Source organism: Neobacillus oceani (assembly GCF_046237595.1).
Lineage (GTDB): Bacteria > Bacillota > Bacilli > Bacillales > Cytobacillaceae > Bacillus_D > Bacillus_D oceani.
The window spans coordinates 1,208,278-1,323,620 of sequence record NZ_CP143543.1; the positions used below are offsets into that span (position 1 = coordinate 1,208,278).

The window sequence follows — 115,343 nt, forward strand, 5'->3', positions numbered from 1 at the left end:
AACTCAGGAATCGACAAGTCTGCCTTCACGGATTCCTTTTTAAGAATCTCGCCAATTGAATTCCGGTAGAACCGTACTTCCTCAATCGCCAAATCCAATGGAAGGTCGAGGTTGAAAAGAAGGTTGACCCCCTCGGATCCCCAAGCCTGCAAATGGCGATACGTCTTTTCCAAGCTATCAAAAATCGAACGGGCAAAAATAGAAATCAAGTTCTCCCGCCATTCCTTTAACGATTCATCCACTTTATTTGAATATGTATTCAAATCGGCATCAAACCGTTCGCGGGCGAGAATTTCCTTCTGGCTTATTATGTGATCGGCCATTTCCTGAAGGCAAACTTCTATCGTAGACCTCAAACTTTCAACCACCCTTCAGTTTCTTTTAATCTAAAAATAGTATACAAGCTGAATATCAGAATGGACATAAGAACTTTTGTTATTTTTTGTCAAATGGTCTGGTTTATCTTTGGGAAATTCCTATGGGAAAACGGAAAATGTATGCTCAATTCAAAAGTTTTTGGTAAATATTAGTGTTTCCATAAACTTGAAGGGATACCTATAATAGATAATGAATATAATATGAAGTGTGTCTTTTCTGAAATCTAAAACAAATTTCCGGGTTGGGGGAAGCGGTTTTATGCGGACAAAGAGAGTAACAATCTTGTTGATCAGCAGTTTAATAGGCTTGGGTGGATGTTCAAGCCAGGTGGAAGTGGTTAAAAAAGCGGAGCCAACAGCGGTCAAAGCAGCGGATATAACGGAACCACAAAAGGCGGAAGAGCCTGAAAGGAAACCCGTGGAAAAACCAGCCGCAGCAGTCGTTTATATAAAAGATCCAAAAGTAAGCAATGCCATCTATGCTTTTATCCCAAAGGACATGGGCTATGGCACGGATAACGAGCAATATAAAAAGGAACTTGAAAAATGGGCGAGGAATCTGGCAGTCGGGAAGGATGGCGAGCCCGGATATGACCGGCGCGGCTTTCTAGACAGAATTGACGCTAACGGCAACGTCATCAAAGGGGAACCGCGGGTCATTCTTGAAGAGGCAGAATTGGTGGAAAAGGTCCTGCAAGTTTCCGAAAAAGGCGGGGATGTCGTCCTGCCTGTCTATACAACGGAAAACACTTATGACCCTGCGGATGTGGCGCATTTAGCAGAAGAGCTTGTTGCTGCATATATTACCAAATTTGACAGCTCGGTTGCCGGTAGGGCGAAAAACATTGAGCTGTCCGCACAGGCAATCAACAATGTGATTGTCGGGGATGGTGATATCTTTTCTTTTAATACAATGGTCGGCCCTAGCGACGAGGCGCATGGCTACCAGCCCGCCAAGGAAATCGTCAACAAGAAACTGGTTATGGGTATCGGCGGGGGCATTTGCCAAACATCCTCGACCCTCTTTAACGCGGTCGATCAGCTGGGAGTCGAATACGTGGAGAAGCACAACCATTCACTAAGCGTAGGATATGTCCCGGCCGGAAGGGATGCGACCGTCTCATACGGGGGACCCGACTTCCGTTTTAAAAATACAAGCGGCGCCCCGTTCATCATCAAGGCGATTTACGGAAAGGGCACGCTGACCGTGGAAATCCGAACTGCCAGCAAATTTAAAGGGATTATAAAGAAACGGGTGTAACACCATTTAAAAACCGTTTTCCTATTCGAATCGGGTGCGGTTTTCTAATACAAAAACTTAATTAACTTGCAATTAGCAGTCCACAACTTTAAGGACTGCTTCTTTTTATTGTTATATCAAAGATTTTTAGCGGTAAATTTGCACCATCATTCGGATTCCTTTTAGCACGATGACAAAAGTTATGGTCACCGTACGAATTCATATGCGAATTAATTTTCCAGAAATTTTAGTCGGTCTTTGGATAATTATGTTAAGTTCTCTCGGGCGACTCATTATCATATGCACGTTATACCGGTTTGAAGGCTACCCTTTTACTCAAGGAACATAAAGACAGTGACAAATTTTCATTCCAGGGTTAGGAGTAGAAGGAATCATGAATGTTTTTGTTGAATCCTTATTGAACAAACGGGGGAGTTTAGTAAAAGAAGGACTTAAAGCCTTTTAAGCGAATTAAATAACTAAAAAAAGGATATAGGTGTAAATTATGAGTGAGATAATTACCTATTACAATCAATTTGATGAGTGGGGAAGGCTTGACCGAGAACCAATTGAGTTTCAAGTAAATTGGCATTATATAAAGAAATATATGCCTCAAACGGGGTACGTTCTTGATAATGGTGCAGGACCAGGAAAATACTCAATGGAACTAGCTAAAGATGGTTATAAGGTAACTCTGACCGATTTAACGCCAAGATTAGTTGAAATTGCTAGAGATAAAGCAAAAGAACTTAATTTAGAGGGGCAATTTGAAGGGTTTTATGCAGCTGATGCCAGAGAACTTAATATGATTAAAGAGGAACAGTTCGACTCATCATTAATGCTTGGTCCTATGTACCATTTACAGAAGGAAAATGATCGTATAAAGGCAATAAAAGAATTATACAGAGTGACAAAAAAGAATGGACTGGTTTTTGTTGCTTTTATGCCTAGAATAAGACACGTACTAACATCACTCATATTTCCTGAGAATTGGAGACCTAATAATAACTTGGACACCATTAGTCAGTTTTCTGAAACAGGATGCTTTAATCACGCAGATAAGGGACGTTTTACAGGTGCGTATTATTTTAATATAGAAGATATTAATCCTTTTATGGAATCGCAAGGATTTGAAACATTAGACTTAATAGGTTCAAATGCGGGTGCTGTTTTAAACAATGAGAGTTGGAATTACTGGAGAGGCAAAGGTGAACAGGAAGTAAAAAAACTCGTTGATTTACTAAAAGAAATAGCAACAGACCCATATATTCTGGGAATTTCAACTCACTTGCTTTACATCGGAAGGAAAAAATAACTTTCTTTTTCAGTTAACGGGGGCGATGATTCAATAGGATTATCGCCCATTTTGTTGAAATCCTTATTAAGCAAACGGGGCAGGAATGTTCAAGAAAACCATAAAATATATAAGAAAACGAGACTACCTGAAAAGAGATGGTGATTGTATTGCAATGGAGTAAGACGAAATCTACATTAGAAAGTTTTTTATGTGACAAATTAAAAGGACGTATCAAGATATATGCAACAGTATATCGGAAATTCCATGACGGTCCAAGTAGAGTATGGATTACATTCGATAAAAAAGAAATACTAAGTGCTTCTGATGTTACATATGCAGTAAAGCATGAGAAACTATATCAACAAATTAAAGAAGAAAAGAACCTGAAAGGAATTCCCTATAACGCAGATTGGGATGTAATGTTTAACTCTGAAGAACGACAGGAACTAATAAAGGCATCGGATGATGCTGAAGAAATCATGATAAATCAAAACATCTTTGAAAGTTATCATCTTTATTCACCCTTAATGGATTATGGTTCATTGTCTATCGATGAAGCGATAAATTCTGAGAATATTATTATTAAGGCATATTCAATGTTTGATAGAAGGTTAGGTAAAAGAAGATTAGAAAAATTGGAATTTACCAAAGAAACCCATCCATTGATTGTGGACTTTTACAAAATAAGATGTGATGTTGAAGGAATAACACTTAATGGATAAGTTTTTTTTGAAGTAACTAGTGTCTTGATCCGAAAAGGATTAAGGCACCTATTTATTGAATTTCTTATTAAGCTAACGGGGCAGGAATGTTTAAGAAGAATGTTGTATTTTGACACGTAAAAAAAATCCGAAAAGAAAAACTGCGACATAATATTGTGACAGTTTTTCTTTTCGGAATCAATATCTATATTGAGAATATTTAGAGTACCGCTGGTATGGTTGGTATTGCTGATATAGTCGATTATAAAATTGTTGTTTTCTATACTTGGCTTTATTACAGTCCTTATATGGTCCTATATACGTGCTTGGCTTTATAGGTTCAGTTACGTTTTTCCACTGTTCTTCATCAAGACAATAAGTATGTGCCATAATATTTGAAGGGGTAAATTTTAAGATATCAGAACCTAAAATGACTTCTGGATTCGGTGCATCGAAAATTGCTAAAAGATGAGTATTATTAGCAGTAGCTACTTCGTAATGCCACCATCCTTTTGGTACATTTGCTACTTGGCCAGGTGTAATATGGAAATTTAACAATCGTTTTGTGAATGGGTTTAGTATCGATACAGTAGCAGCTCCTGAAATACAATAAACTAATTGAGCGGCGTTTTGGTGATAATGTGGTTCTACGACATTGCCTAAACTTAGAAAAATGTCAAGAAGTGATGTATTTTCCAGTGTATTCAATTGTTCTTTACCTAACACATTAATCAAGTTTTGATTATCTTTAACAAACAAATGGCTTTTATTTACATCAAACGTGTAGTGCGTTAATGGAGAAGTATAATCAATATTTGTAGTCATAAGTCATATTTGCCTCCTTTTTCGTTATAGGCAAGATATGAGGCTATTAATTAATATGTGATTATGGCAAATTAGGGCCATTTCAAAACTAAAAGGAGTAGTCCTTCTTGAACTAATGGGTGCGTTGATCTTGGAAGGATTAACCGCCTTTTTTATTGAATTCTTTATTAAACATAAGGGGAGGTTTGTTGAAGAAGGATTTAATATTACTTTTGGAGAATTACCAACCTATAAGGTTTAAATGGAGGATAATTTATGAGAAAAAGCAAACCAGTTGATGAATTAACCATTGAGGACTTAAAGGAAAATCCTATATGGGAATGGGCATTAGATGAAGAAGACAATGAAGAACAAGACGAGACGTGGGTAAGACCATCTGAAACAAAGAACTTTACGGAAGAGTTAAACGGTTCAATTGTATTGGGGGAATTAACCACAAATAATGGCGATAAATATCCTATGATGTGTAACCTAGATATAGAAGATGATGAGGTATCAATTATTTCAGTTGTTATTTATAACGATAAACAAGATGAATATTATGCCTTAGAAGATATGATTAAAAAAATTGATTTGCCTTTATCCATTAACATTGGTCTTACAATCAATGGAAAATCACAATCTTTGAAGTTTACTGCGAACAAAGTGGACATTTATAAAAATGACATAAAAACAAATCTCAAATAATGCCTTGTTCAACAACGGGTGCTTTGATCCTAAAAGGATTAAGGCATCTTTTTGTTAAATTCCTTATTAAGCTAAAGGGGCAGGTTTGTTATAGAAGAAAAATACTGAAACTAATAGGCTGTTCCTTCCGTAATACTTACCACTGAAAGAAGGGGATGATTTTGTGAGTATGGATGACCAAGAAAAAATGCGGAGAAAAGAGTTGGAAAACAATCCTATGGGTAATTTCTCCGATGCAGTAAACCGTGCAATGGTTGGTGATCCTTCAGCTTTAGTAAAAGGTGGCTGTCTCACAAAAGTTTTTACAATATTAATAATCATCTTAGGATTTGTGGTCCTGTAACAATGTTCTTTTTAGAGTAACGGGGCAGGTTAGCTCAAGAAGGATTTGAAAATTAACCGACGAATATGTTCCTTACCACTATTTTTCAGGAGGACTTTTATGCGTCAAAGTATAATTATCCTTATATCGATTGTTTTTACCCTTAATGCTTGTCAGAATGTACCGCAAATGCCCCAAAGTTTAAATGTTGAACAAGTCGTGAAGGAAAATATACAGGAATGGGATATATCTGTAAGTCCAAGAAAAGATAAAAACAAATGGGTATATGACACACAGTTAGAATACCTCGGGAATACACCAGTTAAAGTTACTCTTACTAATTATGATAAAACCAAAATTACCTATAATGGAATGGAACCTCTTGTACCTGCACCTACATTTGGTAGTGCCGATTATAAGGAGAGCGTCTATTCCAAGGAAAATTCTATTCTTGAGTTTGAGTTAGAATGGGAAGCCCAAGGAGCTAAGAAATTTGGAAAAACTGTATTTGAAATAAGACCAAAATAGATCCTAATGGTTCGCCACTAAAACTGAGTGGCTTTTTTGTTGAACAAACGGGGAGTTGAACAATTTTTATCGGTGTAGATTAGAGGGAGTGGAATTGTGAGAAAATCTTTATTTATTTCTACAATACTAATATTGTTTTTAATTGTAAGCAGTTGTAGTAATAATTCTGTAAAGAAAATTAAAGCGGATTATTTTGATATTACTTTAGGACAGAGTTCGTACAGTGCTTATAATAAAGTGGAGAAAGAAACTGTTCAGTCATTGGTTGATGCATACAATGACATCAAATATACTGGGCATACCAACCAACAAATTAATTATGAAAAGGCAATAACTATAATATTTTTCTATAATGACCAAATTTCAGGAACTTTAGTAATTGACGATAAGGGCATATTTAATCTTGGTTATAGCGGTGAAAACTATGAAATCGAGCCAAACAATGATATATATAAACAAGCAAAAGAAATATACAACGATTTGAAGCAACAATATTAATATTTCTTGGTAAATTTGGATTAATTCGTTTGATAATGTTGTTTTGTGAGATTCTTCACTTAAACATACGGGTGCTAATGTTAAAGAAATTAATGACAAAAGAATGGTTGGAGCATCAAATTGCTCCAACCATTTTTTATGCCAATTAACTCACTTAATTGTCTGCTAATTATAGTGCGAATTGCTAGTGAATAGCACTATAAATTTGAATTTTTCACCTCAGAACCGACCCGTTATCCTATTCGGTTAGCAGTTTTTTTCGTAGGTATTTCACAAAAAACGAGGCAGTCATCTGCATGTATTAACACGATTCAAATCGTATAAATCATTGACCCCGAATTGGTCAAATCTCTCGGTCAGTTCGTCAATGCCATGGTCCATTTTAAATTGCATTTCCTCAAGATAGAGAGGGAATACGTTGTAAATATTGATCAGTTTGTCTTCCCTTACTTTTAGCCGGAAAAATTCACTATCCACAATCGTTGGCGGAATCAGCAGGGAGGCACAGAGCTTCGTGCCATCGATAAATGGCTCGATCGGGTTTCCGTTCTGCAAGGTGTGGCCGTAAGCGAGCCATGTCTTGTACTCATGCGGGAAACGGGCCAGGAATTTCATATTCCGAATCGGCCAGTAATTCCGTTCATCCTTGAATCCCTCTTCGGTTACATCGTACTCCTGGGGCAAAAAGCAAACGAGCTCAGCGTATCTCCAGTCTTCCGCGCCTGCCGGGACAGTCATCGGAAGATCGCTCATCCCATGCGTGATCATCGTATGGAAGGGGCGCTCTTTTGTAGGAGCAACATGGTACACATCAACATGGACGATATTCGAGATAATCTCATGGAACACCATGTTGATTTTCCCGATATGCTTTTCGATATGCTCCTCAAACATCTCCTTCGCCTCGTCGTCAAAATCCCTAATTCCCTCAAACTTCGTCTCGACCGAATTGTATTTGTAAATTGGCGCACCGGATTTCGAAATCTTCTGCTTCCTTTTAAACCACACACTCTTTGCCCCCTTAAAGAGAATAAATTTTATTGGTATATAGATAATTCTCCTGCCTTTTCCTAAATCCTGCAAACCTTCTTGGAGGTAAAGGCTTTATTTTTTGTTTTTTACAAAATAATAAAATTTTCATATAATTCTTGCTTTTTGAAAATTCATTCACTATAATTTTCTTTAATTTCTTAAAAAGTTACAAAACACAAAAAATGCTACTTAATTTTGATATTTACATAAATGTAAAATACTGATTTTGGAACAAAAATAGGAAAAAAGTATCAAAAAGGAATGGGGAATGTGTATGAAGTATGAGATTGATGAGCTAGACAGGGGTATCATCAAACAGTTGGCAAGGGATGGACGGATGTCGTTCTCGGAAATTGCATCGGCTCTGAATGTGACCGAAAAGACCGTCCGGCTGAGGTACAAGAATTTGTTGGATCACGGGATTATGGGCGTTTTCGGGGTGGTAAATCCAGTTGAAATTGGAGTAAAGGCCGGCGCAATCATTCTATTGAAAGTCCAGCCGCAAAAAGTGAAGGATGCAGTGGAGGAACTCAAAAAGTTCCGGGAAATCAGGTACATAACCATGACATCTGGCCCATATTCCCTTTTGGTTCAAATTGCGGTTCCCACCCAGGATGACATAACGCAAACCCTTTTGAAAATAAATGAACTAACTAGCATTACTGACGTGAATTCAATCATTCAACTTGAAGTGTTCAAGAATTCGTACGAGTACTTTTGAGGAGACGGGGCTTTGATTAAACTGTTAAAAACACTGGCTAGCTTATCCGGGCCATGCGGATACGAACATTCGGTATCCGATTTTTTAAAAGAACACTCAAAGCATTTTTCGTGAATCTTAGAGAAAATCAGAAATTCGAATTTTAATAGAGTAAGAGAACAGTGGATAGGCCCACTCTCTAAATAAAAAACAGACTATTCGAATGATGGGGGAGAGAATATGAAAATCTTTATTTCCGCAGACATGGAAGGCATTTCCGGGGTCGCGACAAACCAGCAGCTGAAAACGCCATCGGAATATCAGCGTTTCCGCAAACTGATGACAGCGGATGTAAATGCTGCAATCGAAGGGGCATTTAACGGGGGAGCGACCGAGGTCATTGTCGCGGATGGACACGGCAACATGTCGAACATCATTATCGAAGAGCTCGATCCGCGAGCCCGTCTCATTTCCGGGAATAACAGGGTGATGTGCCAGCTGGAGGGACTTGATGAGTCATTTGACGGCATTATGTTCGTCGGCCACCACGGGCGTGAAGGCGGCTCTGATGTAACGGTGATTAGCCATACACTGGCAGGGATTTGCGTCGAAGAAATGCAAATCAACGGCAAGGTCGTCGGTGAAACGGAAATGAATTCCTATGTGGCCGGTTCGATGGGAGTCCCGGCGTTGTTCATCAGCGGTGATGACGCCTATGTGAAAGAAGTCCAGGAAACCCTTCCGGAAGTGGAAGGAGCCGTAACAAAAAGAGCGGTGGACCGCTTTGCAGCCGAGCTTCTCCATCCAGAAGTTGCGCGCAGGGAAATCCGGGAGAAGGCCGAAGCGGCTGTTAAAAAAGCAAAACAGGCAAAGCCGCTTGTGATTGGCGAAGGCCCGGTCACATTTGACTTGAAATTCAAAGGCCCACAGCAGGCAAAAATGACAACCACCCTGCCAACAGTCGAACTGACCGGCCCGAAAAGCATCCGTTTCACATGCGATGACATGGTCACAGCCTACAAACATATGTGGGGCTGCGTCATCATCGCGATGACAGCCACAAACGGCGTCCTCGGATCGGTGAATGCTTAAGTAGTTAATAGCCTAAGCCGTTAAGTTTTGAAAAGCAAATCACTTATTTCGGAGAATCGGCATCAATTTGAAAAAGGAACCGTCCGCAAAACCATTAAATATAGCGAGGTGAATGGAGATGTACATTGTCAAAAGGATATTAACGATGCTATTGACACTTTGGGTCATTATTACGTTAACCTTTGTCATCATGAAATTTATACCCGGGGATCCATTCGCGTCTGATGCGGATGTCCTGCCGGAGGAAGTTTTGCAAAACATTCGGGCGAAATACAATTTGGACAAGCCTTTGCCGGTCCAGTACGCCCTGTATTTGAAAAACCTTGCGATGCTGGACCTCGGCCCGTCAATTAAATCGGAAACCCGCACAGTGAACAGCATTATCGCGGACGGGTTACCCGCTTCGGCAACATTGGGGATACAAGCACTCACCATCGCCCTGATCTTTGGACTTCTGCTTGGAATCATTGCTGCGCTCAACCATAATAAGCCAATTGATTTCCTCGCGATGATGATTGCCATCCTCGGCATCTCGGTGCCAAGCTTCATATTGGCGCCGTTGTTAATCAAGTATTTTGCAGTCGAATGGCGGCTGCTCCCGGTTGCTTCGTGGGGAAGCTTCCAGCATAGCATCCTCCCCTCACTCGCGCTTGCAGCCTCGCCAATGGCCGTTATCGCGCGGTTTATGCGTTCGAGCATGATTGACGTCATGAACCAGAATTACATAAAGACAGCCAATGCCAAAGGACTTTCAACACCTCGGCTTGTCATTAAGCACGGAATCAGGAATGCAATCCTGCCGGTCATTACCTTTATCGGTCCGTTGGCGGTCGCCCTGATTACTGGGACGTTCGTCATCGAAAAGATTTTTGCGATTCCCGGCCTCGGGAAGTATTTCGTTGATAGCATCTTTAACCGGGATTATCCCGTCATACTTGGAACGACAATCTTTTTCAGTACCATCCTTGTGGTCATCCTGTTCCTTATCGATATTTCCTACAGGCTAATCGACCCGAGAATTAAACTGACGAGCGGGGGGAAGTAACATGGGAGCAAAAAAAATTGAAAGCACGTTGTTTGTTCCTGTCTCTCCCGACAAAAGAATCGTGGACCCAATCCAGCGCCCGTCACTGAGTGTTTGGAAAGAAACCGCAATGAATATCATGAAAAACAAATTGGCCGTACTCGGCATGTCGATTCTTATCGCAATCGTGTTTTTTGCGATTTTCGGACCGAAGATGGTTCCATACACCCCATCCGGCCAGGATTTGGCGAATGGAAACATGGCGCCCGGCAAGCATTGGTTTGGAACAGATGACCTCGGCCGGGATATGTGGGCGCGCGCCTGGTACGGGGCAAGGGTTTCACTAACAATCGGTTTTGTAGCGGCTTTTATTGACCTCGTGCTTGGAGTCACAATCGGAGGGATTGCCGGGTACATGGCGGGCCGCAGCAAGAAGGGCGACCGTATCGATAACATCATTATGAGGATTATCGAAATTCTTTACGGAATACCGTACCTTTTGATCGTGATTTTGCTGATGGTTATTATGGAGCCTGGCGTCATTTCGATTATTATCGCTCTGACCGTTACGGGATGGGTTAGCATGGCAAGGATTACAAGGGGCCAAATTCTCCAATTAAAATCACAGGAATATGTGATGGCAGCGGAAAAGCTCGGGACGTCCCATGCGAAAATCATCCTTAGGCACCTTTTGCCAAACGCAATCGGCATCATCATTGTCAACCTGACATTTACCATCCCACAGGCCATTTTCGCCGAATCGTTCCTCAGCTTCCTTGGACTTGGCGTGCAAGCGCCGTTCGCAAGCTGGGGGACGATGGCAAACGACGCGCTCGGAGTCATCCTGAGCGGACAATGGTGGAGGCTGTTCTTCCCTGGGTTCTTGATTTCGCTGACAATGTTTGCATTTAATGCATTCGGGGACGGACTGCAGGACGCCTTGGATCCAAGAAACCGGAAATAGGAGGAAGCAATTGTGAGCCATTTACTCGAAGTAAAAAACCTCGAAGTGAATTTTAAAACATATGGCGGCGAGGTAAAGGCAGTCCGCAATGTTTCTTTCCATGTAAATAAAGGCGAAATCGTCGCCATTGTGGGGGAAAGCGGAAGCGGAAAGAGCGTCACGGTCCAGACGGTCATGGGGCTTATCCCGACACCGCCCGGCATTATCAAAAATGGGGAGGTCCTTTTTCAAGGAAGGGACCTTCTAAAGCTATCAAATCGTGAAATGCAAAAAGTGAAAGGGTCTAAGATCAGTATGATCTTCCAGGACCCGATGACGTCGCTTAATCCAACCATGAAAATCGGCAAGCAAATCGAGGAAGGGCTGATTGTCCATCAGAAGCTCGGGAAAGGAGAAGCGAAAAAACGCGCGATCGACATGATCCGACTAGTCGGCATCCCGAACCCGGAAGAGCGATACAATCAATATCCCCACGAATTCAGCGGCGGGATGAGGCAAAGGGCAATGATTGCCATTGCCCTTGCCTGCAACCCTGAACTGCTGATTGCCGATGAGCCGACGACCGCGCTCGATGTGACCATTCAGGCGCAGGTTCTGGATTTAATGAGGGATTTAAAAGAAAAAACTGATACCGCGATCATCCTTATCACGCATGACCTTGGCGTTGTCGCGGAAACCGCGGAACGGGTTATCGTCATGTATGCCGGAATGATGGTCGAGAGCGGCTCAGTCCGCGAACTTTTTGAAAACCCCCGCCATCCGTACACATGGGGGCTAATGGAATCCATTCCGGATCATACAAGCACTGAAAAGGAGCGTTTGATCCCGATTGAAGGATCTCCGCCGGATCTTTTTTCGCCGCCGGCGGGCTGCCCTTTTGCCCCAAGGTGCAAATACTCGATGGAAGTCTGCCTTTCTGAAATGCCACCGGCTTTCGAAACGGAATCAGGGCATTATGCAAGGTGCTGGTTAAACGATCCAAGAGCCCCAAAGGCTGAAGACCTTGTGGCAGCAGGGAGGGAAAACTGATGGCCAAATTGCTCGAAGAAGCCGCGGAAAAACAGTCCGCTGCCTCCGATATACTTCTTAAGGTAGAGAATCTAAAGAAGTATTTTACGATCAAAAACAACCAGACCGTTAAGTCCGTCGACGATATCTCGATTGAAATCAAACGCGGGGAAACCTTTGGCCTAGTCGGTGAATCAGGGAGCGGCAAATCGACGCTCGGTAAAACGATTGTCGGCCTGCAGGATCCGACCGAGGGCAGAATGTTTTACAACGGAGCTGACCTAAGCACGCTTGGAAGAAAGGAAAAGGCGATCGCCAACCGGGAAATGCAGATTATTTTCCAAGATCCGCACGCATCTCTGAACCCAAGGATGCGGGTTGGGGACATCATCGCCGAAGGCATTGACGCCCACGGCCTTGCAAAAGGAAAAGAAAGGCAGGAGCGAGTCTATGATTTGCTTGAACGCGTCGGCCTCCGCCCCGAGCATGCCCGGAGGTATCCGCATGAATTCAGCGGCGGGCAGCGGCAGAGGATCGGAATCGCAAGGGCGCTTGCCGTCAATCCAAAGTTCATCGTCGCGGATGAACCGATATCGGCGCTCGATGTTTCCATCCAGGCACAGGTCATCAATCTTCTCGAGGACTTGAGGGAACAGGAAGGGTTGACCTATTTGTTCATCGCGCATGACCTCGGGATGGTCAAGCACATTAGCGACCGTATCGGCGTGATGTATTTAGGGAAAATGATGGAGCTTACAACCAGCGATGCTCTTTTCGCCGAGCCGCTCCACCCTTACACGCAGGCATTAATGTCGGCGATTCCTGTCGCGAAACCAGGCGCCGCGAAAAGGGAAAGGATTGTGCTTCAGGGGGATCCCCCCAGTCCGGTCAACCCGCCGAGCGGCTGCCGGTTCCGTACGAGATGTCCGCATGCCATGTCCATTTGCGCCGAAATGATTCCCGATTTCAGGGAAGTCCAGCCGGAGCATTGGGTGGCGTGCCATCTATATAACGAAAGATCATAACACCTAAGGAGGAAGGGAAATGAAGAAATGGGTTTGGATGTTAGCTGCCCTTATGGTACTCAGCTCTGTTTTAACTGGCTGTTATGGCGGCGGAAATCAAAGTTCATCTTCGGCATCCGGGCCGAAGGAAAGCACGAAAGGAATTAAGCAGGAACTTGTCCTTAATGCAATTAATGAGCCGCCTTCTTTGGATCCGGCAATGGCTACGGATACAACCTCCGCATGGATTTTGGATCACACGTTTGAAGGCTTGTATGTAAAAAACAAGGATGACAAGCCGGTCCTTGGAACAGCAAAAGATGTCAAGGTTTCCGATGATGGCAAAACGTATACGTTCACAATCCGTGACGATGCGAAATGGTCCGACGGCTCCCCGGTAACCGCGCATGATTTTGAGTACAGCTGGAAACGAACAATGAACCCGGAAACGGGGGCGCAATTTGCTTTCTATATGTATTACATCAAAGGCGCTGAAGAGTTCAACAAAGGCAAAGGAACAATTGACGATGTCGGCGTAAAAGCGACGGATGACCATACCCTCGTAGTCGAACTCAACAATCCGCTTGGCTATTTCGAGGAACTTTTGACCTTGAGGACATTCTATCCAGTCAAAAAGGACCTTGTTGAACAGAACAAAAACTGGGCAGGCGAAGCTGACGGCTATATCAGCAACGGACCGTTCAAAATGACTCAGTGGAAGCATGACAGCCAGGTTGTCGCGGAAAAGAACGAGAATTATTATGACAGTAAAAACATCACACTCGAAAAGATTACCTGGAAAGTCGTGAATGACGCGACAACATACTACCAGATGTACAAAACAGGCGAGCTTGACCTGATCCAGACTCTTCCGACAGATGTTGTAGAACAAGAAAAGAGCAACAAAGAGTACAAAAATGTTCCTTACTTTGGAACCTATATGTACATGTTTAACGTAACCAAAGAACCATTTACGAATGCGAAAGTACGCCGCGCCTTCGCATTAGCCATTAACCGGGAACCGATAACAAAGAACATTACAAAAGCGGGCGAAACCCCGGCATATGCATTCGTTCCTCAAGGAGTGGAAACATCCAAGGGCGATTTCCGTGAAGTTGGCGGCGACTACTTCAAAGAAGACAGTGAAGAAGCGAAGAAACTTTTACAAGAGGGAATGGCGGAAGAAGGCTGGAGTACGCTTCCTCCTGTTACCGTAATTTACAACACGTCCGAAAACAATAAGAAAATCACTGAAGCGGTCCAGGAAATGTTGAAGAAAAATCTTGGTGTGGACGTCAAGCTGGCCAACCAGGAATGGAAGACATATCTTGATACAACTCATCAAGGCAACTTCCAGATGGCGCGCATGGGATGGATTGGATCACTGCTGGATCCGGTTGTCATCCTCGATTACTACCTTGGCGACAGCCCGAACAACCGCTCACGCTGGGTAAATGAGGAATACGACAGCCTGATGGCCCAGGCAAAGGCTGAACAGGATAAGGACAAGCATTTTGAACTCCTTCACCAGGCAGAGGATATCCTGATGGAAGAGCTTCCGTTCTTTCCGGTTTACCATTATACCAACACATACCTGACATCACCAAAGTTCAAAGATATTATTTATCCTTTCAACCGCTATCCAAACGTGAAGTGGGCGAAAAAGGTTTCTGAATAACCGGTATTTTGTAAGCAGGGAAAAGCGCTCAGGCAGCTTTTTCCTGCCTGTTGGTTAAAGGAGGGAGTATGATGGCCAAAAAAAGTACTGTTTTTCTTCTATTAATAATTGCATGGCTGATTGCGAAATTTGTGTTGTCTTTGTCATGGATAGAGTTTGTTAACCGTTCTTTTTTGGTAGGCATCAGCTTCCTTTTGGCCAGCGCAATCTTTTTGATTTTAAAAACAGGATTCCTTACCCTATTTTTGGATGGCTTTACTAAGGTGGGCTCATTCATCTCACCAAAGTCCAGGGCAATGGAGCGCGAAGACGAGCGGGCCAGGGAGGACGAAAGCCTTGCGGAATTTAAAACGGGACTCCTTCGTAAGCTGATTACCTATACATCTATATTCGGCTTTAGTTCCGTCAGCGTGTCATTACTTGGATTGTTTTTCTTCTATTAAGAAACCGGCCTCGCCAGGTGCAGTAAACCTGGCGAGGCCGGTTTTTTTGTTGAGGAAACTAGTGGCCGGGGGTCGTTTTTGAGAAAATCGCCTGCATTTCAATTTAAGTTTTTCTATATCGGGGGTTAGACTTAATTGCACCCAAGGGCTGAATTAATGAAAGGCATTATACCTGGCTTAGGTATCGCATAAATTCCATTGAGTGACGTCGTACGGGCATCAATCCGAAAAGGAAGTCATTCAAAATCCCGTTGAGTGACAATGTAGGGGCAAAATTCGAAAAGGAAGTCACTCAAATCCTATTGAGTGACATCGTAAGGGCAAAATCTAGAAAGGAAGTCACTCAAATCCTGTTGAGTGACTTCGTAAGGGCAAAATCTAGAAAGGAAGTCACTCAAATCCTGTAGAGTGACTTCGTACGGGCAAAATTCAGAAAGGAAGTCACTTAAATCCTGTTGAGTGACTTCGTACGAGCAAAATCTGAAAAGGAAGTCACTTAAATCCTGTTGAGTGACTTCGTACGGGCAAAATTCAGAAAGGAAGTCACCTAAATCCTGTTGAGTGATTTCGTACGAGCAAAATCCGAAAAGGAAGTCACTCAAATCCTCTTGAGTGACTTCGTACGAGCAAAATCCGAAAAGGAAGTCACTCAAATCCTGTTGAGTGACTTCGTACGAGCAAAATCCGAAAAGGAAGTCACTCAAATCCTGTTGAGTGACTTCGTACGAGCAAAATTCGAAAAGGAAGTCACTCAAATCCTGTTGAGTGAAATCGTACGGGCAAAATCCAGAAAAGAAGTCACTCAAATCCTGTTGAGTGACATTGTACGGGTCAAGTCCTGAAAGGAAGTCACTCGAATCCGTTCGAGAGACAAAGAGAGCGAGTATAAGATGGACAGGCGATTACAAATTAGGATGGCGAAACTTTTTAATCCCGGCGAAAAATGGTATAACCGAATATATAGCCGGATAAAAGGAGATACCTGAAATGCTGAAGATAAACATGGAAAAATTTTTGAAGAAAAACGAATCCTTATTTTCGGAAGAGATAAAGTACGCCGTAAAGCAAGGTTTGGTTGAAGAAGGAACAATAAGTGAAAGAGACCCGTCCGAACGCTTCAAGGATGCTTATATCGAACTGAGTGATAAGGAAACGGAAGAATTGGTTTCAAAGGGTGGAGCGGAATTATTGCAGCAGCCAGTTTCTTATTTTAAAAAGAACATAAATCAGTTCATGTATGTCGAGTCGAAATGGTTCGATCTGGTCGATGTCGATGCGGTGGTCATTGAAGTCGACGATGTTTTCCGAAATTACCAGGCCCTGCTTGGCTTAAAGCTGCAGAAGAAATACGGAGAAACGCTCAACCAGCTTTTACAACGGAAATTCGAATTCGCCAAGACTGACTATAGCCTTATGTTTGACGGCGGTGAAGGAATCTGGAATTTCAATTTCTCACTGGAGGCATTAAAGGCATTCAATGAAGAACAGACAATTAACGAAACTTTAAACCTTGTGTACCAATTTTTACTTGCTATGGCAGAAGAAGTAGAGCGGTAACGATTTGATTTAAGCAATGTATTTTTCGATGAAAATTACATTGCTTTTTTAATGGAAAAATATGTTGACATGAAAAACAGTTTGGATTATTATCAATAGTGATAATGATATCAAATATTTTTTTTGGGTTAATATTATCACTTTTGATAATATTGTCATCACGGAGGTATTCACAATGGATTTTGATCGTACTAAACTTATTTTGCACCCGGTCCGGATGAAGATTATTCAGTCCTTGGTGAATGGCCGACATCGAACAGCTTTCGAAATCATGAACCATCTAAAGGAGGTGCCTCAGGCAACACTGTATCGCCATTTGAACAAATTGCAGGAAGCCGGACTCATTGAGGTGGTTCAGGAAAACCCGGTCAGGGGCACAGTTGAAAAAGTATATTCCCTAAAACAAACATTTCATACACAGTTAGGCACGATAAGCAAAGATCAGCATTTAGAGTTGTTTTTCACCTTTTTGACGCAATTAATGGGAACATATGAGCAATATTTATCTACGGATTTCGATTTGGTAAGAGACGGCGTTAGCTACCGCGTGGCTAGAATGCATTTGACTGATGAGGAATTTATGGAATTAGCCGAAAATATTCGCCGTTTGATTAATGAGGCTATGGAAAATGAGCCATCGGATGAACGGATGCCACGAAATCTTGCGACGATTGTCATTCCGGAAAAAAATTAAAGTAGACATGTAATGGAGGGGAATGGGATGGAAAGAGAAGTTGTGTTTGGGGAGAAAAATCGGATGTATGGTACATTGGCTTTGCCAGCGGGTGAAGGGGTACACCCTGCCATTGTAATTATTGCGGGTTCAGGGCCGCTCGACCGGGATGGGAATGTTGCTAAAAAGCTCACGACAAACCTTTATAAGGAACTGGCCAATTTCTTTACTGGACTTGGATTTGCTACACTCCGCTATGATAAGCGGGGAACAGGCAAGCGGGAGGGCAACTGGATGGCTGCCGGGATGTGGGACCTCGTTGATGATGCCCGTGCTGCTGTAGAATTTCTTCAAGCCCACCCGAATGTGGATAAGGATAGGGTCATCGTAGCCGGACATAGTGAAGGAACGATTCTTGCGACTGCTTTGGGCGCATCCATGCCGCTGGGGGGAGTTATTTTTCTATCAGGTGGGGTTGACAACTTGCCTGAAGCATTAAGTAAGCAGAGGGAGCTTGGAAGCAAAGAATTGCTCGCAAAGCCTGTTCTTGGGAAGCTCCTTAAGCTTATAAATGTTGCACAAAAAAGCGAAAAGTCGGCAGCCAATATGATGGAAAAATTTAAACAGTCCAAGGAAGACATTGTTAAAGTCCAGCTCTTCTTTAAACAGCCGGCGAAATGGTATAGAGAACATATCGCATTTAATACACGCGAAGCATTGAAATCCATGAACTGTCCCGTCCTTGCCATAATCGGTGACAAGGACCATCTGGCGGACAAAGGGGTGCTTTCAGAACTTCCATCCCTCATCCAGGGGAAAGCCGAGTATTCGATTATTACGGACATGGAACACGGCATGCGTATACAGACTGAGGAACTCAGTATTTTAAAATCAGGCAAGAGATTCAAAGAAATCTTAAAACGCCCGCTTCATCCAGAGGCATTGTCAAAACTTGAAGGCTGGTTGGATGAAAATTATCTTAATAACAACCAGAAAGAGAATGTAGGCTGAATGAATGTTGGCATGGGTAAAGGATAGTGGGGATATAGTGCAGCAACGCGGGAGATTTTATTCTCCCGTTTTTTTTTGCGTTGATGAACATGAAACGAATAACAGGGGCCTACTTTTTCAAAAAGCTGAAATTATCTGTAAATTATAGTTGACTTAATGTATAGTTTAATTTACATTAAGTATATAAAACTATACTTTGAGTAAAAAATATTTGACAAGGGGTGAATATATGTCGTATCAAGAAAAGAAGAGCATTGTGTCATTGATTAGTACAATCCTCATTTTTGCCGGATATTGCCTATATATGTATCCAAGGCATCCGGGAGGGGGGCTGGAATCGGCGGAAACCTTTCATTATTGGGGTTCCTTCGTCCTTATCTTGACGTTGTTTTCAGTCTTCGCGCAAATCATAATCAGCATTATTTTTACAATTTTCTTTAGAATTACGACCAGAGAAAAGGTGCCGTCTTTTGAAGATGAGCTCGATAAACTAATCGGTTTGAAGGCGTTCCGGAATGCATTTTTCGTTTTTGTCAGCGGCTTCCTTTTCGCAATGGGTTCCCTGGTCTTTTTTCAGCCGTCAGAAATGATGTTCATCATACTGATAGCATCAGGATTCCTGGCCGATATCATGGGCTCGATGACTCGGCTTTATCATTACCGGAAAGGAGTGTAACCGTGGGTAAAAATCTTGTCGGCAATCATATCCGCAAATTACGATTCAACCATGAAGAAATGACTCAGCAGCAACTGGCTGACAAGGCCGGCGTCACCCGGCAGACAATCGTGGCACTTGAAAAGGGAAACTACTCCCCATCTTTGGAGCTTGCTTTCCGCATCGCCCGCGCCTTTAACTTGCCGCTGGAAGAAGTATTCTTTTATGGGGAAGATTCAAATACTTAAAACCATCTGAATCAATAGAAAGTAGGGGAGCAAATGAGTTCAGACAAGAAGGCGGCAAAAATTGTAGGGTTCCTGTTCATACTTGCGGCGGTTACGGCGGTAATTGGCCTTAAATTATATGATCCTATCCTGATAGGGCCGGATTATCTGGCAAAAGGCTCCGAACACGCGAACCGGATAGTGCTGGGGGCAGTTATGGAATTAATGCTTGTCGTTTCCGCGATTGGTACAGCAACGACGATGTTCCCGATTTTAAGGAGATATAACGAGACAATCGCGCTCTGGCATGTTTGCTTCAGGTTCCTTGAAGCGATTGTCATCACAGTCGGCGTAATCAGTGTGCTGTCCCTGTTGACCTTGAGCCGAGAATACGTAGCAGCAGGAGCTTCAGTCGATCCCGCTTCTTTTCAAGCTTCAGGAACAGTATTAAAAGCAATACACGACTGGACGTTCATGATGGGACCACTGTTCATGCTTGGTATCAATACAATGATGTACAGTTATATCTTTTACAAAACCAGGCTAGTGCCAAGGTTTTTATCAACACTTGGAATCACCGGGGCCGTATCAGTCTTCCTTTGCTCCCTGTTGGTCATGTTCGGCGTCATCGAACAAATCTCCGTTTGGGGCGGCATCTTGGCCGTACCTGTAGCAGCCAACGAAATGATCCTAGCAGTCTGGCTCTTAACAAAAGGATTCAATCAAACCTCACTCGCCTCACTATCGGTGCGCAAAATTGAACAGCGCCAGTCACTCCCCGAATTTTCTTGATTCACTGAGTGTTTCACGGATGAGCGACAACATCGAAAAGCCACTTGCTGAGTATTAGTAGGTGGCTTTTTACTGTCGGATTAACTTTTTAAAAGGGTATAATGAACCTAGTTTTTAAATTGAAAAGGAGTAATTTTACGATGGATTTGCATTTGCATGGAAAAAATGTACTTATTACTGGCGGATCGAAAGGAATTGGAAAGGCGATTGCCAAGGCGTTTGTGGCAGAAGGTGCGAATGTTGCCATATCGGCGAGGGGAATGGAAGCGCTGGAACAGACAATGGAAGAACTTCATGGCCGCGTCTCTATTTTTCAAGCAGACATTACCGAGCCAGAGGAACGGAAGAAGCTTATCACTTCCTTTGTTGAAGAATACGGAACAATAGACGTTTTAATCAATAATGCAGGCGGAAGCAATGGCGGAAAAGCAACCGAAACCGAAATGGATTTATTCCGCGAGGCAATGGAGTTGAATTATTTTTCTGCTGTCCATTTAAGTAAAGTAGCTGTGGAATATATGAAAAAACAGCAATCAGGTTCAATCATTAATATTACCTCCATTTTCGGAAGAGAAAGCGGAGGGAAGGTTACCTATAACAATGCGAAATCCGCGCTGATCAGTTTTACGAAATCGCTGGCGGACGAAGTGATTACCGATGGAATCAGGGTTAATAGCATCGCTCCGGGAAGCATTTTACACGAAACAGGCAATTGGAAAAAGCGCCTTGAGGCAGACCCTGAAGGCATAAATGAATTCGTGAAGAATGAAATACCTGCCGGTCGTTTCGGTACCCCGGAAGAAATTGCGAATGTGGCAATGTTTCTCGCTTCCGAAAAAGCATCCTGGATTGTTGGCGCCAGCATAAATGTAGACGGGGGGCAATCGAGAATGAATTTTTGAGGATGTTTGGTTCCTTGCCTTTTTAGCATGAAATCAGTACAGTGTATTGTAATGCGTGTAAATAAGTTTTAGATTATAGACTGTTTTGGAGGCACAACGATGAAAAGAGTATATTTAGCCAGCCCGTTTTTTAATGACAACGAAATTGGAATTTTGGAGCAGGTTGAAGAAATTTTAGCAGAAAAAGGTTTAAGTGTGTTCTCGCCATTTAGGCACTCTGCCGAGGCAGAGTTTGGCTCTCGCCAATGGTCGATTGAAACCTTTATGGATGATATTAAACACATTAAGTGGGCGGAAATGGTTGTCGGCATCTATCATGGAAACTATTCGGACAGCGGCACAGCCTGGGAACTTGGCTACGCATATGCAACTGACAAGCCTGTCATAGTAGTCCATGTTGGTGAAAGCAGTAACCTTATGGTGCATGAAGGCGCGCATGCGAATATCACTTTAGAAGAACTGAAAGAGTATGACTTTGACCAAATGGCCAGTTCTTTTTATAAAGGTGCAATGCGCTGATGGCAAAATAGGTAAGTGATTACCATTGAACTGCGAAAAAGTTGTAAGGGACAATTGCGGTATGATTGAAACTAACTATGTCTATACCTTTTCGAGTTATGAGGGTGAACGCTCCTTAATGTTTTTGGAGATGCGGTGGTTTTTCGGCTGCGATTCGCAAACCGGCTTTTTGGAAAGTCGAGTAAAAATAGACCCTAGCAGGAGTCCGTTCATTAAAGAACGGGTTTCTGTGATGTGTGAGGGAACAAGTTTTGAAGAGCTTCTTGTAAAAGCAAATACGCTACCAGCTTTCGATGAAACGTTTAAGGTAAGGTATGTGAAAAATGCCGGTGTGCCAAAATCTTCGGATGAGCGGCGTGCTATTGAAAAAAAAGTCGGATTGCACATGAATGGCAAGGCAAATCTTCACGATCCAGATAGGATTTATGGAATGATGAATTTAACCGACGGACGATGGATTCTTGGGGAATATGTTAAAAGCAAGCCGATTTGGCATCATCATCAGCAAAAGCCCCACAGTTATTCGACCGCGCTTAATACCCGGGTCGCCAGGGCGGTGGTGAACATCGCTGTTCCAAATCCTGAAGGAATCAAGGCAATCGACCCTTGCTGCGGGATTGGAACGGTATTGGTCGAAGCTTTATCAATGGGCATCGATATCGTAGGGAGCGACAGAAACCCGCTCGTCCTTGGCGGCACAAGGGAGAATATCGCGCACTTTGGATACGGCTGTGAAGTCAAACTGAGAGATATGTTGAACATTACCAATCACTATGACGTCGCAATTATTGATCTGCCGTATAATTTGTGTTCGGTCATAAGCCCGGACCAGCAACTCAAGATGCTCCAAAGCGCACGTCAATTTGCTAAAAAAGCCGTAATCGTGACGGTTGAACCCATTGATGAAATCATCATCCAGGCGGGTTTTTCCATAAAAGACAGGGCTGTTGTCAGCAAAGGGTCGTTTAACAGGGAAGTCATTGTGTGCATATAAAACCGAACACCGCCTGTCACTACCCGAATTTTCTTGTTTCACAGAATGTTTCATAGATAAATCGCAACATCGAAAAGCCACTTGCTGAACATTAGCAGGTGGCCTTTTTACTACTGTTGTGACAAAATAATAGACTATTTAAAAGCTTGGCTTAAAATTGAAGATTTTCTTCAAGAGTAATTGTATATTTTTCATTTTCTAAAAATGAATAAAAAAAGCAGTCCCCCTGCTTCTTTAAAAATTAACATATACTTCATATAAAGTTAAAAGAAGTATGTTACTATTTTATCGACAGACAGTCGGTCTATAAAGGAGGTGTAACAATGAGAAAAGAAGCGGAGGAACGCAGGAACGAAATACTTGATGCAGCGGATGAGCTCTTTGCTCAGAAGGGCTTTGATGGAACGAGTACAAACGATATTCTCGGTAAGGTAGGTATTGCGAGGGGAACATTGTACTATCATTTCAAGTCGAAGGAAGATATTATGGACGCGTTGATTGATCGGTACAGTGCCCGCCTTTTAGGAAATGCACAGGCAATTGCCGTAGATAAGAGTATTCCTGTGGTCGAACGGATTATCAAGGTCGTTAGATCCATGAATTTAAGTGGCGGAAGCAGCCAGGAAATTATGGAGCACATTCACAAACCACAGAACGCCCTTATGCATCAAAAAATACAAAAAGTCATCATCAATGGCGTTACGCCAATACTGACGGGAATAATCCAAGAAGGTATTGCCCAGGGACTGTTTAGCACTCCTTACCCATATGAATCTGTGGAAATGATTGTTACATATGCGAATGCTGTTTTTGATGAAGAAGTAGTAGAGATAACCAATGAGGAGCGTGCTTCAAGGATACAGGCGTTTATTTTTAACGGAGAAAGGCTGCTCGGTGCAAAAAGCGGAAGCCTGATGAATGTTATTCAACAGTTTGGAAGTGTAAATGGTCAACATAATGAATAATTCGGCAAATTTGGTTATAAAGCCAGAAAACGAAGGTGACTTATGTATTTCAGAATGATCCGAAATGACATTTTAAAGAGCAAAGCAATAACATTTACAACAATGATATTTGTTGCTGCAGCATCGATGCTTGTTTCACTCGCAGCGATACTCGTCGTCAATCTTTCGGGTGCGCTCGATACGTTAATGACAAAAGCTGAAACTCCACATTTTATGCAAATGCATTCCGGTGATATTAATACCGCGCGCCTTAAATCCTTTGCAGAGCAAAATGATAATGTCGAAGAATATCAGGTAGTTGAGTTCCTTGGCATCGACGGCGCCCAGATTATTTTAGGCGAAAATTCGCTTGCGGATAGCGTTCAGGATAACGGCTTCAGCCTGCAGAACGATAAATTCGATTTTCTTCTTGACCTTAACGGCAACATCATCAACAACGTATCTGACGGCGAGCTTTATGTTCCAGTAACCTATATGAAAGACAACACAGTTCGTGTAGGTGATAAGGCCGTAATCAACGGGAAGGAGTTTACCGTTGAGGGATTTCTCCGTGATTCGACCATGAACTCATCGCTCTCCGCATCAAAACGATTTCTTGTAAGCAGCAATGATTTTGCGGAATTAAAAGACCTAGGAAGTATCGAATATCTGATTGAGTTTAGATTAAAGGATTTCTCGGAAATAGGGGAATTTGAAACAGCATATGCTTCAGCAGGACTTGAATCGAACGGGCCAACGGTTACCTATACGCTTTTCAAAATGATGAACGCGATTTCAGATGGGATGATGATTGCGGTTATCCTTCTTGTAAGCGCGCTTGTCGTTGCAATCGCATTTATGTGCATACGCTTTACGCTCCTTGCGAAAATAGAGGACGACTACCGAGAAATTGGGGTAATGAAGGCAATAGGGATGCGTATTTCCGACATAAAGCGGATTTATCTTGCGAAATACGCTGCAATAGCTGCGATAGGCAGTGTTCTTGGATATATTCTTTCAGTTATGTTCCAAGGTTTTCTTCTTGAAAATATACGGCTGTTTATGGGTGAAAGCGAAAACTCTTCTTATGCGAATGTCTTAGGAATTATCGGTATCCTACTCGTTTTCCTCGCAATTATTGCCTATGTCAATAGTGTGCTGAAACGCTTTCGGAAAATATCCGCTGCGGAAGCTATACGCTTTGGCACCTCACAGGAAAAGACAGCAGGCGCTAAGCGTTTTTCCTTAGTTAGAAACAGACTGTTTAGCACGAATGTCTTTCTTGGTATCAAGGATGTTCTCGCTAGAAAAAAACTTTACGCAACAATGCTAGTGGTCCTGATTATTTCGGCATTTATCATTATTGTTCCGCAGAACCTGTACAACACGATTTCCTCAAAAAATTTCATCCAATATATGGGGATAGGAAGCTACGATCTGCGCATTCAAACCAATCTATCTGACAAAACCGATGAAATTGAGAGGGCGATAGACAGCGACAGTGCAGTTTCCAAGTATGCGGTTATGACAACAAAGACTTTCAAAGTAAAAACGGGAAACGGTTCAGAGGAAAATATTAAAGTTGAGCTCGGTGACCATTCGGCATTTCCAATAGAGTATTCTGAGGGCAGAGCACCTGCCCGTGATGAAGAAATTGCGCTTTCGTCTATAAACGCTGATGAGATGGGCAAAAAGGTCGGTGATGCTACTACGCTGGTGATAGAAGGGGAGGAGAAAAATCTCACCGTTACAGGAATTTATTCCGACGTTACGAATGGTGGCAAAACCGCAAAGGCTGTATTCACCGATAATTCGGCGAACGTCATGTGGACAATCGTTTGTGTTGAACTTTCGGATAAATCTCTTGTCGATAGAAAGGTTGCGGAGTATTCAGACCGGTTTGATTTTGCAAAGACTTCAGATATTGATGAATTTGTATCTCAGACCCTCGGCTCGACAATAAGTTCCGTTGAAATTGCCTCCTATGCTGCAGTTGCTGTTGCGCTTGTTATTACGGTACTAGTTACACTATTGTTCATGAAAATGCTTGTTGCAAAGGACAGGCCTTCCATAGCCATAATGAAAGCGCTTGGTTTTACAAACTCTGATATTAAAGCACAGTACGTTTCTCGTTCGGTTTTCGTTCTGATTATCGGAATTATTCTCGGTACTCTTCTCGCGAACACTCTTGGAGAGGTCCTTGCGGGGGTGCTTATCTCTTCGTTTGGGGCGTCAACGTTTAATTTTAAGGTAAATCCTCTTACGGCATATGTGCTTAGTCCGCTAATGATGATTTTATCAGTACTTATCGCAACTATGATCGGTACATCGAGCGCGGGACTAATAAAAATATCCGAAAATATTAAGGAGTAGGAGGAGTAGGAATATGGAGAAGATTATTATCGGTAATCATATAGTAAAAGCTTTCGGAGAGGGCGATGAACGGCGCAATGTTCTCGAGGGAGTATCAGTGGAAATATTCGATGGTGAGTTCGTTGCAGTTATGGGACCTTCGGGCTCTGGAAAATCGACACTTATGTTTGCTTTAAGCGGAATCGATGGTGTTGATGGCGGAATGGTCGTTTTTGATGGCAAGGATTTATCGGCTGTCGGGGAGAATGAGCTTTCAGATATACGTAGAACAAAAATGGGATTTATTTTTCAGCAGCCTACTATGCTAAAAAATCTGAATATCCTCGACAACATCATTCTTCCATCAATACGCGGAAACAAAAAAAACACCGCGGAAATATCGGAAAAAGCGAGAGCGCTTATGAAAAGGGTAGGTATTACGGAGATTGAAGCACGCGATACTACACAGGTTTCGGGAGGTCAGCTCCAGCGTGCAGGTATATGCAGGGCACTGATGAGCAGTCCGAAAATTATCTTCGGCGACGAGCCAACAGGAGCCCTCAACTCAAAATCTGCCGATGAAATAATGGACATTTTTTCTGAAATCAACGCGGATGGTACTGCGATTATGCTTGTAACTCACGATGCGAAGGTGGCAGCGCGGACAGAACGTATCCTGTTTATGCGAGACGGAAAAATTGTGAGTGAGTTGAAGTTTCCGAAGTTTAATGGGACGGATATTGAACGGAGAATTGAAGAAGTGACGGCGAAAATGCTGGAAATAGGAATTTGATTTCACAGTCTCAAAAATATTAATTAGGAATTATTGGTTTATAGAGGCTAATAGTTAAAGAGAAATTTTATCCCGCATTACGGACAGCTAACCAAGTAACTTCACTCTGTTGAATGAGTGGTCGTTCCAAGGCAATATTTTATTGAACATTTTTCTACTGTATCTTGATCCATTCCGATACAGTCATCAAAGATAGTGATTTTAACAAATGTTTTACAAACCCTTTACTCTAGCCTCAAATATAATTAATATACCCAATCTATGATAAAGGTGGCTTTACTACTTTTATCTTAGGGGGATGATTTGAAAATGAAACGCAATTTCAAAAACAAACTAGCTGGGGTCTCAGTGGCAGCTGCCGTTGCTGTTTCTTCTTTAGGTTTTGCAGGTTACACAAATTTAACTGAAGCTAAAGACAAGAAGAAACAACCAACCAACGTCATTATGATGGTAATGGATGGTACAAGCGTGGGTGCTACTTCTCTGGCAAGATGGTACAAAGGCGAGAACCTGGCTATGGATGAAATCGTCATTGGCGGAGTACGTACCCATTCTGCCGAATCCGCGATTACCGATTCCGCGCCAGCTGGTACAGCTCTGGCAACAGGAAATAAGAGCAACGATAAGATTGTTGGCCTTCTCCCTAAGGTTGTGAATACACCTGGTGTGGATCCAATTAATCCTGAAGATGCATTAAAACCGGTTGCGAACGTTTTAGAGGGCGCTAAACTTCAAGGCAAGGCAACTGGAATCATTTCTACGTCAGAAATTCAGCATGCTACACCTGCAGGTTTCTCTTCACATGCAGCACACCGCAGCAACTACCAGGACATTGCTGAGCAGCAAGTTTACCAGGGAATTGATGTTGTCCTTGGAGGAGGAAAAGAATCACTCGTACCTGGCACAACTAAAAATGCGCGTGTTGATGGAGAAAATCTATTAAACGTATTGAATCAAAATGGATATGATTTTGTAGAGACAAGGGACCAATTATTAAATTCAAAGTCTAATAAAATTTGGGGTTCATTTGCTCCTACCGCACTTGCATATGACTTCGATCGTAAGCAAGCAAGCAATAGCGAGCCATCCCTTGCTGAAATGACCAATAAAGCTATCAATACACTATCCAAAGATAAGGAGGGCTTCTTCTTATTCGTAGAAGGAAGTAAAGTGGACTGGGCCGCACACGCCAATGACACAATTGGCATGATCAGTGATGTATTGGCTTTTGACGACGCGGTAAAAGAAGCGTTGGAATTCGCGAAAAAAGATGGAAACACAATGGTTATCGCGGTCAGTGACCACGGAAACAGCGGTATAACAATGGGTAACCAGAACACGAATGGCAACTACTCTGAAATTCCAGTTTCAACTTACATTGATCCACTGAAAAAAGCATCTATGACAGTTGAAGGTGCATTAAAGCAGCTTAAAGCCGACCGCTCAAATATGAAAGAAGTAGCAGAATTGTATGGTCTGGATAACCTTACAGCAGAAGAAATTGAAGCTCTAAAAGCATCAAAAACCTTGCAGGCAGATATGGTAAAAATGCTGGCTAACCGTGCGAATATTGGTTTCACAACCGGCGGCCATACTGGTGAGGATGTGTTCCTTTACGCTTACGGCCCATCAAAACCATATGGACTGATCGACAACACAGACATCGCGAAAACGATGGCTAAATTCATGGGCTTTGACTTGAAAAAAACAACGGACAAGCTCTTTGTTAATGCAAGGGAATCATTTGAGAACAAAGGATACACTACTCGAATCGATGTAACAGATAAAAATAACCCTGTATTCATTGCAGAAAAACAAAATATCAAGATTGAAATCCCTGTTAACAAAAACGTTGCCCACGTCACCCAAAACAAAAAAACGTCCACTAAGACACTTGACGGCGTAACTGTTTATAACGGGAAAGATTTCTATGTATCCGAAAACGCACTAAACCTGTCAAACTAATCGCAAAAAATCGAACAGTGCCTGTCACTCCCCGAATTTTCTTGTTTCACAAAATGTTTCACGGATAAACCGCAATACTAAAAAGCCACTTGCTGAGCATTAGCAGGTGGCTTTTTAGGCTGAAACGATCATAAGATTTTTCGTGAAACGAAATTTTTCTATTCAGAACATTCACATTAAATGGTATAGTTCTTTTTATAAGGAGTGATTTCATTGGAATTCAACGAGGTACTATTTGGGCATAGATCGATACGGGAATACGAAGACCGGGAAGTGAGCCAGGAACTGCTGGATTATATTTTGGATGCGGGAATCCGCGCCTCTTCAAGCGGCAATATGCAATCGTATTCAATTGTCGTCACAAAAGACAAAGAGCTTCGAAAAAAACTATACACGGCGCATATGGAGCAGTCGATGGTCGTAGATGCGCCGGTCCTGCTAACATTTTGCGCCGATTTTAATAGAATGAGAAAATGGCTTGCGCTCAACGATGCACCCGTCCATTTCGATAACTTCATGAGCTTTATGATTGGTGCGATCGATGCAACGCTTGCCGCGCAAAACTGCGCCCTAGCAGCCGAGAATGCGGGTCTCGGCATCTGTTACATGGGCTCGACGCTTGCAAATTGTGACCAGATTGGCGAGCTGTTGAATTTGCCGCCGAATGTCGTCCCGGTTGTCGGGTATTCGCTTGGCTACCCAGCCGAAAACCCCGCGCTGCGTGATCGCTTGCCAAGGCAAGGACTCGTCCACTATGATACATATCGTGATTATTCAGATGAAGATATTCTCGAAATCTACAAGGACCGGAACGAAAAGGGATGGAACCGGTACATGGCCAACGCAAGGCTGAAGGAAATGACTGAAAAGCTTGGTTTGAAAAATCTTGCCCAAATCTATACGATCGCCAAGTACACGAAGGGATCACACATCCAATTTTCGCAGACAGTCCTCAACTACCTGGAGAAGCAAAATTTCATGGAGAACGAATGATGGAATTTCAGAAAAAACTATAAATGAATATACCAAAACCTCATTTCCTTATGCTGCGGTGAACGTATTACAAGTAAGTGAGCTTTCTTGCCTTTTTCAGGCGATAGTCAGTGCAGTTAACTATAACGAAGGGTGGGTTCAACCATTCCTATAACGGACCGGGCTGTTGTCAGCAAAAGATCGTTTAATAGGGAAGCCATTGTTTTTATATAAAAAATGTATTGCTATTAAAAACGCAAAGCCCATATAACGTATAGCGCTCGATGGTTTAAGGAGGGATATTCTATGATTTATGAAATAAATAAAATGGACTTTTATAAATGTAAAAGTTTACTAAATCAACAAGGACAATTAGAAGTTAAAGCTGTCATTGAAGGAATTAATCCTGGCCGTATTTTTGTGGACCATGTCGCTTCTCCTACTTCCGGCCTTGTATGGTTAGGCAATAATGATGGATTTATTTTTATCGGAAATGAAGAAAATGAGCTGTTCACTACCGAAATAGATAATTTTATTGATACCGTTATCAAACCTGAAGCAAAGAAAGTGGGACTAAATTGGTTTGAAGGAATGGGGAATCGCCCAAAGTGGAATAAGATTATTGAAAAGACGTTTGAACATCGCAAGTTAGGAAGCTGGAACCAGAGGGTTTATATGCTGCAAAAAGGGGACTATAAAACTGAAAATGACCCTGTCATTGAACAGGGATATGCTATAAAAAAGATTAGTAAAGCTTTCTATGAAAACAGTGAAAATGAAGTAAATAATTTTGAATTCCTACACTCGAAAATCTTAGAATACTGGTCTTCGCCTGATAACTTCTTTCATCAAGGGACTGGTTATTGTATCGTTCACGAAAAACATATTGTTAGTGTCTGCTTTTCTGGTTTTGTCGTTGGAAATGTACATTGTGTAGATATTGAAACATTAGAATTGTATCGGGGAAAAAAATTAGGTCAAAAGATAGCCCACCATTTTGTAAAAGATTGCTTGGAAAATGGCTTGGTTCCGTATTGGGATTGTATGGAAGCCAATAAGCCTTCTATTGCAATTGCAGAAAATCTAGGGCTTACCAATGTATTTAACTATAGAGGATATGAATTTCCGTTTGATTAATATTGTTCCGCCTTTTTAAAATCGGCGGATTTTTGCCGCCGAATGGCGTCTCGGTTGTCGGGTATTCACTGGGCTACCCAGCCGAAGAAAAAATTTATCACCTGTATACTTCGTAATTCAAGGAAAAGATAAAAATCAAAATGAGATAACCGTTTTTGTAAATTCAAATGATAAGCAATTCAATTATTCTAATCACTAAATCTGTTGTCCAGCTTTAAGCAATAAATACCTTGTTGCTTATTGCATAAACGGATGCGTAGATCCAGGAAGGGTTTCCGCACTTTTTTATTGAATTCTTTATTGAACAAACGGGCAGTTTAGTGTAAGAAGGATTTGTTTTATTCCGTAGCGAATTTGTAGCGAATTTTGTAATTTTATAAGTTAAGGTGGCTACATTTTGAAGTCCTTAGAAATGGCTCAAATAAATTATTTAGATGAGATAATGAAGATAGATGAAGAAGTTATCGGTAACAATAGCAGACGCGAATACATTATGAAAGCCATTGAAGAAGAGAGATGTATTGTTGCTAATGATAATAATCTTATCGTTGGTTTTTTAATATATGATACTCATTTCTTTGATTGTAGCTTCATTTCACTGATAATTGTAAGGCACACTGAAAGAAGAAAAGGATACGCAACATCGCTTATTAAGTGTTTTATAAACATTTCTCCAACAAAGAAAATTTTCTCTTCAACTAATAAATCAAATCATGGAATGCAAGAAGTTTTTAAAGCAAATGGATTCATACAAAGTGGATTTATTGAAAATTTAGATGAAGGAGACCCCGAGATATTTTACTTTAAATCTAAATAAGTTCTTTTTCAGCTAACGGGTGCGTTGATCCGAGACAGGATTAACCGCCCTTTTTGTTGAATTCCTTATTAAGCAAACGGGGCATTTAGTTCTATAAAAAAAGAAAATTACTACAATACAAAGGAATTATAAATATAATTATAAAAATTGAAGGAGAAAAATAATGATTGAATTAACGAAAAGTGAATTTGGAATAGTTTCTAATTTAATTAACGAAAACGAATATGAGGTTATTTTTGCTCATGCAGTACTGGACCAAAATCAACCAGGAAGAATATTTACTGATAATATTGAAAATCCTACTGTCGCATTATTTGCAAGTAAGGGTGGACATTACTTTTTAGTTGGTAATCCTCACAACGATGATTTTAATAACTCCTTATTTCAATTCTTAATGAATCAAAATAATCATTGGGTCTTTTTTGATCTTTATACTTTTTCATCTGAGTGGTCAGAAAAAATAAGTACCTTTTTGCAAGATCACGTAATAAAGGTAAAAAGGACTGGATTTTCATTTAACCCAGAAAGATTTTCAACTTTGCCTTCATGGAAAGAAAATATACCAGATGGTTTTGAAATGAAAGAAATGGATGAAGCATTGTTTGATCAATATCAAAACGAAATGGACAATCATTTTAAAATGTTATGGGATTCCCCAGTTGATTATTTAAAAAAAGGATTTGGTTATTGTCTCTTATATGAAGGAAGATTTGCAAGCGTATGTAATTGTTATTATATCGGTGGTGGCTATGCAGCTTTAGATATAATTACAGCAAATGAATTTCAAAATAAAGGTCTTGCAACTTTAACTTCCATGGCTTTTATTAAAAAATGTTTAGAAAGAGATTTAATCCCAAGTTGGGAATGTCAGGCAGACAACCTACCATCGTATAAATTAGCCTCTAAATTAGGATTTGACAAGCAAGATGAATTTCATATTTTTTGGTGGCATAAAAATAAAAAAGTATTAGAAAATTACATGAAAAGAAATGCCGAATTAAGTAACTGAAATATAAACCTTATGTGTGAATTCCTTATTGAACAAACGGGGCAGGTTAGCTCAAGATGAAAAGAAGAATTTTTTATAACATCCTGGAAATTTAATGGTAAAATTGAGCTGCGTTAGAAAATCGAAAGAGGTGGGACAAATGTATTGGGAGACACTTCCTGGTTGGGTTTGGGGAGTATATTACTTATACTTACTTCTTACATTGGGTGTTGGAATATTGAATGTTTCTCGAAAAAGAATATTAACTTTTTCTGTAATTACAATTGTTCTATCGATAACTGTTCCAATTATAAGTGTGTTAAATAGTATTGGGAGAGCTGAGGGTATCAATGAATTTGAACATTTAGTTGCTCAGTTACAACGAGGTTCAATTTGGTCAATTTATGTTGTTATAGGTTTTATATACCTCTTTGCATATTGGGCGGTAATCATCATTAAAAATAAGAGGAATGCTGGAATTTCTTAGTAAACATCGGGTGCGTTGATCCAGGAAGGATTAACCGCCCTTTTTGGTGAAATCCTTATTAAGCAAACGGGGCAGGAATGTTAAAGGAATAGGTGGAAATTATGGGGGGATTACCAATGAATATTGAGGCTGTTTTTATTGACCGAGATGGAACTATCGGTGGCACTGGACACTTTATTCACCCAAAAAATTTTACTCTTTATCCGTACAGTATGACTGCCTTACAAATATTAAAAGACAATAATATTAAAACGTTTGCCTGCACTAATCAGCATAGAATAAGTAAAGGTGAAGCTACGATAAATGATTTTTACAATGAATTTATGTCATTTGGATTTGATGATGCTTTTATTTGTCCACACAGTCCATATGATAATTGTAATTGTCATAAACCTAAAGCTGGATTACTGATAGAAGCATCGAAAAAATACAATATAGATTTATCAAAAACTGCTTTTATTGGCGATGTAGGGTCAACAGATATGTTAGCCGCTCATTCAGTTGGGGCAATAAAAATTTTAGTACTTACTGGATGGGGACATAGTTCATTGGATGAGCACAGAGAAAAATGGGCCGAAATAGAACCAGATTATATTGCTGAAGACCTATTAAAAGCTGTTAAATGGATTATAAATGGAGCTATAAAATGATGTTAATCGGGTGCGATGATCCAGGAAGGATTACCGCCTTTTTTGTTAATTCCTTATTGAACAACGAGGGCAGGTTTGTTTACCTTTATAAGGTTTGGATAACTTTTGCTGTACTATTGAACATTCTACAACTGGTATGACGTTAACCAAGAGAGAAAGGAGGACTATCTTCTTGATAGGAGTTTTTTTAGATCGTGATGGCACAATTGGAGGACATGGCGGAGGGATTCATCCAGCTGATTTTACCCTGTATGACTTTTCTGTTAGGGCAATAAAACTACTTAATGATTGCGAAGTAAAGGTTTTTCTATTTACTAATCAAAGTTGGATAGGAATGGGAAGATTTACTGAAAATGATTTAATAGAAGGCTTTAACACAATTAACAAATCCTTAGCAAAAGAGAAAGCTACACTGGACGGTATTTATTATTGTCCTCACACACCAACTGATAATTGCGAATGCCGTAAACCAAACCCCACACTCTTAATAAGGGCTAAGAAAGAATATAACCTGGACTTAAACAAGTGCTATGTTGTGGGAGATCGATTGACTGATATATACTCTGCAAAAAATGTTGGGGCAAAGGGCATACTCGTTGAAACGGGGAGAGGGGTAAAGTCCTTACAGGAAATGCATTCCAAAGGCATAGATTTAAAAATTGATTTCTTGGCAAAGGATGTTTTGACGGCGACTCACTGTATACTCAGGGATATTGATTATTGAAGTGGGAAACAACAAGTTTGTAAACAAATGTACTTAAACTATCGGGTGCGTGGATCCAGGAAGGATTATGGCCCTTCTTCTCGAAGAGACGTGGTAAGTTTGTGGAAGAAGGACTACATAAAATAGAACACTCTTTTTGCTAAATTGAAATGGAATTAGGGAGAGAATTTTAGTGAAAAAAACAGCTGTCTTATTGTATCCGCAATTCAGCGAATTTGAATTAAGTGTAGCTTTATCTATTTTAATGCAAGGGAAATAAACCAATTGTTACGGTTGGGCTAAATAATCAACCTATTACTGGTGAATCTGGACTATCTTGTATCGTTGACAGTACAGTTAGTGAAATTAACGTAAAAGAAATTGATAGCATTTTGTTACCAGGTTGTATGGACATAATTACAATTATTGATGGACAAGGATTATTTAAGTTTATTAAGCAAGTGGCTTCAGAAGAAACAGTAATTGCAAGTATATCCAGTTCTCCATTTCTTTTAGCAAAAGCAGGTGTGTTAAAAGGCAAAAAATTTACTGTTGGCCTGACAAAGGAAAATATGGAGAAGTTAGGTGTTTTTGAAACAGAAAATTACTCTGACGAATTAGTTGTACAAGTTGGAAACATTATTACAGCTAGAGGAAGAGGGTTTATTAGATTTGGAATCTATTTAGGTAAAGCGTTAAACCTTGAATTCGATGAAAAATGGTATCAAGAGAAATTTTAACCTTTATTATAATATACATCTTAACTAATGCAGAAATTGAATTTGTCGAAGATTGGGTAAAAATTTTAGAACCTTCGGAACTAGATGAAGGTTATGCTTTCGGAGAGCCACCATTTGCACCTGAATTATTTGAAGGTTATAAAGTGTATTCTGTTTGGTGGGATTAATGCCTGACATTGGATATATTCAAATAGTTAGTTTCCGATTTTCTTAAAGGAACTAACGTCTTTAAACAACACTAAAATAAATTCAAGGGTTGACACACTAGAAGGTGAAGCTAACCATTTAGTTGTAAATAAAGATAACGAGGAAGTTATTCAAGTTATAGAAAAAATAGTTCAAATTGCTGAAAGTGTACACCTTTAATAAAGGAAGTTTGTGAAGAAATGTACTTAAACTATCGGGTGCTTTGATCCAAGAAGGATTAAGCACCTTTTGTTGAATTCCTTATTAAACAAACGGGCCATGTTAGTTGAAGAAGCATGTCATCATTGCAATTACATAGAGACGTATACTATGCAACAAATAGCAACCTTATTTAGTGAAAACATTTTAAAATTCATGATTAAGGGTAAGAATTTGTTTGGATATTTATGTTAAAATTTAGATTTAAGAATAGAGTATTAAAGCAACACAGTTTTTGATAAAAAAGGACAAAAATAAAGTCTGTATCTTTGATATAGTTACAACAAAGAGGAGTTCTTACAGAAGATCGCTAGAGTATCTTTAAAAAGGTGGTGAATAATGAATTACCTAGTTAGTGTTCAAGCAGCAATAGATTTTATAGAGGAGAATATCGAAGAGAAAATAGAGTTAGAAGAAGTTGCAAAAAAAGCTGCCGTGTCACTCCCGCATTTATACCGAATGTTTTACTCTCTTACTGGGTATCCAGTAAAAGACTACATGCGTAAAAGAAAAATCAGCATCGCTTCAGACCACTTAAAATACTCAAAGCGATCAATCTTGGACATTGCACTTATTGTTGGTTTTGAATCACAGGCTTCTTTTACAAAGTCATTTAAGAAAATAGTTGGAATTACTCCGAAAGTATATCAAGAATCTGATTTGTTCTTTAGTTTCGATCGGATTGATTTATACGAAAAAATAAATTACTTAGAGGGACGGGAACTGTTCGATAGATATCCAGATATTAAAGTAATTCAACTGAAAGAAATGACTGTATTAAGTTATATACATAAATCAAACCTATTAGATGGAATTGAAAAGGATGCACTTATAGTAGTTCAAAAGCTAATTCAAAAATCTGATTTAGACCAGAAAAAAATGAGGCTTTTTGGACGAAATATAGAATTCGATGAAGTTTTGGATGAGAAATCAAAACTATATGCATATGAAATAATAATTTCTTTTGAAGAGCCTATCTTTAACTCAATAGCCGGAATGCAAATTAAAACTATTCAGGGTGGAATGTATGCAGTAGGTGTCACACCATCAACTAGCGATTACAGTGTTATATCATTATGGAATCAAATGTATTCAGAGTGGTTACCTAAAAGTTCGTTTACTGAAGGTTCACATACCTATTTGGAAGAGTACATTACCTTTAATGAGAAACTTGTTCGAATGAAACTATATTTGCCAATTAAACGCCAGTTAAAAGCTGAACTGATTAAAGTAGAGGAAACAGAATCTTTTTGTGTGGCATATAGTAGGATTTACGGATATGATTGCCAAAAGAAGGCTGATGAAACTTTATCTGAATGGTTACAATTAAATCCATCTATAGACTATTCTAATTGCTTGCTTTACTTCTCATACAACTATGATGCTGAAAATGAATTGGGGCATTGGTGTGAATATGGCATTACCAATTATTTCAGACATGAAGATATTACCACTCATAAAATTAATCAAAAGAAATTGGATGGTGGGTTATTCGCTGTAATAGAAACAAAGTCATACGGAACACTTACTGGTATTTTAGAAATCATTCACCGCTGGATTGTAAGTGGTGAAAAATATATTCTAGATGATTCTAGACAGTGGTTTGCTCAATATCAATCCTCTTATGTAAGTTCGTCTGACAATAACGTGTGTGTACGAGTCTATTTACCTATTATAGAAAAGGAGCAAACTGTATGGGTGACAGAGCTGTAAGAAACATTTTTCCTTTAGAAGATTATCTTCCTCAACGAACTCCACAATCATTGCAAGTTCTTTTGGGCCAACGAGAGAAGCATCAAAAAAGTAGAAAATTAGAAGTTAATACAGTTACTATTGAACCGTTTAACATGATAGCTTTAAAAGTTAAAGGTCGCATGGAAAACTTTGAGGCAGGGCTGGAAGTCAGAAAAGGATGGAAAAAACTAAAGGAAATACTATCTTCTGATCGTTCAATAACAATGGAAGGAAATGAAGGTATTGTCTTTTATAATCAAGGGAATATGATGCAATCTGATGGAACAGTTGAGCTTTGGATAGGAGTTAAAGTGAGTGATATTGCTCATACACCACAGGAGTGTATATGCTTGACTATACCCAAAAGAAAGTATGCTAAAATCGATTGCTGTTGTTTCAGTAGGGCAGAGATGGATCGTAGATATACCTATTTGAGTGAATGGATTAGAGAAAAAGGATACCAAATTGATATTGGTACTGATGCTTTTTCTCTTGAACCAAATCGACTTGACTCATTTAATCCTTTTGAAGTACCAGCTCATGAGATTCAGACATTTGATTTTGATATTTTATATCCAATTAAATAAAGGAGAGATAAATTTTGAGTAAATCATTCATTGAACAAGTACATTATATTAGAATCCCTGTTAGAGATTTAGAGCAGTCTGCACAATGGTACAAGGATGTGTTAGGACTTCAATTATTAACTATTACTGAAGATCCGTTTGCGATTTTAAAAATTAATGAAGGACCCTTTTTGATTACTTTAGTTCCTACTGAAGATGATACATTTGCACATTTTACAATTGATAATAAACCTGCCTTTAGCATTGGCTTTACAAGTCCAGAATTATCTAAATTTCATCAACACTTAATTGATAATCAAGTTAAGGTCGAGGATATAAAAGAAGATAATGGTCATGCCTTTTTCCACTTTTATGACCCAAATGGTAATAAACTTCAAGTACACTGGTAAGATTATCATAAATAAATTACCATATTTCATTAACGGGGTCTTTAACGGAATAAGAACGGGAACGTCCAAATCAGACGTTCCCATATTTTTTGCCTGAATACCATAGTCTTTGATTGTATACGGGAAAAGCACTTAATCCGTTTGTCTACTGCATATGTTTCTCACGCCGTTGATAATAACAACCTAAAACGGGGCAACACTCCTGTAATGAATCAAAGTTTGTGAATAAATCTACTTAAACATACTGGTGCGTTGATCCAGGAAGGATTAACCGCCCTTTTGTTGAATTCCTTATTAAGGAAACGGAGCAGTTTAGTTGAAGAAGGGTACGTTTTATTTTTACCGATAGAAATTTCTATCGGTTTTTTTATTGATAACTGATAGGATTTATTAAAAACAAACGAATTAAAAGGTGAGGTTTCAAAAGAGAGGGAGGGTTGATATTGATTGTAAGTGAGGAAAACGTTGTCCAACAGATTAAACTTAAAAATGAAGAGGCCATAGCTTTTCTATTGCGGAACTATGGAGGTCTACTTAATTCAATTATTAGGAAGTACTTGGGTAGTCAACAAGATATCGAAGAATGTTTTGCGGATGTAATTACTTCTATTTGGTATCATATTCATTCGTTTGATCCTAATAAAAATGAGTTTAAGCAATGGATTGCTGCCATTGCTAAATACAAGGCAATTGATTCAGTAAGGAAATCGGCAAAAGAAATGCAATTGGTTAAAAGTATTGAAATAAAAAAAAGAAACGCAACTCATTCACACTCAATAATTGAAAATTTTTCAGCTGAGGACTTGTTACTTGAACTTTCTGATGTAGAACGGATTATTTTTGAGAAATATTACATTGAAGGTGTTCCATCTAGTGAAATTGCTACTCAATTTAATTTAAAAGAGTCGTGGGTTCATAACAAACTCTCTCGTGGGCGAAAAAGATTAAAAAGTATTTTAAAAAAAAGTGAGGTGTTCTAATTTGTCGGTCTTTAAAGATTTAAACAATGTGAAAATGGATTTAAGTGAATTTGAGGAAATACCTCTAAGCCAAATGGAACAAAAAAGGATCTTGAAAAAGATTAGAAAAAAGTCCTCTTTGAAAAATCAAAAGAAAAAATGGATACAAGTAAGTATTGCAGCCATGGCTATTTTTGTTCTAAGCTTTTCGCTCTTGGCTGAAAAAGGGACAATTGCCAGTATGCCTTTTGTTGGAGGAATTATTGAAAAATATATTTATCCTGACAACGAGAATCTGGATTTTTCCTCTTTTAAAACTGCAATTGGAGAAACGGCGGAAAACCACCTTGGTAAATTAACGTTGAACGAAGTTATGATGGACACTCGACAAGTAGTTTTAAGTGCAACATTTGAGCCCGCAGAAGGTGTTGAATTTGATTACCAAACAACCATTCAACCAAAGGTGAAAATCAATGGGCAAGACTACTCGGTTACAACTGGCAGTCAATCGATTGAATTGAATTCTTCCATGTTTACAATCTATAACGATATTGACCTAAGCCAGTCGATTGAAACAGAAATGGTTCAATTGGAAATCACTTATGATACTTGGGAACACGATACCGCTATTGCACAACCTTGGACATTTAAAGTGGACGTATCCCAAGCCGAATTATTAAAAGAAAGAAAAATATATGAATTAAATCAAACAGTGAAATTATCTACGGGAGATAAGGTCACAGTTCAAAAAGTAGTAACAACCCCAATATCAACAACGATCTATTATGATTTATCACAGAGTAAAAGTGAAGATATACATTTTGTAATCCAATCTGATGAAGAACGGAGCATCCATTCTACTTCTTATAATTCAAATGAAGCAGGAGATGTTTCATATGCACGATTTAATGGGGTTACACTACAAGAAGCAAAAGAATATTTCTTAGTAGCTTTTGATATCGATAAAAATCAGTTAATCAATACACCAATTCCAATCAAATAAGTTAAAGCGGACGTTGATCCCTAAAGGGGGATTAACGTCCTTTTTGTTGAATACTTTAGCTTAAGGTGCAGGTTAGCACAAGAAGGATGGTTAATTCGTGCCGCCGCAATTTTACATTAATGAACGAAAGCAAATTAAAGGGTTTTAACAGGAAGAAGGTAGGATAATGCTACAAAAGATTAAAATAGAAAAATGGTTATTAGCAGCTGATATTCATAAGAAACGAGAATTTTACAACACAGATACCACGGTCTGTAACTGTTTGTACTGTAAAAATTATGTTGAAGCCTGTAAGCATTTAAAGACTTCTGTATCCGATATATTCAACAAACTAGGAATAAATCCAGCAATACCCGCACATCTTTCAGAATTCCCTTCAGAGGAAGATAACACACGGTTATATTTAGGGGAGTATTATCTTGTTGGAAGAGTGTTAGAAGGAGAATTATGTACATTCAATAACTTTAATGACAACAATATTGAGATAGAGAATTTCAAAATTGGATTTTCAAGGGATTTAGATTTTGTACCGCGAGGATTCCCAACCCCAGCCCTAAAGTTAGGCTTTGAGGCTAATATTCCTTGGGTTCTTAATGAAAACCCCGAAGATTGAGTAAGAGTCTTGTTGAACAAACGGGGCAGTTTAGTTCAATAAGAAAAGATAGACATTTGAAACTTTGTATATTGAAATTATTGAAAATTAAAACTTTAATTCATTTCGAACGTATTAAGGAAAAGGTGAAGTTAGTTAAATACGACAGGGCATTGAAAGAAGGAGGATGAACTTGAAAAGTATTAAACGAATATATATTGGTTTCCCATTAATTTTAATTTTTTTATTGATAGGATGTTCTAAAGGAATTTTCCTTGAGGATGAAATCGTAAAAATTCTTGAAAGCAGTGAAGGTAAAGAGTATGAAAGAGTGATCGACTATGACATTAAAGATGACTATATAGTTGTCATCTATAAGAGTAAAAAAAATGAGCAGTTAAATATCGGATTTATCAAGGTGAACGATGGTAATTGGGAGATAGGTATAGGAGGCCCAGAATTAAATGGTGGTGATAGTTTTATTTCTGACCCATTGAATGTGAATGTTATGGTCCCAAATGAGTCTGGCATAAAGCACGTAAAAGTTTTTGGTGAATATGCAAGACAAGTAAAGTACTCTAATGAAATTAATTATTGGATTTCATATACGAATAAATCACCAATCAGCTTAGATGTTGAATACATCCAATAACATACATCTTCTTAAACTAACGGGTGCTTTGTTCCAGGAAGGATTAACCGCCTTTTTTATTGAATTCCTTATTGTATAAACGGGGCAGTTTAGCGGAAGAAGAAGGACATAAATGATAGGACGTGTAATATATTTAAGGACGGGAATTTTGATATTTTAGGAAGGTGAGATTATATGTCAAAATATATTAGAATGTTCTTCTTAACTATAATTGGAAGTGTATTTCTCTTTTTCATATTTAGTTCTGTATTTAAGGGTGGGGGCGATCCAGCAGAGGAAGCCGTTTACACAATAGGAACAGTAATTATTTTTCTACTATCGTTTTTAATTTCACAAATTTATTATGTAATAAATTTGATTAAGAAGAAAGCGTGATGGTTTTTTTTGTCAAACGGATGCGTTGATTCAGGAAGGATTAACGCATTTTTTTAAGAAGTCTTTATTCAACATACGGGGCAGGATAGTTTAAGAAAAGTTCACTTTCATAAGAAGGTATAATCCTTATGAAATGGTAAAATTAAGGAAAAATTACTGGGAGACAATATGGATAAAAAACTGGTATCACCAGGTATGCTAAAACCGCTATTTTTCCTATCTTTAATTATGTTTCTTCTTGCAGGTTGCAGTGACGAAAACCCTTATGAAGTTGTTAAATCCGAAAGTAAAATTACAGAACTGAATGACCAATTACAATTAGAATGGCAATACGATATTAGCAATAATAGTGATGAAGATTATTACATTACATTGATTTTTCCATCCTACATTCAAACAGCTCTTGTTACCAAAGTTGAAATAATAATATTACCTGCAAATTCCTCTACTTCCGGTGTAGCTGTTGTAAGTGCTAAAAAGTCAGGAGCCGAAATGACGGAAGAAACTATTAAGTCAATAAAGAATGGCAAAATTCCGTTTGTAGAACAAATTTTAATTGGAAGAAAAATAAGTTTAATCCCTGAATCTTATAAATGAAAAAGGAGGGTTTAATACACATTTTATCGACCTCTTATTGTGCTTACGGGGCAGGGAGTTGAATAAGGTGATATTTGGATCAAGAAAGATATTAGTATAAAAGTTAATAACAGGGTTTACCGTTATATGCAGGTTAGCATTACACTAATAAAGTAATGAGGTTTACTTAAGTATAATAAGGTATATTATATTTGTTAAATAGATTCTCTTTAGGGACAAGAAAAGTAGGTGAACAAAGTGGGAAAATATCAACTGGATACCAAAGGTAAGTTAGCTGTGACAAAGTTTCATGAAAAACAGAAGCCTGCTAAATTTGATAAAAAGCAGCAACTTGAAAAAATGCGTGCGGAGTATTTGAAAAAGAAGCAAAAACAAACAGATAAATAATATGAATGAAAACATAGGAAGACAAATATCTCCCTATGTTTTTCTTATTCGAAGTTCGTTTTTCAATTTTATGATGGAGTTTATTATTCCCATAACTTTCAGATTGAAAAAAACTCGTGATCCCATTCCTTATTAAAAATTTGAGTAGCTGACTCAATAGACCAGCCGTTATTTAGGATACACCATAAATCTCCAGCATTATTTTAGAGGAATCATATTTAGTAACTAATCCGTTTTTAGCTTTAAGCGTTATTCAATTATGTCTGAGCGGATACGTGTTTTTTGGTTATAGAAAAGGGCTCTAATTGTGACCAAAAAATAAAATCGGAAGGTTTTTCACAAACGGGCGCCGATTGTTTAATAAGCGTCCCTGTTCTTATTAAACAAACGGGGCGATTAAAAAGAGGCCAGGCACCCTGCTATTGGAGATGGCGCCTGGCCCCTAATCATTAGCTTAGGATTTGTTCGATTTCGTTTAGTGCTTGTTCGAAGGCTTTGCAGGCATTGTCGACTGGTTCCGGACTGGTCATGTCGACGCCGGCTTTTTTGAGTACCTCAATTGGGTAGTCGGAGCTACCGGCTTTCAGAAAGTCGGTGTAGCGGTTGACTGCCGGCTGTCCTTCTTCAAGGATTTGCCTGCTTAATGCGGTTGCTGCGCTGTAGCCTGTCGCATATTGGTAAACATAGTAGTTGTGATAGAAATGCGGAATTCTTGACCACTCGAGGCCGATTTCTTCATCAATGGTAATATCCTGGCCGCCGAAGTATTTTTTGTTCAGCTCGTAATAATCCTTGGTCAAAGAATCTGCCGTAAGTGTTTCGTTGTTCTGGGACTTCTTGTGGATTTGGTGCTCGAACTCCGCGAACATCGTCTGGCGGAATACAGTCGCCCTGAATCCTTCAAGGAAGTGATTGAGCAAGTACAGACGCTTTTGCTCGTCATCAATTGTTTTTAGCAGGTAATCATTCAAAAGCGCTTCATTGCAGGTTGATGCGACTTCGGCAACGAAAACGCTGAAATTGGCATACGGATATGGCTGGGTTTTATTTGTATAATATCTATGGACCGAGTGTCCGAATTCATGGGCAAGCGTAAACAGGTTGTGCACATTGTTTTGCCAGTTCATCAGAATATACGGATTCGTACGGTAAGCACCCGAAGAATACGCCCCGCTCCGCTTCCCTCTGTTTTCGTGGACGTCGACCCATCGGTTATCAAAGCCCTCTTTCAGGATGTTCTGATACTCCTCGCCAAGCGGTGCAAGGCCCTTCAACACGAGGTCGCGGGCTTCATCGTACGAAATCTCCATCTTGACATCCTTCACAAGCGGAGTATACAAATCATACATATGAAGCTCGTTGACGCCAAGCACTTTTTTGCGAAGCTTTACATAACGGTGCAGCAAATGCAAATTGTTATTGATTGAATGAACAAGATTGTCATAGACGGTTTCCGGGATATTGTTCGCGGCCAGCGAGGCTTGACGGGCAGAATCATAGTTGCGGACACGGGCATTGAAGTTGTCCTTCTTCACCTGGCCGCTAAGTGTGCTCGCAAATGTGTTCCTGAACTTTCCGTACGTATCAAAAACTGCCTTGAACGCGTCATGGCGCACCCTTGCATCCGCGCTCTCAAGGAATCTAGAGTAGCGGCCATGGGTCACTTCGACCTCTTCCCCGTTTTCATCCTTAATTTGTGGGAACTCCAGGTCCGCGTTATTCAGCATACCGAACGTGTTTGATGACGCAGCCATCACTTCACCGGCTTCAGCCAGGAGCGCCTCCTTTTCAGCGGATAAAATATGCGGGCGTTGGAGGTTGATTTCTTCTAGGGCATGCTCGTACAGCTTAAGCTCAGGTTTTTCCTCCAAAAATCCTTTGATTTTTTGCTCATCAATTGAAAGAATTTCCGGCACGATAAAAGCAAGCTGGCTTGCCGCCTGGGAATAAAATGCCTTCAATCTGCCATCCATTCCTTGATAAAAGGAATTTCCGGTATCCTGGTCGTACCTCAGGTGGGAATATGTATACAAACTGCCAATCCGATCAAGGAGCTGGTCGTGTTCCTGCAAAGCGGTGTAAAGGCTATCTGCGCTTTCACCGAGTTTTCCGCAATGGGCGCTTACTCCTGGAATAAGCACTTTCACTTCCTGGAATTCCTTCTCCCAGTCATCATCAGACGCAAAGAGATCTTCAAGGCGCCACGTTTCCTCAACCGGAACCTCGCTCCTTGCAGGTAATTTTTTTACTGCAGTTTCATTCGTCATATTGATCCTCCTTTCTAGCTATCGTTTTACGAAGCAATACCATTAATAGTATTCTTCTTTCTTTTTGAAAATTCCTTCATTTTTGTAAAAACCATTTCAATTATCGTTCCCTTTTTTGTGCCAAAATCACTCTCTTCCGGGAAAGTACATTCCGTTAAACTGTCATTTAGGAAAATCTTTATAAAATGCTTCGGCTCCAGTCATCTGTTCTGCCACAGTTTCAGGAAGATACAGTTTCTTTTTAACAGCAAATGTTCCATATTCCATTGGAGAAAGAATTCTGCATCCCGCAAGCAATTAGAGGTATTCAGACGCGGCACTATGCAGGGATAGGTCTGCATTCTTTCACTAAATATTTTTCTAAAGGGGACGAAACTAATGAATGAATAAAACACAGTAAATGACCTATCTTTATTAAACAAACGGGTGCTTTAGTTAAACAACATTAAATTAATATCTGGATAGCTTTGTTCATAGAGCTGGGCTATTTTATTTTCCAAAAAACAAAAAGCACCGCAAAATACGGTGCTAATCAATGGCATTTAACCTTTTATTTTTTCTTTTCTTATCCACTTAAAAAACATACTGTATAACAAAATTACTAATAAACAGAATCGCAATCATATACAGGACAGGGTGGATTTCCTTTCCTTTCCCCATTAAGAACTTAAACAGTGGATAGAGAATAAAGCCAATGGCCATTCCATCCGCAATGCTATACGTTAATGGAATCAATACAATAATTAGCAGTGCAGGAATACTCTCTGTTAAGTCATCCATTGAAATTTGGGCAATGTTTTGCAACATAAGAAGCCCTATTAATATAAGAATTGGCGATACCGCACTTGCTGGAACCATTTTAATCACTGGTATAAACAGGATAGAAATAAGGAACATAAATCCAGTGACAATGCTTGTTAACCCTGTCCTTCCGCCAGCTGTAATTCCTGCTGCCGCTTCAACAGACGCTACTGTAGGGCTCGTACCGCAGATTCCGGAAGATAAAACTGAAACAGCAGTTGCTTGCAGAGATTTTTTGCTGCTTTCAGGCCGGTTTAGCATTTTGCTATGTCCATGTATTAAGCCAATATTTTCAAACACAATGACCATTGCAAAAGAGATAGACGTTAGCCAAAACACGATATTCCCTGCTTGTGCCCAAGATAGTTGGCCAAACACGCCGAAGTATTCATTAAAGGATGGTAATGAAAGGGAAACACCCTTAATGGGAGATCCTCCAAGCCAAATGGTTAAAAACGATGTGATAGCTATACTTATTAACAGGTTACCTGGTACATTTTTTACAAATAATAAAATCGTAATAATCAAACCAGCAAATGTTATGAGGACTGTGGGGCTGCTTAAATCTCCAATTGCTAGCAGCGTGTGGTCAGATTTCGTAATAATACCCGCATTTTCAAAACCGATTAAAATCAATAGGATCCCTATTCCAATGGTTATGGCTTCTTTTAAGGAATTAGGAATAGAGGCAGTAATGATCTTCGCCGTTGGTGTAAAGGCAATCACAACAAAAATCAGACCGGAAACAAACACGATCGCCAACGCTTCCTGCCAAGTAAATCCTCCAGACTGAACAATTGTAAAAGTAAACATCGCATTGATCCCCATCCCTGGAATGAGGAGAAGAGGGGTATTACTCCATAAGCCGACGATTAAACAACCAAAAAAACTGGTTAATATGGTGGCGATAATTCCTGCCTCCATCGGAATTCCTGCTTGCGCCAGTATCATCGCATTCACAATAATAATGTAGGCTACAGTTATATATGAAATAAGACCCGCGGAAATTTCTTTTCCAATTGATGTACCATATTGATTAAATTTAAAAAAACGCTCCAAATGAATCACCTTCCTGCTTTAACTTTCAAATGAACATGAAGGTTATCATAGCATGGACCTAACTATTTTAAAAATATATAATTCGAATAGAAACTAAACATTTTTTAAATAGAAGGAGAAGTATATGGACATTAAACAATTGCGGTATTTCATTGCAATTGCTGAGGAAAAGAATTTAACAGCTGCCGCCGCACGGCTCCACATGACCCAGCCGCCACTAAGCATTCAGCTGAAACAATTGGAGGATGAGCTAGGTGTTAAATTGTTCGAACGAAGTGGCAAAAGTATGGAATTAACCGATAAAGGCACTGTACTTTATACAAGGGCCCTGAATGTTGTGAACAGCCTGGAAGAAATAAAACATGAAATACAGGAAACCGAGGAAGGAAAAATAGGGGTATTAACGATAGGAATCAATACTTTATCTCTTTCAGGACTTTCGGATATCATCCAATCCTTCCACAAAAAGTATCCACTTGTAACGTTAAAAATTGTTCAAAATGATTCTTATTATTTGGCTGAGATGGTAAAAGCGAGGTCAATTGAAATCGCGTTTGTACGCCTGCCACTTGAACATCGCGGTTTTACTTACCAGCATATACAAAATGAGCCCTTTTACTTTGTAACAAATAAGGAAACGACCGCTATTTCATTGGAAGAAATTTCGAAAAATCCTCTTATTATTCCAAGTACCGAGGGTCTGGGCATTTATCATACAATTCTTGAAGCATTTACTAGGCAAAACCTTGAGCTCAATCATATTGCGGAGTGTTCTGATATGAAATTATTAATGGAGTTGGTTAAGGGAGGAATGGGGTCCACGATAATCCCTGAATCTGTGTTGGATGTCTATGGGATCGATAGTCTTTATACAATCCCAATGAGCAGTGAAAATATGACCTCTTCCATAGGGGTTATTTGGCTGGAAAATCATTATGTCTCCACCCACGCTAAAAATTTTATGAATTTAATAAAGGAACACCAAAGGAGTTCATGACAATAAAAATGCCCATTCTTTCACCCTCGGCTCAAGACTTTAAATGGAACGAAATAAGGTAAAACAATTAATGAAATGACATCATTTTTCAAAATTTGATTATCAGTTTTCAGAAAAGTTTGCTATTATTTTACTTAGAAGTACATGTTTTCCACTAAAAAGGAGGGGCGGCCATGACCGGGACTATTGCGGTTATTATGATATTTGGGATTCCAATCATTGGTATTATTACAAGCCATATTCAAAAACAGTCAAAAATAACAGCCAGTATGGTGAAAGACCAATTGGAATTGGAAAAACTCAAACACCAAAACTATCTACTCGAAACGGAAAAAATGAGGCTTGAACTCGAAAAAACGCTGTTGTCAAACCCTAAAGATGAAACAAAATATATATAAGCGAAATGCTACTATTAAAGAACATTAGTCTAATTCCCAGTCAAAATGCGGAGGAATTAGGCATTTTTTTCTTAAAATCAATAAAGCCAAAAAAGTTAATCAAAAATTTAGGGAGAGAAGATAGTGAACGAAGCATCGCAACTATATTGGAATGAATACTGGGAGTCCCGGAGCCAAGAAAAACCGAGGTCAGTAAGTGCGTGGCAATTTGGGGACGATCCGGACTATTTGGCTCATTTAGTAATAGATGGGGTAAAAACAGCGACTTGTTCTGGACTCATTTTTTATGAAATCGAAAATGCGCCACTGCCTTCTGTTGAGGACTATAGTATTATTCTAAACAGCAAAGACGAACCTTTGGCGATCATTAAAACGGTAGATGTGAAAATAATGCCAATGAATGAGGTTCCAGAGGAATTTGCAATTGCTGAAGGCGAAGGAGATAAAACATATCAATACTGGAAAGAAACTCACATAAAATTCTTTACAGAAGAGTTAAGTAATTTAGGACTTCAATTTTCAGAAGATATGTTGGTGGTATGTGAGCGTTTTAAGCTAATCGATGTAAAGGATATTTAAAAACGTTTCGGGAAAATCCCAACGTATGTCGGATAAAAAATAGAAAAGATAACAACTCACAATTTAGCTGTAATATAGGCGCGAAAAATCTCAGAGTATGAAAAGGCTCTGAGATTTTCATTCTTATACTATTTTTATTAGAACTTTTTTGCGAAGGTTCAGAAGTTCTCCAAAGATTTTTTGAATTTTCCGGAGTTACATCTAAAAATTCTTTCTATAAATGAATTTGCTATGATTTCAGAAAATTCATTATAAGTTTTCAGAAAAGTTTGTTATCATTTTATTTATACATATATTTCAATAAAAAGGAGGAGTTGCCATGAGCGGCACAATTGCTGCTATTATGATATTAGTTCCTGTTGTTATGATATTTAGTATCCCAATAACTGCTATAATTACAAGTCATATACGAAAGCAGTCACAAATAACAGCCAGTATAGTGAAAGACCAACTAGAACTGGAAAAGCTCAAACACGAAAACTATCTAATCGAAACCGAGAAAATGAGGCTTGAGCTCGAAAAAACGCTGTTGTCAAATCCTATAGATGAGACAAAATATATTTAAGAGAAATGCTATTATTGAAGATCATTAGTCTAATTCCCAGTAATCATGCGGAGGAATTAGACTTTTTATTTCCAAAATCCTTTCGTTAATTTAAAAAGATCAAGAAAAAAAGCAAACCAAAATTGAAATTTTTTATCTGCTTCATACGTATATTAGGTAAGCAAAATTTATTAAAGGATGTGGGTATAGTGCGTGTCATAAGGAAAATGGGGCTTATGATGATAATTTTATCTTTCATTCTTTCAGGCTGCGAATCCCATGATGAACCGAAGGCAAAAAATGTTAATAAAACTGGTAATAATCTAAACATAAAAATTGAAGAAAAGCCTAGGTTAAGATGCAAGCCATGTATATGGTCTCCTGAAGAATGGGGCGAGCAATCGGATCGGGCTTTTCCCGAGGAAGGGCAATTCTGGGCAACCGATAAACCAAGAAAATTAGAAAGGACTGCATTTGGGGAATTAAAACACAACCTTCTAGATATTAATGTATCGATAAAACAGTTTAAACTTGATACTGAACTTCCAACCATACCAAAAGAACTCCCTGTTTATATGCAAGGCAGCTACCCATCCCATCATAAAGAACTCCTGAAATCGTTTACCCAATACCACGAATTTCTAGATTATCACCCCTCCTATTCAGGGATATACTTTGGGGGCATAGATCCGCTTACTGAAAAAATGGATCATCCTCAACAAAATGAGATCGAAAAAAAGGCGAAAGAGGTTCTTGGAAAATTAATAATGCCTGATTCAAACCCATCAACAGTTCAACACAAGGACGGGGGCTGGACGGTTACTTTTTATCGAAATATAAATGGGTACAAAGTGTATGTAGACAAACCAATACGGGTCGGTTTTGATAAGGATGGTCGAGTTGTTTCAATCACAGGAAGAAGAAAACCAATTATTGAGGAAAGTTATTATCCAACACGTTCACCAAATGAAGCAACAGAGGAATTAAAAAAGGGAAAATGGCTTCTCCTGGATATCTATGAATTTGTTCCAGACTTCGATGGTCATGTTGATGAATTTGTAATAACAGATATTGAAATAGCCTATCATGAACAACAAGCCTTTACTTCAAGACAAGTAATGCAACCTTATTATGTTTTTAAAAATAAAGAAGGGCAGGCGCTGTATGTACCTGCAATTGCAGATCCTTATACTGTATTTGGCGAATAAAAATTTCCGTTTATGGCAGTATTTTTTTTGCATACAAAAAAGCCAGCCATATGCAAGAAATGAATACCGCATATGTTCGGCTTATAATGCTACCAGTGTACTTGGAGTTTATTGCCATTCAAATCAAAAAAGTGGAAATAGGCATGTCCATTATCCTCTTTTATATCCTCAACCTTAACACCATTTTCAATAAGGTGTGTATGAAATTCAGATAATTTTGGACTTGTAAAACCAATACTAAAGGCTGGGACATTACGAATTGTAAAATGTGCAAATGTATCATCTTCAGTAGGAACTAAGATAAGTAAAAAAGGTCCCTCATTAACTTTTATAATGGCAAATGGATCCTCAGTAATGGTTAATAATTGAAGCCCTAATATATCTCTATACCATTGTGCAGACTGCTCTAAATTTTTTACCGGAATTCTAATATAATGTACTTGTTCAATAAATGATTTACTCATAAACTACCTCTCCTTTATTTAGTATGGTTTATCAAGGAATTCCCTTTTTATATCCCTTTTCCCTTCCGATTTATTGAACTCCCCGTTTGTTGAATAAGGATTTTCTTATTGTTTTTAGGGAGAACTGCATTAGTATCTCTGTGTTACTTTGCCAAAAATACTAGCACATACAGATAATAATGTTATTATCACAGCAAATAGTTTGATTTTGAATATAACAAACGGCTTCCTCCTTTATGGTATTATTAACTAATAGGGGGGTTAAGAATGTCAGGTGATACAGTTTTTGCTTTTCTACCAATTTTAACAATTTTATTTTACGTGGCTCCAATTGTCTTTGTAATTTGGTTTTTAGTAAATTTCCTTAAAATACAGAAGGAAAGGAATACTATCCTTAAATCTATTTCTGACAAGATGGATAACCATTAAAAGTAGACAGGGAAACCTGTCTGTTTTTATTTCACAATTAATACTGTATCCTTCATCTACCTGTCCCTTTAGTTAAAGTATTCTATAAAAAAGGCGTTAATCCTTTTAAAAAGGATCAACGTCCTCTTCTTTATTATTGGTATTTTCTTGAAACGGCAAATGCAACGAGTGGATATAAAATCATAGTGAAACAAAGTGTTATAAATAGCGTTAAATTACCAAAATCATTTGTTCTATTAAATACTAATCGGTCAATAATCCAAATGAGAAACAGGCGCTAATCCTTGGATTAACGCACCCGTTACTTGAAGAAAAAGTTTATCTACGATCTTCGTGGTATGTTTAATAAGGTACAGGATAAGCATCCACAAGGCAGCTTAATTGTAATTTTTCACTTTTTCTTTCTATTGTTAAGGTAACAGTCTGATTAACAGCTTTTTTGTTTAATGCTCTTTCAAATGATTCATACCCAACGATCTCTTCTTGATCGATTTCCTTTATTATGTCTTCAGGTTCAATCCCAGCAGCTGCAGCTACTGAACCTTCCATTACCTTTAATACTCTTGTACCTATAGCCCCCTCGTTAGTTGTGTGTGTAATACCAATCCATACTCTCCACAACTTTGCACGAATATCATCACCAGTTTCATAGACACTCTTCAGATTTTCCAAGAATTGGCCTGTACCAAACAACATATTTTCTTTTATAGCTTGGGACATTTCACTCAAATAGGAAGCTTGATATTCAATACTCACCTTAACACCATTTTCAACTTCTGCTAATGTAGTGATAGTGGTAAAATCACCATCCATACTTTGAATTACAAAGTGTTTCATGGCATCAATTTCCGTGAATACACCTTCCGTCGTTGCTCCCCAACCATGATTCATGTAACCTTTTCCACCTACACAAAAATCTATTTCCGCATGTTTTGTATACCAACGGTTTAAATGCTCTGGCTTAGTCAAAGCATCCCATACTTCCATTAAAGTGGCATTAATAACAATTTCTCTTTTGACGGAATCTTTAGTCTTGTTCATCTTGAATCTCTCCTCTTTCAACATAATTTTTTAGACTTATGAGCTGATTATCGAGTAGTTCTCCGATGTATTGAAGCATATCCTGGTAAGCGATTTGGAGCGAGTTGGGGTTTAGCGAATAGATACGATACTTCCCATTTAATCTCTCTGAAATTATTTTTTCCTCCAATAGAATAGTTAAATGCTTCTTAATTGCTGGTTGAGAGATATCGAATGCTTCAACTATCTCCTTTTGGGTTTTGCTTCCTTGTTTAAGCATGCTTAATATGCGACGGCGGGTAGGATCACCTAAAGCTCGATAGACATCTGGCATTTTCATTCCCTCCTTCCAGACATATAACCAAAAGGTTATATTAAATATAAACCTATTTGATGGCATTTTCAATACTTTTTTTGGAAAATTATAAAAATATTTTTTCACTAACCTGCTCCTTTAGCTAAATAAGAAATGGTTCTAATACAGAAAACCTGTCCCATTCGAATCAGCCAGATATTTCTGATTGCCCTTTTTTTGTCACAAAATCATTCACTCATCCGTTATGTTTGTAAATGATCGAAAGGATGATATCAATGACAAAGTATGAAGTGGCTATTGTAGGCGGGGGAATTGCGGGTTTAACGAGTGCAATCTATGCAGCAAAAGCAGGGAAACGAACCATTGTATTGGAACAGCAAAAGCAATTGGGAGGCCGAGCGATCACGAACAAAAAGCAGGGGGTATATTTTAATTTGGGCGCGCATGCACTGTATAAAGGGGAAGCATATGAAGCATTTCGCGAACTCGGATTACGGCTTGAGGGAAGCACACCTTCTATTGATTCTTACGGGATGTGGAAAGAACAATTATTGCCCTTACCAACGAACACATCCTCCTTCTTTCAATCGCCTCTCCTAAGCGTGAGAGGAAAGCTCGAATTTGGAAAATGGTTCATTAAATTAGTAAAAATGGACACAAGTGTTTGGGATAAGATCAGTATCCGTGATTGGATTGAAACTCAATTACATGATCCAATGCTGCGCAACGTGTTCTATGCACTGCTCCGAACATCGACTTATGTGCTTGCTCCTGAATTACATGCTGCCGGCCCTGCCTTAAAGCAGCTGCAGCGTGCACTAAAAGGAGTCTTGTATCTCGATAAAGGATGGGGGACAATTGTAGAAGAACTGCGTCAGCTTGCTGTCCAACAAGGAGTGGAGATCGTCACCGGTTGTAAAGTGGCTGCAGTCGAACATCGAGATCAAAAAGTACATTCGATTTTATGTGAGGATGGCACTAGAATAGAAGCATCGCATGTTATACTAACTACACCACCTTCCATTTCTCACAAACTAGTTCCCCATGCGGATCAAACAGCACTCGACAAGTGGAATAAGCAAGCCATTCCTGTTACTGTTGCATGTCTGGATGTTGGATTGCGCCAGCTTCCTATACATGAGCATCAATTTATCTATGGATTGGATCAACCAATATTCCTTACACATCAAACACGTGAGGGAAAACCAAGGCCAGCTATCATGAGTGATGATGGGACAAAACTGGTCTCACTTTTTAAATATCAGGGGCCGCAAACAGATGCAGTGAAGGATGAGGTTGAGTTGGAGCGAGTGTTAGATGTGGCTCAACCCGGCTGGCGGAATGAATTAGTTATCAGACAGTTCCTACCGAAAATGACAGTTGTCCATGATTTTCCTCATATAAAAAGAATCGAGAATCCAGGTCCGTCTGTTCCTGAAATTGAGGGACTATATGTGGCTGGTGACTGGGCGTCGCACGGGGAGCTGGTCGTTGATGCATCCGTAGCTAGCGCGAAACGAGCCGTTTCACAAATATTAAAAACGAGAGAGGAAATCAAAATATGAGTATGGAAGGACTTTATCGAACCTATCAACCTCTGCTTTTTTCCTTAGCCTACCGTATGTTAGGCAGCGTGATGGATTCGGAGGATATTGTCCAGGAAGCGTTTATAACCTTTGATCAGCTCCCCAACCGCGAACAGATTGAGAATAAAAAAGCGTACCTATGTAGGATAGTCACCAATCGCTGTCTGGATTTAATACGATCATCCGCAAAAAAACGCGAGGTATATGTCGGGCCGTGGCTTCCAGAACCACTGCTTGAAATACAGAATTCACCGAACGATCCTTCACAAGTCTTTTTGCAACAGGAATCCATTTCAACCGCATATTTGCTATTATTACAACAACTAAATGCAACGGAAAGAGCCGTCTTTTTACTTCGTGATGTCTTCCAATACTCGTATGATGAAATAGCTGAAATTCTTGGAAAAAGCAATGCAAATTGCCGGCAAATATTTCACCGCGCGAAAAAAAGCATGGAATATGATCCTATGAAACAACCTTCGATTTCAATGGCGGAATCGATAGTAAAAGAGTTTGTCCAGTCTATTTTGAATGGCAACGTAAATCAATTATTGGATCTTATTAGTGAAGATGTAGCAATGTACACAGATGGCGGCGGAAAAGTAAAGGCCGCCCGGATACCTATTTTCGGTGCCGCCAGTGTGATCCAATTGCTTCAAAGTTTATTGAAAATGTATGCAGGGAAGTTCTCTCTCTCATTTACTACAGTCAACGGGCTTCCTGGAGTAATATTAACAACCGATGATCACCTGCAATATGTTTACTCCTTTGCATTTAACGACAATCGAATTCAGACGATTTACACGGTTGCTAATCCCGATAAACTACGGCATTTGCAATAGAAGACCTCATACGAGCACCTAATTCACAGCGTAAGTGAGATTGTAATCGTTTGCATTTAAATGGAAGTATACGGTAAAATGTAAATAACTCTATTTGGATAGAAAGGATGCAGGAGAACACGTATGCCAACATTTACTTTGTAATGAACAATAAATTGGATAGTATCACCCCTCAAAAAAACAATGTTTTTTTCCAAGGGGGTAGTATGCCCATTTTACTCATTACAAAGGAACCAGGCAACCCTGTAGTCACGTTGCGAAAGGAGGTCCTTGTGTAGGATCTCCTTTTTAATTTTAATTTGATAGTGCGCTGCAAGATATCCAAATAGATGCTTGCGTTCCTTTATCTTTTTAAGAGGTGAAGGATAAATGTCAAATATAACACTCCACTGGAGACTTTCTCACATACCAGAACAAGCTGTAAAGAAGCACTGCAAAATGTGTGGCAAACTATCCGTTTTTACAGATACCAATGTGCGAAGGCATAATGCAAACGGAAAAAGCATATACCAATTTGCGATTTACAAATGCGAAAAAAATCATACGTGGAACAAAAAGTTAGCTATATATAAAACGTTCTCAGAGCATGTTTCTGAAATTGAAGAGCAGAAAGAAGAATCTTCAATTATGTCAGCCATTCCGATAATCAGCTTGGCAGAACAAGGAGTAAAGGAGATACACATTGTCCTGGATGATGTAATAGGAAAACATCGAATAGATAAAGTACTTGCAAACCAAATTGGGGATTGGAGCCGCTCAAAAATCGTAGAGAAGATTGAAAAAGGAACGATTCAATTAAATGAACAAGTCATAAAGCCTAGTTCAAGATTGTCAAAGGGAGAACGCATTTCCATAATTATTTGAAGAAAAACATTTATGTACAGAGCTAAACTAAATTGGTGAATAGGGTTAATTCAACCTGATGAGTGTAGATCTCATCAGGTTTTTTCTTAAAAAAATACCCTCCTTAATGTCAAGAAGTTGACAATAAGGAGGTTTTTCTTTACATTTAAATAGTCAACTTTGTTGACAATATGTCTGTCTTTATTGTTAAAGCCGGAGTGGTGAAGGGGATTATTTTTATGGCACAGGTAGGAGTTCAAGAGCAGGCATATGATGCCAGTCAGATACAGGTTTTGGAAGGGCTTGAAGCGGTTCGCAAGCGGCCGGGGATGTACATTGGTTCCACATCAGGCAGAGGCCTTCATCATCTTGTTTGGGAAATTGTGGACAATAGTGTAGATGAAGCACTTGCCGGATATTGCAATGAAATTAACGTTGTAATAGAAGAAGATAATAGTATAACGGTTACAGATAATGGCCGGGGAATCCCGGTTGGAATCCTTGAGAAGGAAGGAAGGCCCGCGGTAGAGGTTATTTTGACTGTGCTCCATGCCGGGGGAAAGTTCGGAGGTGGGGGATATAAAGTATCTGGTGGGCTGCATGGTGTAGGCGCGTCCGTCGTAAATGCATTATCTTCGTTATTGGAGGTATATGTGCACCGGGACGGAAAAATCCATTACCAAAAATTTGTCCGCGGTGTTCCGCAAGGAGAATTAATCGTTGTTGGTGAAACAGACCATACAGGCACTACCATTCATTTTGCTCCTGATGGTGAAATTTTTACAGAAACACTTGAGTATGATTATGAAATTCTATCAACTAGGTTACGTGAGCTGGCTTTCTTGAATAAAGGGGTCATGTTCTCCATTTTAGACAAGAGGGTAGAAGACATCAAGAATGAATACTACTATGAAGGTGGGATAAAATCCTATGTTGAGCATTTAAACGATAAGCAAACTGTCCTTCATGAAGAACCGATTTTCATAGAAGGCCACCATAAAGGAATATCCCTGGAAATCGCGCTTCAATATAACGAAGGCTACAAAGAGACGTTATACTCATTCGCAAATAACATTCATACCCATGAAGGCGGGACGCATGAGGTTGGATTTAAGACAGCCTTAACGCGAACGATTAATGAATACGCTAGGAAATCCGGGGCCATTAAAGAGAATGAAAGCAATTTTTCCGGAGAGGATGTCAGGGAAGGGCTAACTGCAGTTATTTCGGTCAAGCATCCTAATCCGCAATTCGAAGGGCAAACCAAAACGAAGCTTGGCAACTCCGAAGTAAAACCAGCCGCTGAAAACATTCTTTCGGAAAGGCTTGAACTGTTTTTGCTCGAAAATCCTTCAGTAGCAAAAAAGATCGTTGAGAAATGTACTCTTGCTTCAAAAGCGAGGATTGCCGCAAAGCGGGCACGTGAATTGACAAGAAGAAAAAGTGCTTTGGAAATATCAACACTTCCGGGCAAGCTTGCGGACTGCACCTCAAAAGATCCGTCCATTAGTGAACTCTATATCGTAGAAGGAAATTCTGCCGGGGGATCAGCAAAGGGTGGGCGTGACCGCCATTTTCAAGCCGTCTTGCCACTAAGGGGAAAAATTTTGAATGTCGAAAAAGCCGGGATGGACCGAATCTTGCAAAATGCTGAAATAGGAACCCTTATCAAGGCGATTGGCGGAGGAATAGGGGATTCATTTGATATCACGAAGGCGCGGTATCATAAAATTGTCATCATGACCGATGCAGACGTGGACGGTGCCCATATCCGTACCCTTATGCTTACATTTTTCTACCGATTCATGAGGCCGACACTTGAAAACGGCTATATTTATATCGCACAGCCTCCGTTATATAAAATTCAGCAAGGAAAGAAAGTTCAGTACGCCTACAATGACGTTGAACTGGAAAAAACACTGGCAATCCTGCCAAATTCCCCAAAACCCAACCTGCAGCGGTATAAGGGCCTTGGAGAAATGAATCCGGAACAATTATGGGACACCACGATGAACCCGGAGACAAGGACATTGCTCCAGGTAAGTTTGGATGATGCCAAAGAAGCGGATGAGGTTTGTGATTTATTAATGGGTGAAAAGGTTGAGCCCCGACGCCAGTTTATTGAGGAAAATGCCATTTACGTCAGGAATCTGGATGTATAATTTTAATAGTGTACAAGAGAATGTTTTTAATGACACTTTTGAGAACAGCTTGTGAAGATCAATTAATTACGTTCATTTTAAAATTGTAAATAAACTGGCTCTATTGAATTCCGCATTCAATAGGGCCATTTATTTTTTGCTCCTGTTAACCGTTTAAACATTTGTTTACCCTAAAAATAGTCAAATTGGGTCTTGGTATGAAAAAAAATAATTTTGTCAACCTAGTTGACATATAAACATTTATATTGGTATAGTTAAAAAATCGTCTGTAGGCGGGGGTGTACGGCGGAAAGGGAAAATAGCTGAAAATCGAATCAAAATCATCTTGTTTTTCAGCAAAAAAAGGACAGCTTTTGTAGAAGGGCTTAGCTTGGTTATGACGAAAACAAAAGTCGTCCGATAATAATATAGTCTTAGTTATTTAAAAGGAGATTGTTATGAGTACACAAATTCAAGTGAAAAATCCAAAAGCAATGGCATGTATCTTAATGTTAGGTGCTTTTATTGGTTTATTTGGTGAAACCGCACTAAATATGGCGCTAACGAATGTTATGGAGCAATTTAAAATCACGCCTCCGACAGCACAATGGCTAACAACCGGTTATTTATTGGTATTGGCAATTTTAGTCCCGGTTTCAGCACTTTTAATGAAATGGTTTACGACTAGACAGTTAGTTACAGGGGGATTAATCATTTCGCTTATTGGGACGATTTTAGCAGCCCTATCAGTAAGTTTTCCTGTTTTACTAGCAGGCCGTTTAGTACAGGCAATGGGAACAGGCCTTTTGCTTCCTGTCATGTTCAGCGTGGTTTTACTCATTTTCCCGATCCAAAAACGCGGAGTGGTAATGGGGGTTATGGGCCTTGTCATTACATTGGCGCCAGCATTAGGGCCAACGCTTTCCGGGGTGATTATTAGTACATTGGGCTGGCCCTACATCTTTTGGATAAGCTCTGTTTTCAATCTTTTCTTAATTGCTTTTGCCACAGCTAAAATCGTGAATGTTTCAGAGATTACGAAACCAAAAATCGACGTATTGTCAATTCTACTATCAACAATCGCATTCGGTGGCTTGATTTTTGCATTGAGCACAATGGCGGAAGAAGCTCTCTCATCTTCCAACGTACTAGTTCCGCTGCTTGCAGGGATAGTCGCCTTGGTATTATTCGCGGTTCGCCAAATGAATATGGACCAGCCAATGGTCAACCTGCGTGTATTTAAGTATCCGATGTTCACATTAGGAACGTTGATTATGTTCCTTGGTATTTTAATCATATTATCAACTGCCATTCTATTGCCGCTTTATTTAAAGGGTGCTTTATTATTTAGTGCCGCTGTGGCAGGCCTGCTATTGCTTCCTGGGAATGCCGTCAACGTTATTTTGTCGCCGATCGTTGGATCTCTCTTTGACAAGTGGGGGCCCCGCTATTTCGTCATATCCGGCTTCGCTTTAATCGTAATTTCGAATTTAGGTTTTATCACTATCCTTTCAGATTCAACACCTTCCTGGCAAGTAGTGGCGGCATTCATGGTTTTATTCTTTGGGCTGACATTGGTAATGATGCCGTCACAAACCAATGCGATGAATCAATTGCCCCGTGAGTTATATGCCGATGGATCAGCGGCTATGAATACATTGAATCAAGTAGCTGGCGCAGCGGGAACAGCTATTGCAATCACTGTATTTACTAGTGGCCAAAGCAGTTTTATCACAGAATTTCCAAGCGCAACAGAGCCCCAAGTATTAGCGGCGGGAGTCAAATATGCATTCTACTTCATTACAGGTATATCCGTCGTTGGATTAATCAGCTCATTTTTTGTAATAAGGTCAAGCGATGTAAAGCAAACGTCTCCAGTAAGGGTAAAGTCAAAAGAACTTGCGCGAAATTAGATTTTATACATTTTGTTTAAAGTAATAAGTTGTAGTAAGGAGATAAGAAAATGGCGAATCAATATGAAAGTATATTAGTAGCTGTTGACGGTTCAAAAGAAGCTGAATATGCATTTCGCAAGTCCATTGATGTTGCAAGACGCAACGAAGACTCTTTATTGACTATAGTAAACGTAATCGATACACGCTCATTCGGTCCTTATGAGCGTTCAGCGATTGAACGCGCACAGAGCGTGTCTGAGGAACTTTTAGAGGAATACAGAAAACAAGCCAGGGCAGAAGGAATTGATAAAGTAAGAGTAGTCATCAAATACGGCTCTCCTAGAACGGTCATCACTGATGAGGTTGCCACCTTAGTCGATGCTGATATAATCATCTGTGGTGCTACGGGCCTCACCACGGTCCAGCGGTTCTTAATTGGTTCCGTATCCGAATCAATCGTGCGTTCAGCTAAATGCGACGTCCTTGTAATCCGGACACCAGAATAAGAGCATGTTTGTTCTTGGGGAGATTCGTCAAACCTCTCTTTATAAAAAGCCAAAACCTTTAAAGAAACCAATCGTTTTGATTTCTAAAGGGTTCGGTTTTTCGAGTACAAAAACTTAACTCTCACCAAATTAGCAGTCCAATTCGCAACTGAATTGGACTGCATCTTTTTGTGATATATCATGGTTATCTGTTAGGGTATTTTAGCACCTAATCGCAATCCGTTTAGTTAGGATGACAGAGTTATTGTCAGCCTAGTTGAATTGCGTTGTAAAATTTTCCATTATTTGAAATAATTGTTTTTAAACTAAAGAGCGAGTTGTAGGAATTACTTTCACTTTAATCCGGATTAATCACTCTTTTCTGTTGGAATCCTAATTAAACGGGGTAGGTTAGTTTAGGAAAACTTTACAATTCATCTCAGTTTTATGTTGTATGATTTTACTTATAATACAATTTTTAAGGGGGGATGAAATGAATTTCTTATCAGCAATAGCTAAGGCCCTTTTACAATTTGGGGCTATTTCGGTAGTGGTAATATTAGTTTTTTAATTGGTGTTTTCTATCTATTTAAGAGTGTTAAAAAGAATAAGAGAGATGGTAAAAAAAGTTGACAGTCCAATAATGATAATTTATGTGACAGACCTCAACTGACATTTTGAACCAGCGGGGATACGACTGCATAATAAGCAGTCGCCTTATTTTTACAATCGGTAAATAGGAAGGGGATAATACATATGGATATAAGTTTTTTCTGGATAGGTGCAGGATTAGCATTTTTGGGCTATTTTATAGGAGATGGATTAAAGAACTTTAAAAATTCAAAAGGGAGTTTCTCTGGGTACCCCACATTAATAAAAGAAAGGGATTTGTATCTTTATTTAGGGTTAAGTAAAGAAGAAGTAAACGAACTGCTAAGCAAATTTCCTGATGCACCAAAAGTCGAATTGAAAGGAACTACATATTATCCGTATCAACATTTTATAGAATGGTTTTCATCTAACGATATTTATAAAAGGTAACTTTTAGTATTCAATAATTTTTAATCATCGGGCACAATCCTAGTACAAGGAATTGTGCTTTTTTAATAAATGTTTATTTAGTCCATACTGTCAAATTCAAATAGGCGATGCTTCTTTAACAGGACATCGCCTATTTGGTTTCATTAATAAAGTAGATTGCGAAGTATTGTACTTAAAGAAACGGGTGCTTACTTTCCACAAAGCATCACTATAAAGAACGCTCAGGGCTGTTCTGAGCTTTTTGTAAGTTCATTTAACTGCTAAAACACGTGCTAATTCAAAAGCGAATTATCTGTATGAATAGCACATAAATTCGAATTTTGTACTTCAATACTGAACCAGTTAATATTTGCTGTTCGGTCCTTAAATCCTCTTTAAACGCCCGAATGACCGGCTACACACTGCCGTTCGGGCATTAAGTCATTGTTTAGTGCCCGAATGACCAGCTGCCCATTGCTGTTCGGTCGTTAAATCCTCTTTTAACGCCCGAATGACCGTCCCACACTGCTGTTCGGGCATTAAGTCATCGTTTAATGCATGAAAGACCTGTTTCCAGCTTGACTAAAATGGCTCATCGTCTGTTCCACTGAACCTGTAAACTTAAATCTCCCTTTTAAGGGAAAATCATATATATACCGTCTATAAAAATGATATTATCAGAATATTACGTATTCTAAAAAAAGGGGAGTTTACGATGAGTGTGATTACCCGTAAGGATGTGCCGGTGGAGGAAACGTGGGATTTGACGCCGATTTTTGCATCGGATGAGGACTGGGAAAAGGCGTACATTCAGGTTGGGGAAGATTTGGATGGGATGCTTCAACGCAATATTGCACTGGCTAATGCGAAAGCCACCCTGGATTTGCTTGAACAATTCGACCGCTTAATGGAAAGGTTCAGCAGGGTATCAAGCTACGCTTTTTACAAATACTCCGAGGATGGGACCGATTCGGAGAACCAGCGCAGGCTTGGGCGTTCGCAGTCTCTTGGAAAAAAATCGTACAGCCTCAGTACGGTGGTCGTGAACCAATTTTTGCAACTTCCGAAAGATACCCTGCAAACCTACAAAGAAGAGGAAAGCGGCCTGCACACGTATGACCGGTTCCTCGAGAAAATCGATAACCTGCGCGACCACTCTCTAAAGCCGGAAATGGAAAGTTTGCTGTCATCCCTTGGACGCACCTTGAATGCACCGAACTCTACTTATTTAACGATTACTGCGTCAGACTTGAAGTTCGAGCCGGTGAAGGACAAGGATGGAAAAGAAGTACCGGTTTCACTTTTCATGTACATGACCCAGGTCGAAACGTCCCCGGATACAGTGCTGCGCAGGAATGCGTACCAGTCGCTGTTTAATGGTTTGAAGAACTATCAGCATGGCCTCGCCCAAACGCTGAAGAACGAAATACATAAAAATGTGGCGATTGCGAAACTGCGCCAGTATCCAACGACGATGGATTTTCTGCTTCACTATGACTCGCCGGCGGACAACAACTTTTATTCAGGGGATGGCATTCCCCGAGGCTATTTTGAGGATGTGCTCGATACGTTCCAGCAGGAACTTGCCCCGCATATGCAAAGGTATGCGCGCCTAAGGAAACGTCAGCTTGGCCTCGACAAATTGCTTTTCTCGGATGTTAAAGCACCGCTTGACCCTGATTTTGATCCGCCCATCAGCTACGAAGAGGCAGGGGAAATCATCGTTGAAGCCGTTGGGGTGCTCGGACCTGAATACCAGGAACAAATGCGGAAGGTTTTCACGGACCGCTGGGTATACCGGGGCGATAACGTCGGGCGGAGGATGATCGCATTCGGAGGCGGCGTCCATGGTGTGCATGGCTATTCATTTTACCCATGGGGAGGCAATCTGTTCGATGTGATTCTCCTCGGCCATGAGCTCGGACACGCCATTCATCTCACGCTTGCCGCTCAAAACCAGAAGTTCATTAACAATGGCGGGTCTCTGTTATTCGTCGAGGCGCCGTCCACCTTGGTCGAACATTTAATTGTCCAGTACCTTCGTGAAAAACGTGATGACCCGAGGCTGCACCGCTGGCTGAATATGTACTTGATGATGAGCTACCACCATAATTGCGTTACCCATATTCTAGAAGCCGAATTGTTGAGAAGGCTGTATAAAATGGCAGACCAGGAGATTCCGTTGACGACAAGTGTCATCAGCGACACGAAAGGCGCGATTTTATCGGAGTTCTGGGGAGACACCGTCGAAATCGATGAAGGCGCGAAACTGACGTGGATGCGCCAGCCGCATTATTATATGGGCCTTTATCCGTTCACCTACTCGATTGGCACATCCGCTTCCACTGTCGTAGCAAACCGGATCAAGGAGGAAGGGGTTTCCGTCGGCGAGCAGTGGACAGAGGTCCTTAAGCGTGGAGGAACATTGGGCGGCTTCGACCTGTACAAGATGGCCGGGCTCAACATGAGCACAACTGACGTCATCAAACAGGCCATCGCCCATATTGGTACGATTGTGGATGAGCTGGAAAAGAGCTTTTAAGTTTTTTTGAAAAAATGAGAAGTGGCTGAACCGAAAAATGCTTCCCTGCCCAGCTACATTTAGTTGCACGTTGAAACATTGGTTGAAACGGATTTTGAAGGAAAAAATAACAGGGAAAGCTGGTCACTTCTATCTAACAAAAAAGTTTAACACTTGACAGTATTATTTTAGTAAACTATTATGAGAATAATCTTAAAAAAATGAATATTTTCCTTATTAAGAGCAGGGGAGGAATCTGGTCCAGAGATCCTGCAGCAACCATCACTCAAATTATATTTCAGTGATAAGGTGCTAAGTCCAGCAAGCATTTTAGCTTGGAAGATAAGGGAGGGTGTAGACTCTATAGACTCTGTTTATAAAACCTCTTCCTTAATGGAAGGGGTTTTTTTGGTATATATAAGGACTTGGCAACAGATGGAACGCCTAAAGTCATTGTCCAATTAATTATATCCATATCAGCTTCTTAGAAAAAACCATACATTCACACGCCTTTATATCCTAGTTATGCTATTGGAAAAATAGGGATAATAAGTAGGAGGAATCAAAGATGCATAAACTCAAATGTTAAAAAGTGTAAATTAGCACCCTGACCATTTAACAACCTATTTTATTTTTACCAAGAGGCTAATAGAGGACCCATCTGTAACGAAAAAACCCGAACATTTAGGAGCCTCAGGGTAATTTACCATGAAGTATCAAGTAAGAAAGAGCGTGTTGCAAAGCTCAATTATTTTTGAAAGAGGGATGAAAATGAAACAAGCTGAACTGGCATCGTCAACCAACAGCGCACCGGATCAGAAAACAATTAGAAAAGTCGTGATATCGGGTGCGATTGGCAACTTTATCGAATGGTATGATTTAGCAATCTATTCTTATGCAGCAATCGGCATATCCTTGGTCTTATTCTCGGAAGCTGGGGAATACGCTCTCATTTATTCGTTGCTTGCCTTTGGTTTCACATATCTCCTGCGCCCAATAAGTGGTGTCATCATGGGGGCAATTGGTGACAGGATAGGCCGTAAAAAACTCCTTGTATTAACGATTTCCATGATGGCGATAGGGACGCTTTGTATTGGACTGATCCCCTCATACGCTGCCATTGGAATCGGCGCTCCGATTCTTTTGATGGCGTGCAGGGCTGTGCAAGGAATCTCTGCAGGTGGAGAATTTGTCGGCGCCGCGGCCTATGTTTATGAGTTTTCTAATAGGAAAAATAAAGTCTTTTTAATGGGTTTGATTCAGTTAGGCACCTGCTTATGCTATCCAGCTGCGGCGTTTGCTGCCTACGGGCTTGGAGTATGGTTAGGTGGTGATGCGTTTAACGAATGGGGATGGCGACTATTATTTATTTCAGCTGCGCCGCTCGGGCTTATTGCGCTATTTATACGATCTGGATTAGACGAATCACCAGTGTTCAAAAAACTACAGGAAAATGGAGAAATCTCGGCATCACCTTTTAAGGATAGTTTGAAATATGATCCTAAACGCTTAATTCTTACATCAATCTATGTCTTAGGTTACAATGCAGCCGCTGTAATGGTGCTTTTATATATGCCAATATACCTTGTGAATGTAAGTGGATTCGCACCAACAGAAGCGAACCTCACAATGGGAATTACGGGGCTCATATTTGGATTGTCTGTACCTGTCTACGCCTGGATTGTCGGTCGAAACCCTGATTATATACCAGCATTTCGCATCGCAAGTTGTGCTGTATTCGCTGTATTCGTTGTTTTTGCCTATTGGTTGTTTACCGTCCCTGGAGGTATGATTTTTGGAATCGTAATACTCGGTTTGATTGTAGGGTTCCATTACGCACTAGCTCCATTTACCGTAGTCGATGTTTTCCCGGCGGCACATCGCTTTACTTCGGGGGCTATCGCTTACAACGTTCCTGTCGCTATAGGAGGTGCACTATTCCCAGTGTTGTTCTCTTCATTTTCCAATATCGGGGCTCTTGTTCCACCTATCTTTGTAGCGCTTGTCAACGTGGTTGCCTGTATATCCGCGATTGGGTTAGCGCGTATAACGAAGGAGCGCGATTCGACGGGGTATGTGCCGAGTACATCATATAATTCATTTTCGAAGGAGATGAGTAAGTCATGACTAAGCCCCTTTCATTTTCTGCATTTCTTATGAATACAGCCAATCACAATTTACATGGATTGTGGCGCGAGGACGAGGGTCGCCAGAGGGATTTCAATGATATAGATCTCTGGATATCATTGGCAAAGCGACTTGACGAAGGTGGCTTTGATTCTATTTTTTTCGCGGATGTGGTTGGATTATATGGAAATCATCGTGGTGGATGGAAATATCATGTAGAAAAAGGGTTGCAAATACCGAGCAATGACCCAATGGTGCTATTATCAGCTTTGGCCGTTCACACAAAGAATCTCGGATTAGCTTTTACGGCCTCTCCACTACAAGAACATCCGTATAATTTTGCACGGCGTGTATCGACGCTTGATCATATTTCAAAAGGCAGGATTGCATGGAACATGACGACAGGATTTTTGGATAATGCTTTTCGAAACTTCGGCTATGATGGTATGGTTGAGCACGATGAACGCTACAAATGGTTGGATGAATATACCGATGTGTTATATAAGCTCTGGGAAGGCTCGTGGGATGAAGGAGCACTCTTGAAGGATAAAGAAAGTGGAATCTATGCTGATTCAGATAAAGTACATAAAATAAATCATGTTGGTGAGCGCTATAAGGTAGAGGGACCTCACCTTGTTGCACCATCACCGCAACGGACGCCGGTACTTTTCCAAGCTGGATCATCACCGACTGGGCGCGACTTTGCGGCTCGAAATGCGGAAGGGGTTTTCATCAAAGCACCGAATCCGGAAATTGCTCGTAAGCAGATTGAAGAAACCCGGCGAATTGCAATTCAACATGGAAGAGATGGAAAGGACCTTCAGTTTTATCAAGGTTTATCCTTTGTTATAGGGGACACTGAAGAAGAAGCGCAGCGTAAAGCAATCGAACTCGAAAATAAGGTAGATTTGGAAATGATGGTTGCACATATGGCAGGTGCGGCAGGGATAGATTTAGGGAATGTCAGCATGGATACCCCGCTTGATGATGTAGATTCACAGGGAATGAGTACTTTCTTTAATTGGGTGAAGCAAAATACACCAAAACGAACTCCTACAGTAGAAGATTTGGCCAGATACCATGTCCGAACGATTAGAGTGGTGGGAACTCCAGAATCAATTGCTGACAAACTTGAACAGTGGCAGAAGGCGGGAGTTGATGGAATTAATGTGATTAGTTCAACGATTCCAGGTTCGTATGAAGAATTCATTGATTATTTAATGCCTGTACTTCGCCAACGTGGATTAGCTCGTAATCCGGATGAAGAGCAAACTACTTACAGAAATAAGCTTTTTGGAGAGGACCGTTTAAATAAACGTCACCCAGCCTCACGATATAGAGGTGCTTTTGCTTCTAAAAACTTAGTTTAGGATGCCTATTCGTTTTCGATGTCTGCCACACCTGGAATTTAGTGAAAAAATGTTAAAGGCTAGACTGGATGAAACAATCATCCGGTCTAGCTTTTTATAGGAGTACTGACAGTGTGGCAGAGCTTTTGTCATAACATATACATGGTGCGATTCCTGTCTAAAGACTAGGGGTAAGCCTTTTTAGTGCTTGGATTAAAATAATTCCCGCCTAATAATGCAAGAAGACTTTAATTCAGCTTGTAGTTCTACGAGGGTTATTCAATTAATCCAAAAAAAGTTTCGCCCTTAGGATATCCAAGGCCCGCTCGACTTCCTCCAGGTCTTCGTTCGTAGCATGCTGTATCCGCTCTTGGAAGTGTGCTTCAATCGTTGCAAAAGCATCATTCATCATGGCTTCGCCTTCTTTGGAGAGACGGATGAATTGTTTTCTCCTATCTACACTATCATGAATCTTTTCAATTAAGTTTTTTTCGGTTAATTTTTTCAGCTCTCGGCTCGTGTTTGGCATAGACATGTTCTGGCAGTCATTGATTTCACTTGGGGTAACCGGCTGGCTGACGGCGATATATTCGAGAATGTTATATTGAATTTGGGAAATCGAATCGGGTTTCACATTTTTTGTCAGTTCATTCTTAACCCGATGAACGGAACTTGTAAAGGATACAACCTTTTGGAAAAGAACCCTTTTGTCCACTGTCCTCACCTCTCATAAAAGATAACAAATTTGTTATCTAAAAACAACTATCATTTGATAATTAAATCCCTTGGTGCTATTATTTAGTTATCTAATGATAATTAAAGGGGCGCTGTCATTTGAACATGTTAATCATCTTTACTTACCCCAATCATAACAGCTTGAATTATTCCTTTTTGCAAAAAGTCCTTAAAGGCAGCAAGGAAAATGCAAACATTAAGGAAATTCAAGTCCTCGATTTATACGAGGAGGGCTTCAACCCTCTTCTCGTGTTTAACGAGCAAAAGCGGAGACGTGATATGCACAAGGATCCTGGAATGGAAAAATACAGGCAGCAGCTGGCCTGGGCGGACAAAATTGTCTTCATCTATCCGATTTGGTGGGGAAGGCCGCCCGCTATGCTTCTTGGCTACATTGACCAAATATTTGCGTCTAATTTCGCCTATAAAGATAAAAAAGGCTATTTTCCAGAAGGGCTGCTGAAAGGGAAGTCGGTGGTGTGCGTGTCGACCATGAAGGGACCCGCCTACTATCCACTTCTCTGGCTAAACAACGCTCATAAAACCCTGATGAAACGGGCACTGTTCAATTTCGTCGGGATCAAGAAAGTGAAGTTTTTTGAATTCGGGAACATGGAAAGCCCAAACGGGAACCAGGAGAAGAAAATGGAGAAGGTATACACATATTTCAAAAAAGTAGCCAACTAGTGGAATGATCAGATATCCCGGTAAAAGAAATAAAAAAAGCTTAAGTTTCCCCTGGTTCCCGCATATCTTTTTACGGGGCGTTCCAGTGTAAATATTTCATCTTCAAGAGAATAAAATTGTTGCTCGATTACATGCCTTGTATCTAGAAGAGCAGAGTTATAAGAAACGAGTGCCGAGTATAACCTTACTCAGAATCGTACAGCACCATGAGTCCGGGCAGGTGGAAAGAAAACAGAGAGGAATTCTGTACCTTTTTGTAGAAATGTTTATGATGCCGTGAACGGCCTCGCGAAAGGAAAATACGTATGGGCGGGCACTGTGCTATTTTGAAAAGCAGGAGGAGAACAATTGAATATTCTTATTGTGTATGCCCACCCCGAGCCTAATTCACTTAATGGATTTTTAAAAGACCTTGCGGTAGAAACCCTCTCAGCAGCAGGGCATGAGGTTATCGTATCCGATCTCTATGAAAAAAACTTTAAAGCCGTCGCAGACCGCAATGATTTCACGGAGCTGAATAATCCTGAAAAACTGAATTATATACAGGAACAATATCACGCTTCGAAAAACAGGACGTTCACGAGCGATATCCTCGAAGAACAGGACCACCTTCTTTGGGCGGATATCGCGATCTTTCAATTCCCGATTTGGTGGACAGAGTCCCCTGCCATTCTAAAAGGGTGGTTTGACAGGGTTTTGGCCTATAACTTCGCATATGGGCCGGGCCATTATGACCAAGGGAATCTCCGGGGGAAAAAGGCGATGCTTTCGATTACCCACGGCGCTTCTAGTTTGGCGAATTACGGTGCCTATGGCTTAAAAGGAGACTTGGACGAGCGGCTGTTTAATATTCAGCATGAAAAATTATTCTTTTGCGGAATGGATGTCATAGAGCCTTTTATCTTCCACTCGAGCACGAAGGAAGATGCGAAAGAGGGCCTTTTCAACGACTATCGGAAGAAGCTCTTGAATATTTCGAATGAACCTGTCATTCCGTTCCATCCCCTTTCGCATTATGAAAAAGGCCAATTGAAGGATCAATACAAAACTTCGATACAGCAGGAACTTGAAATGTCCTAATGAGCACAAAAAATGCAAGGCCGTCTTTTTGGCCTTGCGTTCCTGTTTGGAAATATAACTCCATACTCTCCATTTAACGGGTTCTTTTTTTGAGTAAAAGGACTATATAAAAAAATTTGTTAACAGTTCTATTTAAGCTAATGGGGCAGGTTAGTTACGGAAAAATGATAGATGATGAAATTAAAAGATAACTGAAAAGGGGGTTAAAATGTGTACAGGGGAGATATGATTGTTGAGTCAAAAATTTTTAGGTTAGTTATTTTAGGTGCTTTTTGGACTTCAATTGTCATAGCTTTACTCATTATTTTTATGATTATAAATTTCATTTTTAAATTTACATTTTTAGATTATAGGTTCGATGATGGAAAACTTCATCCACCAATTGAAACTTTAAATAAACAATGACCACAATAATTCAACATTTTCATTCACTATGGTGAATTGCCGGTTTTGCGATTCATGGATGACTAAGGGGTGCGTTGATTCAGAAAGGATTTACCACCCTTCTTGTTGAAGTACATGTTAAACAAACGTGGTGGTTAGTTTAACTTCTTATTTAACATACTGGGAGTTGAAGAAGGAATAAATAAAATGGAACGGCAGGACAAGGCCATTATTTTGTTGAATAATAATCTATATTGAATATATTGACTCTTTTGGTAAGGAGTATAGATTTAATGTCCGATTATTATTTTGAACCATTTTTACCGGAACTTAAAAAGTATTGTTATATGTTGGCGGGTACCCCGTGGAATGGAGAAGATTTATTTCAGGATACTTTAATAAAACTCTTAACTAATAACGCGGTTCTGTCTGAACACCCCAACCCTAAAGGATATATTTTTAAGATTGCAACGAATCAGTGGTATGACATAACCAGGAAAACAAAGCGTGAAATTGTAGGAATCAACAATGAATTTGAATTAGCAACTTTTGATAGCAGTCTGTTGGAATCAGTAGAAATTCTAATTTCCCTTTTACCGTTTAAGCAAGCAGCTACTCTATTACTTAAAGAATATTTTGGGTTTACTTCAAATGAGATTGCAAAGTTGCTGGACATGACTTCAGGTGGAGTAAAAGCTGCGATTAATAGAGGGAAAACTAATCTCGCCAAATTAGAAAAATTCCAGCAAAACAATGAGGACCCCACTCCTAACCTTCTGAATCGATTGTTGAATGGACTGAAAAGCAACGATTTCCATTGTGTAGTTTCTACATACCACCTTTTAGTTTCAAGAGGAATTAAAATAAAAAAATCGGATGGCCATTTTATATTTGAACTTATAGACCCGGATGGCAATCGTTTTTGGATTAATGAAAAAATTTAAAAAGGACCGTATCCTTTTTTGTTTTTTTTCAGTTATTAAAGTAGGAGGTGAGTTTGAATGAAATCTGTTAAACGGGTAGATGCTGTTTTTGTTCCGGTTACCAATCTGGAAAGTTCAGAAAGATGGTATATGAACACATTCCCTTTTAAAGTCGTCTACCGAAGCAGCGATGGTCTATATGTAGGCTTTCGTTTTATTGAGGGCGGGGAAACTAAAACAGCTTTAACTCTTTATAAAGTTGATAAGATGCCTGAATCTACGCACATTGCATTCAACTTTTATTGTGATGATGTGGACGGATATCATAATTATTTATCCAATCAAAATTACAGAGTAACTGAAATTCACGGCGGAGACGGAATGCGTTTTTTTAACCTTTACGATCCAGATGGAAATGGTTTGGGTATTGTGACATTTTAAAGGGAAATCACTAATAACAAAATTGGGGAGTGTAAAGAATGAGTACGTATATTCAAAGAGTAGGAACTACATATATACCTGTCACTGATCCAGAAAAATCGTCAATATGGTATCAAGAGAAACTCGGTGCCGTTGAAAATTTTCGGAATGATGATAAGGCAATTTTAGATTTTGCTCATCAAAGTTTCTTCCTTGTAAAGGCTAAACCAGGAGAGGTTGCAAAATTTTCAGATGTTCATGGAAAGGAACATTTTACAGTCACTTTCGAAGTAGATGGATATAATCGTTTAGTCGAGTTCCATGATTACCTTGAAAAGCAAGGAGTCAATGTTGGTGAAATTGAAGACCGTGGCCATGCAGGGAACAATTTCGTTTTTTATGATTTGGATGGAAATTTATTTGATGTATGGAGCGAACTAAGTCCTTCTTTTAAGGAATTGCATGGAGCAAAGTAGTAAGAGAATTTGGTGTCATATGCCAAAATGAGATAATTGAAAAGCTATGTTAAATAATTTGATGATAATGACCATAAAACAAGGACCCGATTAAATTGGGGTCCTTGTTTTAATTACTTATAAAAGACTAGCACCCTTTAGTTAAATAAGGAAATCTTCTTTTGTTTGAATAGTTGATTCAGAAATATTAATTTTGGATTTTAAAATCCAATTTAATATTATTTAAAAATGGGGCATTAGAAATAAAATGGATTTTCAATATTGCCAACTCCCCATTCTTTTATTGCCGTACGATACATTCCTTTTGCATGAATATGGTCATGCCAAATAAATCTTCTTAAGACTTTTCGAAGTGACCACTGTTCTCCGTAACTACCGTTGAAAGTTTTACTCTCCATAAAATTGTCAACCTTTTCTATTGCCTTTATCGTTTGAATTCTATTTTGGTAGATGTTTTCCAAGTTATTAATGTGCACGCCAATTTCGCCAGCATAGTATTTAGTTACCTTATTTGTATGTTCATACATCTCTTTGGGAGTCCTTGGAACAGAACCATAAAAGGATTTTCTTTCTTTTAAAGAAGTATAATTTTTATCAGGAATTGAATCATAAATTACCTGAAAATCATTCGCAGATTTTAATACACGAATTTTTAGTATTTCATATTCTTGTTTTGAAATAGGAGCCTGCTCTGATAAAAATATTACATCAGAATCAGCTTCATTTATCCGCAATTTACTTTTTTTCGATTGAACAATGATGGTTTCTACTAAATCAGTTTCTGAATACTTTATTCCAGCCCATTTACAATATCTTTTAATCTCGATGGGGAATTTTGATAGAGCTTCCTCCAGTTCTTTCCCCCTTGTATACGCTCCAGGAAAACTTTCTGAGTACATTAAAAATCCTTCATCATTGTACTCAACTACAACTTTGTTTTTTATTGTATTCATCCTCTTTCCCTCGAATAAAAAAGTATTTTATAGTTAAAGCTCATTTCCCTTAGCAACATGGCCCCTTCTTCAACAAACCTGCACCGTTTGTTTAATAAGTGATTCAACAAAAAGGCGGTAAATCCTTCCATGAACAGTATCAGTAGTCGATTGAAACGTTTGAATGACGTTTCAATGGAGTTGCAGTAAACTATATCCAACATTACTTGGCATGGTTCCGTTATGTTTATAGTAAGGAATATTAGGATCATTGACGATAAGAATAATTTATTGATTACTTCTTGCCTGTTCACTGAAGGGAACAAACAGCAATCTTCGGCGATCAGCTTTTTCTTGCTGAACAAACAGGCAGGAATTATTAATTATCCTGTGGAATTAAACGGTATTATTCATTGGAGGTGTATGCTAGTTGTCAAAAGCAATTGAAAACAGGATTGATACCATTTTTGTTCACGTAACGGATTTAGAACGTTCAGTACGATGGTATAGTGAATTACTTGGGTTGGAGGTAAGGGAGGGGAAACGTAATGGACCTATATATACCTTGAATATGGGAGACGGACGTCCTGGTATAACCCTTGATAACCATTGTTTTGAAAAAGATTATAGTTTTATCCCATCAAATCAACCGCTCTTTAACCTTAGTGCAACTGACATAAATGAAGCTTTTAACCATGTTACTAATATTGGTGCTGAGATAGTAACTGATATCATAACATATCCCGATTTGGCTGAGTTCTCCTTTAAAGATCCTGATGGTAATATCATTATGGTGTGTACTTGTTTCAGTTGATTACAAGTTATTTATTGAAGTAAAGCGGATAACGTTAGTCAACTAACCGCCTTTCTTAGGAGGTGGTTTTCTAGTAGTCCAGAATCAACATCAATGTTTAATATAGCCAATTGAAAAGGTACCAACTCCTAATGGTAATACCGTAGCGTACAAATAAAGAATCAGTTATTTTCGAATCCCATACCAATACCTTAGCTATAAGGAAAGAATATACCAAAAGCTTTCATCCTTTCGGGATGGGGGCTTTTTTTTATCGGTACATTGCTCCTCTATTAGTTTAGGCAACTGGTTTTAATTAAGTCATTCTCTTAATCAAGTTTTATCATCAAGCCGAGGAATTCCTAAATATGTCTAAAGTGGTAGATGAATTTTTTTCGTTGATTTTCGTTTATCTTCACTACATAGCGGTAAAAGGCACTATAAGCGCTAAAGAAAATACCTGCCCGGCAGCCTAAGCTGGAAAGAAAGGAGACTTCGGATGAGCGTTCAAAAGAGTACGGATAGTTCAAGCCTGGCAGAAGTAATAGACAGGATTCTCGACAAAGGGATAGTGATTGATGCTTTCGCAAGAGTCTCGCTTTTAGGTATTGAAATTTTGACGGTTGAAGCCAGGGTAGTGATAGCCAGTGTAGATACATGGCTGCGCTATGCAGAAGCGGTTGGGCTTCTTAAGGATGAAGCCGACAGGATTACAAGTAATGATAAAGAGGGAACCCCTCAATTTAGTTTGTAAAGTAATCAGTAAAGGGGTAATTATTTATGCCTGAATTGGAATATAACCAGCATTTGCAGGAAACGGATCAACAAGAAGAAAAAACGGAAAATGGTAATTTTTCAATTAATCTTGCATTAGTTGGCGGGATTGTGGGCGCAGGGCTTGGGTTGCTTTCAACCCAGGAAATGAGTAAAAAAGCCTTTAAAAATTTCATTCAGTCAGACTTTGTAAAAAATACAAGCCAGGAACTGAAAAAAGCTGCCCAGGAAATTATCACGAACCAGGCCCAAAAAAGCATCAGTCAGATTGCATCCAATTATATCGAAAACACTGATGCGGGTTCAGCTGCAATCGAATCGATGGGTACTTCCAAGTTTGAAGAAATAAAGGAAGAAAATAAAAATCTGAATGAGCGGCTTGACCGTATTGAAGAAATGCTCTCAAAACTCGCTGAGTCGAGAATCGAGAACGCTTAACAAACCAAAGGGGGAAATGTGGTGGGAGAACGCCTGAAAAAAGCAGCCGGAAAAGTTGCGAAAGAAATCATCGAACATACCCCCAAGCCAATAAAGAAAAAAGTTAAAACAGAATTTGTTGAAAAAGCCAAAGAACATGCTGTTGAAAATTTTCAGGAAAAAGCGGAAAACTTCACAGAGAAATTAGAAGAAAAACGGGAACATTTTGCTGAAAACCTTTACGATAAGGCCGAAGAGGCAAAAGAGAAAACCCAGGATGCCCTTCTTACTGCCAGGGAAAAGGTAGGCAGGGCGAAAGAGGCAGGGAAAGAGCTCCAGGAAAACCTGTCCTCTTCCCAAAAAAAGAAAGAACGTAAAGTCAAAGGAATCGACAATATTAAAAGTGCAAGCAGCATAAAGGGGACTAACGATATTAAGGGGGCTGCCAATATCAAGTCGTCAAATGATATTAAAACAATGGGCTCCTGATTTAAACATCCAGAAAGGAGAATCAAGAATGGCTGTTCAAAAAAGTACTGATAGTTCAAGTCTTGCAGAGGTTATCGATAGGATTCTGGATAAAGGGATTGTTATAGATGCCTTTGTTAGGGTATCCGTTGTAGGGATTGAAATACTGACGGTTGAAGCGAGGGTAGTTATTGCAAGTGTGGATACGTGGCTCCGTTATGCAGAAGCGGTAGGGCTGCTTCGAGATGAAGTGGAACAGAAGGGGCTTCCTTCCCAGGAAAATGAAAGAAGCAACGCCAGGTTTAGTATTTAGGATGACGGGTAGGTGTCAGGGTATGTACAACACATATCCTGACACTTATTTAAAAAGTGGAGGCAGGCAATGGAAATTAAAAAGATTATAGGGAATGTGACTGAGTTTTTTAATGAGTTTGTTGCACCCGTCCATAAGATTACTTCAATAGAAGAAGCTGAAAACGGCTGGAGGCTCACGGTTGAAGTAATAGAAGAAAAAGAATACATGAAAAAGTATGCGAAGGATGAAATGATAGGCGTTTATGAAGTCAGCCTGAATCAAGAAAAAGAAATTTCTTCATATAAACGGCGGGAGCTGCGATTTAGAAGCTCCATTAACCAAGAATAGTAGGGCGTGGTAAAAGAGTGACAGTCTTAAAGCAGAGCAATAATCAGCATAAGCCACCAATTACTATGGACCATAGTACCCAGGATTTATTGCAGCGATCTCAAAGATATTTGGCTGCCGGTTATCCTGTGCATTTTACAGGTCCCTCCGGAGTAGGGAAAACGTCGCTGGCACTTGCTCTCGCGAAAAAACGGAAGAGGCCGATCATGCTGATTCATGGAAACCATGAATTAAATAATAAAGACCTTATTGGTGACTTTACTGGCTATACAAGCAAAAAGGTTGTGGATAACTATATCAGATCCGTCTATAAAAAAGATGAAAGCCTGACGGAAGTATGGAAAGATGGCCGTTTATTAGAGGCTGTTAAAAATGGGTACACCCTCATTTATGACGAATTTACCCGTTCAAAACCCACAACAAACAATATTTTCCTTTCACTGCTTGAAGAGGGGATTCTCCCGCTTTATGGAACAAAAATGACTGAGCCATTTATCCGCGTCCACCCGGAATTCAGAGTGATATTTACCAGCAATCCTTCCGAGTACGCAGGGGTTTACAAAACTCAGGACGCACTGCTCGATCGGCTCATTACCATTTATATTGACCACAGGGAAAGTGAGCAGGAAGCAAAAATCGTTTCGGAGAAAACCGGCATTAATCTTGAGAAAGCCAGATTCATAACTTCCCTCATTGGGGAACTGCGCAAAAGCTGTAAAGAAGAGGACGGACCTAGCTTGAGAGCTTCTTTAATGATTGCCAGTCTGGCAGAGAACGCAAAAACGCCTATTAAAGGGAAAGATCCAGAATTTCAACGGCTTTGTATTGATATTTTAGGCCATCAAATCAGCAAGTGCTTTAAAGATGAGGCTCAGCCTAATAAAAAAGCAGAAGAGCTGATTATTACAGTATGCGAGGGCATCAAGAAAAATGAGGAGTAAAGGGGAAGTATAACATGAATCAAGAAGAGCAAATGGGTATTTATATCTTTTGTGGGATACAGACCGATTCGAATGAAACATTTGGTGAAATCGAGTTTGACGGAGAGAAACGGGAACTTTTTGTTATCCGGTATAAAGATTCCGGAATGGTTGCAGCGGAAGCCCCTTTAAAAATTTATCAGCCAAACAAGGATAACCTTATGATGCACCAAAAAGCTGTATCCCTTGTAATGAACCAAAATGATACCGTCATTCCCGTCAGTTTTGGGAACGTCTTCCATACAAAGGAAGATGTTGAAGTACTGCTGGAAAATCTATATCCACAGTTTCAGGAGCTTTTTCCTGCAATAAAAGGAAAGATCGAATTAGGGTTAAAAGTCATCGGAAAACAAGAGTGGCTTGAATCAAAGATTAAGGAAAACTCGAAGGCAGGCGCTTTGGCAACCGCTGTTCAGGGAAAATCTGAAGCGGCCAGTTATTACGAACGGATTCAACTGGGCGGAATGGCTCAAAATCTTATTAAATCTCTTCAAAAGGAGATTGAGATGGAAGTATTTCAGCCGTTAACCGAACTGGCAGAAGCCTCTAAAACAAATAATCCAATAAGCGAAAAAATGCTGCTTAATGCATCATTTTTAATAGACCGGGATAAAGAGCAGAAATTTGATGAACAGGTGAATGCGGTTCATGAAAAATGGAAGGATAAGGTCGAGTTTAACTATAGCGGTCCCTGGCCGGCCTATAATTTTGTCAACATCAGGCTAACGGTTGAGAATGTCTGATGCTACACAAATTGGTTTCCGCCCCCATCAACCTCGTTATTAAAATTGCTGAAAAGGTGAAAGAGGAGGCGGATAAAGAGCTTTACGACCTTCCAACCATTCAGCAAAAACTCATCCAGCTTCAAATGATGTATGAATTGGATGAAATCCCGGAGGAAGCCTACAAAGTAAAAGAACAAGAATTGATGGTTAGATATGAAATAGCAAAACAGAAAGAAATGGAACAGTGGCAGGAAATGACAAAAAAGAAGTGAGGAAGACAGGAGTATGGGCGATCTGATTTATTTATATGGGTTGGTCCCAACAAAAGAAGCGCAAGACAGGTCGCTTCCGGATTATAAGGGATTTGACGGCCGCAGGGAAATCTATTCCCTTTCCATCGGAAATATTACAGCGGTAGTCTGCAAGCTTGATTCAACGGAATACAGCGAACAATCCATTGAGGACAGGATCAATAACGATATGGAGTGGCTCCAGGAAAAAGCATTCCATCATCATGAAACGGTTTTAAATCTATCAAAAATGTTCACTATTATTCCATTAAAATTTTGCACGTTATACAAAAGTGAGGACAGCCTAGAACAGGCGGTACTGTCCAATACAGCGAAAATGGAACAAACCTTTTCTTTACTGGCCGACAATGAAGAATGGAATGTAAAGATTTACTGTAACGACCAGTTGTTAAAACAACAGGTAAGTGAGACCAATGCTGCCATTGAAGAAAAAAGGGCGGAAATCAGCCGATTATCCAAAGGAAAGCAATTTTTTGAAAAGAAAAAACTTGAAACATTAATCGAAGCAGAGCTTGAGGAAGAAAAAAACCGGGTAAGCGAAAAAGTCCATCTGCATCTTAGTGAAATCGCCCTTGAAGGAAATGTCAAAAAAACCTGGGGTAAAGATGTTACAGGAAGAAAAGACAATATGGCCTGGAATGGTGTGTACCTTGTTCCAAAATCCAAGGTCGAGCCTTTTTTAGAACAAATCCAGCAATATGAAAAGGAACTGAAAGAAACAGGATGGCATTTTGAGGTGACCGGACCCTGGCCTGCCTACCATTTTTCAAGCTTTTCATAAATAAGGATTGATAGATATGTCACTTAGAGAATCAATAGAGAATAAAGAAATCGCCTTGATTGATATTCTTGATGTGATCCTGGATAAAGGAGTGGCCCTTAGAGCCGATTTAGTCATTTCCATTGCAGGGGTAGACCTGGTTTATCTTGATCTCCGGGTCTTGATCGCTTCGGTGGAATCACTTGTTCTGGCACAGCAGAAAGGAAAGACGATATCTTCGGAACAATTCGACGTGCAAAGGGAGGAGCTGCTGCATGCAACCGGCCAGCCAAACAAATGGAAAAATTAATCTGGATCCTGATAATGCGGAACATGGATTGGCACAGCTTGTATTGACTGTTATTGAGCTTTTAAGGCAAATTGTCGAAAGGCACGCAATACGGCGTGTTGAAGGCGGAACTCTTACAGATGAGCAAATCGAAAATTTGGGTGAAGCGCTGATGAATCTGGAAGAAAAAATGGAAGAGTTAAAAGAAATATTCGGCTTGGATGATGATGACTTAAATATTGATCTAGGTCCTTTAGGAAGCTTACTCTAACAAGCCTAAGGAGGACGAAGTGATGGCAGTTGAGCACCATATGCAATCCAGTACGATCGTAGATGTCCTGGAGAAAATATTGGACAAAGGTGTCGTGATAGCAGGCGATATATCAATTGGGATCGCTGACGTAGAGCTTTTAACGATTAAAATCAGGCTGATTGTGGCCTCCATTGATAAGGCAAAAGAGATTGGGATGGACTGGTGGGAAAATGACCCCTACCTTTCTTCCAAAGCAAATGATAACAGGACGAAAGCATTGGAAGAAGAGAACAAAAGACTTCAGGAACGGCTGGAAGCCCTTGAAGGAAATCTGTCCACAAACCGTCTAAACGCACCAAACTCTCTATAACTCAGGAGGTTTTCAAAATGGAAAGCACAAACAATGCTAATGCTGTGAATCAATCTCAAGAAACTCAAACTGGAACCAATACCAATGCAGAGGCTATCAAACGCTCCATTGCCGGGGGGATTATCGGTGCCACAATCGGCTATCTTGCAACCCCGGAAAATGGCAAAAAAGTGATGAAAGTTGTAAATGCAGATAACCTTAAAACAAAGAGTGCCGATATTGGCGATACAGTAAAAGAGAAATCAAAGAAGGCCTTATCAACTGTTAAAACATCCGCGGGCAAGATTTTCAGCAAGAAGGAATCTACCACTCAGGCAAACGACGTTAATGGTGGAACGTCCGAAACTGAAAAACTCAATCAGCGTTTGGATAAATTGGAGGATATGTTAAATAACTTCATTCAGTCAAAAGACAATAAGCCAAGTCAAAGCAGTTCTGGATACAATGCCGAATAACTTTAGAAAAAATACAAAGTAGTTCATTATAACTCTATGTAATTGGAGGGTATAAAATGGAAGAAAACAAAAACAATCAAGACTTAACAAATGAGAATGAAAAAGATAATACCCAGGCTAGTGGCAACGTGGAAAATGAGGAAGAAACGAAAGAAAATAAAACGAAAGAAAACCAAACCAATGAATCCGAGTCAAATGGAACAAACGGGGAGCAATCTGACGAATCAAAAAGTTGGATGAGCAGTTCGTTAACCCGGTCATTGGCCGGGGGCGCAATTGGTGCTGCCATAGGCTATATCGCTACACCAGAGAACAGCAAGAAAGTTAAGGACAGCATCACTGAAAATGTCTCCGAATTAGGGAGTGCAGCCAAGGATAGTTCCAGGAAAGCACTGGATACCGTAAAAAAATCTGCGTCCAAGCTAATGAATAAAAACGAAGGAAACTCCGAAAAAGGTTCTTTGAGTGATCGTCTAGAGAAAATGGAAGAAATGATCGGAATATTATTTAAGGGCAAAAACAGTGATTCGAATGAAGAAGGGACCAATCAAAACAGTTCTGGGCAAGATGAGATGACAAATTCATCGAAAGATTCCGGACAAACGGATCGAGATAGCCAAACCGACAATAGCGACGGGGAAGAAAATAGTATTTCTGAAACAAGGCTTGTCGGCCCGGGAATTAATGAAACTTCTTCCTCCAGTGATAGGGAAGGCGACACTGAAAATCAGCCTCAAAATAATTCGGAAACAGAAAGCAAGGAAACCGAAGATTTAAAAGCAGAACATGAAAAAGTAAAGGATCGCCTGGATAAAATAGAAAAATTGCTATTTAAACTTCTTGAGGAGGAAAATAACAAAACCAATAGCAGACAGGAAAACTCCCCTCAAGGATCGGATAACACAAGCGGCGACGAACAAGACGATTCAGCAGAAAATCTCGACAAAAATAATTCTTCCAAGGAAGAACAGGAAAACGAATCAGCCAACGATGAGGAAAAAAACAGTTCCTCAGTGGAAGAAGGCGAAGAAACAACTGATTTTTCTAACGAAGAGAAGGATGAAGAATTAGAAGATACTTCTGAGGATGAGGAAGAAGACGAAGAATCAGAAGATACTCAGGATGAAGAAGAAGAAGAAACAGAAGATACTTCGGAAGACGAGAATGACGACGAAGAAACGGAAGAAACTCCGGAAGACGAGGATGAAGACGAAGAAACAGAAGATACCCCTAAGGATGAGGAAGAAGAACAACAAGATTCAAAGGGAAAATCAAGCAGCAATAGTAACGGTGCTACAACCAAAAACACAGACAGCAAAAAGGGTAGGCAGGCAAATAACTCAAGTGAAAAAAATACCTCAAAAAAAAGCTACACTGTTCTTCAAGAGGAAGAAGATACTTATCTATTAAATGGATTAAAGAGGGAAGAGTAAAATGAGTAATCAATCCGAACGAGGAAAAGATAACGTCCTTGAGGTATTTGTACAAGCCGCCAATAAACACAATTACAATCTGGATATTACGTTGAATGTAAAGGGAGCAGTCATTACAGGCACTTTGGTATCGGCCAAGGAATATTTCGAGTCACTGAGCCAGGCCTTTGAGGATGGTGGCGATATTGAGGAAAAATTGAGTGAAATGCTCATAAATGCAGGTGAAGCTGCTGATTCAGACGCCCACGATACTGCTAATTTTATTCATTTAACAAACACAAGAGTTTATTGCGGGGACAGCAAATCTACCCCATCAAAAGGAGAATTCCTTTGGAGGGGCAAACTGAGTGAGGTAGATGGGTTTTTCCTTGGAAGAATTGTAGAGGGAAATAGTAAAGGGTAATGAACATTTTCGATTTTGGCCCATAACCCGGTAGAGATAGTTTTAAAAAAAACCTGCCCGGATGGTCTTGTCCCTGTCAAGTTGACAATTAAAAGAGCTATGCAGCGAGCGCGTGTCGATACCAATCGGCGCGCGTTTCTTTAGTTTTCTGTTTCTTTTTTAGCTTTTAATAAGACATTAGAGACACTACTAGGGGCCCGAAGTATACACTACATACTCAATGTATTGAATCAATATAGGGAGATTTTTATAAAAGGGCATTTTTGGTAGGACAAAACTTCACCATATGTTATTATTAGTGTAATATTACCCTAAGTGTGTCTGGTTAACAATAAGGATTTGCAACAGTTGAGTGGTTTTCGTTTATATTTATCATATAAATGATTTTAAGCCTATATTAATATAGGAAATACAAAAATATTTCATTTGAGGTAATGTATGTTACTAAAGCTTATTACTATTATTTTGTTATCTTATTTCCTTGGAGGCTTTACGGCTGCTTATTACGTAACAAAATGGATGAGTGGAAGAGATATTCGTAAACTTGGGAGCGGCAATGCTGGGGCAAAAAATGCTGGGAGACAGTTAGGTAAAAAAGGATTATTCTATACGTTGCTCCTTGATATAGCAAAGGTAATAATCGCTCTGTATATAACGACCATTTTCTTTCCTCAAAATGAAATAATGTTATTGATTAGTACTTTTTTCTTGCTGATGGGGCATATTTTGCCTATGCAACTAGGCTTTAAAGGCGGGAAAGGGGTCGTCGTTTTTTTGGCGTCAACGTTGTTTCTTGTTCCAATTGCGATTCCGGTTCTAGGGATAGGCTTTGGAATCGGTTACCTATTTATTCGAAAGTTTACGATTGCTGGTTTGATTTCAATGGCTTCCATTCCAATTACAGCTTGGATAGTGGAAGAATACTATGTTGCTATTGGTCTTTTCATATTATTACTAATTGTGGTACACCAACATATTAAAAGGAAATGAACAGGTTTCTTCATTCCATTTCATTTTTGTCTAGGGGAGGTAAGAGAATGGAACATAATTCTCTAACATTTAAAATAGCATCGGAACCGGAAGAGATGGAACAGATCTATAAGTTAAATTACGAAACATTTGTGGAGGAAATTCCTCAACATCAACAGAACGAGGACCATCGTTTAATAGATAAATTTGATAGTGAAAATACATATATTATTGCAAAAGATGAAGGAGAAGTTATCGGAATGATTGCCGTTCGTGGCAATCGTCCATTTTCCCTTGACTATAAGCTTGATGATTTAGATAACTATTTACCATCGCATGCAAAACCTTGTGAAATCCGGCTGCTCTCTGTGAAAGGAAACTACCGAAAAACCAGGGTTTTCTTTCAGTTGGTTAACAAGCTGGTTAGTTATTGCTTGGATAGAAATTATAATATGGCACTTATTTCAGGAACTGACCGGCAAATCAAGCTATATAAAAAAATTGGTTTCGAACCGTTTGGACCAATGGTTGGGACAAAGGGGGCAATGTTTCAACCGATGTATTTGACAGAGGAGAAGTTTGAGACGTCAACAAAGGCTTTTACTAGGTTGATGAAGCAAAAAAAGAATCCTTTGAAACGAATGAACTTTCTGCCTGGCCCTGTAGAGGTTAAGAAAGAAGTTGAATTTGCATTCGGAAAAACAGCTATATCCCATCGCTCGGATGAATTCAGTAGAGAAATGAAAGCAGTCCGGGCAAAACTTTGCGACCTCGTAAATGCGAATAATGTACAAATAGTAATTGGGACTGGAACTCTTGCGAATGATTTAGTAGGTGCTCAATTGAAAAAGCTCCCCGGAAAAGGCCTGGTCCTTGCAAATGGAGAGTTTGGATATCGGTTAATTGACCATGCGGAAAGGCTTGGGTTACAGTACTACAAATTGGCAAAACAGTGGAATGAATGGATCTCGATTGATGAAATTGAAGACTTTTTACATACATATGATGATATTAATTGGATTTGGACTGTACACTGTGAAACATCGACAGGCTATCTTTACGATTTAAACCGAATAATAGAAGTATCCAAAAAGTATCAACTTAAAGTATGCTTGGATGCCTGTAGTTCAGTTGGAATAGTTCCCATTGATTTAAAGGACGTATTTTTAGCAAGTACAGTAAGTGGAAAGGGACTTGGTTCATATCCAGGGTTAGCAATTGTATTTCACCAGGAGGCAATTGTACCTAATAAAGAATTACCAAGATACTTAGATTTGGGACAGTATGCCAATGCTGAAAGTGTGCCGTACACTCATTCTTCAAACCTGCTATCTGCATTACATGAAGCGATAAAGAGAGTGGATTTGGAAAATAGATATACTTTAGGGAATGCTGCGAAAAGAATGTTAACTGATGCCGGATTTAGGATCCTTGGGAATGAAGGGTACTCCCCCGGTATCCTGACCATTGCACTTCCAGATTTTATATCTTCAAAAAAGATTGGTGACCGACTGAAGGAAAAGGGGGTCATGATTAGTTATGAAAGTAGTTACTTGATGCAAAGGAATTGGATCCAGTTTGCATTTATGGGGGATTTAACATTGACGGAGATTGAAGCTGCCATTGCAATTTTAAAGGAAGTGATGGATGGTTGTGTTGAGAGGGTTTGACTCAATGATACAGGTAAAGAACAATACATCAGGCATGAAACTTACGTTGGCTGTAACTAGTATTCTTTGGCTGAAAACGGTGATTGTTTGTTTTGTCGGCTTTAATCTTAGCATTCAATCTGTTTTTGATAGTGTATTAGTGCTGACAAATTCAATCGGATCTTTATTGTTAATAATGGGTTTAAGTTTTTATTTTGGTAATAAGGTAAATCGATTTTTATTGTTCGTTTTATACCTGCTTGGGACGGGTATTCTTTATGCAGATCTCCTTTATTATCGTTTTTACATAGATTTTGTTACTTTACCTATTTTATTTCAGTTCGATAATGTCGGCGGTTTGAGTGCCAGTACAATCGAATTGATGAGTCCGTGGGATGCATTATTGTTTATCGATATATTCATAGCAGGATGGCTGATGTTAAAAACAAAGTCCATCCTTACAGTCCAGAAGCAAAGTAAGAGTAAATATATCACAGTTGCTGCAGGGTTTGTAGTTTTGACGATTTTTTTTGGTTTGATAAAATCAGTGCATCTTTTCTCCGCATCGTACGACAGGGAGCAGATGGTTAAATCATTGGGCCCACTGAATTACCATGTATATGATATTGCCTTAGGCCTCAAAGCACCTCTTGAACGATTACTTGTTACAGAGGCGGATGCGGTTGCCTTACAGGAACATTTGCAACAAAAGGATACTAAACGAACAGACTTATTCGGAATAGCGAAAGGCAAAAATATCGTCTTAATAACTCTGGAATCTACTCAAGACTTTGTGATTAATCAAAAGGTAAATGGAGAAGAAGTGACACCCTTCCTAAATGAGTTGATTAAAGATAGTTTTTATTTTAATCAACTATATGATCAAACCGCACAGGGAAAAACATCCGATGCCGAATTCATGATTGATACAAGTCTTTATCCATTAGCAAGCGGTTCAGTTTTTGTAAGAAGGCCAGAAAATACTTATTATAGCCTTCCAAAAATCTTAAAAGAGAATCATTACTATTCTGCAACTTTTCATGGGAATGTAAGCACGTTTTGGAATCGGGATGTCATGTACAAAGCGCTTGGATATGAACAGTTTTATTCAAAGGAAGATTATATCGTAACGGAAGAAAACTCGGTCAACTATGGATTGAAAGATAGTCCATTCTTTATACAGTCAGTAGAGTATTTAAAGGATCTACCCCAGCCGTACTATGCCAAATTCCTTACCTTAACGAATCATTTTCCGTTTTTATTGGACGAGAAGGATATGTTTATTGCCCCGGCGGAGACAAGTGAAGGTGTGGTAAACCGCTATGTTACAACCGTTCGTTATTTGGACAAATCAATTGAAACGTTTTTTGAAAAGTTAAAAGAAGAAGGTAAGTACGAAAATACTATGTTTGTGCTAGTCGGTGACCATTACGGTATCTCTGAAAAGTATGAGGAAGGTCTGAGAGAGCTGCTAAATGAAGAAGATAGCATTGTCAACCAGGTAAAACATCAGCAAATACCGTTGATCATTCATGTTCCTGGCCACGATGGGGAAACGATTACCACACAAGGTGGAGAAATAGACATACGCCCAACTCTTCTCCATCTGCTCGGCATTGAGATTGATGATCGTTATTCATTTGGCCATAACCTTTTCACAAGGACTGGCGACCATCCCGTGGTTTTTCGCGATGGGAGTTTTATTTCAGAAAACTACATGTATAAAGATAATCGCTGTTATAACAAGGTAGATGGACAGCCAGTTGCCATGCACCAATGCGAACCTTACTTGGATATAGTAAGGCAAGAGCTGTCACTGTCTGACAATATCATTTTTCAGGATGTATTAAGGTTTATGGTTGAAGAAAAATGATATTTCAAATGATGTTCTGTAGCTTGTGCTAGCGAAAATTTTTAATTTATTCAAGACCTTGAATATCGTTACGGGTGAATAATTCCAATCAGGATTACCACCCTTTTTTTGTTTAAACTCTAAATGAACGAACGGGCCAGGCGGAATAAGAAATTAAGATACAAACAGTAAAGTGGTGCGAAAAATGGTGTAAAATAGATTTGACATGATGTCTATAATGCATTACATTATGTATATACTAATTTACTTTAAGGGGGAGATTATGACTTATCAAGAGAAAAAAGCATCGTGTCTTTGGTTAGTGTAATAGCTTTTTATGGATCTCTTTGTTTGTATATGGATCCGCAGTTTTCCAGAAATGGACTGGAATCACTTGAAACCTTTCGTTTTTGGGCTTTTGTCTTTAGCTTAATTTTTGTTTCAATAATGGCCCACGAACCTTTATTGTGTTCAGATAAAAATGTGTAACCGTAAAGCCACAACGTAGTATGTAAACAAGATGAAAATCATTTTGTAAAGTATGACTATGACTTTTCGATTGTAAAGTTTTTAACGAATCTGCACCTACCTCCCATTTCTAGATGAAGTTATCAACAAGATATCAAGTAAACACCTTATAAGTCGGGTTCAATTTTATTGTTAAGGTTTAAAGATATCTAATAATTTGGTAAATATTAGGAGGTTGAACAGTTGAAAGCAGCAATTTTTAAATCCTATGGTTCCCCTGAAGTAATGGAGATTAGAGATGTTGATAAGCCGTTCATTAAAGATGAAGAAAGGGTATTAATTAAAGTGGTCTCCGCCTCAGTAAATCAATATGACAATCTATTTCGAAAAGGTTATTTTCCTACCAGAATAGAGAATGGCCTTACAAAGCCAAAAACGCAAATTTTGGGTATAGACGTTGCGGGTACAGTTGAAGCCGTAGGAAAAAATGTACAAAAATTTAAGATTGGCGATCATGTTTTTGGAAGTTGTATCGGCTCCCATGCTGAATATGTCTGCCCAAGACAAAATGGTATAACCATTATGCCAAACAACTCAACTTTTGAAGAAGCAGCTGCAATACCATGTGCTGCACAGACTGCCCTACAAGCATTGCGAGATGTAGGGAAGATAAAAGCGGGCGATAAGGTTTTAATCTATGGTGCATCAGGCGGAGTGGGGCATTTTGCTGTTCAGCTTGCCGTGTATTTAGGAGCTGAAGTAACCGCAGTCTGTAGTACCTCGAATATTGAGTGGGTTAAAAATCTAGGTGCTCATCATGTAATTGATTATACCCAAGAAGACTTCGCTCACAACGGAAAAAAATATGATGTAATACTGGATGCTGTCGGAAAGAGGACCTTTTTCAGTTGTTTGCGTTCTCTAACCAAAAATGGTATTTATATAACAGAACACCCACTCTACCCCAAGTATCATCCAATTCAATTGATGATAGGCTCTATCATAGGTAGTAAGAAGGCTAAAATTCATCTTGCAAAACCAAATGACAGTGATTTGGACCTATTACGAGTTCTTATGGAAAAAGAAAGATTAAGACCTGTAATTGAAAAGTGCTTTCCCTTAGATGAAATTGTAGAGGCTCATAGGCACGTTGAAAGTGGACGGACAAAGGGGAAGGTTGTTCTTAAACTCCAGTAAAATTATTCCCAATCTTGATTAGCTATTCTTAAACATCCTCATAAATAAAACAGATAAATAATATAGAACCAAATTAAGAACTGGTGCAAGAGGTGAAGATTCATTGTGCTTCAGCTCTTTTTGTTTTTGTAAAAAAGGAGCTGTATTCCCTAAAATATTTAAAGTGAGAACCACAATATGATTTTGAAGAATTACACTTAAAGTAACGGATACGATGATCCAGGAAGGATTAACGCTATTTTTGTGGAATTACCTTATTAAACGAACTGGGGAGGATAGTTCAATAAGGAATGTTTTTAATTATGTTGAAGAGGTGTATAAAGTTATTGAAGTTAAAAGTGCAAAGGAAGGCGTGAATACCTTGAAAAAAGTAATAACATTAGGTTTACTTTTTGTTTCTATTTTGCTTTCAGGATGTAATATGAACAAATTAAGCAGTGCTGAATTTACTAACCTTACCCCAGCCGTAATTAAATTTGACAACTTAACCTATCTAATGACCGATGAAGTTATAGCTATAAACGAGGTTGAAGAACAAATAGGCAAAATTAATCGAATCCAAGAAATTGTGTCGTATTCCGAAGACCAAAACCCATATAAAAGTCCAAGTAAAATATTTAAAGTAAAGGATATAAATATTGAAGAGGCAATAGCAATTAAAGTTAATGACAAACTATATAAAGCAAATAGTAAGCAATAGAAGGACAACTGCAAAAAGGTAAAAAACAAAAAGAAGAACTAATTGATTTAGTAAAGCAAATACAGAGAAGAGTGAGGTATTGGGAAATATAAGCAAACTTGTAGATGAGAATACTCAAAAAGTTATCGGAGGAGCTTACCGAGAATGAGCTAGCCCCCTTTTTGAACGGGGGAGATTAGTTTAATTAGAAAATGAATAAATGATTAGTTTACATCTTTTGAAATAAAAATAAAAAAACGCCAATTGGCGTTTTTTCGAAGAGAGTGCTATTCATTTGAACCCATATTCTGTACATTCTTCGCCGCTTTGTTGACGGCATTGGTTGTTGCATCCACAACATTCATTGCAGCGTTCTCTGTTGTCTCTAACGCACTATGGGCGGCTTGGAATGCGGCACCCGCAGTATTCTTTATCCCTTTAGACACCTGATTTTCTTGCTGATTGTTATTTTGTTGTTGGTTAGTCATTTTACCACCTCCTGACGTTTTAGGGTATGGAGATAGAATTATTAATATACATTTGTAAAAATGAATTTGCTCTCTTCCACTTTTGTAAAAAGCGTACATCAAAGTACGCTTTTTTATATTGATGAACTATAAGCGATACTGGACGTTCACGAAAACAACACTATTATTTTAGACGTAACTTTTAATTATTAATGTTTTGTTCCTTCTTAAGGAGCCTGTTATGAAGTTTTGACAGGAATAGAAGTGCGAGAACTGAGCCAATTAATGTTAACGTCATATCCCATTGTGCATCCCACATACTTCCTTGTGTACCTAAAAAATTTCGGGATTCTTTTCCACCCTTGGTTATTAAAAAAAATAACCATTCAATTATTTCATAAAGGGCACTGATCGCCAGAGAAATACTTATAATGATGGTAATTAACCAAGGACCTTTCATTAACGGTGTTGTCCTTAATAAAATTTCCCTTATCACTATTACAGACAAACCCTTTAACAAATGACCAAAGCGATCATAGTGATTTCGGTTGAAGTCAAAAGCGTCTTTTATCCAATTAAATAAAGGAACCCTTGAGTATGTGTAATGACCGCCGATGAACATCATGATTGCTAGAACTGCAATAATAATATAAGACAGGGTTGTAAGTCGAAACCGCTTGTATGTAACGACTACAATCAATAACCCGACAACGGCAGGACCTGCCTCTATAGCCAATAAGCCATACCCTCCAATTGGCTTAATCATCGACCATATAAAAACCGCGGTAACAAACAATAGTAGAAAAATATTAATTGTGTTGCTTTTTCCTTTTTTCACGTAATCCATCCTTAGAAGTTATTCCTTTACCATTTGGCAAAAATTAATTCCCCCATAACCTTTTCACATCAAGAGGAACAATTTCACGCCCATTTATTTGCTTATGGATCAAGGGATTTTTAAACGGATCAGAAATTCTATTTTCTTGGTAAAGGATTCGTGCACGTGCACGTACATCAATTCCTAGAATATTATCGATTTTTTTGTAGTAAGTCATTGAATCTTCACCTTACATCAAGTTATTTTTTATTATCGTTCTTTGATTGAAAATAATTCACTATTTTTTTTATACTATTTGATTTTGAAAATCCTTGTTATGCTAACGGTGCAGTATTATTTGGGAAGAATTTACAATTCCTAATAATTACTAATGGTATAATTGACTTATAAGTTAAATTTAGGTGGGATAAAATGAGTTTCTTGTCAGCGATAGCTAAGGCTCTATTGCAATTTGGTGCTATTTCTATAGTGGTAATATTAGTTGTTATTATTGGTATTTTCTATTTATTTAAAAATGTTAAAAACAAGAAAAAAGAAATATAAGTACCGAAGGAGACATTTCCTTTGTTGAGGTAAGGTGTTCTATGTTCCAAGAAGGACTAGAGCACCTTTTCGTTTAGTTCCTAATTGAGCTCTAAAGATACAAAGCATTCCTGCAATAAGTTTTGTGAACAAATGAACTTAAACTATAGGGTGCGATGATCCAGGAAGGATTACCGCCCTTTTTTGTTGAATTCCTTATTGAACAAACGGGGCAGTTTAGTGAAAGAAGGATTTTAAGACGTAGTGAAGAATACATATTGAAGAAAGGAATAAATTGGGAGTTGGTTACAATAAACCAAAAATTAATTGGATATAGTATTAGCTTTTTGGGTTTGGGGATCTTAACGAGTGCTGTTATCTATCCACTTGGTTACTTGGAATCAGAAAGGGTTTATTATGTAATGACTACTGTGGGTTGGGGGCTAATATTACTTGGCATTCTAATCAGACCTTCGCAAAAAAGTGAAATAAAGAGCCAAAACAAATAGATGTGCTGCCGTCGGCGGCTTTTTTGTTTATTCAACAATCGGTGCAGTTTTTGTTTAAGAGGTATTGGATTTAAATTTTATTATTTTGAAAGGAGTTAAAAAATGAGTAGGGTTATTAAGGTTTTGTTGCTTCCAATTTGTTTTATTGCATTGGTTTCTTGTTCATTGTTTGGTGAAAAAACAATGCCATTAAGCGACTCCCAAGTAGATGATTTTATAAAGAGTAATGGATTAAATGTGCTGGCCGTCGATGAACTTGCTAATAGAATGACCGTTGTAATGTATGAAAACGAAGCTACTATGGGATTTTACACAGCGTTTGTCAGGGACGGCAAAATCGAATCATGAAATGTAACCCATAGCAACAATACCTCATCCACCCCGATTTCTACTGGCGGAGTTACTACAGGAATTCCATTTGCCACAATCAAAATTAATGACCAGGAACTTTTGCAGAAGGCAACAAAAATTAGAGTTACCTGGGATGATGGCAATGAAAAGGTTGAGAACTTACAAAATCAGAATGCGTTTATCATTCCTTACGATAATAAGAGTCATAATATTCAGAAGGGAGTTCAGGTTATTGAACTTTTAGATGAAGAAGGGAATATTATTTTCCATCAAGAATGAAAATGAATAAACGAACATTCGCTATTATTATTCAACTGGATTAAGCAACTTTTTGTTGAACTCCTTATTGAGCTAAAGGGGCAGGATTGTGATTTGATGGAAATAACTTACGGGAAGAGGAGGAGGGACTGGCTAAATGAGGCGATTTATTCCATGTATTCTTTTAGTTTTGTTTGTCTTGGTAGGTTGCTCAAATTCCACAGAAACAGTAAAAGAAGAGGGAAATTGGGAAGAAAGTGCAAAATTAGTTAGGGAAATTGTTGTTTCTGATGATGGTCAAAATGGTGACTTTGTTTTTCGTATTGGAGATAACGGAATGTTTGGATTTTGAGAGTATGGTCCTTTCATTGCTGGTGAAGCACAAAAGTATATGTGGCATTTTTGGGGTGATAAAGAAACTTTTACAAAGCCTTTAAAAGTAATCGGGGTCAGTAAAGAAACAGGTGAAGAAATAACCGTTTTACAATTACCAGGTAGTAATAGCCTTGCCCCTAATAATGGAGCAGACCATCATCAGCCCTCAACAATGAAGTTACCAAGTGCAGGGCTATGGAAGTTAGAAGTCTATTTTGGTGATGAAATGTTTGGGAATGTTGTTGTGAATGTAAAAGAGAAATAAAAATATAGACATAGTCAATTTCCTTGTAGAGCTATCGGGTACGTAGATCAAGGAAGGATTACCGTCCTTTTTTATTAAATTCCTTAATGAACTAAAGGGGAGTTCAACAAGAATATCTTATTTTCAGTTACCTGTCAGATGGTAAGAGATATAGGAATAGTATATTACTGGATTAATAAAATTGAAACAGGAAGAAAAATGAGGTGATATTATTTTAGAAAAACTCAGGAAAATTAATATGAAAACTGCTGTATTTATGGGAATTATTTTTTACTCTTTGACTATCTTAATCCACTTTCTTATTATAAGCAAAAGTATTCCATTCACATGGGTTAATGGTGGAAGGTCTGAATCATTCGCTGAACAGCTACCAATATCTGTTATAAATATCGTTATTTCTATTATTGGAGTAGTTTTTACGTTGATTGTTGGTAGAATTAAACTATATAAATACAAAAGAGGAATAACCGTTATATGTTGGTTTTTTGTTGTACTTTGGTCTTTTGGATTTATACAACAATTGTTTGGAACACCTTTTGAAAAAATGGTTTGTTCGTTAGTATTGCTTCTTGGAGTTATCTCGAACTTGCGTATGGCGATTGAAAAAAAATAGATGTAACTATTTAATTAATAAGTTTGTGAACAATTACACTTAAACTAAAGGGTGCGTAGATCCAGGAAGGATTACCGTCCTTTTTTGTTGAATTCCTTAATGAACTAAAGGGGCAGCATTCCTGTATTGAATGAAAATGGAGTTTGAACAAAAAAATAACCTCTTGGTAGAATGAGAATGTCCTGAAGCTGGCCAGCGAAAAGGACGAAACCCATATACCAGGAGGCTTTAAAATGAATTATAACCAAAATAAGAAGATTGCTCAAATCACTTCTCAAACACTGATTATAGGTGTAGACATTGCGAAATTCAAGCATGTGGCACGTGCCCAAGATTTTAGAGGGATGGAGTTTGGATCTCCTTGTCAATTTGAGAATACGAAAGAGGGATTTGAGCACTTTCTAGGGTGGATTTCTGAAATTAAAAAGGAACAAAACATGGTTAAAGTGATGGTTGGAATGGAACCAACAGGGCATTATTGGTTCAACCTGGCTCATGTTTTAAAAGAGAATGGGATCAAATTTGTGGCTGTAAATCCTTTACATGTCAAGAAAAGCAAGGAGCTTGATGACAACTCTCCAACAAAGAACGATGTAAAGGATGCCAGAGTAATTGCTCAATTGGTCAAGGACGGAAGATACGCCGAACCCACAATACCACAAGGAGTTTACGCAGAACTTCGCGTGGCTAAAAAAATTCGCGATCTTCTGACTGTAGACCAACAAATTGTCCAGGGACAAATCCATAACTGGATTGACCGGTGCTTTCCAGAGTTTTTGACAGTATTCAAGGATTGGGAAGGCAAAGCAGCCTTGCAATTTTTGAAACTGGGAGCATTACCACATGAATTAATCCAATTTACGGATGAAGAATTACTTTTCCATCTAAGAAAGGCTGTAAAACGAAGTGTTGGACTAAATAAAATCCGACAGCTGAAGGAAGCAGCCGGCAAGTCCATCGGACTACGCCAAGGTTCTGAAATGGCTAAATTGGAACTGAAAACGCTCATCGATAAATATGAATTAATCCAGCTTAAATTCGAAGAATTAGATGCCAATATAGATGGTTTACTTGAACAAATACCGGGTGTAGAACAAATGTTGGCCATAAAAGGGGTTGGCAGGGATACCGTTGCCGGTTTCTTCGCGGAGGTTGGTGACCTTACTGAATATACTCACCCCCGACAAATTATTAAGCTGGCAGGTTTAAGTCTGAAAGAGAATACATCCGGCAAGCACAAAGGAAAAACAACGATTACAAAGAGGGGACGCAAGAAGCTGAGGGCTCTGTTGTTCCGGGTTTGTATGATACTTGTCGCTAAAAATTCAGCATTTAAGGCATTACATGCTTACTATACCAAACGTCCTGATAATCCATTAAAGAAGATGCAGTCCCTTATAGCATTATGTAATAAACTCATTCGAATATTTTTTGCGATTGGCAAAAAACAGTTTGAATTCAGTGAAGAAAAGATGTTAAAGGACATTCCTCACCTGTCAGTATCTAAGAAGGTAGAAATCGCCGCGTAACTCTGGTTTTAATAGACTTTTTAGTAGTGTATAGTGCAAGGTTGTTGGGAACATTTGAAGTACGGATTAGTCGGCAAAGCAACTAAATTACGGGCAGGACCCTGTGGGGCAGCATGGTTGACATCCACCTCATGGCAAGGTTGGACGAAGGAATTTAAGAGCGAAGACTCTGTGAGGCATGGGAGGGTTGACCTCCATGAGAATTGTGGATCTCCACCAGTGCGATCATATTCTTACTCATTGTACCAATTTATGTAATAGATTGGTTGGTGGGTTATGGCTCTTTTTTCTTCCTTCGACCATTATTATCCTTTAAAGTGATAATAACCCAAAAATTGATCGTCCACTAAACTACAAACTACTTAGAAAGTCTAAGAAAAACGGAGAAAACGGGAGATATTCCTTCCTTTATTGAGGGAGGTTAGCTTAACAAGAAAAAATATGAAAAGTTGAATTTAGTTAATAATACAAACTAAATATAACTAAAAAATGGTATAATTTTCTTTAACTGATTGGAAGGAGGCGTTGTTTAATGAAAATGACAATGATACTTAATGGGGTTGCATTAATTTAAAAGGGTGACCGTATCATTACCCCTATAAACTACGTGATCCCAATAAGTAGGAGGATCATAATCGTGGCAAACGTAGAGCAAGAGAATTTAATTACAATAACAATTGACAAAGTAAGTTTCCAGTTGCAAGAAAATCATAATTTTTTTTGGTTAAAAGATTTAGGCGATGTTTTTTGCGTTTTCGATGAACAAGATTCAGGAAACATTAGTTTCGGATTAGTAAAAAACAACAAAAAGTTGTTTGTAAAATATGCAGGAGCAAAGCCCAAGGACTTTTCTGGTAATCCAAAAGATGCAATTGACCGTTTAGTAAAGGCCATACCAATCTATAAAATATTAGAGCATCCAAGTTTAATAAAATTGATAGATTATTTCTCCATTGAGAATGGTTATGTAGCAGTATTTGAATGGTTCGAAGGCGAATGCTTACATTCTCATTGGTCTTTTGGTGGAAAGGCGAAATATACTAACCCCGAGTCACCATTCTATCGGTTTAAAAATCTTGATTTTAAAAAACGTTTAGATGCCCTTGATACAATTTTTGCTTTCCATACTTATGTAGAATCACAAGGATTTGTTGCCGTAGATTTTTATGATGGAAGTATTTTATACGATTTTAAAAATCATAAAACCAAAATATGCGATATTGATTTTTACCGTAAATCACCTTCTAATAATGATTTAGGTGAACATTTTTGGGGTTCTACAAGGAGTAAATCTCCAGAGGAGTTCAATCTAGGTAGTCCTATTGATTCAAAAACGAATGTATTCACAATGGGTGCCATTGCATTTGGTTTATTAGGTGGAGAAATGGATCACTCATTTTCAAAGTGGGAAGCCGACAAGAAATTGTATGAAGTAGCAATTAAAGCTGTCGAAACAGAGCGAGATAATCGTTACTCAACCGTTAAAGAATTTTATGAAGCGTGGAACATCGCTTTAAAATAATTTTAAGAATGGGTGATACTTAGTAAAGGTAATCACCCTTTTCTATTTCACGTTATTATTCATTGTGAAGAATTACACTTAAAGTAACGGGTGCGATATCCAGAAGGATTACCGCCTTTATTTGCTGAATTGTTTATTGAGCTAAGGTGGCAGTATTGTTAAAGAAGAAAGATTTTGAGTCTACTATAAAAGTTTGGGGGAGGAATAAAATTTCATGACATATGCAGAAAACTGTCCATTTTGTAACCCAATGAATGATAACGAACAAAATATTATTTTTGAAAATGATACCTGCTATTTTTTACAACACAATAAAGAACAAGATGTGTTAGAGGGGTGTGGAGTAATAGTTCCAAAAAAACATCACGCAAATGCCTTTGAATTAACTAAAAAAGAATGGAACGATACATATGAACTTTTACAAAATGTAAAAGAGTATTTAGATAAAGAGTTTTCTCCTGATGGTTATACTCTTGGATGGAATGTTGGCGAAGTTTCTAATCAGTCTATTTTTCACAGTCATTTACACGTTATTCCAAGATATAACGACGAACCGTTAGCGGGCAAAGGAGTTCGTTATTGGTTAAAGCAATCTGAAAATGAGAGGAAAAACTAAAGTTAAAAAATAGTCTTATTATGCTACGGTGCAGGTTGAACAAGGATAACAACTCTAAATGCATTTTGACTGATTTTGTTCATAAAAAGGGCTATAAATTTGGCTACTAATAGATCGTATCAGAAAGAAACTATAAAAGGTCACTCGACTGGAAGTGACCTAAATATAAAATCTAAAGGACTATTTGAATTTTTGAGGTTTCTTAACTTTCATTGAAGCTACTTCTCCGCAATTCGTACAAATAGTCAAAATTAGTGGTGAACTTGAAAAATGAAGCATATCGAGCTTAATGGGTTTTACATTTGCCATAGATCCGCCTAATTCACCTTGTGAAAAGGAGTCATTACCACAAGCCTTACAAACTAATTTGTTGTTTTCCATATTATCACCTTTTTACGTAATTTTATGTAATTCTATCATAAACAAGCCGGAACGTCTTCACACACTATAGCTAACTAATGAACGATACGGTTCTATTGTGTAATGTAGGATTACTTGCTAAAGGAGCGGGTGCGTTCATCCCAGAAGGATTAAGGTATCTTTTTGTTAAAATCCCTATTGAACGGGGCAGGTTTCTTTAAGAAAAAGTGCCTTTTTATTTAAGTGGAACAGAAGAGTTATAAAAAATTTATTATTAATTAGAGCAGGTGGTTTTTTTGGTTAGTCTATTAGAAAACATTTTCCAAGTAACGGCAATAATTTTACTCCTATGTTCAGTCTATTATTATAGACATTTCAAGAAAATTAAAAGAGAAAGGAAGTTAACCTTATTCGAACTTTCAATTTATGTCATAACTCAAGTTGCAATTTATCTTTGTGCAGGTAGTTACCTGCTTCTATTTTTGGATAGGAATTTTGGATAGAAATTATTAAACAAACGGGTGGTTGATCCAGGAAGGATTAACCGCCTTTTTTGTTGAATTCCTTATTAACGGGCAGGTTTGTCGAAGAACAATACAAATATGATTGGCATAGAAAATAAGAACGGAGGGGTTCGTTATCGCAACTTTAAGAAACTTATTCATATTAATTGGAGCATTGTCGGTAACTAACTTAATTACTCTTTCATACTTCTTGTTTAAAGAACCAAAGCAATACTCTTACGTATATTTGAGCGGAAAGAGTTCAAATTGGCAGATAGATGATTATGTGGTTTCTTTTTTGCCTGACAACCATTTTAGCTTTAAAAGAGGAACACTTACTTTTATTGGTACAGGAGATAATCCATTGGGGGTTACAACAGTGGAATTTGAGATATTTGATCATAACAATGTTAATTTCGCCAGGGGGGTAAATTATAGCGAGGAAGTTAGTAACAATATGAAAATGGGTGAGGGTAAAGGTTTTGAAAATAACCCTCCTTCAATTAGTAAGATAGAGAAATGGTATGTGATTGTTAGATGGGCAGGAAAGGAAGAAAAAATTGAGTTGAATCTAGGTCCTCCTTCATTAGAATGAAGGGAAACTTTATTTAAGGGAGGATAGAAATGGCAGCAGTGATAGAAGAAATGTTGAATGTATTATTACTCTTTGGGTTAATTGTATTAGTATTATTTAGCTTATTAAGCCCAAAAAATAAAATGACTTCCACTAAAAAGAACCTATATCTTTTAAGTCTTATTTCAACTATTATCTTTGCTCTCATTCCTGAAATTGGTTATCAAGTCCGTAGCAATGGGGTTATCTATTTTGGTTTCCCTGCTGAGGCTTTTGAATATCGTGGTGTTGGAGTGTCTACCTTTAGACCTTTGGGATTAATCTTTAATTTTTTTCTGTTGAATTGGTTTTTTAAACTATTACTGAAACTATGGAAAGCTTTAACGTTAGCAGTAAAGAAGAAATTTTAGCGATAGATATATGTAAAGTATCTTATTGAAATAACGGGTGCGATGTTCCAGGAAGGATATCCGCCTTTTTTTTGTTGAATTTCTTGTTGAGTTAAAGGGGCAGGTTAAACAAGCAGGCTTTTATAAGACTTTCTAGAATATTTACTAATTGAAGCGAAGAATAAATGGGGAATGGGGAGATTTAATGTGAGGACTAATACAGTATTTGGTTTTATATGTAATAAAAAAGATGAGAAATTAATAATTAGTCGTTTGAATGAATTTTTATCACAATATGATCGTACTTTCACAAAATCAAAGAGAAAGGTTTGCTGGAAGCTCACCTCCCGTTTAAATACAAACACATTTACTTTAACCTAAATAAAGACACATGTACTTTTATGGAATTAACGCCTAATGAAGATAGTGAGGGAAAATATCAGTACCTGAATAATAGAGATGCGGGTTTGATATTTAGAGTAATAATACATAAAGATTTTGTAGGTTATGAAAAATCAAAAACTGAAACGTATATATCCCAAATATTAAGTGTTATTGGTTTCGAATATATAAAATTAATAGAGACTAATGAAATCGGGGAATAATCATATTCAAGTAACGGGTGCTTTAGTGGAATAAGCAATTCCTTATATAACCAAAGAAAACTCTCAAATTTTCAATTGCGAGTTTTTTTGATCCCTTATGATATAGCAACAATATTTACGATAACAGCCTAAATATAACATGTAGGTTCCAATAAATGTATTTGAATTTTTAATGTAAATCCCTTTTATCCGATCTGGTTATTGGCATTTTTTGAACCTCTAATTGGCCCCTGAAGAGTATACAATTAGCGAATGGTCTGGCTTACTTTTCTAACAGGCCAGTTAATTCATAAATAGTTAAATAAGCCGTTCAAAATTCTTCAATTGGTTCAAAGGTACTGTTATTAAAAGTGAATGTTTTACCCACTGCTGTTTGGGGTTGAATTTGTTATTATTTAAATTTTTGGAAAAATTTATTTTTAATTAACGGTAATATATGGTAATATTCTTTTGGTGTTATTAAATTAAGGGGAGAGGCTGCTTTGGTGAATATCATTGAAGTTAAGGGACTTACGCGTCTTTATAAGGAAAAGGATGGTTACAAATGTGTACTGGACAATGTTTCTTTTGAGGTAAAGGAGGGTGAAGTATTTGGCCTATTGGGGCCAAATGGAGCAGGAAAAACAACGACTATAAAAATACTTACAACTCTTTTGCTCCCATCTTCGGGTAAAGCTAAAGTATTAGGCTACGATGTGGTGTCAGAGAGCCATAAAATCCGGGATAAAATTAATTTTGTTTATGGAGGAGAACGGGGTGTATATGGCCGGTTAACAGCAAAGGAATATATGCATTACTTCTGCACCCTCTATAAAATAAAGAATAAAACTCAAACAGAATTAATCAAAGACTTGTTAAATTTGGTTAACCTTCAGGATGCTGAAAATCAAAAAATCCATACATATTCCAAAGGGATGATTCAGCGGCTCCATATCGCTCGGTGCTTAATTAACGATCCAAAATTGCTATTTCTGGACGAACCGACGATTGGGCTTGATCCTATTGGAGCCAAACTCTTGCGGGATATCGTTAAAGAATTATCAAAAAAAGGAATCACTATTATTTTGACCACTCATTATATGCAGGATGCAGATGAACTTTGTAATCGAATCGCGTTTATTAAGAATGGCAAGGTCAGCCTAATCGGTGAACCTAAATATATAAAGGATAGCTGCAACCACCTTAACCTATTTGAAGCAACGATGAATATTCATTATATTGACAAATTAAAACAGGACAAGTATTTTAATAAACTTGAAATCGAAACGATTAAAGAACCATTTCACACAGTGAATTTTGAAGTTAATGAAACCCAAATAGGAACAATTACCCAACATCTTAGTAATTATGGCGATGTTTTAAAAATCAGAAAGCGGGACATTTCCCTAGAGGATGCTTATATCCATCATATGAAGGATGTTGGGTGAATGTATGAATACAATCCATCTTTTGGTTCGTGAAGTAAAATACTTCACTAACTTCGGAAATAAAATGTATCAGTTCCTTCTCTTCTTTCAGCCGTTAATGTTTTTATCCATTGTGTATTTTCTTAGTGAATTAAGAGGTGGCGTAAATACTGATAAATTTGTTGTAGCGTCAGCACTTATTAGTATGTGGAGCTATGTCCTCTATTCTTCAGGATCTGCTCTTATATCCCAACGATGGAATGACACATTAAAAATGCTTATAGCTGCACCTGTGTCCCTTTTTACAGTCATATTGACAAAAGCGTTAAGTAATTCATTGATTGCTTTGATTTCAATGATTTTAAGTTTTGTTTATGCTCGTTTTATCTTCCAGCTTCCTATCAATATCCCAAGCTATTCATTATTTTTTCTCTCGGTTATGGTGCTGATTTTTTCATTAGGTGTTGTAGGACTTATTTTGGCCGTTGTTTTCGTGGCGTTCCAGAATGTATTTGATTTTCAAAACTTAATCCTTACTCCTATGATTCTTCTTTGTGGGGTATTTATTCCAGTAGAGGAATTTCCGTTAGTGATAAAAATTTTAGCCTTCCTTATACCAATGACCTGGGGAATCAAATCAGTCCAGGAAACACTGGAGTCAGCATCCGATATGTATTTGACAATGGGAATATCCGTTATTGTCAGTACTATTTTTTTAATAGCAGCTTATTACATTATTAAAAAAATAGAAGTTGTGCTGCGTGAAACTGGCAGACTGGGGGCACTGTAGTGTTTTTATTAAATAAATATGGATTCACTAATCTTTCGTACAAAGCAGTTTATTCATTCCAGACGTTAAAATTATTTGTCCTTTTTCGCATTATCGACCCTATCATGCAATATGTGTTTTTCGCCACATTGGCAAGCTCACTTGTTGGATCCGATTATCTCCAATATGTTGTTATTGGGCAAATAGCCTTTTATGTATGTAAAACAATGATGATAAATTTTTTAAACATGTTTAGAATGGAACGGAGATATGGAACACTTGAATTGAATATAGCATCTCCAACCCCAACACTCTTCATCATTATTCGAAAGGGGATAGTTCCTTTACTAGATGGGTTATTTGTTTTTATTGTAGGGTTGTTAATAGGCAGATTTTTATTTGGTCTCCAAGTGCCTCTTGCTAATCTGGGTCTGTTATTCCTTTCGATTGCCGTTACCTTGTTTTCGATTATTTGTTTTTCCTTGCTTTTTGCATCCATAGGACTGTTGTTTTCAAATGTAAATCTATTTTTAAATATTTCAATAGCGTTCTTCCAAGTGTTTTGTGGAGTGAACTTTTCGGTTGCGTTGCTACCCGACCCTCTGGAAATTCTTTCTCGGCTCATGCCGCTCACTCATAGTATTGAAGCCCTTCGCTCTATATATAATTTAGAGAATCTTGAGGTTATGTCTCTACTGGGTAAGGAATTTATAATCGGTATATGTTATTTAATCATTTCTATTGCATTGGTTTCTATAATGGAGATGTTGGCAAGAAGGACAGGGGCCTTATTTAAGGATGTCTAACTTTAAATATGAAGCAAGAACCCTCTTACTTAATCCAAATGGTTGCATGAATTTGGTGGATTATATTATGGAATTGCTTTTGTTCTAGGTGGTTTATTTAACACAGTGGTAGTAATTTTAATGAAGAAGAAAATCAACTATAAATAATAGGTTCATTAATCTAACGGGTGCTATAATCCAGAAGGATTACGGCACCTTTTTGTTGAATTCCTTATTAATCTCAAGGTGCAGGTTAGTTTAGTAAGAATACTCCTTTTTTACGGAATATATATAGTCGGGTGGAGTATAAATGAAAAAAAATCATGTATATACCTTGATAATTTATTTTGGAGTAGGCCTTTTTGGTGATCTACTCACTTTTCTTTTAAATTATCCGAGAAGTTTAGTCATTATACTTAACTTTACGCTTTCCCCCTTCTTATTATTAGTAACGTTATATTTATTGAAAGACGATTTAAAAGAAATAGTATTTGACAAGAGAAAATCAACGGTAAAACAATCCATACTTGCAATTATCAAATGGTTTTTTATAGCGATAGCTGGTTTTATAGTTATCGCTACAATAACGCCATTGTTTTACACATCTGAAGTATCAAATTCAACGAAAATAACACAAGCTATCCCTTTAGTGGTTATTCCATTTGTTTTTATAGGACCACTTTTAGAGGAGTTAATATTCAGAAGAATTATATTTACCTCTTTTCTAAAGAAGTTCACTTTTTTATTAAGCATTCTCCTTACCTCTGTAATCTTCGCTGGATGGCATATGACCTTACAAGGTTTTCCTTTAATATTCTGGTTATCAATCGTTTTTTCTTACAGTTATTATCAAACTAACAGATTATCGGTTCCCATTACCCTTCATATCCTATGGAATCTATTTTCATCATGCGTAGCTTTAATTGGTGCTTATTTTTTTGAATAAGGGATGGCTAATAGGCATTGATGTTTAAAGATTACGCCCTTATTTGTTGAAGTCCTTATTGAACAAACGGGGGAGTTTAGTTCAAAAAAGGGTTTTAACAACCATTTATAGAATTATTTACTTCGAGACCACAAAAGGGGGAATTATATATTAATAAAAAAATTGTAATACCTATTACTATTATTTTATGGCTAATAATAATCTTTCCTTTCTGTATTTTAGGATATATAAAATATCAACTTTATTCTTTAAAAAATGATACTTATACTTATCTAATAAAAAATTATAATAAGGACAAAATTCAAAAAGTCGAAACTCAATTAACAAAAGGCGGTTATGCGGCTTATGTAACCTTTAAAGATGAGCCTGAACATACTTATGAATATTTCCGTGTAGACGGAAAAATTAGAGGGGGTTCTGCCTTTCCCTATGAAGAAGATACTCAAGAATACCATTACTTGGAACCTGAATAAAGATAAAAGAAAAATGGCTTCGCTTTATGAGATAAATGTTACATCCTTATCCAATAACATAAATTTCACAAAATTTGTGAAAAAATACACTTAAAAAGGGTGCTAAAGTGAAATAAGATCATACAAAAAAGGCTTAAAGTTCAAAATGAACTCTAAGCCTTTTTGACTGTGAAATTGTAGAGTATAGCTGTGATTTGTGGTGTGAATTTATGTTATTGCTGTGTGTTTAGTTTAAAAAATATATAAAAAAATATACATATTTCCTTTTTGTATAAAAAATTATATAATTAAATCGACTTTAAAAAATGGGGTAGGTAGATATGGATGAAAGCAAGAAGTTATTAGAGAGTTTTATCCCTGTAGCAAAAGCTGCTGCAAAAATGTTTGGGCCGAACTGCGAAGTCGTTATACATGATTTGACCAACCCTCGTAGCTCGGTAATGTTTACAATTAATAACCATGTGACAGGAAGGGAAATCGGGCAATCATTCGATCACCTTGTGACGACTGTATTGCGGTCGGAAGACTTTAAAGAAGATTATCTTGCAGGCTATACATTTGTAACAGAAGACAGGCGCACGATTCGTTCTTCGACTTCATTAATACGTGATTCCAAGCAAAAAGTGATTGGTGCTTTCTGCATAAATTTTGACGTTGAGGCACTGAATCAGATGCAGCAATTTATAAATACCTTTCTTTCAACACAAGCTGAAGTTCAAGAGACTGAAACAAAATCAGATGATGAGATTGAAAATGTTGAAGGAATCGTGGATCAATTGATTCAGCAAATTATTGAAAACAGTGTGCATCCAGGCATGAAACGCCATGAAAAGATTGAATTAATAAGATTTATGGATGAGAAAGGCATTTTTTTAATGAAAGGATCGGTTGAGAAGGTCGCGTCTTTATTGGGGATTTCTAAAGTAACCGTTTACAGTTATTTGGATGAAATCAAAAATAAATCTAGGTAAGGAGAAGCCAAATGAAAAGCATCTTTGAGGTTGGAAATTTAAAATCGAATGGACATTATGCATTGGCAACTGTTCATCAAAACACTGTCTATGTATCAGGACAATTTTCTATTGATCCAGAAACCCGTGAAAAGAAATTTGGCACCATCGAAGAAGAAACATTGCAAGCACTTAAAAATGTCGAAATGATTGTAGAAGCCGCTGGAAGCAGCAAAGACCAGATCTTGCGTATGACGTTATATATTCCAGATGTGAAGTTATGGGATCAGGTAGATGCTGTTTACAAGGAATTTTTCGGCGAGCATAAATCAGCTCGTACGGTTGTCCCAACAAATGAATTGCATTTTGGATTCAAAATTGAAATTGACGCCATCGCGTATATTTAGTTCTATTTTTTTGCTCGCTTCATATAAAAAAGTCTATTTTTTATAAAAAAGTATCTGAAGGGGTTGGCAAATGATGGATCAATTTATCTGTAACAGCTGTGGCAAGAAGCATGAGATTACTCCAACGATATGGAAATGTGAATGTGGCGGAGTATTAAATATCGTAAAAGATACCCCAAAAATTGATGTAGCTGCTTGGAGTAACTATCCAAACTCATTATGGCGTTATTTTAACACCATGCCCTTCGCAAAAGATTCAAGGACATGGGAATCCGTGACAATGGGTGAAGGCCAATCACCTTTAATCGTTCTAGATCCTTTGGAGCCAAATACATATGTAAAAGTTGATTATATGATGCCCACTTTATCCTTTAAAGACCGAGGAGCCGCTGTTTTGATGGCGAAGGGGAAAGAAATGGGAGTTTCAAAAGTAATCGCTGATAGCAGCGGGAATGCAGGAACGGCGATCGCGGCGTATGCGGCACGATGCAACATTGCCTGCGATATTTATCTAAGCGATGAAACTTCACCGAAAAAGATCGCTCAAATTAAGGCCCATGGAGCAACGATAAAGGCAATTAATGGTACACGGGAGGACGTTGCAGCTGCGGCACAAAAAGCAGTAGACGAAGAAAAAGTTTTTTACGCAAGCCATGTGTACAATCCTTATTTTTATGAAGGAACCAAAACATACGCTTATGAAATTTATGAGCAATTAAAAGGAGCCCCAGATGCATTAATCATCCCGGTCGGCAACGGCACACTTGTACTTGGCGCGTACTATGGTTTTAAAGAGTTATATGATAATAAATTGATAGACAAAATGCCAAAGATAGTTGCAATCCAGGCAGCAAACTGCGCGCCTCTTGTACGTGCATTTGAAAATGGGCTCGAAACTGCAGAACCTGTAACCAATAAAGGGACTCTAGCAGAAGGTATCGCGATTGCAGCCCCGGCACGCTCGAGCCAAATTTTGGCGGCTGTACGTGAAACAAATGGGTTATTTATCGACATTAAAGAGGATGAAATTGAGAGTGCGCGGGAAATGCTTGCTGACAAAGGTTTCTATGTTGAAATCACAACAGCCGCAAACTATGCTGGTTATTTAAAATATAAGAAGGCGCCAGTTGAAAAAATTATCATCCCTCTTTGTGGGGCCGGAATTAAATCAAATTAAAAAAGGAGAAGAATAAATGAACTATTTCGAGATTGATACACCTGCGCTTTTAATTGATAGAGAAATTATGATGGATAATCTTCGTTCAATGCAAAATTATGCGAATGAATATAACGTACACTTACGTCCGCATACAAAAACACACAAAATGCCAACGCTTGCTAAATTGCAAGAGGAGTTAGGCGCTGTAGGGATCACCGTTGCAAAAGTAGGGGAAGCCGAGGTCATGGCGAAAAATGGTTTGAAAAACATTTTTATTGCTAATGAGATTGTTGGCAAATCGAAAGTCGAACGTATTCGGAAATTAGCAGAGACGATTGATATCTCGTTTGGTATCGATAATCCCTATCAAGTTAATCAAATTGAAGAGGTTTTTGAAGGTGCAGAAAAAAAAGCCCAAGTCCTTGTAGAAATTGAAGTAGGGGAACAACGCTCGGGGATTATTGAAGAAAGTGATTTCCGTGCATTATTGGAGGCAGTTAAGGCTTGTAAAAATGTGGAGTTTAGAGGGGTCTTTTCTCATGATGGGCATTCTTATAAGGCGGAAAACATAGATGAATGCAAAGAGCTTTATCTTGAAAGTGTAAACCGAACCTTGCACTTTGCAAAAATAGCAGAAGAAATGGGGCTAAAGCCAAAAGTCGTCAGCATCGGTTCCACTCCTCCTTTCATGCTAAATTTCGAGATTCCTAACGGGGTTACGGAAATTAGGCCGGGTACGTATATTTTTATGGATTCCTCACAGTCAAACGTGATCGGCACATATGACCGCTGTGCAGCAACGGTTCTTACGACAGTGATCAGCAAACCTACTAAAGAAAGAGTGATTACAGATGTAGGGGCAAAAGGAATTACAGCCCAAACGCGAAGTATAGGACATACAGCAACAAAAGGTCTCGGGCGAATAAAGGAATTTGACGATGTCTATGTTCACGGTGTTTTCGACGAACATGCTATCATTTACAATGAAAGCTTTTCTAAACAAGTGTATATAGGCGATAAAGTACAGATTATACCGAACCATATTTGTCCGGTTTGTAATTTATATGAAAAAGCTTATTTGATTTCAGAAGGCGAAGTTGTTCAAGAAATCGCAATCGACTGCCGGGCAAAACTACAGTAAATGATGATTTAGGAACCTAATTTTTGCGAATAAACCAATTTACTTTGAATGATAAATTGTATATCAATTAATATCACTCCTTAATAAACAGGGGTGATTTTTTTATAAGCTGCGGATGTCGCTATTGTATTCTCGCACCAGTTTAAGTACATATTTTCACAATATTATTAAAGCAAAGGCTGCTATAAAAAAACTAAACATTTCTTTTCCCAAATTCAAAGGGTTCTTTACTCGAATAAATAGTATGGAAAAATCCCAAATACGGGATATCGTCTTCCATACATTTTATGAGATATGACAATTCCTCATCACACTCCGGAGCTTCACCATTGTTCCGCATTACCTCAAATGCATCTACAATACTTTCCATGAGAGTAACCTGGATAAATAAGGGCAACGTATCCAACATGGAATTATCGATTTTGGTCTCGGATTTGTATCCCTCGAGGACTGTTTCAAAATAATCATCCATGAACTTTTTCCGTTTACCGGGGTCTGGTTCATATTGTATCCAGCCAACTCCGTTTGTCCAGAGACTTGCTAGGTCAAACATATACCAGCAGTAACATGAATTATCGAAATCATATACGGTTATTTGCCCGTTATCAAAATCTATCGAATAATTCCCATCGTTGTAATCAAAATGGACCATACCGAAGGACTCACGGTTTCTGTCCAATCCTTTTAAGGTTTTAAGGAGGTCCAACAGCTTCTTCTTCAGAAGAGGTAACGAACCGGGTATCAGTTTCTCGATATATTCAGCATTGTATTTGTCAAAAAAACTATACCGGCTATGGACAGGACTATATCCTTTCGATAATTGGTGCAGTTTCCCCAGGACTTTCCCACAATTATAATAATATTCGCTAATTGGAACACCTTCCCGATACCTATAATTATTTTCCACAAGCATTTTTCCCTTAGCCTTTTGAAACAAGCAGATAAAAAAGGTATGCCCATTATAATTAATCTCTTCCAGCAAATTCCCCTTCAGGGAGCTGACTACATCCGAGACATTTCCGCCATGTTCGAATAAATACCTGATATACTCAACTTCACCCAGAAAATTTTCCCGGATTCTGTCATTTAAGAAGGCGATTCTTAGTATTTTTGATTCGGTGCCCTCTTTCTCACAGGTATAAACAACATGGCGCCCTCCAATATGTGCCTTAACGGGCTTGAATTCATAACCTTCCAACCCGTACAACTCAGATACTAATGGAAGTAAATATGTATCACCGATTTTAACAACCTCGTTATAAATAATAACTCTCCTCCTAGTTTAAGAGTAATTCTTCACATGCACAATTATCTATCTGATAATCTTTTGTTTCGTAAAACAGTTATAAAACCATTCAAAATATTGTGGCTTACAGCAAAACCTTTACGTTCATAAAATTCTAATGCATCATTACCATTTGAAACAAAAATAAAATAATCCTCTATATCATCAAATTGGTTCAACCATTTCATTGAAATATCAAAGAGCACTGAACCAATCCCATATCGTCTATATTCTTCTTTTATATAAAACTGTGATAAACACCCTACATTGTTTCTATTCACTGAAGAAAGGTCAAAAAAAGTTGCGAAATCATTTGAGTAGGCTTCCTTAGGAGAGATATTTGAATAAACATAACCAACTATTTTGTCACCATCTTTTACAACCACGATTTGATTGTCTATTGCACTTTTTATAGAAGGAAGCATCCTTGTCTCAAAATTCATGTCATCAAACAATTCAGGTGTAATTTTTGCCTTTGATTTTTGAAAAACCATAAGTTCATCACACAACTCTTTACAAACGTAAGCTTTTTCAATTGGTATAATTTCATATTTTATATTCATCTTTTAGTTCACCCCTTTTGATATCATACTAATAATTATAATCCTTCCTTATCTAACAATTCTGCTTTGTTAGTTTAATAACTTTAACAAAAAAGTGTTTAATCACTTACATGTGTTTCTATGAACTTATTAACATATTCGCTTATCTCTTTATATCGGGTCCAATGGAGATAATGATTTCCTTCTAACGTAACAAGTTCATTTGAAGACCTGTTACTTAACTGTGTTTGATAAAAAGTTATTTTTGATTGGCCATCTTCATTTATGTTTTCTTCTTTCGGAGTAAAGATCATGACAGGTATATCAGACGGGAACGTCATATCGATGGTTTTATCGATATTATGATGTATATTATTTGTTTCATTAGCTACATTTTTGTTAAAGGAATTCCAAACAGAAATGGCTTTGGTCATCTTTAAATTTTCTTCGGAATACGTTTCTTCCTCGGCTATGGGAAAGAATAGATCTGGAATCAAAAATGATGCCAATCTTACAATTCCAGTTGGTGCTACATAAAATTTAGGCATTTCATGGGAAGCAGAGACCTTTGGCATAGTATGGGAAGAGTGGTGATTAAACCCTGGTAATGTAGGATCAATCCCTATTACTGCTCTAACTTCATCTGGATATTTATTAGCATAGTACATACTATAAATCCCAGAAATGGAGTGTGGCATTAATATATATGGTCCCTCTATATTTGATTCTTTTAGAGCAGTTCTGATTTCCTCTACTATGTTTTCTACTGTTCGTTCCTTATTAGTTAAATCACTCCAACCATATCCAAAAAGCTCTACAACAACAATTTTATTGTTCTTTAACATCTCGTTAATCAAAGGTTCAAAATCTAGCACAGGTGCACCCGTTCCCAATCCACTTAATAAAACAATTGTATTTTCACCATCACCCTTTGTATAGACATGCATATTGTTTCCATCCACTTCAACTAATTGCCCTATTGCTGGGTATTTTTTTTGTTCATATGCAGTCATAGCGTTATTCAAAACGATCAGAATAAGGAGTGCTGCCACTATAGTTAATGAAATATTTCTCATAATAATCCAAAAATTAAATTTTTTTTTGGTTTTCACTTTTTTCACTACTTCCTATAAAAATAAAAATTTGGATTTTTAATAATTGTATATTTTTCCATTTGCAAAAAATATTTGATGGCATACAATCTCCCTAAATAAGATTTATCTCTAATTACCCCTTACATAAACAAACAATTTCTTTTGTAATCCTTATGGGAATTCGTATTGAACTATTCTCCTTTTGTTTAATGAGTAATTATGTAGAAGGATAACAGCACTTGATAACCCGTAATTTATTGCCTTAAAAGTTTCACTCATTAGTAACTTGCTCCAATTGCCTTATAATTGCATCCAATTGTTTGGTTAGATAAGGTGAAATGTTGCAAATTCTAGCTATTTCTTCTAAAAGCGGAAAGGTGAATGAATATGGAGCTTCCTTGGATTCGAGAATGGTTCCTGAAGCATCAGCTGCCTGATGGAGGACTGAACTGTATCGGCGGGGCGGTAATCCTTTCTGGATCTACGCACCCGTTACTTTAAGAGTATATCTTCACAATCTTTAATAAAAGCAAGTGTCTTTTCAAATAATTTTGGTTGAATCTCTAAATAAGTTAGGCTTAAAGGCAGGTTCTCAAATAGTCTTATTTCATCAATTTCCGATACTGGCAATTGACCAATTTCCATTATTCTTGCAAAGAATAACCTCCCAAAAATTTTATTAACGGAATCATCCATTGAATAGTCGCAAATAGGAACTAAATCTAATTCTTTGCTCCCGGTTTCTTCAAATAACTCTCTTTTAGCTGTTTCATTAATTGTTTCTCCAGGTTCTCTATGCCCACCAGGGATTTCCCAAGAGTCTCGGTTCTTATGCTTAACATAAAGCCATTTCCCCTGATAAATAGCACTTATTACAGCAAATTTTAATTCTTTATCATTAACTGAGCCTAAATTATAGAATTCAATTTTCATTTACTACACCTCATATTATGGGTAATCCTACTTAAGCTAACCTGCAGCTTTATCCCTTAAGAAAAATGGTGGTTATAAAGGGATTAAACGATATATAAGGACCCTTTTATACTATATATTCATAAAATGAATAAGTAACGATATTCCAATAGCTATGATGAAATATAGTAAAGCTAAGTACGTATGTCCCAGACTATATAGGAGATAGCTTGCTACTGCAAATAGGAATACCTCTAAAATTGAAGCATAAACACCTTGAAGTTTATAAGGTGCATTTGGGGAACCCAACATAGCCCAAATAACCGCTACCACTAAGGGAACTCCAATAGCACCAATAATTTTCCCTTGCTGAAACCCCCAGATTCCGAAAATGATTAGAGCTACTATTTCGCAAATAAATCTACTTGCCATTATAACTAGTATCATTACCAACCTCCTAAAACTCGCTATTTTTATATCAAAAGACACGCTCTAATTTATACAAGTTCTAAGTCCGTAGAAGTCCTGAATTTTCATAATCTTGTATTTACTTTAACATGAAATTCCAAATTGCATTCAATAAAAAATCATCCTTTTTAAAATAGGATCAATATAGACTATCGTTTAAAGTAAATTGCTTATCCGTTAAGGACAAAATTGATTCATTGCCCAGTCGGAGATGGCATTCACTTCGGTTCAGTTTGCCACGATGCGCGGTTTCAACCTGGCCTACTGTTACCAAAGATTACACAAAGACTACTACAGGATATTTATATATAAACCCCGGCTAAAGAGCAGCCGGGGTATTTTTTTGCCCCAATAAAAATTTTTCCTGGCCATGTCCTTTTTCGCGACGAATCCCTATATAAAGGGTGGAAGGGTAGACAAAACAGTTTGAAACGAGCAACGACCACAAAGTCGAAAACGGAGGTTTATTGCATGAGCAAATTATTGATCGAGGAACAGCCGCTTATGGTCATCAAGTCATTGGCGTTAAAAATTGGGTTGAACGAAGCGATCGTCCTTCAGCAGGTCCATTATTGGCTGAAGAAGAAAACGCATATGATCAATGGACGCAGCTGGGTCTATAACACATACAAGGAATGGCAGGAGCAGATTCCTTTCTGGTCGGAAAGCACGATGAAGCGCGTGTTTAAAACATTGGAAGAACTCGGCTACATCATAACCGGCAATTTCAACAAATTCAAAATGGACCAGACGAAATGGTACACGATTGACTATGAAAAACTGAAGGAACTCGATGAAGAAGAGTGTTCCATCCAGGAAGCCAACTTCACGGATGAGCCAGCCCTAGTGGAAGAATCTGAACCAGCAGAAGAGATTCCGGTTGAAGAAGTAGTGAAATACCTGAATGAAAAGACCTATTCTTCTTTTAAAAGTGGGAACGGAAAGACGCGGAAACTCATTTCAGCCAGGTGGAAAGAAGGATTCCGGCTCGCCGATTTTAAAAAAGTCATCGACAAGAAAACCGATGACTGGCTCGATCACCCTAAGTGGAGCCGTTACCTAAGGCCGCAGACGCTTTTCGGGACGAAGTTTGAATCGTATTTGAACCAAAAGCCAACCAGAAAGAGGTTTTGGGAGGAGGATTTCCGATTTGATGACGAAACGTGAGGTTTTCACAATTTTACGGATGATTGAAAGCTACTATGACCATTTCGTTGTCGATCCGGAAAGAGTCGACAATTGGCACATGGTTTTAAAAGAGAGCACGTTTGGCCACTGCGAGCAACGCGTCTTGCAACATGCAGCCATTTCCCCTTATCCGCCAAAGATTTGTGATTTTTCCATATATACTGTCGGTGCTGGAAGGGCGATTCCAACCAGTGCGGAAACGCTTGGGGTAATTTGGCAACAAGAAAGGCCGGCAAGCGATGAAGTCGTGCAGCTGCATTTGGCGAAGATTAGGGAAATCCTTGGGATAGAAAGAGGGAAATGACAATGGACGGAGCTTTGAACAGCTGGAAAACTGGCGATGGACGGCTTTTTAACCAGGAAGCCGAGGAGGCATTTGTCGGCTCGTTTTTCCTGGACGGCGGGTTGGTGCAAGAGTGCACAGTCAAACCCGATCAGTTGTATACGTATAAAATGAGGGAGATTTTTGCGGTCATTCTGCGCCTGGCTGAAAAGGGCAAGCCGGTTGATGTCATTTCCGTAGCGGAGGAAGCCGGCCACTAGGAACTTGAGAACCTTGGTGGAAACAGTTTTATCACCGATCTTGCCGTTAGCGTCCCGACAACAGCGAATTTTATTTTTTATCAAAACACTGTTAAAGCCTACCACCAAAAACGAAAGACGATCGAAATTGCCGGAAAAATAAGGGACAAGGCATTTTATGTAGATATTCACGATGTCCTCAGTGATGGCATTAAACAGCTAAAACAGATTGAAGACATGCAGGGGGACGAAGATGCCGGAGAAATCCGGGAGGGGCTCGTTGACTTGTATACCTACTGCGGGAAGGACCTGGGCGAGATAACCGGGGTCCCCTCCGGCTTCAAGAAGCTGGACAGGCTGACTGGCGGCTTTCAGGAATCCGACCTCGTGGTCATCGGGGCGCGCCCGAGCATGGGAAAAACCGCTTTTGCTTTAAACATCGCTTTGAATGCGGCGAACGAGGATGTCACCGCAGTTTTTTCCCTCGAAATGTCAAAAAAGCAGCTCCTTAAGCGGGCCGCCAGCTGCATAGGGAACATCGGCAGCGTGAAAATGAGAAACCCGAAGCACTACTTCGGCCAGGAAGATTGGAACCAGCTCAATTTCGCCATGGGTGTCCTATCCAAGCTGAACATGCGGATCTTCGACAAAGCCGGGATGGACATCAGTTATATTTGGTCAAAGGTCCGGCAGCTACGGAAGGAGGTTGGGGAAGGTCGGCGGATTCTGGTAGTAGTCGATTACCTGCAGCTGATTGGTGGAAACAACCGACAGCAGAACCGCCAGTCGGAAATCAGTGAAATCAGCCGTTCACTCAAGCAAATGGCCCGTGAAACGAACGCCATCGTCATCGCCCTTTCCCAGCTCAGCCGAGGCATTGAAAGCCGCCACGACAAACGCCCCATGCTCTCCGACTTGCGCGAAAGCGGGCAAATTGAACAAGATGCAGATGTGATTGCGTTTCTGTACCGGGAGGAGTATTACGGGAAGAAGCAGGGGGAGATATCTTTAGATACGGGGCGGGAAGAACGTGCAGGGCAGCTTGTTGAAGTCATTGTCGCCAAGCAGCGGAACGGCCCGATCGGGACGGTGGAATTGGGGTTTATGATGGAGGTGGGGAGGTTTGGGTAAGAGTTCCAATTCTTTGCTTAATCATCATAATTCTTGAAAAAATCCCCTTTGATTTGGTGTGGGTTTGCTTGCGGCAATAATTTTTGTGAAAATGGGAATTAATAATAAGACAGCAAAAATAATTAGGTAAAAATAAAATAAATGGAATGACTTATGGATTATGTTATTATATAAGTGAGGAATTCTAACTAAGTAGGTGGGGAACATGAATTCGAGTAATAATATTATTTTAAATAGATTTTTTACTCGAAATATATTTATGGACCTAATAAATGGTAAGGAAAATTCTTTATACAATACTTGCATAAAAAGATTTTTGGATGACGATGTAAGTACGATAAATAATGACCTTTTAATAAATAAAGTGTATAAATATATTTCTAAAGAGTATAGGAATGAGTACTTTTTTAAGAATACTCTTCTAAATAAACTTTTACTCGGTAGGCATAGTTTGAACACTACAACTGCCTTAACT

The 115,343-nt window shown here is 38.7% G+C and carries 133 protein-coding genes and 1 riboswitch (2 of these 134 only partly in view); of the genes, 114 read left to right on the plus strand and 19 right to left on the minus strand.

What is annotated here, in order from left to right; translation table 11 throughout:
- A protein-coding gene (locus V1499_RS06105) for an STAS domain-containing protein (protein ID WP_409274630.1) crosses the window boundary here: on the minus strand, positions 1–356 show its 5' portion. It extends 472 nt beyond the left edge of the window; only the first 356 of its 828 coding nucleotides appear in the window; it begins with the start codon at positions 354–356; the stop codon falls past the left edge of the window.
- Positions 357–636: 280 nt separating this feature from the next.
- Between V1499_RS06105 and V1499_RS06110 the strand changes: the two genes are divergently transcribed.
- From V1499_RS06110 to V1499_RS06120, 3 genes are all read left to right on the plus strand, one after another.
- Positions 637–1,638 (plus strand): VanW family protein, encoded by a 1,002-nt coding sequence (locus V1499_RS06110; RefSeq protein WP_409274631.1) that lies wholly within the window; start codon positions 637–639, stop codon positions 1,636–1,638.
- 484 nt (positions 1,639–2,122) lie between these two features.
- Positions 2,123–2,932, plus strand: coding sequence for a class I SAM-dependent methyltransferase (locus V1499_RS06115; protein ID WP_409274633.1), 810 nt, complete (start codon positions 2,123–2,125; stop codon positions 2,930–2,932).
- A gap of 149 nt (positions 2,933–3,081) precedes the next feature.
- The gene (locus V1499_RS06120) at positions 3,082–3,636 is read left to right on the plus strand and encodes a nonribosomal peptide synthetase (RefSeq protein ID WP_409274635.1); all 555 of its coding nucleotides are present in this window, start codon (positions 3,082–3,084) and stop codon (positions 3,634–3,636) included.
- Between the two features lie 177 nt (positions 3,637–3,813).
- Here V1499_RS06120 and V1499_RS06125 read toward each other — a convergent pair whose 3' ends face one another.
- Entirely contained in the window at positions 3,814–4,440 is a 627-nt protein-coding gene (locus tag V1499_RS06125) for a cupin domain-containing protein (protein ID WP_409274637.1), read from the minus strand.
- 255 nt (positions 4,441–4,695) lie between these two features.
- Between V1499_RS06125 and V1499_RS06130 the strand changes: the two genes are divergently transcribed.
- From V1499_RS06130 to V1499_RS06145, 4 genes are all read left to right on the plus strand, one after another.
- Positions 4,696–5,127 (plus strand): hypothetical protein, encoded by a 432-nt coding sequence (locus tag V1499_RS06130; protein WP_409274639.1) that lies wholly within the window; start codon positions 4,696–4,698, stop codon positions 5,125–5,127.
- Between the two features lie 169 nt (positions 5,128–5,296).
- Positions 5,297–5,470, plus strand: a complete 174-nt coding sequence (locus tag V1499_RS06135; RefSeq protein WP_409276238.1) for a DUF6366 family protein — start codon at positions 5,297–5,299, stop codon at positions 5,468–5,470.
- Between the two features lie 99 nt (positions 5,471–5,569).
- Positions 5,570–5,977 carry a hypothetical protein gene (locus tag V1499_RS06140; RefSeq protein ID WP_409274641.1) on the plus strand — a complete coding sequence of 136 codons (408 nt, stop codon included), beginning with the start codon at positions 5,570–5,572 and terminating at the stop codon, positions 5,975–5,977.
- A gap of 96 nt (positions 5,978–6,073) precedes the next feature.
- Positions 6,074–6,475 (plus strand): hypothetical protein, encoded by a 402-nt coding sequence (locus V1499_RS06145; RefSeq protein WP_409274643.1) that lies wholly within the window; start codon positions 6,074–6,076, stop codon positions 6,473–6,475.
- Between the two features lie 288 nt (positions 6,476–6,763).
- Here V1499_RS06145 and V1499_RS06150 read toward each other — a convergent pair whose 3' ends face one another.
- A complete protein-coding gene (locus V1499_RS06150) occupies positions 6,764–7,483 on the minus strand; it encodes a suppressor of fused domain protein (RefSeq protein ID WP_409274645.1) in 720 nt (239 codons plus the stop codon).
- 298 nt (positions 7,484–7,781) lie between these two features.
- Here V1499_RS06150 and V1499_RS06155 point away from each other — a divergent pair, with 298 nt between their 5' ends.
- From V1499_RS06155 to V1499_RS06350, 40 genes are all read left to right on the plus strand, one after another.
- Positions 7,782–8,228 carry an Lrp/AsnC family transcriptional regulator gene (locus tag V1499_RS06155; RefSeq protein ID WP_409274647.1) on the plus strand — a complete coding sequence of 149 codons (447 nt, stop codon included), beginning with the start codon at positions 7,782–7,784 and terminating at the stop codon, positions 8,226–8,228.
- Positions 8,229–8,447: 219 nt separating this feature from the next.
- Complete coding sequence (locus V1499_RS06160) at positions 8,448–9,299, plus strand: M55 family metallopeptidase (RefSeq protein WP_409274648.1); 852 nt, start codon at positions 8,448–8,450, stop codon at positions 9,297–9,299.
- 118 nt (positions 9,300–9,417) lie between these two features.
- Positions 9,418–10,344 (plus strand): ABC transporter permease, encoded by a 927-nt coding sequence (locus V1499_RS06165; protein WP_409274650.1) that lies wholly within the window; start codon positions 9,418–9,420, stop codon positions 10,342–10,344.
- Position 10,345: 1 nt separating this feature from the next.
- Entirely contained in the window at positions 10,346–11,287 is a 942-nt protein-coding gene (locus tag V1499_RS06170) for an ABC transporter permease (protein WP_409274652.1), read from the plus strand.
- A gap of 12 nt (positions 11,288–11,299) precedes the next feature.
- Positions 11,300–12,316 (plus strand): ABC transporter ATP-binding protein, encoded by a 1,017-nt coding sequence (locus tag V1499_RS06175; protein ID WP_409274654.1) that lies wholly within the window; start codon positions 11,300–11,302, stop codon positions 12,314–12,316.
- Entirely contained in the window at positions 12,316–13,320 is a 1,005-nt protein-coding gene (locus V1499_RS06180; RefSeq protein ID WP_409274656.1) for an ABC transporter ATP-binding protein, read from the plus strand. The genes V1499_RS06175 and V1499_RS06180 overlap by 1 nt, the downstream gene beginning before the upstream one ends.
- A 19-nt stretch (positions 13,321–13,339) precedes the next feature.
- The gene (locus tag V1499_RS06185) at positions 13,340–14,977 is read left to right on the plus strand and encodes a peptide ABC transporter substrate-binding protein (protein ID WP_409274657.1); all 1,638 of its coding nucleotides are present in this window, start codon (positions 13,340–13,342) and stop codon (positions 14,975–14,977) included.
- 71 nt (positions 14,978–15,048) lie between these two features.
- Complete coding sequence (locus V1499_RS06190) at positions 15,049–15,420, plus strand: DUF3899 domain-containing protein (RefSeq protein WP_409274658.1); 372 nt, start codon at positions 15,049–15,051, stop codon at positions 15,418–15,420.
- 251 nt (positions 15,421–15,671) lie between these two features.
- A complete protein-coding gene (locus V1499_RS06195) occupies positions 15,672–15,827 on the plus strand; it encodes a hypothetical protein (protein WP_409274659.1) in 156 nt (51 codons plus the stop codon).
- 150 nt (positions 15,828–15,977) lie between these two features.
- The gene (locus tag V1499_RS06200; RefSeq protein ID WP_409274661.1) at positions 15,978–16,262 is read left to right on the plus strand and encodes a hypothetical protein; all 285 of its coding nucleotides are present in this window, start codon (positions 15,978–15,980) and stop codon (positions 16,260–16,262) included.
- Positions 16,263–16,407: 145 nt separating this feature from the next.
- Complete coding sequence (locus V1499_RS06205; RefSeq protein ID WP_409274663.1) at positions 16,408–16,977, plus strand: branched-chain amino acid aminotransferase; 570 nt, start codon at positions 16,408–16,410, stop codon at positions 16,975–16,977.
- Positions 16,978–17,152: 175 nt separating this feature from the next.
- Positions 17,153–17,671 carry a helix-turn-helix domain-containing protein gene (locus tag V1499_RS06210; RefSeq protein ID WP_409274664.1) on the plus strand — a complete coding sequence of 173 codons (519 nt, stop codon included), beginning with the start codon at positions 17,153–17,155 and terminating at the stop codon, positions 17,669–17,671.
- A gap of 27 nt (positions 17,672–17,698) precedes the next feature.
- The gene (locus V1499_RS06215; RefSeq protein ID WP_409274666.1) at positions 17,699–18,661 is read left to right on the plus strand and encodes an alpha/beta hydrolase; all 963 of its coding nucleotides are present in this window, start codon (positions 17,699–17,701) and stop codon (positions 18,659–18,661) included.
- A gap of 229 nt (positions 18,662–18,890) precedes the next feature.
- On the plus strand, positions 18,891–19,337 hold the full coding sequence (locus V1499_RS06220) for a hypothetical protein (protein ID WP_409274668.1): 447 nt from the start codon (positions 18,891–18,893) through the stop codon (positions 19,335–19,337).
- A 2-nt stretch (positions 19,338–19,339) separates the two neighbouring features.
- The gene (locus V1499_RS06225) at positions 19,340–19,564 is read left to right on the plus strand and encodes a helix-turn-helix transcriptional regulator (RefSeq protein ID WP_409274669.1); all 225 of its coding nucleotides are present in this window, start codon (positions 19,340–19,342) and stop codon (positions 19,562–19,564) included.
- Between the two features lie 33 nt (positions 19,565–19,597).
- A complete protein-coding gene (locus V1499_RS06230) occupies positions 19,598–20,335 on the plus strand; it encodes a DUF4386 domain-containing protein (protein ID WP_409274671.1) in 738 nt (245 codons plus the stop codon).
- A gap of 140 nt (positions 20,336–20,475) precedes the next feature.
- Positions 20,476–21,237, plus strand: a complete 762-nt coding sequence (locus tag V1499_RS06235) for an SDR family NAD(P)-dependent oxidoreductase (RefSeq protein ID WP_409274673.1) — start codon at positions 20,476–20,478, stop codon at positions 21,235–21,237.
- A 99-nt stretch (positions 21,238–21,336) separates the two neighbouring features.
- On the plus strand, positions 21,337–21,756 hold the full coding sequence (locus V1499_RS06240) for a nucleoside 2-deoxyribosyltransferase (protein WP_409274675.1): 420 nt from the start codon (positions 21,337–21,339) through the stop codon (positions 21,754–21,756).
- Between the two features lie 232 nt (positions 21,757–21,988).
- Positions 21,989–22,750 (plus strand): TRM11 family SAM-dependent methyltransferase, encoded by a 762-nt coding sequence (locus V1499_RS06245; RefSeq protein WP_409274677.1) that lies wholly within the window; start codon positions 21,989–21,991, stop codon positions 22,748–22,750.
- A 323-nt stretch (positions 22,751–23,073) separates the two neighbouring features.
- Positions 23,074–23,715: a TetR/AcrR family transcriptional regulator gene (locus V1499_RS06250; RefSeq protein WP_409274678.1), complete on the plus strand. Its 642-nt coding sequence runs from the start codon at positions 23,074–23,076 to the stop codon at positions 23,713–23,715.
- A 42-nt stretch (positions 23,716–23,757) separates the two neighbouring features.
- The gene (locus V1499_RS06255) at positions 23,758–26,067 is read left to right on the plus strand and encodes an ABC transporter permease (RefSeq protein WP_409274680.1); all 2,310 of its coding nucleotides are present in this window, start codon (positions 23,758–23,760) and stop codon (positions 26,065–26,067) included.
- 13 nt (positions 26,068–26,080) lie between these two features.
- Complete coding sequence (locus V1499_RS06260) at positions 26,081–26,839, plus strand: ABC transporter ATP-binding protein (protein ID WP_409274682.1); 759 nt, start codon at positions 26,081–26,083, stop codon at positions 26,837–26,839.
- Between the two features lie 309 nt (positions 26,840–27,148).
- Positions 27,149–28,804 carry an alkaline phosphatase gene (locus tag V1499_RS06265; protein WP_409276239.1) on the plus strand — a complete coding sequence of 552 codons (1,656 nt, stop codon included), beginning with the start codon at positions 27,149–27,151 and terminating at the stop codon, positions 28,802–28,804.
- 204 nt (positions 28,805–29,008) lie between these two features.
- Positions 29,009–29,797 (plus strand): nitroreductase family protein, encoded by a 789-nt coding sequence (locus V1499_RS06270; RefSeq protein WP_409274683.1) that lies wholly within the window; start codon positions 29,009–29,011, stop codon positions 29,795–29,797.
- Between the two features lie 285 nt (positions 29,798–30,082).
- Positions 30,083–30,913 carry a GNAT family N-acetyltransferase gene (locus V1499_RS06275; RefSeq protein WP_409274685.1) on the plus strand — a complete coding sequence of 277 codons (831 nt, stop codon included), beginning with the start codon at positions 30,083–30,085 and terminating at the stop codon, positions 30,911–30,913.
- 397 nt (positions 30,914–31,310) lie between these two features.
- On the plus strand, positions 31,311–31,730 hold the full coding sequence (locus V1499_RS06280; protein WP_409274687.1) for a GNAT family N-acetyltransferase: 420 nt from the start codon (positions 31,311–31,313) through the stop codon (positions 31,728–31,730).
- A 163-nt stretch (positions 31,731–31,893) separates the two neighbouring features.
- On the plus strand, positions 31,894–32,739 hold the full coding sequence (locus V1499_RS06285) for a GNAT family N-acetyltransferase (RefSeq protein ID WP_409274689.1): 846 nt from the start codon (positions 31,894–31,896) through the stop codon (positions 32,737–32,739).
- 139 nt (positions 32,740–32,878) lie between these two features.
- Positions 32,879–33,205, plus strand: a complete 327-nt coding sequence (locus V1499_RS06290; protein ID WP_316572402.1) for a hypothetical protein — start codon at positions 32,879–32,881, stop codon at positions 33,203–33,205.
- Between the two features lie 116 nt (positions 33,206–33,321).
- Entirely contained in the window at positions 33,322–33,855 is a 534-nt protein-coding gene (locus V1499_RS06295) for an HAD-IIIA family hydrolase (protein ID WP_409274692.1), read from the plus strand.
- A gap of 172 nt (positions 33,856–34,027) precedes the next feature.
- Complete coding sequence (locus V1499_RS06300; RefSeq protein WP_409274693.1) at positions 34,028–34,579, plus strand: D-glycero-alpha-D-manno-heptose-1,7-bisphosphate 7-phosphatase; 552 nt, start codon at positions 34,028–34,030, stop codon at positions 34,577–34,579.
- Between the two features lie 320 nt (positions 34,580–34,899).
- Positions 34,900–35,298, plus strand: coding sequence for a DJ-1/PfpI family protein (locus V1499_RS06305; RefSeq protein ID WP_409276240.1), 399 nt, complete (start codon positions 34,900–34,902; stop codon positions 35,296–35,298).
- Positions 35,299–36,042: 744 nt separating this feature from the next.
- A complete protein-coding gene (locus tag V1499_RS06310; protein WP_409274695.1) occupies positions 36,043–37,416 on the plus strand; it encodes a helix-turn-helix domain-containing protein in 1,374 nt (457 codons plus the stop codon).
- On the plus strand, positions 37,398–38,024 hold the full coding sequence (locus V1499_RS06315) for a GyrI-like domain-containing protein (RefSeq protein ID WP_409274697.1): 627 nt from the start codon (positions 37,398–37,400) through the stop codon (positions 38,022–38,024). Before V1499_RS06310 ends, V1499_RS06315 begins: the two co-directional genes overlap by 19 nt.
- A 14-nt stretch (positions 38,025–38,038) precedes the next feature.
- Entirely contained in the window at positions 38,039–38,413 is a 375-nt protein-coding gene (locus V1499_RS06320; RefSeq protein ID WP_115450675.1) for a VOC family protein, read from the plus strand.
- A gap of 443 nt (positions 38,414–38,856) precedes the next feature.
- Complete coding sequence (locus V1499_RS06325; protein ID WP_409274699.1) at positions 38,857–39,393, plus strand: sigma-70 family RNA polymerase sigma factor; 537 nt, start codon at positions 38,857–38,859, stop codon at positions 39,391–39,393.
- 1 nt (position 39,394) lies between these two features.
- Positions 39,395–40,375 (plus strand): DUF4179 domain-containing protein, encoded by a 981-nt coding sequence (locus tag V1499_RS06330; protein WP_409274701.1) that lies wholly within the window; start codon positions 39,395–39,397, stop codon positions 40,373–40,375.
- A gap of 166 nt (positions 40,376–40,541) precedes the next feature.
- Positions 40,542–40,988: a hypothetical protein gene (locus V1499_RS06335; protein ID WP_409274703.1), complete on the plus strand. Its 447-nt coding sequence runs from the start codon at positions 40,542–40,544 to the stop codon at positions 40,986–40,988.
- A gap of 172 nt (positions 40,989–41,160) precedes the next feature.
- A complete protein-coding gene (locus V1499_RS06340; protein ID WP_409274705.1) occupies positions 41,161–41,619 on the plus strand; it encodes a hypothetical protein in 459 nt (152 codons plus the stop codon).
- A gap of 543 nt (positions 41,620–42,162) precedes the next feature.
- On the plus strand, positions 42,163–42,591 hold the full coding sequence (locus V1499_RS06345) for a hypothetical protein (protein WP_409274706.1): 429 nt from the start codon (positions 42,163–42,165) through the stop codon (positions 42,589–42,591).
- 237 nt (positions 42,592–42,828) lie between these two features.
- A complete protein-coding gene (locus V1499_RS06350; protein WP_409274708.1) occupies positions 42,829–42,978 on the plus strand; it encodes a hypothetical protein in 150 nt (49 codons plus the stop codon).
- Positions 42,979–43,427: 449 nt separating this feature from the next.
- Here the strand turns inward: V1499_RS06350 and pepF are convergent, their stop codons facing one another.
- Positions 43,428–45,245, minus strand: a complete 1,818-nt coding sequence (gene pepF, locus V1499_RS06355; RefSeq protein WP_409274710.1) for an oligoendopeptidase F — start codon at positions 45,243–45,245, stop codon at positions 43,428–43,430.
- Positions 45,246–45,818: 573 nt separating this feature from the next.
- Positions 45,819–47,105, minus strand: a complete 1,287-nt coding sequence (locus V1499_RS06360; RefSeq protein WP_409274712.1) for an NCS2 family permease — start codon at positions 47,103–47,105, stop codon at positions 45,819–45,821.
- Between the two features lie 124 nt (positions 47,106–47,229).
- Here V1499_RS06360 and V1499_RS06365 point away from each other — a divergent pair, with 124 nt between their 5' ends.
- The 5 genes from V1499_RS06365 (at position 47,230) to V1499_RS06385 (ending at position 50,831) form a co-directional block, all read left to right on the plus strand.
- Positions 47,230–48,102 carry a LysR family transcriptional regulator gene (locus tag V1499_RS06365; protein WP_409274714.1) on the plus strand — a complete coding sequence of 291 codons (873 nt, stop codon included), beginning with the start codon at positions 47,230–47,232 and terminating at the stop codon, positions 48,100–48,102.
- 173 nt (positions 48,103–48,275) lie between these two features.
- Positions 48,276–48,500 carry a hypothetical protein gene (locus V1499_RS06370; protein WP_409274716.1) on the plus strand — a complete coding sequence of 75 codons (225 nt, stop codon included), beginning with the start codon at positions 48,276–48,278 and terminating at the stop codon, positions 48,498–48,500.
- A gap of 123 nt (positions 48,501–48,623) precedes the next feature.
- Positions 48,624–49,079, plus strand: coding sequence for an ASCH domain-containing protein (locus V1499_RS06375; RefSeq protein WP_409274717.1), 456 nt, complete (start codon positions 48,624–48,626; stop codon positions 49,077–49,079).
- A 319-nt stretch (positions 49,080–49,398) separates the two neighbouring features.
- A complete protein-coding gene (locus V1499_RS06380; RefSeq protein WP_409274719.1) occupies positions 49,399–49,644 on the plus strand; it encodes a hypothetical protein in 246 nt (81 codons plus the stop codon).
- Positions 49,645–49,832: 188 nt separating this feature from the next.
- Positions 49,833–50,831 (plus strand): hypothetical protein, encoded by a 999-nt coding sequence (locus V1499_RS06385; RefSeq protein ID WP_409274721.1) that lies wholly within the window; start codon positions 49,833–49,835, stop codon positions 50,829–50,831.
- Positions 50,832–50,920: 89 nt separating this feature from the next.
- Here V1499_RS06385 and V1499_RS06390 read toward each other — a convergent pair whose 3' ends face one another.
- From V1499_RS06390 to V1499_RS06400, 3 genes are all read right to left on the minus strand, one after another.
- Positions 50,921–51,295 carry a VOC family protein gene (locus tag V1499_RS06390; protein ID WP_409274723.1) on the minus strand — a complete coding sequence of 125 codons (375 nt, stop codon included), beginning with the start codon at positions 51,293–51,295 and terminating at the stop codon, positions 50,921–50,923.
- Between the two features lie 771 nt (positions 51,296–52,066).
- Entirely contained in the window at positions 52,067–52,765 is a 699-nt protein-coding gene (locus V1499_RS06395) for an SRPBCC domain-containing protein (protein WP_409274725.1), read from the minus strand.
- Positions 52,752–53,078 (minus strand): ArsR/SmtB family transcription factor, encoded by a 327-nt coding sequence (locus tag V1499_RS06400; RefSeq protein ID WP_409274727.1) that lies wholly within the window; start codon positions 53,076–53,078, stop codon positions 52,752–52,754. The genes V1499_RS06395 and V1499_RS06400 overlap by 14 nt, the downstream gene beginning before the upstream one ends.
- 257 nt (positions 53,079–53,335) lie before the next feature.
- Here V1499_RS06400 and V1499_RS06405 point away from each other — a divergent pair, with 257 nt between their 5' ends.
- From V1499_RS06405 to V1499_RS06450, 10 genes are all read left to right on the plus strand, one after another.
- Positions 53,336–54,625 (plus strand): phytoene desaturase family protein, encoded by a 1,290-nt coding sequence (locus tag V1499_RS06405; protein ID WP_409274728.1) that lies wholly within the window; start codon positions 53,336–53,338, stop codon positions 54,623–54,625.
- Positions 54,622–55,488 (plus strand): RNA polymerase sigma-70 factor, encoded by an 867-nt coding sequence (locus V1499_RS06410; protein WP_409274730.1) that lies wholly within the window; start codon positions 54,622–54,624, stop codon positions 55,486–55,488. Before V1499_RS06405 ends, V1499_RS06410 begins: the two co-directional genes overlap by 4 nt.
- Before the next feature lie 369 nt (positions 55,489–55,857).
- Positions 55,858–56,352 (plus strand): S4 domain-containing protein, encoded by a 495-nt coding sequence (locus V1499_RS06415; protein WP_409274731.1) that lies wholly within the window; start codon positions 55,858–55,860, stop codon positions 56,350–56,352.
- 218 nt (positions 56,353–56,570) lie between these two features.
- A complete protein-coding gene (gyrB, locus tag V1499_RS06420) occupies positions 56,571–58,493 on the plus strand; it encodes a DNA topoisomerase (ATP-hydrolyzing) subunit B (protein ID WP_409274733.1) in 1,923 nt (640 codons plus the stop codon).
- A gap of 437 nt (positions 58,494–58,930) precedes the next feature.
- Positions 58,931–60,385 carry a DHA2 family efflux MFS transporter permease subunit gene (locus V1499_RS06425; RefSeq protein WP_409274735.1) on the plus strand — a complete coding sequence of 485 codons (1,455 nt, stop codon included), beginning with the start codon at positions 58,931–58,933 and terminating at the stop codon, positions 60,383–60,385.
- A 50-nt stretch (positions 60,386–60,435) separates the two neighbouring features.
- Positions 60,436–60,873: a universal stress protein gene (locus V1499_RS06430; RefSeq protein ID WP_409274738.1), complete on the plus strand. Its 438-nt coding sequence runs from the start codon at positions 60,436–60,438 to the stop codon at positions 60,871–60,873.
- Positions 60,874–61,608: 735 nt separating this feature from the next.
- Complete coding sequence (locus tag V1499_RS06435; protein ID WP_409274740.1) at positions 61,609–61,893, plus strand: DNA-binding protein; 285 nt, start codon at positions 61,609–61,611, stop codon at positions 61,891–61,893.
- Between the two features lie 694 nt (positions 61,894–62,587).
- A complete protein-coding gene (locus V1499_RS06440; protein WP_409274742.1) occupies positions 62,588–64,414 on the plus strand; it encodes a M3 family metallopeptidase in 1,827 nt (608 codons plus the stop codon).
- Positions 64,415–64,624: 210 nt separating this feature from the next.
- A riboswitch (SAM riboswitch) is annotated at positions 64,625–64,742 on the plus strand.
- Between the two features lie 359 nt (positions 64,743–65,101).
- The gene (locus V1499_RS06445) at positions 65,102–66,520 is read left to right on the plus strand and encodes an MFS transporter (RefSeq protein WP_409274743.1); all 1,419 of its coding nucleotides are present in this window, start codon (positions 65,102–65,104) and stop codon (positions 66,518–66,520) included.
- Positions 66,517–67,890 (plus strand): LLM class flavin-dependent oxidoreductase, encoded by a 1,374-nt coding sequence (locus V1499_RS06450; protein WP_409274745.1) that lies wholly within the window; start codon positions 66,517–66,519, stop codon positions 67,888–67,890. Before V1499_RS06445 ends, V1499_RS06450 begins: the two co-directional genes overlap by 4 nt.
- 262 nt (positions 67,891–68,152) lie before the next feature.
- On the opposite strand, the gene V1499_RS06455 is transcribed toward V1499_RS06450, so the two are convergent.
- Positions 68,153–68,584 (minus strand): MarR family winged helix-turn-helix transcriptional regulator, encoded by a 432-nt coding sequence (locus V1499_RS06455; RefSeq protein WP_409274746.1) that lies wholly within the window; start codon positions 68,582–68,584, stop codon positions 68,153–68,155.
- A 125-nt stretch (positions 68,585–68,709) separates the two neighbouring features.
- Between V1499_RS06455 and V1499_RS06460 the strand changes: the two genes are divergently transcribed.
- From V1499_RS06460 to V1499_RS06485, 6 genes are all read left to right on the plus strand, one after another.
- A complete protein-coding gene (locus V1499_RS06460; RefSeq protein WP_409276241.1) occupies positions 68,710–69,291 on the plus strand; it encodes an NAD(P)H-dependent oxidoreductase in 582 nt (193 codons plus the stop codon).
- A 348-nt stretch (positions 69,292–69,639) separates the two neighbouring features.
- Positions 69,640–70,371 (plus strand): NAD(P)H-dependent oxidoreductase, encoded by a 732-nt coding sequence (locus V1499_RS06465; protein ID WP_409274747.1) that lies wholly within the window; start codon positions 69,640–69,642, stop codon positions 70,369–70,371.
- Positions 70,372–70,581: 210 nt separating this feature from the next.
- Positions 70,582–70,776 (plus strand): hypothetical protein, encoded by a 195-nt coding sequence (locus V1499_RS06470; protein WP_409274749.1) that lies wholly within the window; start codon positions 70,582–70,584, stop codon positions 70,774–70,776.
- Positions 70,777–71,048: 272 nt separating this feature from the next.
- Positions 71,049–71,699: an RNA polymerase sigma factor gene (locus V1499_RS06475; RefSeq protein ID WP_409274751.1), complete on the plus strand. Its 651-nt coding sequence runs from the start codon at positions 71,049–71,051 to the stop codon at positions 71,697–71,699.
- Positions 71,700–71,756: 57 nt separating this feature from the next.
- Complete coding sequence (locus V1499_RS06480; RefSeq protein WP_409274752.1) at positions 71,757–72,119, plus strand: VOC family protein; 363 nt, start codon at positions 71,757–71,759, stop codon at positions 72,117–72,119.
- Positions 72,120–72,157: 38 nt separating this feature from the next.
- Positions 72,158–72,574, plus strand: a complete 417-nt coding sequence (locus V1499_RS06485; RefSeq protein ID WP_409274753.1) for a VOC family protein — start codon at positions 72,158–72,160, stop codon at positions 72,572–72,574.
- Positions 72,575–72,810: 236 nt separating this feature from the next.
- Here V1499_RS06485 and V1499_RS06490 read toward each other — a convergent pair whose 3' ends face one another.
- Complete coding sequence (locus tag V1499_RS06490) at positions 72,811–73,527, minus strand: hypothetical protein (protein ID WP_409274755.1); 717 nt, start codon at positions 73,525–73,527, stop codon at positions 72,811–72,813.
- Positions 73,528–73,936: 409 nt separating this feature from the next.
- On the opposite strand from V1499_RS06490, the gene V1499_RS06495 reads away from it, so the two are divergent.
- The 21 genes from V1499_RS06495 (at position 73,937) to V1499_RS06595 (ending at position 89,415) form a co-directional block, all read left to right on the plus strand.
- Positions 73,937–74,320, plus strand: coding sequence for a VOC family protein (locus V1499_RS06495; protein WP_409274756.1), 384 nt, complete (start codon positions 73,937–73,939; stop codon positions 74,318–74,320).
- 478 nt (positions 74,321–74,798) lie between these two features.
- Positions 74,799–75,053, plus strand: a complete 255-nt coding sequence (gene gvpA / locus V1499_RS06500) for a gas vesicle structural protein GvpA (protein ID WP_409274759.1) — start codon at positions 74,799–74,801, stop codon at positions 75,051–75,053.
- A gap of 26 nt (positions 75,054–75,079) precedes the next feature.
- The gene (locus tag V1499_RS06505; protein ID WP_409274760.1) at positions 75,080–75,511 is read left to right on the plus strand and encodes a gas vesicle protein GvpP; all 432 of its coding nucleotides are present in this window, start codon (positions 75,080–75,082) and stop codon (positions 75,509–75,511) included.
- Positions 75,512–75,532: 21 nt separating this feature from the next.
- Positions 75,533–75,979: a gas vesicle protein GvpQ gene (gvpQ, locus tag V1499_RS06510; protein WP_409274762.1), complete on the plus strand. Its 447-nt coding sequence runs from the start codon at positions 75,533–75,535 to the stop codon at positions 75,977–75,979.
- Between the two features lie 28 nt (positions 75,980–76,007).
- Entirely contained in the window at positions 76,008–76,271 is a 264-nt protein-coding gene (gene gvpJ / locus V1499_RS06515; RefSeq protein WP_409274764.1) for a gas vesicle protein GvpJ, read from the plus strand.
- Between the two features lie 69 nt (positions 76,272–76,340).
- Positions 76,341–76,601: a gas vesicle protein GvpO gene (gvpO, locus tag V1499_RS06520; protein ID WP_409274766.1), complete on the plus strand. Its 261-nt coding sequence runs from the start codon at positions 76,341–76,343 to the stop codon at positions 76,599–76,601.
- Positions 76,602–76,666: 65 nt separating this feature from the next.
- On the plus strand, positions 76,667–77,542 hold the full coding sequence (gvpN, locus tag V1499_RS06525) for a gas vesicle protein GvpN (protein ID WP_409276242.1): 876 nt from the start codon (positions 76,667–76,669) through the stop codon (positions 77,540–77,542).
- Between the two features lie 14 nt (positions 77,543–77,556).
- On the plus strand, positions 77,557–78,324 hold the full coding sequence (locus tag V1499_RS06530) for a GvpL/GvpF family gas vesicle protein (protein WP_409274768.1): 768 nt from the start codon (positions 77,557–77,559) through the stop codon (positions 78,322–78,324).
- Complete coding sequence (locus tag V1499_RS06535) at positions 78,324–78,578, plus strand: gas vesicle protein GvpG (protein WP_409274770.1); 255 nt, start codon at positions 78,324–78,326, stop codon at positions 78,576–78,578. The genes V1499_RS06530 and V1499_RS06535 overlap by 1 nt, the downstream gene beginning before the upstream one ends.
- A 13-nt stretch (positions 78,579–78,591) precedes the next feature.
- The gene (locus V1499_RS06540; protein WP_409274771.1) at positions 78,592–79,398 is read left to right on the plus strand and encodes a GvpL/GvpF family gas vesicle protein; all 807 of its coding nucleotides are present in this window, start codon (positions 78,592–78,594) and stop codon (positions 79,396–79,398) included.
- Positions 79,399–79,414: 16 nt separating this feature from the next.
- Positions 79,415–79,687 carry a gas vesicle protein gene (locus V1499_RS06545; protein ID WP_409274773.1) on the plus strand — a complete coding sequence of 91 codons (273 nt, stop codon included), beginning with the start codon at positions 79,415–79,417 and terminating at the stop codon, positions 79,685–79,687.
- Positions 79,653–79,937 carry a gas vesicle protein K gene (locus tag V1499_RS06550; RefSeq protein WP_316572702.1) on the plus strand — a complete coding sequence of 95 codons (285 nt, stop codon included), beginning with the start codon at positions 79,653–79,655 and terminating at the stop codon, positions 79,935–79,937. The genes V1499_RS06545 and V1499_RS06550 overlap by 35 nt, the downstream gene beginning before the upstream one ends.
- Before the next feature lie 22 nt (positions 79,938–79,959).
- Positions 79,960–80,289 (plus strand): gas vesicle protein GvpJ, encoded by a 330-nt coding sequence (gene gvpJ, locus V1499_RS06555; protein ID WP_409274775.1) that lies wholly within the window; start codon positions 79,960–79,962, stop codon positions 80,287–80,289.
- A gap of 17 nt (positions 80,290–80,306) precedes the next feature.
- Positions 80,307–80,744, plus strand: a complete 438-nt coding sequence (gene gvpT / locus V1499_RS06560; protein ID WP_409274776.1) for a GvpT/GvpP family gas vesicle accessory protein — start codon at positions 80,307–80,309, stop codon at positions 80,742–80,744.
- 56 nt (positions 80,745–80,800) lie between these two features.
- On the plus strand, positions 80,801–82,177 hold the full coding sequence (locus tag V1499_RS06565; RefSeq protein ID WP_409274778.1) for a hypothetical protein: 1,377 nt from the start codon (positions 80,801–80,803) through the stop codon (positions 82,175–82,177).
- A gap of 1 nt (position 82,178) precedes the next feature.
- Positions 82,179–82,580, plus strand: a complete 402-nt coding sequence (gvpU, locus tag V1499_RS06570; RefSeq protein WP_409274780.1) for a gas vesicle accessory protein GvpU — start codon at positions 82,179–82,181, stop codon at positions 82,578–82,580.
- A gap of 438 nt (positions 82,581–83,018) precedes the next feature.
- Positions 83,019–83,570, plus strand: a complete 552-nt coding sequence (locus V1499_RS06575) for a glycerol-3-phosphate acyltransferase (RefSeq protein WP_409274781.1) — start codon at positions 83,019–83,021, stop codon at positions 83,568–83,570.
- Between the two features lie 47 nt (positions 83,571–83,617).
- Positions 83,618–85,219 carry an aminotransferase class V-fold PLP-dependent enzyme gene (locus V1499_RS06580; RefSeq protein ID WP_409274783.1) on the plus strand — a complete coding sequence of 534 codons (1,602 nt, stop codon included), beginning with the start codon at positions 83,618–83,620 and terminating at the stop codon, positions 85,217–85,219.
- A 4-nt stretch (positions 85,220–85,223) separates the two neighbouring features.
- Positions 85,224–87,071, plus strand: a complete 1,848-nt coding sequence (locus tag V1499_RS06585) for an LTA synthase family protein (RefSeq protein WP_409274785.1) — start codon at positions 85,224–85,226, stop codon at positions 87,069–87,071.
- Between the two features lie 690 nt (positions 87,072–87,761).
- A complete protein-coding gene (locus V1499_RS06590; RefSeq protein WP_409274787.1) occupies positions 87,762–88,715 on the plus strand; it encodes an NAD(P)-dependent alcohol dehydrogenase in 954 nt (317 codons plus the stop codon).
- A gap of 214 nt (positions 88,716–88,929) precedes the next feature.
- On the plus strand, positions 88,930–89,415 hold the full coding sequence (locus tag V1499_RS06595) for a hypothetical protein (protein WP_409274788.1): 486 nt from the start codon (positions 88,930–88,932) through the stop codon (positions 89,413–89,415).
- Between the two features lie 266 nt (positions 89,416–89,681).
- On the opposite strand, the gene V1499_RS06600 is transcribed toward V1499_RS06595, so the two are convergent.
- The 3 genes from V1499_RS06600 to V1499_RS06610 all read right to left on the minus strand — a co-directional run bounded on the left by V1499_RS06600 (position 89,682) and on the right by V1499_RS06610 (position 90,916).
- Complete coding sequence (locus V1499_RS06600) at positions 89,682–89,882, minus strand: hypothetical protein (RefSeq protein WP_409274790.1); 201 nt, start codon at positions 89,880–89,882, stop codon at positions 89,682–89,684.
- A gap of 181 nt (positions 89,883–90,063) precedes the next feature.
- On the minus strand, positions 90,064–90,708 hold the full coding sequence (locus V1499_RS06605) for a DUF2238 domain-containing protein (RefSeq protein ID WP_409274792.1): 645 nt from the start codon (positions 90,706–90,708) through the stop codon (positions 90,064–90,066).
- Between the two features lie 34 nt (positions 90,709–90,742).
- On the minus strand, positions 90,743–90,916 hold the full coding sequence (locus V1499_RS06610) for a hypothetical protein (protein WP_409274794.1): 174 nt from the start codon (positions 90,914–90,916) through the stop codon (positions 90,743–90,745).
- A 194-nt stretch (positions 90,917–91,110) separates the two neighbouring features.
- Here V1499_RS06610 and V1499_RS06615 point away from each other — a divergent pair, with 194 nt between their 5' ends.
- From V1499_RS06615 to V1499_RS06655, 9 genes are all read left to right on the plus strand, one after another.
- Positions 91,111–91,242, plus strand: a complete 132-nt coding sequence (locus V1499_RS06615) for a hypothetical protein (RefSeq protein WP_409274796.1) — start codon at positions 91,111–91,113, stop codon at positions 91,240–91,242.
- A 590-nt stretch (positions 91,243–91,832) separates the two neighbouring features.
- Complete coding sequence (locus V1499_RS06620; RefSeq protein ID WP_409274797.1) at positions 91,833–92,078, plus strand: hypothetical protein; 246 nt, start codon at positions 91,833–91,835, stop codon at positions 92,076–92,078.
- A gap of 102 nt (positions 92,079–92,180) precedes the next feature.
- Positions 92,181–92,360 (plus strand): hypothetical protein, encoded by a 180-nt coding sequence (locus V1499_RS06625; protein ID WP_409274799.1) that lies wholly within the window; start codon positions 92,181–92,183, stop codon positions 92,358–92,360.
- Between the two features lie 136 nt (positions 92,361–92,496).
- Complete coding sequence (locus V1499_RS06630; protein ID WP_409274800.1) at positions 92,497–92,691, plus strand: hypothetical protein; 195 nt, start codon at positions 92,497–92,499, stop codon at positions 92,689–92,691.
- A 15-nt stretch (positions 92,692–92,706) separates the two neighbouring features.
- Positions 92,707–92,979, plus strand: a complete 273-nt coding sequence (locus V1499_RS06635; RefSeq protein ID WP_409276243.1) for a hypothetical protein — start codon at positions 92,707–92,709, stop codon at positions 92,977–92,979.
- Between the two features lie 238 nt (positions 92,980–93,217).
- Positions 93,218–93,592, plus strand: coding sequence for a hypothetical protein (locus V1499_RS06640; RefSeq protein WP_409274802.1), 375 nt, complete (start codon positions 93,218–93,220; stop codon positions 93,590–93,592).
- A gap of 233 nt (positions 93,593–93,825) precedes the next feature.
- Positions 93,826–95,121, plus strand: a complete 1,296-nt coding sequence (locus tag V1499_RS06645; protein WP_409274804.1) for an IS110 family transposase — start codon at positions 93,826–93,828, stop codon at positions 95,119–95,121.
- A 637-nt stretch (positions 95,122–95,758) separates the two neighbouring features.
- A complete protein-coding gene (locus V1499_RS06650) occupies positions 95,759–96,643 on the plus strand; it encodes a protein kinase domain-containing protein (protein WP_409274806.1) in 885 nt (294 codons plus the stop codon).
- A gap of 214 nt (positions 96,644–96,857) precedes the next feature.
- The gene (locus V1499_RS06655; protein WP_409274808.1) at positions 96,858–97,259 is read left to right on the plus strand and encodes an HIT family protein; all 402 of its coding nucleotides are present in this window, start codon (positions 96,858–96,860) and stop codon (positions 97,257–97,259) included.
- Between the two features lie 180 nt (positions 97,260–97,439).
- Here V1499_RS06655 and V1499_RS06660 read toward each other — a convergent pair whose 3' ends face one another.
- A complete protein-coding gene (locus V1499_RS06660) occupies positions 97,440–97,640 on the minus strand; it encodes a hypothetical protein (RefSeq protein ID WP_409274810.1) in 201 nt (66 codons plus the stop codon).
- A gap of 846 nt (positions 97,641–98,486) precedes the next feature.
- On the opposite strand from V1499_RS06660, the gene V1499_RS06665 reads away from it, so the two are divergent.
- The 11 genes from V1499_RS06665 (at position 98,487) to V1499_RS06715 (ending at position 107,726) form a co-directional block, all read left to right on the plus strand.
- Entirely contained in the window at positions 98,487–98,717 is a 231-nt protein-coding gene (locus V1499_RS06665) for a hypothetical protein (RefSeq protein WP_409274812.1), read from the plus strand.
- Between the two features lie 29 nt (positions 98,718–98,746).
- Positions 98,747–99,106, plus strand: coding sequence for a hypothetical protein (locus tag V1499_RS06670; protein ID WP_409274813.1), 360 nt, complete (start codon positions 98,747–98,749; stop codon positions 99,104–99,106).
- A gap of 1,069 nt (positions 99,107–100,175) precedes the next feature.
- Entirely contained in the window at positions 100,176–101,117 is a 942-nt protein-coding gene (locus V1499_RS06675; RefSeq protein WP_409274815.1) for an ABC transporter ATP-binding protein, read from the plus strand.
- Between the two features lie 4 nt (positions 101,118–101,121).
- Positions 101,122–101,886, plus strand: coding sequence for an ABC transporter permease (locus V1499_RS06680; RefSeq protein ID WP_409274817.1), 765 nt, complete (start codon positions 101,122–101,124; stop codon positions 101,884–101,886).
- Positions 101,886–102,671: an ABC transporter permease gene (locus tag V1499_RS06685; RefSeq protein WP_409274819.1), complete on the plus strand. Its 786-nt coding sequence runs from the start codon at positions 101,886–101,888 to the stop codon at positions 102,669–102,671. Before V1499_RS06680 ends, V1499_RS06685 begins: the two co-directional genes overlap by 1 nt.
- Before the next feature lie 289 nt (positions 102,672–102,960).
- Positions 102,961–103,596 carry a lysostaphin resistance A-like protein gene (locus V1499_RS06690; protein WP_409274820.1) on the plus strand — a complete coding sequence of 212 codons (636 nt, stop codon included), beginning with the start codon at positions 102,961–102,963 and terminating at the stop codon, positions 103,594–103,596.
- 167 nt (positions 103,597–103,763) lie between these two features.
- Complete coding sequence (locus V1499_RS06695; protein WP_409276244.1) at positions 103,764–104,069, plus strand: DUF3139 domain-containing protein; 306 nt, start codon at positions 103,764–103,766, stop codon at positions 104,067–104,069.
- A gap of 320 nt (positions 104,070–104,389) precedes the next feature.
- Positions 104,390–105,040 (plus strand): transcriptional regulator, encoded by a 651-nt coding sequence (locus tag V1499_RS06700; RefSeq protein ID WP_409274822.1) that lies wholly within the window; start codon positions 104,390–104,392, stop codon positions 105,038–105,040.
- Positions 105,041–105,051: 11 nt separating this feature from the next.
- A complete protein-coding gene (locus V1499_RS06705) occupies positions 105,052–105,426 on the plus strand; it encodes a RidA family protein (protein WP_409274824.1) in 375 nt (124 codons plus the stop codon).
- A gap of 73 nt (positions 105,427–105,499) precedes the next feature.
- Positions 105,500–106,603 (plus strand): threonine synthase, encoded by a 1,104-nt coding sequence (locus tag V1499_RS06710; RefSeq protein ID WP_409276245.1) that lies wholly within the window; start codon positions 105,500–105,502, stop codon positions 106,601–106,603.
- Positions 106,604–106,619: 16 nt separating this feature from the next.
- The gene (locus tag V1499_RS06715) at positions 106,620–107,726 is read left to right on the plus strand and encodes a D-TA family PLP-dependent enzyme (RefSeq protein ID WP_409274826.1); all 1,107 of its coding nucleotides are present in this window, start codon (positions 106,620–106,622) and stop codon (positions 107,724–107,726) included.
- Between the two features lie 193 nt (positions 107,727–107,919).
- Here V1499_RS06715 and V1499_RS06720 read toward each other — a convergent pair whose 3' ends face one another.
- The 5 genes from V1499_RS06720 to V1499_RS06740 all read right to left on the minus strand — a co-directional run bounded on the left by V1499_RS06720 (position 107,920) and on the right by V1499_RS06740 (position 112,006).
- Positions 107,920–108,993 (minus strand): phosphotransferase enzyme family protein, encoded by a 1,074-nt coding sequence (locus V1499_RS06720; protein WP_409276246.1) that lies wholly within the window; start codon positions 108,991–108,993, stop codon positions 107,920–107,922.
- A gap of 41 nt (positions 108,994–109,034) precedes the next feature.
- Positions 109,035–109,574, minus strand: coding sequence for a GNAT family N-acetyltransferase (locus tag V1499_RS06725; protein ID WP_409274828.1), 540 nt, complete (start codon positions 109,572–109,574; stop codon positions 109,035–109,037).
- A 98-nt stretch (positions 109,575–109,672) separates the two neighbouring features.
- Positions 109,673–110,665 (minus strand): alpha/beta fold hydrolase, encoded by a 993-nt coding sequence (locus V1499_RS06730; RefSeq protein ID WP_409274830.1) that lies wholly within the window; start codon positions 110,663–110,665, stop codon positions 109,673–109,675.
- Between the two features lie 474 nt (positions 110,666–111,139).
- On the minus strand, positions 111,140–111,580 hold the full coding sequence (locus tag V1499_RS06735) for an NUDIX hydrolase (RefSeq protein WP_409274832.1): 441 nt from the start codon (positions 111,578–111,580) through the stop codon (positions 111,140–111,142).
- 111 nt (positions 111,581–111,691) lie between these two features.
- Entirely contained in the window at positions 111,692–112,006 is a 315-nt protein-coding gene (locus tag V1499_RS06740; protein WP_409274834.1) for a YrdB family protein, read from the minus strand.
- Between the two features lie 492 nt (positions 112,007–112,498).
- Between V1499_RS06740 and V1499_RS06745 the strand changes: the two genes are divergently transcribed.
- The 5 genes from V1499_RS06745 to V1499_RS06765 all read left to right on the plus strand — a co-directional run.
- Positions 112,499–113,194, plus strand: coding sequence for a conserved phage C-terminal domain-containing protein (locus V1499_RS06745; protein ID WP_409274836.1), 696 nt, complete (start codon positions 112,499–112,501; stop codon positions 113,192–113,194).
- Entirely contained in the window at positions 113,178–113,519 is a 342-nt protein-coding gene (locus V1499_RS06750) for a hypothetical protein (protein ID WP_409274838.1), read from the plus strand. Before V1499_RS06745 ends, V1499_RS06750 begins: the two co-directional genes overlap by 17 nt.
- A 2-nt stretch (positions 113,520–113,521) precedes the next feature.
- Positions 113,522–113,758 (plus strand): DnaB-like helicase N-terminal domain-containing protein, encoded by a 237-nt coding sequence (locus V1499_RS06755; RefSeq protein ID WP_409274840.1) that lies wholly within the window; start codon positions 113,522–113,524, stop codon positions 113,756–113,758.
- A 216-nt stretch (positions 113,759–113,974) separates the two neighbouring features.
- Positions 113,975–114,868: a replicative DNA helicase gene (locus V1499_RS06760; protein ID WP_409274842.1), complete on the plus strand. Its 894-nt coding sequence runs from the start codon at positions 113,975–113,977 to the stop codon at positions 114,866–114,868.
- A 205-nt stretch (positions 114,869–115,073) separates the two neighbouring features.
- A protein-coding gene (locus V1499_RS06765) for a sce7726 family protein (protein WP_409274843.1) crosses the window boundary here: on the plus strand, positions 115,074–115,343 show its beginning. It continues 588 nt past the right edge of the window; only the first 270 of its 858 coding nucleotides appear in the window; it begins with the start codon at positions 115,074–115,076; its stop codon lies beyond the right edge, outside the window.

Coding starts and splice junctions, on each gene's coding strand:
- V1499_RS06110 (WP_409274631.1), top strand. CDS start 637: ATGCGGACAAAGAGAGTAACAATCTTGTTGATCAGCAGTTTAATAGGC.
- V1499_RS06115 (WP_409274633.1), top strand. CDS start 2,123: ATGAGTGAGATAATTACCTATTACAATCAATTTGATGAGTGGGGAAGG.
- V1499_RS06125 (WP_409274637.1), bottom strand. CDS start 4,440: ATGACTACAAATATTGATTATACTTCTCCATTAACGCACTACACGTTT.
- V1499_RS06130 (WP_409274639.1), top strand. CDS start 4,696: ATGAGAAAAAGCAAACCAGTTGATGAATTAACCATTGAGGACTTAAAG.
- V1499_RS06135 (WP_409276238.1), top strand. CDS start 5,297: ATGGATGACCAAGAAAAAATGCGGAGAAAAGAGTTGGAAAACAATCCT.
- V1499_RS06140 (WP_409274641.1), top strand. CDS start 5,570: ATGCGTCAAAGTATAATTATCCTTATATCGATTGTTTTTACCCTTAAT.
- V1499_RS06155 (WP_409274647.1), top strand. CDS start 7,782: ATGAAGTATGAGATTGATGAGCTAGACAGGGGTATCATCAAACAGTTG.
- V1499_RS06160 (WP_409274648.1), top strand. CDS start 8,448: ATGAAAATCTTTATTTCCGCAGACATGGAAGGCATTTCCGGGGTCGCG.
- V1499_RS06165 (WP_409274650.1), top strand. CDS start 9,418: ATGTACATTGTCAAAAGGATATTAACGATGCTATTGACACTTTGGGTC.
- V1499_RS06170 (WP_409274652.1), top strand. CDS start 10,346: ATGGGAGCAAAAAAAATTGAAAGCACGTTGTTTGTTCCTGTCTCTCCC.
- V1499_RS06180 (WP_409274656.1), top strand. CDS start 12,316: ATGGCCAAATTGCTCGAAGAAGCCGCGGAAAAACAGTCCGCTGCCTCC.
- V1499_RS06185 (WP_409274657.1), top strand. CDS start 13,340: ATGAAGAAATGGGTTTGGATGTTAGCTGCCCTTATGGTACTCAGCTCT.
- V1499_RS06190 (WP_409274658.1), top strand. CDS start 15,049: ATGGCCAAAAAAAGTACTGTTTTTCTTCTATTAATAATTGCATGGCTG.
- V1499_RS06205 (WP_409274663.1), top strand. CDS start 16,408: ATGCTGAAGATAAACATGGAAAAATTTTTGAAGAAAAACGAATCCTTA.
- V1499_RS06210 (WP_409274664.1), top strand. CDS start 17,153: ATGGATTTTGATCGTACTAAACTTATTTTGCACCCGGTCCGGATGAAG.
- V1499_RS06215 (WP_409274666.1), top strand. CDS start 17,699: ATGGAAAGAGAAGTTGTGTTTGGGGAGAAAAATCGGATGTATGGTACA.
- V1499_RS06220 (WP_409274668.1), top strand. CDS start 18,891: ATGTCGTATCAAGAAAAGAAGAGCATTGTGTCATTGATTAGTACAATC.
- V1499_RS06230 (WP_409274671.1), top strand. CDS start 19,598: ATGAGTTCAGACAAGAAGGCGGCAAAAATTGTAGGGTTCCTGTTCATA.
- V1499_RS06235 (WP_409274673.1), top strand. CDS start 20,476: ATGGATTTGCATTTGCATGGAAAAAATGTACTTATTACTGGCGGATCG.
- V1499_RS06240 (WP_409274675.1), top strand. CDS start 21,337: ATGAAAAGAGTATATTTAGCCAGCCCGTTTTTTAATGACAACGAAATT.
- V1499_RS06245 (WP_409274677.1), top strand. CDS start 21,989: ATGTGTGAGGGAACAAGTTTTGAAGAGCTTCTTGTAAAAGCAAATACG.
- V1499_RS06250 (WP_409274678.1), top strand. CDS start 23,074: ATGAGAAAAGAAGCGGAGGAACGCAGGAACGAAATACTTGATGCAGCG.
- V1499_RS06255 (WP_409274680.1), top strand. CDS start 23,758: ATGTATTTCAGAATGATCCGAAATGACATTTTAAAGAGCAAAGCAATA.
- V1499_RS06260 (WP_409274682.1), top strand. CDS start 26,081: ATGGAGAAGATTATTATCGGTAATCATATAGTAAAAGCTTTCGGAGAG.
- V1499_RS06265 (WP_409276239.1), top strand. CDS start 27,149: ATGAAACGCAATTTCAAAAACAAACTAGCTGGGGTCTCAGTGGCAGCT.
- V1499_RS06275 (WP_409274685.1), top strand. CDS start 30,083: ATGATTTATGAAATAAATAAAATGGACTTTTATAAATGTAAAAGTTTA.
- V1499_RS06285 (WP_409274689.1), top strand. CDS start 31,894: ATGATTGAATTAACGAAAAGTGAATTTGGAATAGTTTCTAATTTAATT.
- V1499_RS06290 (WP_316572402.1), top strand. CDS start 32,879: ATGTATTGGGAGACACTTCCTGGTTGGGTTTGGGGAGTATATTACTTA.
- V1499_RS06295 (WP_409274692.1), top strand. CDS start 33,322: ATGAATATTGAGGCTGTTTTTATTGACCGAGATGGAACTATCGGTGGC.
- V1499_RS06310 (WP_409274695.1), top strand. CDS start 36,043: ATGAATTACCTAGTTAGTGTTCAAGCAGCAATAGATTTTATAGAGGAG.
- V1499_RS06315 (WP_409274697.1), top strand. CDS start 37,398: ATGGGTGACAGAGCTGTAAGAAACATTTTTCCTTTAGAAGATTATCTT.
- V1499_RS06335 (WP_409274703.1), top strand. CDS start 40,542: ATGCTACAAAAGATTAAAATAGAAAAATGGTTATTAGCAGCTGATATT.
- V1499_RS06345 (WP_409274706.1), top strand. CDS start 42,163: ATGGATAAAAAACTGGTATCACCAGGTATGCTAAAACCGCTATTTTTC.
- pepF (WP_409274710.1), bottom strand. CDS start 45,245: ATGACGAATGAAACTGCAGTAAAAAAATTACCTGCAAGGAGCGAGGTT.
- V1499_RS06365 (WP_409274714.1), top strand. CDS start 47,230: ATGGACATTAAACAATTGCGGTATTTCATTGCAATTGCTGAGGAAAAG.
- V1499_RS06370 (WP_409274716.1), top strand. CDS start 48,276: ATGACCGGGACTATTGCGGTTATTATGATATTTGGGATTCCAATCATT.
- V1499_RS06380 (WP_409274719.1), top strand. CDS start 49,399: ATGAGCGGCACAATTGCTGCTATTATGATATTAGTTCCTGTTGTTATG.
- V1499_RS06390 (WP_409274723.1), bottom strand. CDS start 51,295: ATGAGTAAATCATTTATTGAACAAGTACATTATATTAGAATTCCGGTA.
- V1499_RS06395 (WP_409274725.1), bottom strand. CDS start 52,765: ATGAACAAGACTAAAGATTCCGTCAAAAGAGAAATTGTTATTAATGCC.
- V1499_RS06400 (WP_409274727.1), bottom strand. CDS start 53,078: ATGCCAGATGTCTATCGAGCTTTAGGTGATCCTACCCGCCGTCGCATA.
- V1499_RS06405 (WP_409274728.1), top strand. CDS start 53,336: ATGACAAAGTATGAAGTGGCTATTGTAGGCGGGGGAATTGCGGGTTTA.
- V1499_RS06410 (WP_409274730.1), top strand. CDS start 54,622: ATGAGTATGGAAGGACTTTATCGAACCTATCAACCTCTGCTTTTTTCC.
- V1499_RS06415 (WP_409274731.1), top strand. CDS start 55,858: ATGTCAAATATAACACTCCACTGGAGACTTTCTCACATACCAGAACAA.
- gyrB (WP_409274733.1), top strand. CDS start 56,571: ATGGCACAGGTAGGAGTTCAAGAGCAGGCATATGATGCCAGTCAGATA.
- V1499_RS06425 (WP_409274735.1), top strand. CDS start 58,931: ATGAGTACACAAATTCAAGTGAAAAATCCAAAAGCAATGGCATGTATC.
- V1499_RS06430 (WP_409274738.1), top strand. CDS start 60,436: ATGGCGAATCAATATGAAAGTATATTAGTAGCTGTTGACGGTTCAAAA.
- V1499_RS06435 (WP_409274740.1), top strand. CDS start 61,609: ATGGATATAAGTTTTTTCTGGATAGGTGCAGGATTAGCATTTTTGGGC.
- V1499_RS06440 (WP_409274742.1), top strand. CDS start 62,588: ATGAGTGTGATTACCCGTAAGGATGTGCCGGTGGAGGAAACGTGGGAT.
- V1499_RS06445 (WP_409274743.1), top strand. CDS start 65,102: ATGAAGTATCAAGTAAGAAAGAGCGTGTTGCAAAGCTCAATTATTTTT.
- V1499_RS06450 (WP_409274745.1), top strand. CDS start 66,517: ATGACTAAGCCCCTTTCATTTTCTGCATTTCTTATGAATACAGCCAAT.
- V1499_RS06460 (WP_409276241.1), top strand. CDS start 68,710: ATGTTAATCATCTTTACTTACCCCAATCATAACAGCTTGAATTATTCC.
- V1499_RS06475 (WP_409274751.1), top strand. CDS start 71,049: ATGTCCGATTATTATTTTGAACCATTTTTACCGGAACTTAAAAAGTAT.
- V1499_RS06480 (WP_409274752.1), top strand. CDS start 71,757: ATGAAATCTGTTAAACGGGTAGATGCTGTTTTTGTTCCGGTTACCAAT.
- V1499_RS06485 (WP_409274753.1), top strand. CDS start 72,158: ATGAGTACGTATATTCAAAGAGTAGGAACTACATATATACCTGTCACT.
- V1499_RS06490 (WP_409274755.1), bottom strand. CDS start 73,527: ATGAATACAATAAAAAACAAAGTTGTAGTTGAGTACAATGATGAAGGA.
- gvpA (WP_409274759.1), top strand. CDS start 74,799: ATGAGCGTTCAAAAGAGTACGGATAGTTCAAGCCTGGCAGAAGTAATA.
- V1499_RS06505 (WP_409274760.1), top strand. CDS start 75,080: ATGCCTGAATTGGAATATAACCAGCATTTGCAGGAAACGGATCAACAA.
- gvpJ (WP_409274764.1), top strand. CDS start 76,008: ATGGCTGTTCAAAAAAGTACTGATAGTTCAAGTCTTGCAGAGGTTATC.
- gvpO (WP_409274766.1), top strand. CDS start 76,341: ATGGAAATTAAAAAGATTATAGGGAATGTGACTGAGTTTTTTAATGAG.
- gvpN (WP_409276242.1), top strand. CDS start 76,667: ATGGACCATAGTACCCAGGATTTATTGCAGCGATCTCAAAGATATTTG.
- V1499_RS06530 (WP_409274768.1), top strand. CDS start 77,557: ATGAATCAAGAAGAGCAAATGGGTATTTATATCTTTTGTGGGATACAG.
- V1499_RS06535 (WP_409274770.1), top strand. CDS start 78,324: ATGCTACACAAATTGGTTTCCGCCCCCATCAACCTCGTTATTAAAATT.
- V1499_RS06540 (WP_409274771.1), top strand. CDS start 78,592: ATGGGCGATCTGATTTATTTATATGGGTTGGTCCCAACAAAAGAAGCG.
- V1499_RS06545 (WP_409274773.1), top strand. CDS start 79,415: ATGTCACTTAGAGAATCAATAGAGAATAAAGAAATCGCCTTGATTGAT.
- V1499_RS06550 (WP_316572702.1), top strand. CDS start 79,653: ATGCAACCGGCCAGCCAAACAAATGGAAAAATTAATCTGGATCCTGAT.
- gvpJ (WP_409274775.1), top strand. CDS start 79,960: ATGGCAGTTGAGCACCATATGCAATCCAGTACGATCGTAGATGTCCTG.
- gvpT (WP_409274776.1), top strand. CDS start 80,307: ATGGAAAGCACAAACAATGCTAATGCTGTGAATCAATCTCAAGAAACT.
- V1499_RS06565 (WP_409274778.1), top strand. CDS start 80,801: ATGGAAGAAAACAAAAACAATCAAGACTTAACAAATGAGAATGAAAAA.
- gvpU (WP_409274780.1), top strand. CDS start 82,179: ATGAGTAATCAATCCGAACGAGGAAAAGATAACGTCCTTGAGGTATTT.
- V1499_RS06575 (WP_409274781.1), top strand. CDS start 83,019: ATGTTACTAAAGCTTATTACTATTATTTTGTTATCTTATTTCCTTGGA.
- V1499_RS06580 (WP_409274783.1), top strand. CDS start 83,618: ATGGAACATAATTCTCTAACATTTAAAATAGCATCGGAACCGGAAGAG.
- V1499_RS06585 (WP_409274785.1), top strand. CDS start 85,224: ATGATACAGGTAAAGAACAATACATCAGGCATGAAACTTACGTTGGCT.
- V1499_RS06595 (WP_409274788.1), top strand. CDS start 88,930: ATGATCCAGGAAGGATTAACGCTATTTTTGTGGAATTACCTTATTAAA.
- V1499_RS06600 (WP_409274790.1), bottom strand. CDS start 89,882: ATGACTAACCAACAACAAAATAACAATCAGCAAGAAAATCAGGTGTCT.
- V1499_RS06605 (WP_409274792.1), bottom strand. CDS start 90,708: ATGGATTACGTGAAAAAAGGAAAAAGCAACACAATTAATATTTTTCTA.
- V1499_RS06610 (WP_409274794.1), bottom strand. CDS start 90,916: ATGACTTACTACAAAAAAATCGATAATATTCTAGGAATTGATGTACGT.
- V1499_RS06615 (WP_409274796.1), top strand. CDS start 91,111: ATGAGTTTCTTGTCAGCGATAGCTAAGGCTCTATTGCAATTTGGTGCT.
- V1499_RS06620 (WP_409274797.1), top strand. CDS start 91,833: ATGAGTAGGGTTATTAAGGTTTTGTTGCTTCCAATTTGTTTTATTGCA.
- V1499_RS06630 (WP_409274800.1), top strand. CDS start 92,497: ATGAGGCGATTTATTCCATGTATTCTTTTAGTTTTGTTTGTCTTGGTA.
- V1499_RS06640 (WP_409274802.1), top strand. CDS start 93,218: ATGAAAACTGCTGTATTTATGGGAATTATTTTTTACTCTTTGACTATC.
- V1499_RS06645 (WP_409274804.1), top strand. CDS start 93,826: ATGAATTATAACCAAAATAAGAAGATTGCTCAAATCACTTCTCAAACA.
- V1499_RS06655 (WP_409274808.1), top strand. CDS start 96,858: ATGACATATGCAGAAAACTGTCCATTTTGTAACCCAATGAATGATAAC.
- V1499_RS06660 (WP_409274810.1), bottom strand. CDS start 97,640: ATGGAAAACAACAAATTAGTTTGTAAGGCTTGTGGTAATGACTCCTTT.
- V1499_RS06670 (WP_409274813.1), top strand. CDS start 98,747: ATGGCAGCAGTGATAGAAGAAATGTTGAATGTATTATTACTCTTTGGG.
- V1499_RS06680 (WP_409274817.1), top strand. CDS start 101,122: ATGAATACAATCCATCTTTTGGTTCGTGAAGTAAAATACTTCACTAAC.
- V1499_RS06690 (WP_409274820.1), top strand. CDS start 102,961: ATGAAAAAAAATCATGTATATACCTTGATAATTTATTTTGGAGTAGGC.
- V1499_RS06700 (WP_409274822.1), top strand. CDS start 104,390: ATGGATGAAAGCAAGAAGTTATTAGAGAGTTTTATCCCTGTAGCAAAA.
- V1499_RS06705 (WP_409274824.1), top strand. CDS start 105,052: ATGAAAAGCATCTTTGAGGTTGGAAATTTAAAATCGAATGGACATTAT.
- V1499_RS06710 (WP_409276245.1), top strand. CDS start 105,500: ATGGATCAATTTATCTGTAACAGCTGTGGCAAGAAGCATGAGATTACT.
- V1499_RS06715 (WP_409274826.1), top strand. CDS start 106,620: ATGAACTATTTCGAGATTGATACACCTGCGCTTTTAATTGATAGAGAA.
- V1499_RS06725 (WP_409274828.1), bottom strand. CDS start 109,574: ATGAATATAAAATATGAAATTATACCAATTGAAAAAGCTTACGTTTGT.
- V1499_RS06735 (WP_409274832.1), bottom strand. CDS start 111,580: ATGAAAATTGAATTCTATAATTTAGGCTCAGTTAATGATAAAGAATTA.
- V1499_RS06740 (WP_409274834.1), bottom strand. CDS start 112,006: ATGATACTAGTTATAATGGCAAGTAGATTTATTTGCGAAATAGTAGCT.
- V1499_RS06745 (WP_409274836.1), top strand. CDS start 112,499: ATGAGCAAATTATTGATCGAGGAACAGCCGCTTATGGTCATCAAGTCA.
- V1499_RS06755 (WP_409274840.1), top strand. CDS start 113,522: ATGGACGGAGCTTTGAACAGCTGGAAAACTGGCGATGGACGGCTTTTT.
- V1499_RS06760 (WP_409274842.1), top strand. CDS start 113,975: ATGCAGGGGGACGAAGATGCCGGAGAAATCCGGGAGGGGCTCGTTGAC.